At 62.4% G+C, this 89016-nt stretch carries 83 protein-coding genes, 3 tRNA genes, 1 other RNA gene, 1 pseudogene and 1 riboswitch (1 of these 89 running past the window's edge); of the genes and pseudogenes, 33 read left to right on the forward strand and 55 right to left on the reverse strand.

Annotated features, from left to right (window positions below; genetic code table 11):
- Both FURADRAFT_RS21295 and FURADRAFT_RS06935 read left to right on the forward strand, forming a co-directional pair.
- Nucleotides 1-2350, forward strand: the 3' portion of a protein-coding gene (locus FURADRAFT_RS21295) for a THUMP domain-containing protein (RefSeq protein WP_008953422.1). It extends 185 nt beyond the left edge of the window; only the last 2350 of its 2535 coding nucleotides appear in the window; its start codon lies beyond the left edge, outside the window; the stop codon is at nucleotides 2348-2350.
- A gap of 361 nt (nucleotides 2351-2711) precedes the next feature.
- Nucleotides 2712-4055: a dicarboxylate/amino acid:cation symporter gene (locus tag FURADRAFT_RS06935; protein WP_008953423.1), complete on the forward strand. Its 1344-nt coding sequence runs from the start codon at nucleotides 2712-2714 to the stop codon at nucleotides 4053-4055.
- 91 nt (nucleotides 4056-4146) lie between these two features.
- Here FURADRAFT_RS06935 and FURADRAFT_RS06940 read toward each other — a convergent pair whose 3' ends face one another.
- Complete coding sequence (locus FURADRAFT_RS06940; RefSeq protein ID WP_008953424.1) at nucleotides 4147-5046, reverse strand: DMT family transporter; 900 nt, start codon at nucleotides 5044-5046, stop codon at nucleotides 4147-4149.
- 132 nt (nucleotides 5047-5178) lie between these two features.
- On the opposite strand from FURADRAFT_RS06940, the gene FURADRAFT_RS06945 reads away from it, so the two are divergent.
- Nucleotides 5179-5958, forward strand: coding sequence for an AraC family transcriptional regulator (locus FURADRAFT_RS06945; protein WP_008953425.1), 780 nt, complete (start codon nucleotides 5179-5181; stop codon nucleotides 5956-5958).
- A gap of 56 nt (nucleotides 5959-6014) precedes the next feature.
- Here the strand turns inward: FURADRAFT_RS06945 and FURADRAFT_RS06950 are convergent.
- The 8 genes from FURADRAFT_RS06950 to FURADRAFT_RS06980 form a co-directional block, all read right to left on the reverse strand.
- Nucleotides 6015-6090: transfer RNA gene (locus FURADRAFT_RS06950), tRNA-Phe, on the reverse strand.
- Between the two features lie 46 nt (nucleotides 6091-6136).
- Nucleotides 6137-6212: transfer RNA gene (locus FURADRAFT_RS06955), tRNA-Phe, on the reverse strand.
- A gap of 153 nt (nucleotides 6213-6365) precedes the next feature.
- Nucleotides 6366-7016: a maleylacetoacetate isomerase gene (gene maiA / locus FURADRAFT_RS06960; protein ID WP_008953426.1), complete on the reverse strand. Its 651-nt coding sequence runs from the start codon at nucleotides 7014-7016 to the stop codon at nucleotides 6366-6368.
- A complete protein-coding gene (locus FURADRAFT_RS06965; protein WP_008953427.1) occupies nucleotides 7009-7992 on the reverse strand; it encodes a fumarylacetoacetate hydrolase family protein in 984 nt (327 codons plus the stop codon). The genes maiA and FURADRAFT_RS06965 overlap by 8 nt, the downstream gene beginning before the upstream one ends.
- 46 nt (nucleotides 7993-8038) lie before the next feature.
- Nucleotides 8039-8114, reverse strand: a non-coding RNA gene (locus tag FURADRAFT_RS20105) — sX9 sRNA.
- A gap of 62 nt (nucleotides 8115-8176) precedes the next feature.
- Nucleotides 8177-9307: a homogentisate 1,2-dioxygenase gene (locus FURADRAFT_RS06970; RefSeq protein ID WP_008953428.1), complete on the reverse strand. Its 1131-nt coding sequence runs from the start codon at nucleotides 9305-9307 to the stop codon at nucleotides 8177-8179.
- A gap of 237 nt (nucleotides 9308-9544) precedes the next feature.
- A complete protein-coding gene (gene hppD / locus FURADRAFT_RS06975) occupies nucleotides 9545-10627 on the reverse strand; it encodes a 4-hydroxyphenylpyruvate dioxygenase (RefSeq protein ID WP_008953429.1) in 1083 nt (360 codons plus the stop codon).
- Between the two features lie 77 nt (nucleotides 10628-10704).
- Complete coding sequence (locus FURADRAFT_RS06980; protein ID WP_008953430.1) at nucleotides 10705-11490, reverse strand: phenylalanine 4-monooxygenase; 786 nt, start codon at nucleotides 11488-11490, stop codon at nucleotides 10705-10707.
- A gap of 171 nt (nucleotides 11491-11661) precedes the next feature.
- Here FURADRAFT_RS06980 and FURADRAFT_RS06985 point away from each other — a divergent pair, with 171 nt between their 5' ends.
- Nucleotides 11662-12141 carry an Lrp/AsnC family transcriptional regulator gene (locus tag FURADRAFT_RS06985; protein ID WP_008953431.1) on the forward strand — a complete coding sequence of 160 codons (480 nt, stop codon included), beginning with the start codon at nucleotides 11662-11664 and terminating at the stop codon, nucleotides 12139-12141.
- A gap of 154 nt (nucleotides 12142-12295) precedes the next feature.
- Here the strand turns inward: FURADRAFT_RS06985 and FURADRAFT_RS06990 are convergent, their stop codons facing one another.
- The 4 genes from FURADRAFT_RS06990 to metK all read right to left on the reverse strand — a co-directional run bounded on the left by FURADRAFT_RS06990 (nucleotide 12296) and on the right by metK (nucleotide 16835).
- Entirely contained in the window at nucleotides 12296-12853 is a 558-nt protein-coding gene (locus FURADRAFT_RS06990) for a TIGR00645 family protein (protein WP_008953432.1), read from the reverse strand.
- A 10-nt stretch (nucleotides 12854-12863) separates the two neighbouring features.
- Nucleotides 12864-13700, reverse strand: coding sequence for a methylenetetrahydrofolate reductase [NAD(P)H] (gene metF / locus FURADRAFT_RS06995; protein ID WP_008953433.1), 837 nt, complete (start codon nucleotides 13698-13700; stop codon nucleotides 12864-12866).
- A gap of 240 nt (nucleotides 13701-13940) precedes the next feature.
- Nucleotides 13941-15353 carry an adenosylhomocysteinase gene (ahcY, locus tag FURADRAFT_RS07000; protein ID WP_008953434.1) on the reverse strand — a complete coding sequence of 471 codons (1413 nt, stop codon included), beginning with the start codon at nucleotides 15351-15353 and terminating at the stop codon, nucleotides 13941-13943.
- A gap of 64 nt (nucleotides 15354-15417) precedes the next feature.
- Nucleotides 15418-15488: riboswitch (S-adenosyl-L-homocysteine riboswitch) on the reverse strand.
- A 177-nt stretch (nucleotides 15489-15665) separates the two neighbouring features.
- Nucleotides 15666-16835 carry a methionine adenosyltransferase gene (metK, locus tag FURADRAFT_RS07005; protein WP_008953435.1) on the reverse strand — a complete coding sequence of 390 codons (1170 nt, stop codon included), beginning with the start codon at nucleotides 16833-16835 and terminating at the stop codon, nucleotides 15666-15668.
- Nucleotides 16836-16914: 79 nt separating this feature from the next.
- Here metK and FURADRAFT_RS07010 point away from each other — a divergent pair, with 79 nt between their 5' ends.
- The gene (locus tag FURADRAFT_RS07010) at nucleotides 16915-17802 is read left to right on the forward strand and encodes a lysophospholipid acyltransferase family protein (protein ID WP_008953436.1); all 888 of its coding nucleotides are present in this window, start codon (nucleotides 16915-16917) and stop codon (nucleotides 17800-17802) included.
- A gap of 9 nt (nucleotides 17803-17811) precedes the next feature.
- A complete protein-coding gene (locus FURADRAFT_RS07015) occupies nucleotides 17812-18678 on the forward strand; it encodes a lipid A biosynthesis lauroyl acyltransferase (RefSeq protein WP_008953437.1) in 867 nt (288 codons plus the stop codon).
- Between the two features lie 378 nt (nucleotides 18679-19056).
- Here the strand turns inward: FURADRAFT_RS07015 and FURADRAFT_RS07020 are convergent, their stop codons facing one another.
- From FURADRAFT_RS07020 to tpiA, 18 genes are all read right to left on the reverse strand, one after another.
- A complete protein-coding gene (locus tag FURADRAFT_RS07020) occupies nucleotides 19057-19353 on the reverse strand; it encodes a DUF2818 family protein (RefSeq protein ID WP_008953438.1) in 297 nt (98 codons plus the stop codon).
- A gap of 9 nt (nucleotides 19354-19362) precedes the next feature.
- Entirely contained in the window at nucleotides 19363-20817 is a 1455-nt protein-coding gene (gene nuoN, locus FURADRAFT_RS07025) for an NADH-quinone oxidoreductase subunit NuoN (protein ID WP_008953439.1), read from the reverse strand.
- Between the two features lie 18 nt (nucleotides 20818-20835).
- The gene (locus FURADRAFT_RS07030; protein ID WP_008953440.1) at nucleotides 20836-22329 is read right to left on the reverse strand and encodes an NADH-quinone oxidoreductase subunit M; all 1494 of its coding nucleotides are present in this window, start codon (nucleotides 22327-22329) and stop codon (nucleotides 20836-20838) included.
- Between the two features lie 42 nt (nucleotides 22330-22371).
- Entirely contained in the window at nucleotides 22372-24423 is a 2052-nt protein-coding gene (gene nuoL, locus FURADRAFT_RS07035) for an NADH-quinone oxidoreductase subunit L (RefSeq protein ID WP_008953441.1), read from the reverse strand.
- Between the two features lie 34 nt (nucleotides 24424-24457).
- On the reverse strand, nucleotides 24458-24763 hold the full coding sequence (nuoK, locus tag FURADRAFT_RS07040) for an NADH-quinone oxidoreductase subunit NuoK (RefSeq protein WP_008953442.1): 306 nt from the start codon (nucleotides 24761-24763) through the stop codon (nucleotides 24458-24460).
- Between the two features lie 26 nt (nucleotides 24764-24789).
- Nucleotides 24790-25434, reverse strand: coding sequence for an NADH-quinone oxidoreductase subunit J (locus FURADRAFT_RS07045; RefSeq protein ID WP_008953443.1), 645 nt, complete (start codon nucleotides 25432-25434; stop codon nucleotides 24790-24792).
- 9 nt (nucleotides 25435-25443) lie between these two features.
- Nucleotides 25444-25923 (reverse strand): NADH-quinone oxidoreductase subunit NuoI, encoded by a 480-nt coding sequence (nuoI, locus tag FURADRAFT_RS07050; protein ID WP_198019650.1) that lies wholly within the window; start codon nucleotides 25921-25923, stop codon nucleotides 25444-25446.
- 28 nt (nucleotides 25924-25951) lie between these two features.
- Nucleotides 25952-27001 (reverse strand): NADH-quinone oxidoreductase subunit NuoH, encoded by a 1050-nt coding sequence (nuoH, locus tag FURADRAFT_RS07055; protein ID WP_008953445.1) that lies wholly within the window; start codon nucleotides 26999-27001, stop codon nucleotides 25952-25954.
- A complete protein-coding gene (gene nuoG, locus FURADRAFT_RS07060) occupies nucleotides 27002-29359 on the reverse strand; it encodes an NADH-quinone oxidoreductase subunit NuoG (RefSeq protein WP_008953446.1) in 2358 nt (785 codons plus the stop codon).
- Nucleotides 29360-29362: 3 nt separating this feature from the next.
- On the reverse strand, nucleotides 29363-30658 hold the full coding sequence (nuoF, locus tag FURADRAFT_RS07065) for an NADH-quinone oxidoreductase subunit NuoF (protein WP_008953447.1): 1296 nt from the start codon (nucleotides 30656-30658) through the stop codon (nucleotides 29363-29365).
- The gene (gene nuoE, locus FURADRAFT_RS07070) at nucleotides 30658-31158 is read right to left on the reverse strand and encodes an NADH-quinone oxidoreductase subunit NuoE (RefSeq protein WP_008953448.1); all 501 of its coding nucleotides are present in this window, start codon (nucleotides 31156-31158) and stop codon (nucleotides 30658-30660) included. The genes nuoF and nuoE overlap by 1 nt, the downstream gene beginning before the upstream one ends.
- Complete coding sequence (locus FURADRAFT_RS07075) at nucleotides 31158-32411, reverse strand: NADH-quinone oxidoreductase subunit D (RefSeq protein ID WP_008953449.1); 1254 nt, start codon at nucleotides 32409-32411, stop codon at nucleotides 31158-31160. The genes nuoE and FURADRAFT_RS07075 overlap by 1 nt, the downstream gene beginning before the upstream one ends.
- Nucleotides 32404-32997, reverse strand: coding sequence for an NADH-quinone oxidoreductase subunit C (locus FURADRAFT_RS07080; protein ID WP_008953450.1), 594 nt, complete (start codon nucleotides 32995-32997; stop codon nucleotides 32404-32406). The genes FURADRAFT_RS07075 and FURADRAFT_RS07080 overlap by 8 nt, the downstream gene beginning before the upstream one ends.
- Nucleotides 32998-33008: 11 nt before the next feature.
- Nucleotides 33009-33485: a NuoB/complex I 20 kDa subunit family protein gene (locus tag FURADRAFT_RS07085; RefSeq protein WP_008953451.1), complete on the reverse strand. Its 477-nt coding sequence runs from the start codon at nucleotides 33483-33485 to the stop codon at nucleotides 33009-33011.
- On the reverse strand, nucleotides 33476-33832 hold the full coding sequence (locus FURADRAFT_RS07090; RefSeq protein WP_008953452.1) for an NADH-quinone oxidoreductase subunit A: 357 nt from the start codon (nucleotides 33830-33832) through the stop codon (nucleotides 33476-33478). Before FURADRAFT_RS07090 ends, FURADRAFT_RS07085 begins: the two co-directional genes overlap by 10 nt.
- Before the next feature lie 90 nt (nucleotides 33833-33922).
- Nucleotides 33923-34007: transfer RNA gene (locus FURADRAFT_RS07095), tRNA-Leu, on the reverse strand.
- A 14-nt stretch (nucleotides 34008-34021) separates the two neighbouring features.
- The gene (gene secG, locus FURADRAFT_RS20110; protein ID WP_081455941.1) at nucleotides 34022-34366 is read right to left on the reverse strand and encodes a preprotein translocase subunit SecG; all 345 of its coding nucleotides are present in this window, start codon (nucleotides 34364-34366) and stop codon (nucleotides 34022-34024) included.
- 1 nt (nucleotide 34367) lies between these two features.
- Nucleotides 34368-35114, reverse strand: coding sequence for a triose-phosphate isomerase (gene tpiA, locus FURADRAFT_RS07100; protein ID WP_081455942.1), 747 nt, complete (start codon nucleotides 35112-35114; stop codon nucleotides 34368-34370).
- A 156-nt stretch (nucleotides 35115-35270) separates the two neighbouring features.
- Between tpiA and pstS the strand changes: the two genes are divergently transcribed.
- The 5 genes from pstS (at nucleotide 35271) to FURADRAFT_RS07125 (ending at nucleotide 40774) form a co-directional block, all read left to right on the forward strand.
- Nucleotides 35271-36311: a phosphate ABC transporter substrate-binding protein PstS gene (gene pstS / locus FURADRAFT_RS07105; RefSeq protein WP_008953454.1), complete on the forward strand. Its 1041-nt coding sequence runs from the start codon at nucleotides 35271-35273 to the stop codon at nucleotides 36309-36311.
- Nucleotides 36312-36431: 120 nt separating this feature from the next.
- Nucleotides 36432-37394: a phosphate ABC transporter permease subunit PstC gene (gene pstC, locus FURADRAFT_RS07110; protein ID WP_008953455.1), complete on the forward strand. Its 963-nt coding sequence runs from the start codon at nucleotides 36432-36434 to the stop codon at nucleotides 37392-37394.
- A gap of 77 nt (nucleotides 37395-37471) precedes the next feature.
- Nucleotides 37472-38320, forward strand: coding sequence for a phosphate ABC transporter permease PstA (pstA, locus tag FURADRAFT_RS07115; protein ID WP_050773221.1), 849 nt, complete (start codon nucleotides 37472-37474; stop codon nucleotides 38318-38320).
- A gap of 12 nt (nucleotides 38321-38332) precedes the next feature.
- The gene (pstB, locus tag FURADRAFT_RS07120; RefSeq protein ID WP_008953457.1) at nucleotides 38333-39097 is read left to right on the forward strand and encodes a phosphate ABC transporter ATP-binding protein PstB; all 765 of its coding nucleotides are present in this window, start codon (nucleotides 38333-38335) and stop codon (nucleotides 39095-39097) included.
- Nucleotides 39098-39313: 216 nt separating this feature from the next.
- On the forward strand, nucleotides 39314-40774 hold the full coding sequence (locus FURADRAFT_RS07125; protein WP_008953458.1) for an inorganic phosphate transporter: 1461 nt from the start codon (nucleotides 39314-39316) through the stop codon (nucleotides 40772-40774).
- Nucleotides 40775-40820: 46 nt separating this feature from the next.
- Here the strand turns inward: FURADRAFT_RS07125 and recG are convergent, their stop codons facing one another.
- The 3 genes from recG to FURADRAFT_RS07140 form a co-directional block, all read right to left on the reverse strand.
- Nucleotides 40821-42869 (reverse strand): ATP-dependent DNA helicase RecG, encoded by a 2049-nt coding sequence (recG, locus tag FURADRAFT_RS07130; RefSeq protein WP_008953459.1) that lies wholly within the window; start codon nucleotides 42867-42869, stop codon nucleotides 40821-40823.
- Between the two features lie 271 nt (nucleotides 42870-43140).
- On the reverse strand, nucleotides 43141-43575 hold the full coding sequence (locus FURADRAFT_RS07135; protein WP_008953460.1) for a DUF2147 domain-containing protein: 435 nt from the start codon (nucleotides 43573-43575) through the stop codon (nucleotides 43141-43143).
- A gap of 82 nt (nucleotides 43576-43657) precedes the next feature.
- Nucleotides 43658-44503 (reverse strand): PhzF family phenazine biosynthesis protein, encoded by an 846-nt coding sequence (locus tag FURADRAFT_RS07140; protein WP_008953461.1) that lies wholly within the window; start codon nucleotides 44501-44503, stop codon nucleotides 43658-43660.
- A gap of 337 nt (nucleotides 44504-44840) precedes the next feature.
- Here FURADRAFT_RS07140 and sstT point away from each other — a divergent pair, with 337 nt between their 5' ends.
- On the forward strand, nucleotides 44841-46091 hold the full coding sequence (sstT, locus tag FURADRAFT_RS07145) for a serine/threonine transporter SstT (RefSeq protein ID WP_008953462.1): 1251 nt from the start codon (nucleotides 44841-44843) through the stop codon (nucleotides 46089-46091).
- 119 nt (nucleotides 46092-46210) lie between these two features.
- Here sstT and FURADRAFT_RS07150 read toward each other — a convergent pair whose 3' ends face one another.
- From FURADRAFT_RS07150 to dusA, 4 genes are all read right to left on the reverse strand, one after another.
- Nucleotides 46211-46594 carry a RidA family protein gene (locus FURADRAFT_RS07150; protein WP_008953463.1) on the reverse strand — a complete coding sequence of 128 codons (384 nt, stop codon included), beginning with the start codon at nucleotides 46592-46594 and terminating at the stop codon, nucleotides 46211-46213.
- 2 nt (nucleotides 46595-46596) lie between these two features.
- Nucleotides 46597-47781, reverse strand: coding sequence for a radical SAM family heme chaperone HemW (gene hemW, locus FURADRAFT_RS07155; RefSeq protein ID WP_328269398.1), 1185 nt, complete (start codon nucleotides 47779-47781; stop codon nucleotides 46597-46599).
- A gap of 112 nt (nucleotides 47782-47893) precedes the next feature.
- Complete coding sequence (gene rdgB, locus FURADRAFT_RS07160; protein ID WP_008953465.1) at nucleotides 47894-48487, reverse strand: RdgB/HAM1 family non-canonical purine NTP pyrophosphatase; 594 nt, start codon at nucleotides 48485-48487, stop codon at nucleotides 47894-47896.
- A 242-nt stretch (nucleotides 48488-48729) separates the two neighbouring features.
- Nucleotides 48730-49671, reverse strand: coding sequence for a tRNA dihydrouridine(20/20a) synthase DusA (gene dusA, locus FURADRAFT_RS07165; RefSeq protein WP_008953466.1), 942 nt, complete (start codon nucleotides 49669-49671; stop codon nucleotides 48730-48732).
- Nucleotides 49672-50094: 423 nt separating this feature from the next.
- Here dusA and FURADRAFT_RS07170 point away from each other — a divergent pair, with 423 nt between their 5' ends.
- From FURADRAFT_RS07170 to FURADRAFT_RS19875, 9 genes and pseudogenes are all read left to right on the forward strand, one after another.
- A complete protein-coding gene (locus FURADRAFT_RS07170) occupies nucleotides 50095-52782 on the forward strand; it encodes a type VI secretion system Vgr family protein (RefSeq protein WP_008953467.1) in 2688 nt (895 codons plus the stop codon).
- Nucleotides 52782-54509 carry an esterase/lipase family protein gene (locus tag FURADRAFT_RS07175; RefSeq protein WP_040652488.1) on the forward strand — a complete coding sequence of 576 codons (1728 nt, stop codon included), beginning with the start codon at nucleotides 52782-52784 and terminating at the stop codon, nucleotides 54507-54509. The genes FURADRAFT_RS07170 and FURADRAFT_RS07175 overlap by 1 nt, the downstream gene beginning before the upstream one ends.
- 12 nt (nucleotides 54510-54521) lie before the next feature.
- A complete protein-coding gene (locus tag FURADRAFT_RS20490; protein WP_160165310.1) occupies nucleotides 54522-55502 on the forward strand; it encodes a T6SS immunity protein Tli4 family protein in 981 nt (326 codons plus the stop codon).
- 106 nt (nucleotides 55503-55608) lie between these two features.
- Nucleotides 55609-56214 (forward strand): annotated as a pseudogene (locus FURADRAFT_RS07180) (DUF2345 domain-containing protein); the annotation flags it as partial.
- Between the two features lie 9 nt (nucleotides 56215-56223).
- Nucleotides 56224-56457 carry a hypothetical protein gene (locus tag FURADRAFT_RS07185; RefSeq protein WP_008953471.1) on the forward strand — a complete coding sequence of 78 codons (234 nt, stop codon included), beginning with the start codon at nucleotides 56224-56226 and terminating at the stop codon, nucleotides 56455-56457.
- An 18-nt stretch (nucleotides 56458-56475) separates the two neighbouring features.
- Entirely contained in the window at nucleotides 56476-57099 is a 624-nt protein-coding gene (locus FURADRAFT_RS19870; protein ID WP_268869732.1) for a DUF4123 domain-containing protein, read from the forward strand.
- Between the two features lie 9 nt (nucleotides 57100-57108).
- Nucleotides 57109-57459 carry a hypothetical protein gene (locus FURADRAFT_RS20495; protein WP_150105026.1) on the forward strand — a complete coding sequence of 117 codons (351 nt, stop codon included), beginning with the start codon at nucleotides 57109-57111 and terminating at the stop codon, nucleotides 57457-57459.
- Between the two features lie 156 nt (nucleotides 57460-57615).
- The gene (locus tag FURADRAFT_RS07195; RefSeq protein WP_236261549.1) at nucleotides 57616-58089 is read left to right on the forward strand and encodes a DUF3304 domain-containing protein; all 474 of its coding nucleotides are present in this window, start codon (nucleotides 57616-57618) and stop codon (nucleotides 58087-58089) included.
- A gap of 330 nt (nucleotides 58090-58419) precedes the next feature.
- The gene (locus FURADRAFT_RS19875) at nucleotides 58420-59727 is read left to right on the forward strand and encodes a T6SS phospholipase effector Tle1-like catalytic domain-containing protein (RefSeq protein ID WP_150105027.1); all 1308 of its coding nucleotides are present in this window, start codon (nucleotides 58420-58422) and stop codon (nucleotides 59725-59727) included.
- A gap of 149 nt (nucleotides 59728-59876) precedes the next feature.
- On the opposite strand, the gene FURADRAFT_RS21235 is transcribed toward FURADRAFT_RS19875, so the two are convergent.
- The 14 genes from FURADRAFT_RS21235 to FURADRAFT_RS07265 all read right to left on the reverse strand — a co-directional run bounded on the left by FURADRAFT_RS21235 (nucleotide 59877) and on the right by FURADRAFT_RS07265 (nucleotide 73389).
- Nucleotides 59877-59999: a hypothetical protein gene (locus FURADRAFT_RS21235; RefSeq protein ID WP_268869729.1), complete on the reverse strand. Its 123-nt coding sequence runs from the start codon at nucleotides 59997-59999 to the stop codon at nucleotides 59877-59879.
- Between the two features lie 328 nt (nucleotides 60000-60327).
- Nucleotides 60328-60900, reverse strand: a complete 573-nt coding sequence (locus FURADRAFT_RS07205; RefSeq protein WP_008953475.1) for a peroxiredoxin — start codon at nucleotides 60898-60900, stop codon at nucleotides 60328-60330.
- On the reverse strand, nucleotides 60897-61868 hold the full coding sequence (locus FURADRAFT_RS07210; protein ID WP_008953476.1) for a hypothetical protein: 972 nt from the start codon (nucleotides 61866-61868) through the stop codon (nucleotides 60897-60899). The genes FURADRAFT_RS07205 and FURADRAFT_RS07210 overlap by 4 nt, the downstream gene beginning before the upstream one ends.
- A gap of 11 nt (nucleotides 61869-61879) precedes the next feature.
- Nucleotides 61880-63343: a hypothetical protein gene (locus FURADRAFT_RS07215; protein WP_008953477.1), complete on the reverse strand. Its 1464-nt coding sequence runs from the start codon at nucleotides 63341-63343 to the stop codon at nucleotides 61880-61882.
- 65 nt (nucleotides 63344-63408) lie between these two features.
- Nucleotides 63409-63606, reverse strand: coding sequence for a hypothetical protein (locus FURADRAFT_RS07220; protein ID WP_008953478.1), 198 nt, complete (start codon nucleotides 63604-63606; stop codon nucleotides 63409-63411).
- Nucleotides 63607-64001: 395 nt separating this feature from the next.
- Entirely contained in the window at nucleotides 64002-65300 is a 1299-nt protein-coding gene (locus FURADRAFT_RS07225; RefSeq protein ID WP_008953479.1) for an NAD(P)/FAD-dependent oxidoreductase, read from the reverse strand.
- Nucleotides 65301-65370: 70 nt separating this feature from the next.
- Nucleotides 65371-66201, reverse strand: a complete 831-nt coding sequence (locus tag FURADRAFT_RS07230; RefSeq protein WP_008953480.1) for an ABC transporter permease subunit — start codon at nucleotides 66199-66201, stop codon at nucleotides 65371-65373.
- Nucleotides 66202-66211: 10 nt separating this feature from the next.
- Nucleotides 66212-67183, reverse strand: a complete 972-nt coding sequence (locus FURADRAFT_RS07235; RefSeq protein ID WP_008953481.1) for an ABC transporter permease subunit — start codon at nucleotides 67181-67183, stop codon at nucleotides 66212-66214.
- Nucleotides 67180-68310: an ABC transporter ATP-binding protein gene (locus FURADRAFT_RS07240; RefSeq protein WP_008953482.1), complete on the reverse strand. Its 1131-nt coding sequence runs from the start codon at nucleotides 68308-68310 to the stop codon at nucleotides 67180-67182. The genes FURADRAFT_RS07235 and FURADRAFT_RS07240 overlap by 4 nt, the downstream gene beginning before the upstream one ends.
- A gap of 59 nt (nucleotides 68311-68369) precedes the next feature.
- Entirely contained in the window at nucleotides 68370-69470 is a 1101-nt protein-coding gene (locus FURADRAFT_RS07245; RefSeq protein WP_008953483.1) for a polyamine ABC transporter substrate-binding protein, read from the reverse strand.
- Nucleotides 69471-69551: 81 nt separating this feature from the next.
- A complete protein-coding gene (locus FURADRAFT_RS07250; protein WP_008953484.1) occupies nucleotides 69552-70970 on the reverse strand; it encodes an aspartate aminotransferase family protein in 1419 nt (472 codons plus the stop codon).
- Between the two features lie 19 nt (nucleotides 70971-70989).
- On the reverse strand, nucleotides 70990-72318 hold the full coding sequence (locus FURADRAFT_RS07255) for a glutamine synthetase family protein (RefSeq protein ID WP_008953485.1): 1329 nt from the start codon (nucleotides 72316-72318) through the stop codon (nucleotides 70990-70992).
- A 47-nt stretch (nucleotides 72319-72365) separates the two neighbouring features.
- The gene (locus tag FURADRAFT_RS07260; protein WP_008953486.1) at nucleotides 72366-73112 is read right to left on the reverse strand and encodes a gamma-glutamyl-gamma-aminobutyrate hydrolase family protein; all 747 of its coding nucleotides are present in this window, start codon (nucleotides 73110-73112) and stop codon (nucleotides 72366-72368) included.
- 19 nt (nucleotides 73113-73131) lie between these two features.
- Nucleotides 73132-73389, reverse strand: coding sequence for a hypothetical protein (locus FURADRAFT_RS07265; RefSeq protein WP_008953487.1), 258 nt, complete (start codon nucleotides 73387-73389; stop codon nucleotides 73132-73134).
- A gap of 303 nt (nucleotides 73390-73692) precedes the next feature.
- Here FURADRAFT_RS07265 and FURADRAFT_RS07270 point away from each other — a divergent pair, with 303 nt between their 5' ends.
- The 6 genes from FURADRAFT_RS07270 to FURADRAFT_RS07295 all read left to right on the forward strand — a co-directional run bounded on the left by FURADRAFT_RS07270 (nucleotide 73693) and on the right by FURADRAFT_RS07295 (nucleotide 79348).
- Complete coding sequence (locus tag FURADRAFT_RS07270) at nucleotides 73693-74241, forward strand: cupin domain-containing protein (RefSeq protein WP_008953488.1); 549 nt, start codon at nucleotides 73693-73695, stop codon at nucleotides 74239-74241.
- Between the two features lie 40 nt (nucleotides 74242-74281).
- A complete protein-coding gene (locus FURADRAFT_RS07275; protein ID WP_008953489.1) occupies nucleotides 74282-75772 on the forward strand; it encodes an aldehyde dehydrogenase in 1491 nt (496 codons plus the stop codon).
- Nucleotides 75773-76007: 235 nt separating this feature from the next.
- A complete protein-coding gene (rstA, locus tag FURADRAFT_RS07280) occupies nucleotides 76008-76715 on the forward strand; it encodes a two-component system response regulator RstA (RefSeq protein WP_008953490.1) in 708 nt (235 codons plus the stop codon).
- A 3-nt stretch (nucleotides 76716-76718) separates the two neighbouring features.
- Nucleotides 76719-78056, forward strand: coding sequence for a two-component system sensor histidine kinase RstB (gene rstB / locus FURADRAFT_RS07285; RefSeq protein ID WP_008953491.1), 1338 nt, complete (start codon nucleotides 76719-76721; stop codon nucleotides 78054-78056).
- 81 nt (nucleotides 78057-78137) lie between these two features.
- Nucleotides 78138-78470 carry a hypothetical protein gene (locus FURADRAFT_RS21240; RefSeq protein ID WP_008953492.1) on the forward strand — a complete coding sequence of 111 codons (333 nt, stop codon included), beginning with the start codon at nucleotides 78138-78140 and terminating at the stop codon, nucleotides 78468-78470.
- A 74-nt stretch (nucleotides 78471-78544) separates the two neighbouring features.
- Complete coding sequence (locus FURADRAFT_RS07295; RefSeq protein ID WP_008953493.1) at nucleotides 78545-79348, forward strand: trypsin-like serine peptidase; 804 nt, start codon at nucleotides 78545-78547, stop codon at nucleotides 79346-79348.
- 23 nt (nucleotides 79349-79371) lie between these two features.
- On the opposite strand, the gene rph is transcribed toward FURADRAFT_RS07295, so the two are convergent.
- The 3 genes from rph to FURADRAFT_RS07310 all read right to left on the reverse strand — a co-directional run bounded on the left by rph (nucleotide 79372) and on the right by FURADRAFT_RS07310 (nucleotide 82136).
- Nucleotides 79372-80088 carry a ribonuclease PH gene (rph, locus tag FURADRAFT_RS07300; RefSeq protein WP_008953494.1) on the reverse strand — a complete coding sequence of 239 codons (717 nt, stop codon included), beginning with the start codon at nucleotides 80086-80088 and terminating at the stop codon, nucleotides 79372-79374.
- Between the two features lie 191 nt (nucleotides 80089-80279).
- Nucleotides 80280-81095, reverse strand: coding sequence for a PP2C family protein-serine/threonine phosphatase (locus tag FURADRAFT_RS07305; RefSeq protein ID WP_236261550.1), 816 nt, complete (start codon nucleotides 81093-81095; stop codon nucleotides 80280-80282).
- A gap of 72 nt (nucleotides 81096-81167) precedes the next feature.
- Nucleotides 81168-82136 carry a serine/threonine protein kinase gene (locus FURADRAFT_RS07310; protein ID WP_008953496.1) on the reverse strand — a complete coding sequence of 323 codons (969 nt, stop codon included), beginning with the start codon at nucleotides 82134-82136 and terminating at the stop codon, nucleotides 81168-81170.
- Between the two features lie 99 nt (nucleotides 82137-82235).
- Here FURADRAFT_RS07310 and FURADRAFT_RS07315 point away from each other — a divergent pair, with 99 nt between their 5' ends.
- The 6 genes from FURADRAFT_RS07315 to FURADRAFT_RS20125 all read left to right on the forward strand — a co-directional run bounded on the left by FURADRAFT_RS07315 (nucleotide 82236) and on the right by FURADRAFT_RS20125 (nucleotide 88549).
- A complete protein-coding gene (locus FURADRAFT_RS07315; protein WP_008953497.1) occupies nucleotides 82236-83102 on the forward strand; it encodes a YicC/YloC family endoribonuclease in 867 nt (288 codons plus the stop codon).
- A gap of 241 nt (nucleotides 83103-83343) precedes the next feature.
- Nucleotides 83344-84615 carry a tyrosine-type recombinase/integrase gene (locus tag FURADRAFT_RS07320; protein WP_008953498.1) on the forward strand — a complete coding sequence of 424 codons (1272 nt, stop codon included), beginning with the start codon at nucleotides 83344-83346 and terminating at the stop codon, nucleotides 84613-84615.
- 81 nt (nucleotides 84616-84696) lie between these two features.
- Nucleotides 84697-85536 (forward strand): hypothetical protein, encoded by an 840-nt coding sequence (locus FURADRAFT_RS20510; protein ID WP_008953499.1) that lies wholly within the window; start codon nucleotides 84697-84699, stop codon nucleotides 85534-85536.
- A gap of 160 nt (nucleotides 85537-85696) precedes the next feature.
- Nucleotides 85697-85918, forward strand: a complete 222-nt coding sequence (locus FURADRAFT_RS20115) for a helix-turn-helix transcriptional regulator (protein ID WP_081455943.1) — start codon at nucleotides 85697-85699, stop codon at nucleotides 85916-85918.
- Between the two features lie 145 nt (nucleotides 85919-86063).
- Nucleotides 86064-87095, forward strand: coding sequence for a DUF7146 domain-containing protein (locus FURADRAFT_RS20120; protein WP_008953500.1), 1032 nt, complete (start codon nucleotides 86064-86066; stop codon nucleotides 87093-87095).
- Nucleotides 87092-88549, forward strand: coding sequence for a DUF3987 domain-containing protein (locus FURADRAFT_RS20125; protein ID WP_008953501.1), 1458 nt, complete (start codon nucleotides 87092-87094; stop codon nucleotides 88547-88549). The genes FURADRAFT_RS20120 and FURADRAFT_RS20125 overlap by 4 nt, the downstream gene beginning before the upstream one ends.
- The last annotated feature ends 467 nt before the right edge of the window (nucleotides 88550-89016 follow it).

Here is an 89016-nt window from a genome sequence, read left to right on the forward strand (position 1 = left end):
GCGTCGCGAAGGCGAAGGCTTCGGTCAGCAGGAGCGCCGCCAGTTCGGCGACAAGCCGCGCTTCGGCCAACCGCGTCAACAGGGCGAGGGGCAGGAACGTCGTCCGGGGCCGCGCCGCGAGGGCGAAGGCTTCGGCCAGCAGGAGCGCCGCCAGTTCGGCGACAAGCCGCGCTTCGGCCAACCGCGTCAGCAAGGCGAGGGGCAGGAACGTCGTCCGGGACCGCGCCGCGAAGGCGAAGGCTTCGGCCAGCAGGAGCGCCGCCAGTTCGGCGACAAGCCGCGCTTCGGCCAAGCGCGCCAGCAGGGCGAGGGGCAGGAACGCCGTCCGGGACCGCGCCGTGAGGGCGAAGGCTTCGGTCAGCAGGAGCGCCGCCCGATCGGCGACAAGCCGCGCTTCGGCCAAGCGCGCCAGCAGGGCGAGGGGCAGGAACGCCGTCCGGGACCGCGCCGTGAGGGCGAAGGCTTCGGTCAGCAGGAGCGCCGCCCGATCGGCGACAAGCCGCGCTTCGGCCAACCGCGCCAGCAGGGCGAGGGGCAGGAACAGGGCTTCGACCGCAACAAGCGCCATTACGGCCAGTCGCGCAAGGACAGCGCCGCGTTCGGCAAGAACGAACCGCGCGATACCGCCGAACAGCCGCGTTCCGGCCCATCCCGCGCCCAAGGGGAATGGCAGGAGCGTCGCCCCGCGCCGCGCCGTGAAGATGAAAGCTTTGCCAAGCACGGCAAACGCCAAGGCGACGAGCCGCCGCGTTTCGGTCGCGACCGCTCCGATCAGCCACGCCGCCACGAAGCGGACAGCCGCCAGGAAGACGAGGCGCTGCCGTTCACGCCGAGCCCGACCGGAGCCAGAAAGCCGACCTTCATCAGCCGGCCGAAGGAGCAGGACGATCAGACCGCCAGCCCGGCCCCGCACCGCGAAGATGATCGGCCGGCGCCGCCGGCGCGCCACGAGTCGCGCCCCCGTTACGATGCCGGTCGCCGCGAAACCGAAGCCAGTGACGACACCCCGCTGTTCACCCCGAGCCCGACCGGCGCCAAAAAGCCCAGCTTCATCAAGCGCGCCGGCGACGCCGAAGCGCGCCCGGCGGCACGCGAAAGCCGCGCGACGCCGTTTGCCGGCGGAGTGCGCCCGGAAGGCCCGCGCCAGCCGGCTCCCAGCGCCCCGCTGACGGTCGGCCGCAAGGTCCAGCTGTCGCTGTTCGCCCCCTGCCCGCGCGGCCTCGAAGAGGTGCTCGCTGGCGAACTGACGGCTCTGGGAGCGCAGCATATCCAGCCGACCGATGGTGGGGTCGGCTTCAGCGGCGACGCCAGCATGATGATGCGCGCCAACCTGCACAGCCGCACCGCCAGCCGTGTGCTGATGCTGGTGGCCGAAGGCAGCTACGCCTCCGAGCACGACGTCAACCAGCTGGCGATGCAGGTGGACTGGCCGCGCTTCTTCGACGTCAGCCGCACCATCAAGCTCAAGACCGACGGCGTCGGCTCGCAGGTGCGTAGCCTCGATTTCGTCTCGCTGACGGTGAAGGACGCCATCTGCGACCGCTTCCGCCAGTCCGGCCTCGGCCGCCCCTCGGTCGACACCCGCACCCCCGACGTGCGCGTGCAGGTGTTCCTGACCCCGGACACCGCCAAGATCTACCTCGACACCAGCGGCGAGCCGCTGTTCAAGCGCGGCTGGCGCGAGGAGACCGGCGAGGCGCCGCTGCGCGAGAACCTCGCCGCCGGCATCCTGTTACTGGCCGGCTACGACGGCAGCCAGCCCCTCATCGACCCGATGTGCGGCAGCGGCACCTTCCTCGTGGAAGCCGCCGACATCGCGCTCCAGCGCGCGCCGGGCCGCAACCGCCGCTTCGCCTTCCAGCGTCTGCGCGACTTCGATTCGGTCGCGTGGGAAGCACTGCAGCTCGACGCCAGGTTGGCCGAACAACCGCTCGCCCCACTTGCAATCCACGGCTCCGACCGCGACGCCGCGATGACCGCGATTGCCCGTCACAACCTGCAGGCCGCCGGCCTGGCGGAGGCCGTCACGCTCAAGACCAGCGACGTGCTCGACATCCGCCCGGAAGGCGAGAACGGTCTGATCGTCAGCAACCCGCCCTACGGCGTACGCCTCGACGAGCAGGACGCGCTGGCCGCGCTCTACCCGCAGCTGGGCGACTGGCTCAAGCAGCACTTCGCCGGCTGGACCGCGTACTTCTTCACCGGCGACCTGCGCCTGGCCAAGCTGATCCGCCTCGAGGTGAAACGCCGCGTGCCGCTCTATAACGGTGCCCTGGAATGCCGCCTGTTCGCCATCCCGCTGGTGGCCGGCAGCGCGCGCCGCGACAAGGGCGACGAACACGCCGGCTGAGCCAGCCCCGCCCGCCCTCGCAACCGCCATCGTCGTGCCGACATGGCGGTTTTGTTTTGGGCGGCACCCGCGCGTTGCCGGCGGCGGCGGGATGGTCTTTACTTCTAGCAGGGTGCCTCTCGTCCCGGCCGCACCGTGCTTTCACGCCAGTACCTCCCTGCCGGCGTTTCGTTCACGCCGGATGACGCACGGCAACGTATCGATGCCGATTGGGAATGGCAGCCATTCTGTTTCGTTAGGGATTTCGCCAATTAGCCGACGCTAATGTGCCTGCTACGATCGTCGTATGGTCGTGCCACACCTCACCGAGCCCCGGCCACGACCTTCACATACGATATCGTTGATTGCGACAGGGAATGACATGAAGAAACCGTTCTACACCCGTCTGTACTTCCAAGTGCTGCTGGCGATTGCCATCGGCGTCACGCTGGGTGCCGTGGCACCGGATTTCGCCGCCAAGATGAAGCCGCTGGGCGACGCCTTCGTCAAGCTGATCAAGATGATGATCGCCCCGATCATCTTCACCACCGTGGTGGTCGGCATCGCCAAGATGGGCGACATGAAGGAAGTCGGCCGCGTCGGCGGCAAGGCCTTGCTGTACTTCGAAGTGGTGACCACGCTGGCGCTGGTGATCGGCCTGGTGGTGGTCAACGTGCTCAAGCCGGGTGCCGGTCTCAACATCGACCCGTCCACGCTGGACTCGGCCGCCGTGGCCAAGTACGCCGCCGGCGCCAAGTCGATGAACACCATCGACTTCTTCATGAACATCATCCCGCATAGCGTGGTATCGGCCTTTGCCGAAGGCGATATCCTGCAGGTGCTGCTGTTCTCGGTGCTGATGGGCGCCGCGCTGTCGGCCATGGGTGAAAAGGGCAAACCGCTGGTGAGCATTCTCGATGAATTCTCCCACTCCATGTTCCACATCATCGGCATGATCATGAAGCTGGCCCCGATCGGAGCCTTCGGCGCCATGGCGTTCACCATCGGCAAGTACGGCGTGGGTTCGCTCAAGCAGCTGAGCTACCTGATGCTGTGCGTGTACCTGACCTGCGCCGCCTTCGTCTTCATCGTGCTGGGCACCATCGCCAAGCTGACCGGCTTCAGCCTGTGGAAATTCCTCGCCTACATCAAGGAAGAGCTGATCCTGGTGCTGGGCACCTCGTCGTCCGAATCGGCGCTGCCGCGCATGATGACCAAGATGGAAAACCTCGGCTGCGCCAAGCCGGTGGTGGGTATGGTGATCCCGACCGGTTACTCGTTCAACCTGGACGGCACCTCGATCTACCTGACCATGGCGGCCATCTTCATCGCCCAGGCGGTGAACGTGGACCTGACGCTGGGCGAGGAGCTGGGCCTGCTGGGCGTGCTGCTGCTGACCTCCAAGGGGGCCGCGGCCGTGACCGGCGGCGGCTTCATCACGCTGGCCGCGACCCTGGCCACCCTGCACGGCAAGCTGCCGGTGGAAGGCCTGGCGCTGCTCCTGGGGGTAGACCGCTTCATGTCCGAAGCCCGCGCCATCACCAACCTGATCGGTAACGGCGTGGCCACCGTGGTGGTCGCCAAGTGGGAAAACGCGCTCGACGTGGAACGCATGAACCGCGTGCTGAACGGCGAGACCGTGGAAGAAGCCGACGAGCCGGAAGCCGTTGCGGAGCAAGGGCTGGACACCGTGGTACTGACCACCAAGCCGGGCGTCAACGCCTGAAGCAGATTCCTTGTCCGCTCAAAACCCCGTCACACGTGACGGGGTTTTTTTATTGCCGGCGGGCAGGCCCGTCGAGCGAGATCACGCCGGCTCAGGCGCGACGCAGGTTGACCAGCACGATGCCGGCAAACACCAGCAACGCGCCGACGAGAAAACGCGGGTCGAGCGGTTCACCCAGCAGCAGCACGCCGAATGCCACGCCGAACAGCGGCGTCAGGAAGGAGAAGGCCGACAGGCGCGACGCCAGGTAACGGCGCAACAGCCAGAACCAGGCAAGGAAGCTGGCAAACGCCACGATCACGCCCTGAAACAGCAGGCTGGCCCAGGCGATCGGGCTCATCTGCAACGTCGCCCACTGCCCCGTGCCACCACCCAGCGCCAGCAGCAGCACCGAGGCCACGGTGAGCTGGTACAGCAAGGTCTGGGACGGAGACGCCTCGGACAGGCTGGAAGCGCGCACCACGATGGTGGTAGCTGCCCAGAGCAATCCCCCCAGCAGACCCAGCGCATCGCCCAGCAGCATGCGCCCCCACTCCCCCTGCCCGCTCAGTCCGTTGGAAAAGGCCAGCGCAATGCCGGCGAACGCCAGCCCCACCCCGCCCCACTGCGCCCGCCCCAGATGTTCGCCCTTGACGCGCCAGTGCAGGCCCAGCGCGGTAAAGATCGGCGCCGAATAAAGAAACACCACCATGTGCGAGGCACTGGTATAGATCAGCCCGACCGAGACGCACAGGAATTCGCCGGCAAACAACGCGCCAGCCACCAGCCCGGCACGAAGCCGGCCGTCGCGCAGGGAGAAGCGCTCCCGGCGCCAGCACATCAGGGCCCCCACCAACAGGGCGGCGAGCAGGGAGCGCAAGCCGATCTGCATGATGGGACTGACGGCACTGGCCGCCAGTTTGACGGCCACCTGCTGCATTCCCCAGCACAGACAGAGCAGCAGCATCGATCCGGCGGCGAGGCCATCCAGCGGTTTGCGAGCGGTCGACATGGGAGTTCCGATTCTCAAAGTCATGGTCGGGGCGCGAAAGCACCGGCCCCGATGAAGATGACCCGATTGTAGCGATGGCGGTTTACAATCAAATAACGAATTTCCGACAACCCATAGGGAGTTTTGGACAATATGGCGCGTCGCCGACAACTGCCGCCCCTGCTCGAACAGCTGACTCAGCCGGTATCCTTCCGCGTGGTGCACCTGGAGGGCGCCAGCGAGTACCCCCCGCACCGCCATGCGGCGGGGCAGTTCGTCTATTCGTTCAGCGGGGTGCTGGAGGTGGGGATGGCTGGGCGTCACTACCTAGCGCCCCCGCAGTACGGCATCTGGATTCCGCCACAGCTGGAACACGTGGCGAGCAACCGCTACGAGGCGAGCTACTGCTCGCTCTATCTGGAGCCGGCGCAGTGTGCCGACTTGCCACGGGAAGCGTGTACCCTGGCGATCAACCCCTTGATACAGGCCATTCTCGACACTCTGCGGCGAGGGCAGCTGGAATACCCCCGCACCGAGCGTGAGGGGCGTCTGTTCCAGGTACTGCTCGACCAGCTGGCGGAGAGCCCATGCCACGACAGCTACCTGCCGATGTCGGACGACCCGCAGCTGGGCAAGGTATTGCATGCCCTGCAGCAGCAGCCGGGGGACACGCGCTCGCTGGCAGCGTGGGCCGGCGAGGTGCACAGCACCGAGCGTACGCTGTCGCGGCGCTGCCATCGCGATCTGGGGATGTCCTTCAGCGCCTGGCGGCAACGGCTCAAGGTATTGCAGGCGATTGCCCTGCTGGAAGACGGGCGCCCGGTGCAGGACACCGCGCTGGAACTGGGTTATAGCAGCGCGTCGGCCTTCATCGCCATGTTCCAGCGCCTGATGGGACTGACACCCGAGGAATACCGCCGACAGTGGCGTTGAATGCAGGTCGGAAACGAAAAAGCCCGAACGATGACGTTCGGGCTTTTTCTTGAATCTGGTGGCCAATCTCGGAATCGAACCAAGGACACGCGGATTTTCAATCCGCTGCTCTACCAACTGAGCTAATTGGCCATGAAAACACAGTTTGCCGATCGTTGTTACCACAGGAAGAATCGAGTGGTGGCCAATCTCGGAATCGAACCAAGGACACGCGGATTTTCAATCCGCTGCTCTACCAACTGAGCTAATTGGCCCCGATCCGGCTAACTGCGCCGTCAGAGATCAGCATTAAAGCAGATGCATGACATGGCCGTCAAGCCCTAATGCGAGAAAGTCATGCAAATGGCGATCGCATGAAAAACGGCCAGACATGGCCGTACCGGCCATTCCAATGCGCTTTGCCGCGCTCAGGCCGGCGGCGTGTCGGGCTGACGCGACGGGTGAGCGGCGGCGAAGGCCGGCAGCCGCTCCAGCGCCTCGCCCACGGCGACCAGCCGTGGATACGGCGCCAGATCGACGGCGAAGCGCCGTGCGTTGAACAGCTGCGGTACCAGGCACACGTCGGCCAGCGTGACATTGTCGCCGACGCAATAGCTGCCGGCCGTGTCCGCCAGCAGACGCTCCAGCGCGGCAAAGCCTTGCGTGATCCAGTGCCGGTACCATTCATTGCGCGACTCGTCTCCGACGCCGAGTTCGCCCTTGAGGTAATTCAGCACCCGCAGGTTGTTGAGCGGATGGATATCGCAGGCGATGGACTGGGCGATGGCGCGGGCGCGGGCGCGCGCCACCGGCTCCAGCGGCAGTAGCCGCGGCGTGTCGGGGTAGGCTTCGTCGAGGTATTCGCAGATCGCCAAGGACTGCGTCAGCAGCACGCCGTTGTCGGACAGCGCCGGGACCAGTCCCTGCGGGTTGAGCGCCAGGTAGGCGGCGCCCTGCTGCTCGCCCTTGACCAGGCTGACCGGCGCCTGGATGTAGTCCAGCTCCTTCAGGTTGAGCGCGATGCGTACCCGGTAGGCGGCGCTGGAACGGAAATAGTCGTACAGGATGCGCTCAGTCATGCGCCACCACCGTCTGTTCGATGGCGCCGAACACGCTGGCGCCGCTGGCGTCGTGCATCTCGATGCGCACCGTGTCGCCCACCTTCATGAACGGGGTGCGCGCCTCGCCGCTGTCGATGATCTCGATCATGCGCTGCTCGGCGAGGCAGCAGCTGCCGACGCGGCGGTCGTGGTTGGACACGGTGCCGGAGCCGACGATGGACCCGGCGCAGAGGGCACGGGTCTTGGCGACATGGGCCACCAGCTCGGGAAAGCCGAACTGCATCTCGACGCCGGCATCGGGCTCGCCGTAACGCCGCCCGTTGTAGTCGACCAGCAGCGGCAGGTGCACCTTGCCTTCGTGCCAAGCCTCGCCCAGCTCGTCCGGGGTCACCGCCACCGGCGAGAAGGCGGTGGCCGGCTTGCTCTGGAAGAAGCCGAAGCCCTTGGCCAGCTCGCTCGGGATCAGGTTGCGCAGCGTGACGTCGTTGACCAGCATCAGCAGGCGGATGGCGCGGCCGCAGGCCTCGACGCCGGCGCCGAGGGCCACGTCGCCGGTGATCACCGCCACCTCGCCTTCGAAGTCCAGCCCCCACGCCTCGTCGCGCAACGGGATCGGCGCGCACGGCGGCAGGAAGTTGTCCGAGCCGCCCTGGTACATCAGCGGGTCGAGGTAGAAGCTGTCCGGCACGGTGGCGCCGCGCGCCTTGCGCACCAGCTCGACATGGTTGAGGTAGGCGCTGCCGTCGGCCCACTGGTAGGCGCGTGGCAGCGGGCTATGGCAGCGCGTGGGGTCGAAGGCCTCGATGCCGGCGGCCTCGCCGCGGTTGAGCGCCTGGTAGACCTGTTGCAGTTGCGGTTCGACGACATTCCAGTCGTCGAGCGCCGCTTGCAAGGTGTCGGCAATGTGTGGCACGGCGACGGCGCGGGACAGGTCGTGGCTGACGACCATCAACTGGCCGTCGCGGGTGTGGTTCTGATAGGTGGCGAGTTTCATCGGTGGGTTCTCGTCTTGCTCGTTGTCCGGACATAGACTCGGAAGCGGCTCTCAAAGTGTAACGAGCGGTCGTCAGCGAGGGGCGGCTGGAGCTCAGGAACCGGAATGGACACGTAGTCCATGAGGATTCCGAGCACCTACCAACCCGAGATCACGGCCGCGCAGTAACTTTGGGGGCGGCTTCTCAGGCCTTGGGTTTCCAGCTGTCGACATAGCCGCTCCATTCCACGCCGGCCATCCCCTCGCCCTGCTCCAGCGCGTCGCGCGCGTCGATCATCACCGCCACTTCGTCGGTGAATGTCTTCGGATCGCTCATCGCCTTGGCGAACGCCTTGGGGTGCGGGCCGTGGGTGAAGCCGGCGGGGTGGAAGGTCAGCATGCCGGGCTTGATGTTGTCGCGGCTGAAGAAGTCGCCGGCGTGGTAGAAGATCACTTCGTCGTAGTCGTCGTTGTTGTGATAGAACGGCACCTTCAGCGCGCCGGGATCGGATTCGATCGGGCGCGGCACGAAGGTGCAGATCACGAAACGCTCGGCGACGAAGGTGCTGTGTGCCGACGGCGGCAGGTGGTAGCGGTGCGACATCAGCGGGCGGATGTCGCGCCAGTTGATGCGGCATACCGCCAGGTTGCCGTGCCAGCCGATGGCGTCGAGCGGGTTGAACGGGTAGGTCACGGTGGAGAGCGCGCCGCGGCGCTTGATCACCACCTGCCATTCGTCCTCGCTCTGCTGGGCGCGGAAGGCATCGTCGATCTGCGCCATGTCGAGCATGGCTTCGTCGAAGATGGCGTGCGGCCCGACCAGGCCCTTGTCCGGCAACTGGTAGGCGCCGTTGGTGGCCTCGATCAGCAGCATGGTGGTGCGCGCGGCCGGTTCGATGCGCCAGCTGGTCGAGCGCGGGATCAGGAGGTAGTCGCCGTCGCGGTAGCTGAGGTGGCCGTAGTCGCAGAACAGCTCGCCCGAGCCTTCGTGGATGAACAGCACGTCGTCGCCGTCGCCGTTGCGGAACAGCGCCGGCATGGCCTGGTCGACGCTCCAGAGGCGGAAGTCGCAGTGGGCGTTCTGCAACACCGACGCCGCCTCGAACGGCATGCCGCCCTGCTGCGGCAGCTCGTTCAGGTCGAAGGCGCGCGGACGCAACGGCCCTTCCCAGGCGCTCCAGGCGGTGGGCGGGTGCTGATGGTGCAGGTGGGAGGCCGGACCGAAGAAGCCGCTGCGGCCGACTTCGCGTTCGTAGATGCCCTCGGCCGGCAGGTCGGCGTGGGCCTGGCGCGAGACGGTGCCCTCGCGGTGCGGAAAGCTGATCCATTTGCGCATGATGCAATTCCTGTGTGGTATGACACGGGCTTCGGCCAACCTTCAAGGTTGGCCGAAAGGCAACGCTTGGCGGCGCGGAACGGGGGCAAGCAATCGCCCCACAGGGATTCCCTGCGCTCATTGCCGCGCCTCGCAGCCGATTCGCCCCAAAAGGGTAGCAAGGCTGAGCCGTAGCAATGGTACGGCGAGCCTCATCGGGCCGGCCTCGCAGGGCACAGCCGATTCAGTCCCCCGTTCTCAGTCGGCCTTCAGCACGCCGCGCTTGATCTGGTCTTCCTCGATCGACTCGAACAAGGCCTTGAAGTTGCCCTCGCCGAAGCCTTCGTTGCCCTTCCTCTGGATGATCTCGAAGAAGATCGGGCCGATCACCGTCTCGGTGAAGATCTGCAGCAGGATGCCGGCGCCGTCCACCGGCGCACCGTCGATCAGGATGCGGTTCTTGCGCAGCCGCTCCAGGTCTTCGCCGTGGCCCGGCACGCGCGCGTCGGTCCGGTCGTAGTAGCTGTCCGGGGTATCGAGGAAACGCGTGCCGGCGGCCTTCAGCGTTTCCACCGTGTGGTAGATGTCGTCGGTGGACAGCGCGATGTGCTGGATGCCCTCGCCGTGGTAGGCGCGCAGGAATTCCTCGATCTGGCTCTTGTCGTCGGACGACTCGTTGATCGGGATGCGGATCTTGCCGCACGGGCTGGTCATCGCGCGCGACACCAGCCCGGTCAGCTTGCCCTCGATGTCGAAGTAGCGGATTTCCTTGAAGTTGCCGATGCCTTCGTAAAAGCCGGCCCACTTGTCCATGTTGCCGCGCATCACGTTGTGGGTGAGGTGGTCGATCTCCTTCAGCCCCACGCCGACCGGGTGCTGGTCGACGCCCGGCAGCGGCACGAAATCGACGTCGTAGATGTTGTGCTCGGCGCCGTAGCGGTCGACGAAGTACAGGGCCGAACCGCCGATGCCCTCGATCGCCGGGATGTTCAGTTCCATGCAGCCGATCGGGCGCTCGTACGGGTCGCCGCCATGCGCCAGCGCGTAGTCGTAGGCGCGGGCGGCATCCTTCACGCGCCAGGCCATGGCGCAGGCCGACGGCCCGTGCACCTTGCCGAACTCGCTGGCGGGCTGGGTGCGCTCGCCGTTCAGAATGAAGTTGATGTCGCCCTGGCGGAACAGCCGCACGTTCTTGCTGCGGTGGCGGGCGATCTCGGTGAAGCCCAGCGACAGGAACAGCTGGCGCAGATGCTCCAGCTCCTCTTCCTGCGGCGCGGTGAACTCGACGAACTCGAAGCCGTCGGTGGCGAGCGGGTTGCCGGTCAGGCTTTCCATCTTCATTGCGGGTTTCTCCTCTGTTTTACTTCAGGGGCCCTCTACTGGGGCCATCCGGGTGGGTGTGGGGCAATCAGTCGCGCTCAGGCCAGACCGTTCTGTTCGGTCCAGCGCGCGAATTCGTGTTCCAGCTGATCGAAACTGTCGATCACGAACAGCTGGTCCTGCATGTGCCAAATGTCGTACGGCGTGTCGGCGACCAGGCCGATGTCGAAATCGACCTTGCGCGTCTGCTCCGACAGGCTGTAGAGCACCTCGTTGGGCGAGGACAGGATGCCGGCACCGTAGATGCGCAGGCCTTCCGGATTGCGGATCAGGCCGAACTCCACCGTGTACCAGTAGATGCGCGGCAGCCAGACGCGGCCCGGGTGCTCACTCTCGAAGGCCTTGACGCCGGCGCGGCCGAAGCGCTCGAAGAACGAGGCGAAGCGTGGATTGGAGAGCAGCGGCGCGTGGCCCAGCAGGTCGTGGAACATGTCCGGCGCCGGGGTATAGCCGATCTCCTCGGGCTTGCGGATGAAGTCGGTGGAGGGGAAGATGCGCTGCGCCAGGAGCTCGAAGAACTCCTTGTCGGGGACGATGCCGTCGACCCGGGTCAGGCGCCAGCCGGTGGCGTCCTCTATACGGTCGCTGATATCGGCCAGGCGCGGGATATGCTCCTTGGGGAAGTCGATCAGCGCGAGCCCGGCCAGGAACTCGTTGCAGGCCCGCCCCGGCAGCACCGCCCACTGGTTGGCCAGCAGCGTGGCCCACGTATGGTTCTCGATGTCGGTGTAATCCGGCACCACGGCCCGGTGAATGTCCAGTTCGGACGGCAAGGCAGACAACTGCATGTCCGCGCGTTCAAGCGCCGCATCGGCGGTGTACATGGCATGCTCTCCTCGGTAAACAATCTGCAGTGGTCTGACGCCACTGTTAAAATGCAACATGCTTCCAAGCTCATTTTAGGCAATTTGCTTCGCAATTTCCTTGCAAAGAAACCCAAAAAATACTAATAACTAAAATAAAATTTTACTCTTAAGCGAAAATACGAGAACAAAATGCCAGACATGACACTAGACAAGACAGATTTGCGCATCCTGGCCGAACTCCAGCTCAACGGTCGTCTGAGCAACGTCGAGTTGGCCGAACGCATCGCGCTCTCCCCCTCGCCCTGCCTGCGCCGCCTCAAACAGCTGGAGGAGTCCGGGGTAATCCGCCAGTACGTGGCGCTGCTCGACCCGGCGCGCATCGGCCTCGGTCTGCAGGCCTTCGTGCGCGTGATGCTGGAGAAGCGCGGCAACCTGGATCTGTTCATCGATGCCGTGCAGCGCTGGCCGGAAGTTATCAACTGCTACGCCATGACCGGCGAGATGGACTACCTGCTGCAGGTCTACTTCGAGGACATGGAGCACTTCTCCCGCTTCGTGATGGACCAACTGCTGCAACAGCCGGGCATCCAGGACGTCAAGTCGAGCTTCGTGCTGAAGGAATTCAAGCGCACCGCCGCCCTGCCGCTCGACCACCTGAAAGGCGGCTGAGCAGGGCGCGTCGCGGGCTCGCCGCCCGGCTGCCCAGCCAGGCCGGCGGTGGCGTCTGACGTCGGCAGACGGGCGCAAGCGCGTGGAGAGCGATTCCCTGCCCCTGCTCCGGGATGAAAAAACGGCCCCGCGGGGCCGTTTGCTTATGAGGCGTTCAGTGCTTGTTGCTGTGCACGGTGGAGTACAGCAGCTTGTCGGTGTAGGCGATCGCCGCCGCCGACACCAGGAAGGCCAGATGCAACAGCAACTGCCACTTGATGGTGTGTTCCGGCAGCTGGCTGGCGTTGATGAAGGTCTGCAGCAGATGGATCGACGAAATACTGATGATGGCCATCGACAGCTTCACCTTCAGCACCGAGGCGTTGACGTGATCCAGCCACTCCGGCTGATCCGGATGGTTGTCGATGCGCAGCCGCGACACGAACGTCTCGTAGCCGCCCACCGTCACCATCAGCAGCAGGTTCGCGATCATCACCACGTCGATCAGCGCCAGCACCGACAGCATGATCTCGGTTTCGGTCAGCACCGGCAGATTGTGCAGCAGCTCCCACAGCGAGGACAGGAACTTCCAGGCGTACACCCCCTGCACCACGATCAGGCCGAGGTAGATCGGCAGCTGCAGCCAGCGGCTCCAGAAGATCACCTGCCCGAGGCGCGATTTGCGCGCCTCGCTCGCGTGCCGGGCGTCCACCAGGGTCGAGGTCTCGTTCAACGTCGCCCCCTCACAGCCCCAGGCGTTGCCAGATGGTCGAGACGATGCCGGCCTGGTTCAGGGTGTAGAAGTGCAGGCCAGGGGCGCCGCCCGTCAGCAGGCGGTCGCACAGCTCGGTCACCACGTCGAGGCCGAGGGCTCGGATCGAGGCGGTGTCGTCGTAGTAGGCCTGCATGCGCAGGCGCAACCAGCGCGGCACTTCGGCGCCGCACATGTCGGAGAAGCGGCACAGCTGGCCGAAGTTGGCGATCGGCATGATGCCCGGCACGATCGGGATGTCCACGCCGCGCGCCTGCACCTCGTCGACGAAGCGGAAGTAGGCGTCGGCGTTGAAGAAATACTGCGTCATCGCCGAATTGGCGCCGGCCTGCACCTTGCGCACGAAGTTGTTGAGGTCGTCCTCGGCGGAGCGCGCCTGCGGGTGAAACTCCGGGTAGGCGGCGACTTCGATGTGGAAATGATCGCCATGCTCGGCGCGGATGAACGCCACCAGCTCGTTGGCATAGCGGAACTCGCCGGCCTCGCCCATGCCGGACGGCAGGTCGCCGCGCAGCGCCACGATGTGGCGGATGCCGTGGCTGCGGTACTCGTTGAGAATGGCGCGGATGTTGTCGCGGGTGGAGCCGATGCACGACAGATGCGGTGCGGCGGCGTAGCCCTCGTTGCGGATCTCCAGCACCGTCCCCAGCGTGCCCTCGCGCGTGGTGCCGCCGGCGCCGAAGGTGACGGAGAAGAACTCGGGCTTGAACTGCGCCAGCTGCTGACGCGTGGTACGCAGCTTGGCGATGCTTTCCGCCGTCTTGGGCGGGAAAAACTCGAAACTGAAGGTACGCGGCTTGGTGCTCATGATCTGATCTCTGTCGCCGCCCCGTGCCAAGGTTGGCCGAAGCGGTCGTTATTCCCGGATAGTTTCGTTTGCTGCCATGGCAAGTCTATTTCACCCGGCGGCCCAGCCCAAGTAAGGCTCGTTCGGTGCAGGCCACGGCGGGTGGCGGACCTCACCAGCCCGGGCTCGGGCAGCAGCAATAGACCCACGGCACTAGACGAGAAAGGCGGGCTGCCCTGCCCGCCCTTCATCGTCCCGACATCAATAGCGATAGTGCGCCGGCTTGTACGGGCCTTCCTTCGGCACGCTGATGTAGTCGGCCTGCTGCTGGGTCAGCTCGGTCAGCTTGACGCCGATGCGCTCCAGATGCAGGCGCGCCACCTTCTCGTCCAGGTGCTTAGGCAGCACGTACACTTCTTTGCCGTACTTCTCGCCGTGCTGGAAGATTTCCATCTGCGCCAACACCTGGTTGGTGAAGCTGTTCGACATCACGAAGCTCGGGTGGCCGGTGGCGCAGCCCAGGTTCACCAGGCGGCCTTCGGCCAGCAGGATGATGCGGCGGCCATCCGGGAAGATGATGTGGTCGACCTGCGGCTTGATGTTCTCCCACTGGTACTGGCGCAAGCTGGCGACTTCGATCTCGCTGTCGAAGTGGCCGATGTTGCAGACGATGGCGTTGTTGCGCATCTTCACCAGATGATCGTGGGTGATCACACCGACGTTACCGGTGGTGGTGACGAAGATGTCACCCTGGTTGCACACGTCGTCCATGGTCACCACGCGGTAGCCTTCCATCGCCGCCTGCAGGGCGCAGATCGGATCGATCTCGGTCACCCACACGGTGGCGCCGAGGCCGCGCAACGATTGCGCGCAGCCCTTGCCCACGTCGCCGTAGCCCAGCACCACGGCGATCTTGCCGGCGATCATCACGTCGGTGGCGCGCTTGATGCCGTCCACCAACGATTCGCGGCAGCCGTACAGGTTGTCGAACTTGGACTTGGTCACCGAGTCGTTGACATTGAACGCCGGGAACGGCAGGCGGCCTTCCTTCTGCAGCTGGTACAGGCGATGCACGCCGGTGGTGGTCTCCTCGGTCACGCCCTTGATGTGCTTGAGGCGCTTGGAGTACCAGTTGGCATCCTGTTCCAGATAACGGGCGATGGCGGCGTACAGCGCCACTTCTTCCTCGTTGGTCGGCTTGGCGATCAGCGAGCGGTCGCTCTCGGCGCGCGCGCCCAGCATCAACAGCAGCGTGGCGTCGCCGCCGTCGTCGAGGATCATGTTGGCCGGTTCGTTTTCCGGCCATTCGAAGATCTTGTGCGAGAATTCCCAGTACTCGTCGAGCGACTCGCCCTTGAAGGCGAACACCGGGATGCCGGCGGCGGCGATGGCGGCGGCGGCGTGGTCCTGGGTCGAGAAGATATTGCACGACGCCCAGCGCACGTCGGCGCCCAGGGCCACCAGGGTCTCGATCAGCACGCCGGTCTGGATCGTCATGTGCAGCGAACCGGCGATGCGCGCGCCCTTGAGCGGCTTGCTGTCGCCGTATTCGGCGCGCAGCGCCATCAGGCCCGGCATTTCGGTCTCGGCAATCGCCAGTTCCTTGCGGCCCCAGGCGGCCTGGGCCATATCGGCAACGTAGAAATCGGTAAAGGTATCAGCCACAGCGTTCATCAAGAACTCCACGATGTGGCCGGTGGGATGCGGCTCACCCGCAAACCCGTCCGGCACGGGGTTATGAGGGTGAGCGCCGTTGATGCGGAAACCGAGCCTGGGAGGGAACAGCCTCTCGCAGCGCTCCTCGGTTTAGCCCGCCATTGTACCCGTAAAACACTCCGGCCGAACAGGGAGGCGCCGGCACTGCAGCGGCGACACCACACCCGCCAACGGGGCTAGCCGAGCAGGCCGGCCGCCAGTTCCCCCTCCTCCACGCATAAAAAAAGCGGGCACACGGCCCGCTCTTGGCATCGGAACATCCGCTCCGGATTACAGCCCGGCGTCGGCGCGCAGCGCCTCGGCCTTGTCGGTGCGCTCCCAGGTGAATTCCGGCTCCTCGCGGCCAAAGTGGCCGTAGGCGGCGGTCTTGCCGTAGATCGGACGCAGCAGGTCGAGCTGCTGAATGATGCCCTTCGGGCGCAGGTCGAAGTGACGCTTGACCAGTTCCACGATCAGCTCGTTCGGGACCTTGTTGGTGCCGAAGGTGTCGACCGAGATCGAAGTCGGTTGCGCCACGCCGATGGCGTAGCTCACCTGGATCTGGCACTGGCGCGCCAGCCCGGCGGCGACGATGTTCTTCGCCACGTAGCGGCCGGCGTAGGCGGCCGAGCGGTCCACCTTGGACGGATCCTTGCCGGAGAACGCGCCACCGCCGTGCGGCGCGGCACCGCCGTAGGTGTCGACGATGATCTTGCGGCCGGTCAGTCCGCAGTCGCCCTGCGGGCCGCCGATGACAAAGCGGCCGGTCGGGTTGATCAGGAAACGGGTCTCGGCGGTCAGCATCTCCGGCGGCAGCACCGGCTTGACGATATCCTCGATCACCGCCTCGGTCAGTGCCTTGTGGTCGATGTCCGGCGCGTGCTGGGTCGACAGCACCACGGTATCGATGCGCTTGGGCAGGCCGGTCTCGGCATCGTAAACGCAGGTGATCTGGCTCTTGGCGTCCGGGCGCAGCCACGGCAGGCGGCCGTCCTTGCGCAGTTCGGCCTGGCGCTGCACCAAGCGGTGCGCGTAGTAGATCGGGAACGGCATCAGCGTCGGGGTTTCGTCGCAGGCGTAGCCGAACATCAGGCCCTGGTCGCCGGCACCCTGGTCGAGGTCGAGGCCCTGGCCTTCGTTGACGCCCTGTGCGATATCGGGCGACTGCTTGTCGTAGCCGACCAGCACGGCGCAGCCGCGGTAGTCGAAGCCCATATCGGCGTTGTCGTAGCCGATGCGCTTGACGGTCTCGCGTGCGATCTTGATGTAGTCGACGTTGGCGGCCGTGGTGATCTCGCCCGCCAGCACCACCAGGCCGGTGTTCACCAGCGTTTCGGCCGCAACGCGTGCGTGCTTGTCTTCGCGCAGGATGGCGTCGAGGATGGCGTCGGAGATCTGGTCGGCTACTTTGTCCGGATGTCCTTCGGACACCGATTCAGAAGTAAACAGGTATTCGCTCATTGATTTTTCATTCCCGGAGAAAGCCTAAAACTGAAGGATGATAAAATAGGCCGATTCCACTTTTCATTCTGAACCCGTCATGGCAACGTTGGTCCATTTTCTGCTATCCCTCCTCGCGCGGCTGCCACTGTCGTGGCTGCAAGGGCTGGGGGCCTGCCTGGGACGGCTTACCTATCATCTGTCCCCCCGCTTCGCGGCGAGACTGGAGGAAAATCTTAGGTCAAGTCAAATCGGCAAAAGTTATCAGGTTTTCCAAGACTTAGTCAAACAATCCGCAGCCGAAACCGGCAAGGGCACGCTGGAACTGGCCATCGCCTGGTGCCGCGAGCCGGACGACATCGCCGCCATGGTACGCCACTGCAACGGTTGGGAACACGTCGAGGCCGCGCTCGCCGCCGGCCACGGCATCGTGTTCGTCACTCCGCACCTGGGCAGCTACGACATCGCCGGGCGCTACATCAGCTCGCGCCTGCCGTTCCCGCTCACCGCCATGTACCGCCCGCCCAAGCTCGCCTGGCTGGAGCCGGTGATGCAGGCCGGGCGCTCGCGCGGCAAGGGCAAGACGGCACCCGCCACCGGCGCCGGCGTGCGCGTGCTGATGAAGGCACTGAAAGCCGGTGAAGCCACCATCATCCTGCCCGACCAGGTGCCGGGCAACGGTGAGGGAGTCTGGGCGCCGTTCTTCGGCCAACCTGCCTACACCATGACGCTGGTTCCACGCCTGGCGCAGGTCTCCGGTGTCGAGGTGCTGCTGTTCACCGGCGAGCGCCTGCCCAAGGGAGCCGGTTTTGCGGTGCACATCGAGCCGCTGCCGGAAGCCTTCAGCGGCGACAAGGAGCAGGATGCCGCCACGCTCAACCGCGCCGTCGAGAACCTGATCCGCCGCTACCCTGCCCAGTATCTGTGGAGTTACAACCGTTACAAATGCCCCGCCGGCGTCACCCCGCCGGCCCCGCAACAAGGATAACAAGCAACAATGAAGATCGTTTTTGCCCTGCTGTGGCTGCTCCGTCTGCTGCCGATGTGGCTCATCGGCGCGCTCGCCTGGCTGCTCGGCAGTCTCGCCTACGCTTTGGCGCGCGAACGGCGCCGCGTCGGCCTGATCAACCTGCGCCTGTGCTTTCCCGACATGTCGCTGGCCGAGCGCAAGCGCCTGATCCGCCGCAACTTCCAGCACATGATACGACTGGCACTGGAGTACGGCGTGTGCTGGTGGAGTTCGGCCGAACGCATCCGCAAGCTGGTCACCGTGAAGAACCTGCAATACGTCACCGACCTGCGCGCCAAAGGCGAGGACGTCATCCTGTTCTACCCGCACTTCGTCGCCTTCGAGATGGGTGCCTACCGCATGAACCAGGACATCCCGCTGGTCAGCGTCTACTCGCACCAGAAAAACCGCGAACTCGACGCCCAGATCTACAAGGGCCGCCAGCGCTACGACAACTGCTACATCGTGTCGCGCCAGGAAAGCCTGCGTTCGATCATCAAGGCGATGCGCCAGGACCACGCGCCCTTCCTCTACCTGCCCGACCAGGATTTCGGCCCGCGCGACTCGCTCTTCGTGAAATTCTTCGACACCGACGCCGCCACCATCCCCGGCCTGTCGCGCATCGCCAAGCTCGCCAAGGCACACGTGGTCCCGGTCATCGCGCGCCGCGTCGGCAACCGCTTCGAGCTCGAATACTACCCGCCCTGGGAAAACTACCCGACCGACGACGTCGAAGCCGACACCCGGCGCATGAACGCCTTCCTCGAGGAGCGCATCCGCGAGATACCCGACCAGTATTTCTGGCTGCACAAGCGCTTCAAGACCCGCCCGGCGGGGCAGTCGCGTTTCTACTGAGCCATACTCCCGCCCCTCACCAAGCCGACCCCATGGTTCGGCTTTTTTTACGGCCCCAGCACTCCGTAGCACGCGATGGTGCCCGAGCCGTCTTCCATCTCGACCGCGAAGGTCGATTGCAGGGCCACGGCCACGCTCGCTGCCCCCCCCCCCCGGCAAACCCGCGCAGACCACGCGCCGCAATCCCCCCGGCCCCGCACGACGCCGCCAACGCCGAAACAGCCGTTGTTACATCGCCACCCGACCCTTCCTGCCCGGCAGGACGCCAGCCGAGTCGTGGCCAGAGAGCTGAAGCCAATCGCCCCCTCACCCCAGCTCGGCCCGGAAAAGAAAAAACCCGACTGCGTACAGTCGGGTTTTTCTCGGAGGCGGAACGGCTCAGCTGCGGCGCCTCTTCCAGAAGTAACGGTAGACAAAGCCCGGGAAGCCAAACACCAGGAACAAGGCCGCCGTGGTGGCGTAGAACTGCCAGTTCTGGCTGTGCACCGGCATCTGGCGGCCTTCCAAAAAACGGGCCAGCAGGCCGACCAGGAAGAACAGCACCACCAGCTCAAGTAGCCGCCAGCCGGCATGCTTTGACTCGACCTTGATCACGCCGGCAATGCGCGGCATGAAAAAGGGCAGATTGGCTGCCAGCACGGCAACCAGCAATACGGTGGCGACGCTGCTCTCCACGATGACTCCTTACAGGACGGTCAGCGACTGCTTCATCGCCTCGACGCAGATTTCGATCAGGCGCTCCGGGAGCACGCCCAGCACCAGCAGGGCCAGAGCGTTGAGCGACAGCACCAGCTGCATGTCGCCACGCACCACGATCGGGCTCGTGTCCTGTACCTCGTCGAAGTACATGTGCTTGACCACGCGCAGGTAATAGAAGGCGCCGATCAGCGACATCGCCACGGCGAACACCGCGAGCTTGACCAGACCGATATCGACGATGGCCTTGATCACCGCGAACTTGGCGTAAAAGCCCACCAGCGGCGGAATACCGGCCAGCGAGAACATCGTCAGCAGCATCAGGGCGGCGTACCAGCTGTTGCGGCTGTTCAGCCCCTTCAGGTCTTCCAGTTTGTCGCACTCGAAACCGGCGCGCGACAGCGCCATGATGACGCCGAAGGAAGCCAGCGTGGTCAGCACGTAGGTGACAGCGTAGAACAGCGCCGAAGAATAGCCCTGTTCGTTGCCGGCCAGGAGACCCAGCAGCAGGAAACCCATGTGCGAGATGGTCGAATAGGCCAGCATGCGCTTGAGGTTGGTCTGCGCGATGGCGGTGATGTTGCCGATCGCCATCGACAGCACGGCCATGATCGCCAGCATGCTCTGCCAGTCGCCGGTCAACCCGTCCAGACCCTGCACCAGGATGCGGAAGATGAACACGAAGGCCGCCAGCTTCGGCGCCGCGCCGATCATCAGCGTGATCGCGGTCGGCGAGCCCTGATAGACGTCCGGAATCCACATATGGAACGGCACCGCACCCAGCTTGAACGCCAGACCAGCCACCAAGAACACCAAGCCGAACACCAGCAGCAGCTGGTTGGCCGAACCACCGTGGATGGACTTGGCGATGGCGGCGATTTCCAGCGTGCCGGTCGCGCCGTACACCATCGACATGCCATACAGCAGCAGACCGGAAGCCAGCGCGCCCAGCACGAAGTACTTCATGGCCGCTTCGGTCGCCGGCACCGAGTCACGCTGCAGCGCGATCAGCGCGTACAGCGACAGCGACAGCAGTTCCAAGCCCATGTACAGCGACAGGAAGTGGCTGGCAGACACCATCACGTTCATGCCGAACAGCGCGAACAGCGCCAGGGTGAAGAACTCACCCTTGAACATGTCGCGGTCAGCGGCGTACTGGCGCGAATACACCAGGATCATCGCGGTCGCGCCGTACATCGCCAGTTTCACCAGCGAGGCCAGCGGATCGGCCACGAACATGTTGGACAAGGTGTACTGCGCGTACGGCTCGAACGTATACACCTGCAGCGCGGCCGTACCGGCCAGGGTCAGCAGACTGAGGCCGTAGGTAATGCCGCGCTTGGCATCCGAAATAAACAGATCGAGCAACAGGATGACCGACAGTGCCGAGATCAGGAAGATCTCGGGCATCACCGGTACCAGATTCAAATCAGCCCAATTCATTGTGGTTTCCTTGTGGCCTTACAGCTTGCTTTGCGCTACATGCGCGATCAGGTCGTTCACCGACAGGTGCATCTTGGAGACGAAAGCCTGCGGGTAGAGACCCATGCCCAGTACCGTGATAGCCAGGATGGCCAGCACCAGGAACTCGCGCTTGTTCACATCCTTCATCTCGGCGACGTGGCTGTTGCCGATATCACCGAAGATCACCCGCTTGTACATCCACAGCGTGTAGGCCGCGCCGAAGATCAGCGTGGTGGCGGCCAGCGCCGCGTACCAGAAGTTCACCTGCACCGCGCCCAGGATCACCATGAACTCGCCGACGAAGCCGGAGGTGGCCGGCAGACCGGAGTTAGCCATGCCGAACAGCATCATGAAGGCAGCGAAGATCGGCATCTTGTTGGCCACGCCGCCGTAGTCGGCGATGTTGCGGCTGTGCAGACGGTCGTACATCACGCCGATGCAGAAGAACATCGCGGCCGACACGAAGCCGTGCGACACCATCTGCACCAGCGCGCCTTCGACGGCCCACTGGTTCATGTTGGTGCCGAGGAACATGAACATGCCCAGGGTCACGAAGCCCATGTGCGAAATCGACGAGTAGGCCACCAGCTTCTTCATGTCGGACTGCACCAGCGCCACCAGGCCGATGTACACCACCGCCACCAGCGACAGCGCCACCATCACCCAGGCCAGTTCGCGCGAAGCGTCCGGCAAGATCGGCAGGGCAAACCGCAGGAAGCCGTAGGCACCGAGCTTCAGCGTGATCGCCGCCAGCACCATCGAACCGCCGGTCGGCGCTTCAACGTGGGCGTCCGGCAACCAGGTGTGCACCGGCCACATCGGCACCTTCACCGCGAACGACAGGAAGAAGGCGACGAACAGCAGCATCTGCACGCTCAGGGCGATCTTCATGTCGTGGAAGGCTAGGATCTCGAAGGTCTTGCCGGCGTGAAAGTACATGTAGATGAACGCCACCAGCATCAGCAGCGACCCCAACAGGGTGTACAAGAAGAACTTCACCGACGCGTACACGCGGCGCGGACCACCCCAGACACCGATGATCAGGTACATCGGGATCAGCATCGCCTCGAAGAACACGTAGAACAGCATGGCATCGAGGGAGGCGAACGAGCCGTTGATCAGGCCGGACATGATCAGGAACGCGGCCATGTACTGCGCCACGCGCTTCTCGATCACTTCCCAGCCCGCCAGCACCACCATCAGCGTGGTGAAGCTGTTGAGCACGATGAACAGCATCGAGATGCCATCCACGCCCAGGTGGTAGTTGATGTTGAGCGCCTGGATCCACGGCCGCATTTCTTCAAACTGCATGCCGCCGTTGAGGTCGTTGAAGCCGGTATACAGCGGCAGCGACACCAGGAAGCCGGCCAGCGACCCGGCCAGGGCCAGCCAACGGGCCAGCGGTGCACGCTGGTCCCCTCCCGTTGTCAGCACCAGCAACCCGGCCACGATCGGTGTCCAGATCACCAGACTTAACAGATTAGTGAACATAGTCAAAACCTAAGTTGTTATTCAATTCCAGTGTATCGACCATCAGCGCAGGATGATCCCGGCGAACCACAGGGTCATCAGCCCCAGCACGCCGATGATCATCGTGGTGGCGTAGCTGTAGATGAAGCCGGTCTGCAGCTTGCGGGTCAGGCGGGAGAAGACGCCGACCAGCTTGGCCGTCCCGTTCACCATCAGGCCGTCGATCAGCAGCATGTCACCCACTTTCCAGAACAGGGTGCCCAGCGCGCGCGCACCTTTGGCAAACAGGTTGAAGTACAGATCGTCCAGGTAGTACTTGTTTTCCAGCACCTTGTGCACGGCGCTGAACTGCTGCTTGATGGCCGCCGGAATCTGCGGCGCCTTCAGGTAGAAGAACCAGGCCACCACCACGCCGGACAGCGCCAGCCAGAACGGCAGCGTGCTCAGCGCGTGGACCGCCATCGCCACCGGACCGTGGAATTCTTCGGCCAACTCGTGCATGCCCGGGTGCTTCAGCGCATCGATGGTGATCGCGCCCTTGAAGAAGTCGCCGAACAGCAGTGGTTCGATGGCGAAGAAGCCGATCAGCACCGACGGGATCGCCAGCGCCAGCAGCGGCAGCGTCACCACCCACGGGCTCTCATGCGGCTTGTCGTTCGGGCCCAGGCCGTGGTGGTGATCGGTCGACGGCTCCTCGTCGTCATGATCGTCGTCATGGCCGTGGTGCGCGCCATGGTTCTCCATCCAGCGCTCCTTGCCGTGGAACACCAGGAAGTACATGCGGAAGGAGTAGAACGCGGTCACGAACACACCGATGATCAGCGCCCAGTAGGCCACGCCGGCGAACGGCAGATGCGAGGCGGCCACGGCTTCGATGATCGAGTCCTTCGAGTAGAAGCCCGAGAAGAACGGCGTGCCGATCAGCGCCAGCGAGCCTATCAGCGAGGTGATCCAGGTGATCGGCATGTACTTGCGCAGGCCGCCCATGTTGCGCATGTCCTGGTCATGGTGCATGCCCATGATCACCGAACCCGCGCCGAGGAACAGCAGGGCCTTGAAGAAGGCGTGGGTCATGACGTGGAACATCGCGGCCGAGTAGGCGGAGGCACCCAGCGCCACGGTCATGTAGCCCAGCTGCGACAGCGTGGAGTACGCCACCACTTTCTTGATGTCGTTCTGCACGATGCCCAGGAAGCCCATGAACAGCGCGGTAATGGTGCCGGAGATCATCACGAAGTTCAGCGCGGTATCCGACATCTCGAACAGCGGGCTCATGCGCGACACCATGAACAGACCGGCGGTCACCATGGTCGCGGCGTGAATCAGCGCCGAAATCGGGGTCGGGCCTTCCATCGAATCGGGCAGCCACACGTGCAGCGGGAACTGTGCCGATTTACCCATCGCGCCGACGAACAGCAGGATGCAGGTCACGGTCATCAGCGACCATTCGACGCCCGGGAAGATCTGGATGGTCTTGTTGGCCAGCGCCGGCGCGGCGGCGAACACGTCGTTGTAATTCAGCGAGCCGCCAAAGTGAGCCAGCACCAGGCCGATACCCAGCAGGAAGCCGAAGTCACCCACGCGGTTGACCAGGAAGGCCTTCAGGTTGGCGAAGGTCGCCGTCGGTCGCTTGAACCAGAAGCCGATCAGCAGGTAGGACACCAGGCCCACCGCCTCCCAGCCAAAGAACAACTGGATGAAGTTGTTGCTCATCACCAGCATCAGCATCGAGAAGGTGAACAGCGAGATGTAGCTGAAGAAGCGCTGGTAGCCCGGGTCTTCCTGCATGTAGCCGATGGTGTAGATATGCACCATCAGCGATACACAGCTCACCACCACCATCATCATGGCGGTCAGCTTATCCACCAGGAAACCGACCGCATACTCGTGGCCACCGACGGTCAGCCAGGTGTACACCGAGCCGTTGAAGACTTCCGTCTGACCGGAGATGAAGCCGGACAGCACCTTGAGCGACAGGACCGCCGAAACGGCCACCCCCAGAATGGTCACGACGTGTGAGGCACGACGTCCGATGGCCCATCCAAACAAGCCCGCTATGAGAGACCCGGCCAGCGGCGCGAGTGCAATCAGCAGGTATAAGCTTTTCATATCCATGCTTTGTGCTTTGTAGTTTGGTATCCGGTTTGTCTTAGCCCTTGAGGCTGCCCAAGTCTTCGACGTTGATGGTCTGCAGATTGCGGAACAGCACCACCAGGATCGCCAGACCGATGGCAGACTCAGCGGCCGCCACGGTCAGGATGAAGAAGACGAAAATCTGCCCTGCCGTATCCGACAGGTAATGCGAGAACGCGATGAAGTTGAAGTTCACCGCGAGCAGCATCAGCTCGATAGCCATCAGGAGAACGATCACGTTCTTCCTGTTCAGAAAGATGCCCAGCACACTGATAGCAAACAGGATTGCGGCCAGCACCAGGAAGTGAGTCAGCGTCAGCACGTTTCCTCCCTTATGTTGTTCGGCCGTCAGGCCTGTTGATCAGCGGACTCGGCTTCAGCAACCGGTTCCGAACGTTTTACGGCAGCCATCTTCACCAGGCGTACACGGTCGTCGCGACGAACCACGACCTGATCGCCGGGATTCACGAACTTGGTGTCCTTGCGCTTGCGCATGGTCAGCGCGATCGCAGCCACCATGCCGACCAGCAGCACTACGGCGGCCAGTTCGAACGGCCACAGGTAGGTGGTATAGATCAGGCGGCCCAGTTCGCGGATGTTGCTGGCGTCAGCCGCCAGCGGCGCAGCACCCTTGTAGCTGCCGAGGCTGGCTTCCGGGCTCATCAGGATCAGCACCATCTCGCCGACCATGATCAGACCGACCGTACCGGCCAGAGGCGCATTCTTCCAGAAGCCTTCACGCAGCTTCTCGAAGTTGATGTCGAGCATCATCACCACGAACAGGAACAGCACCATCACCGCGCCGACATAGACCAGCACCAGCGAAATAGCGAGGAACTCCGACTCCAGCAGCAGCCAGTGGCCGGCGCTGGTGAAGAACGCCAGCACCAGATACAGCGCGGCGTGCACCGGGTTCTTGGCCGTAATGACGCGGAGCCCGGCGAAGATCAGGATCGCCGACAGCACATAGAAAACGACGGTAGGAAAACTCATCACACCCCCTTAGCGATACTTGGCATCAGCCGCCTTGCGGGCGGCAATCTCGGACTCGTACTTGTCACCGATGGCCAGCAGCATGGGCTTGGTGTAGTAGAGGTCGCCACGCTTTTCGCCGTGATACTCGAAAATGTGGGTTTCCACGATGGCATCCACCGGACAGGCCTCTTCGCAGAAGCCGCAGAAGATGCACTTGGTCAGATCGATGTCGTAGCGCGAGGTACGGCGGGTGCCGTCGTCACGCTGCTCCGACTCGATGGTGATCGCCATCGCCGGGCAAACCGCCTCGCACAGTTTGCAGGCGATGCAGCGCTCTTCACCGTTGGCGTAGCGGCGCTGGGCGTGCAGGCCACGGAAGCGAGGCGACAGCGGCGTCTTCTCTTCCGGGAACTGCACGGTAATCTTGCGTGCGAAGAAGTGACGACCCGTCAACATCAGGCCCTGCACCAACTCCACCAGCAAGAACGTTTTGAAAAAATTGCGAATCGTATCCATGCTCTTCACCTAACCCGTATCAGTTCCAGAGCGTCAACGGGCTCATCATCCACACGCCGACGACAAATACCCAAACCAGCGTGACCGGAATGAACACCTTCCAGCCCAGACGCATGATCTGGTCGTAGCGGTAACGCGGGAAGGTCGCGCGGAACCACAGGAAGCAGAACAGAACCAGCGAGATCTTCAGCGCCATCCAGATGAAGCCGGAGGCTCCGAGCACACCCCACGATGCCGGGAACGGCGACAGCCAGCCCCCCAGGAACATCAGCGAGGTCATTGCCGCGACCAGAATCATGTTGGCGTATTCGGCGAGGAAGAACACGGCAAAGGCCATGCCAGAATATTCCACGTGGAAACCAGCCACGATCTCGGACTCACCCTCGGCCACGTCGAACGGGGCGCGGTTGGTCTCGGCGACACCGGAGATCAGGTAGACGATGAACAGCGGGAACAGCGGCAGCCAGTTCCACGACAGCGCCGAGCCACCGGCCACGCCATGCCCCTGTTGGTTGACGATGTCGACCAGGTTCAGGCTGCCGCTCACCATCAGCACGCCCACCAGGGCGAAGCCCATGGCGATTTCGTACGACACGATCTGTGCCGCCGAACGCAGCGCGCCCAAGAACGAATACTTCGAGTTGGCGGCCCAGCCGGCGATGATCACGCCGTACACGCCCATCGAGGTGATGGCCATGATATACAGCAGCGAGGCGTTGGTATTCGCCAGCACCAGCTTGTCGGTGAACGGCACCACCGCCCAGGCGGCCAGCGCCGGACCGATCGACAGCACCGGCGCCAGCAGGAACAGGCCCTTGCTGGACTGGGTCGGGAGAATGATCTCCTTCAGCAGCAGCTTGATGCCGTCGGCCAGCGGTTGCAGCAGGCCGAAGTAGCCGACCCGGTTCGGGCCGATACGCACCTGCATGTAACCGATCACCTTGCGTTCGGCCAACGTGAGGTAGGCCACCGCACCCATCATCGGCGCCACGATGGCGACGATCTTGAGCAGGGTCCACACGGTGAGCCCCGCCTCATTGCCAAGAATGCCTTGCAAGAACTCCATCATTTACCCCTGCTTGATCTCGATCGGGTCAAACATGCCGCCCAGTACGATGGTGGTCGGATGCGCGGTGGCCAGGCGTACGACGCCGGCCGGCAGCGCAGCGTCGGCCTCCAGCGCCACACGCACCTGGCCCTCGCCCTGCTTCAGCACCACGACGGCGCCGGACTGCACGCCGGCGGCGTCCAGCACGCTCTGCGCCGCATGCGCCACCGGCACGGCGGCGGCACGCGTCGCCTGCAGCGACGAGGCGCGGCGGCAGATAGCATCGGCCTGGTACAGCGGCACTTCGCCGACGCGCACCAGCGCGGAGGCGGCGGGCTGCACGTTGGCCGAAACGGAGGCCAGCACATTGTTCAGGCTCGGTGCGATCTCGCCCTTGCCCTGCCATTCGGCACGGACTTCTTCGACACTGGTGTACTCGAAGCCGGACAGGCCGAGCATGTTGCCCAGCACGCGCAGCACCTTCCATGCCGGGCGCGCTTCACCCTGCGGGCGCACCACGCCGTTGAAGGTCTGCAGGCGGCCTTCCATGTTGACGAAGGAACCGGCGGTCTCAGAGAACGGCGCGATCGGCAGCAGCACGTCGGCGTAATCGAGCAGGCCCTCGGCCTTGAACGCGGTCAGCGCGATCACGGTCTCGGCCGACTTCATCGCGGCGACGGCGGCTTGCGGGTTGTAACTGTCGAATTCGACTTCGGTGTTCAGCAGCACGTAGGCCTTGCGCGGCTCGGCAATCATCTGCTGGGCGTTGAGACCCGCCGATACGGCGGCACCGAAGACACCGCGCGTCGGCACGGCACCGACCAGTTCGGCGCCAACGCTGTTGGCGGCCTCGGCCAGCACGCCGAAGCGGGCGCCGCTCAGACGGGCGATTTCCTGCGCCAGCGACAACAGTTCGGAGAACGCCGGATGATGTTGAGCGACGTTGCCCAGCACCACCGAAGCGGTCTCGGCGCCACACAGGCTATCGGCGATACGCTGCGCGTCGGCCGACACGGTCACCGCGGCCAGATCGATCGCACTCTCGCCCGACTTGATCGCCACCACGGCTTTCAGCACCTGGGCCAGCGCGTTCACCAGCGCCTGCGGCGAGACGATCAGCTTGGCGTTGAGCTTGGTCAGCAATGCGTCGTCGGCAACGTGGATGACATTGAGCTCGCTGCCCTTCTTCACCGCTTGGCGCAGACGCGAGGCCAAGAGCGGCTGCTCCTGGCGCTGCGTGCTGCCCACTACCAGCACGGACTTGGCCGAAGCCAGCTCGACGATGCTGGAGCCCAACCACAGCGCGCCCTGCTGGGCGGCGTCGGCGCGGAAATCGGAACGGCGCAGACGGTAGTCGACGTTGTTCACGCCGAAGCTGCGCGCCAGTTTCTGCACCATGAACAGTTCTTCGGTGGTGCTGTGCGGGCTGGCCAGCACGCCGATGGCGTCCTTGCCATGATCGCGAGACACGCCGTTCAGGCCCTTGACCACGTATTCCAGCGCGGTCTGCCAGTCGGCTTCGTGCCACTTGCCGTCGTGCTTGATCATCGGCTTCTGCAGACGCTCGGCACTGTTCAGGCCTTCGTAGGAGAAGCGGTCACGGTCGGCGATCCAGCATTCGTTGATGTCTTCGTTCTCGAGCGGCAGCACACGCATCACCTGGTTGCCCTTGACCTGAACGATCAGGTTGGCGCCGAGGCCGTCGTGCGGGCTTACCGACTTGCGGCGCGACAGCTCCCAGGCGCGGGTGCTGTAACGGAACGGTTTCGAGGTCAGCGCGCCGACCGGGCACAGGTCGATCACGTTGCCGGAAATTTCCGAATCCACGGTCTTGCCGAGGAAAGGCAGGATTTCCGAGAACTCGCTGCGGTTGGCCATGCCGATTTCCTGGAAACCGCCGATTTCCTCGGTAAAGCGCACACAACGGGTGCAATGGATGCAGCGGCTCATTTCCTCAGCGGAAACCAGCGGCCCCATGTCCTTGCCCACCACCACGCGCTTCTCTTCCTGGTAGCGCGAAGCGGAATTGCCATAGCCCACGGCGAGATCCTGCAGCTGGCATTCGCCGCCCTGGTCGCAGATCGGGCAATCCAGCGGGTGGTTGATCAGCAGGAACTCCATCACCCCGGCCTGGGCCTTCTTGGCCATGTCGGAGTGGGTGTGCACCTTCATGCCATCCGTCACCGGAGTGGCACAGGCCGGCAGCGGCTTGGGAGCCTTCTCTACCTCGACCAGGCACATGCGGCAGTTGGCCGCGATGGAGAGTTTCTTGTGGTAACAAAAGTGAGGGATGTACGTGCCCACCGAGTGGGCCGCATCCATGACGGTGCTTCCCTGCGGGACCGTCAGTTTCTTACCGTCGATTTCAATTTCAAGCATCGCTCAACACCATTTGTGGTCCACCAAGGTCTTTCCGTGTTCGATCGCGTATTCGAACTCGTGACGGAAATGCTTGGTGAAACTGCGAACCGGGAACACCGCGGCATCGGCCAGGGCGCAGATGGTGCGGCCCGCCATGTTGTTGCCAACGGAATCCAGAAGCTCCAGATCGCCCGGACGGCCTTCGCCGTTGGCGATGCGATGGATCACGCGATAGAGCCAGCCGGTGCCTTCACGGCACGGCGTGCACTGACCGCAAGACTCTTCGTGGTAGAAGTAGGCCAGACGCTCCAGCGCCTTGATCATGCACACGTCTTCGTTCATCACGATCACGGCACCGGAGCCCAGCATGGAGCCGGCCTTGCTGATGCTGTCGTAATCCATGGTGCAGCTCATCATGATCTCGGCCGGCAGAATCGGCGCGGACGAACCGCCCGGGATCACCGCCTTGAGCTTCTTGCCGTCCCTCATGCCGCCTGCCATTTCCAGCAGCGTCGAGAACGGGGTGCCGAGCGGAATCTCGTAGTTGCCCGGACGATTGACGTGACCGGAGACCGAGAACAGCTTGGTGCCGCCGTTGTTCGGCTTGCCCGCTTCGAGGAACTTCTGCGCGCCGTCGCGGATGATGAACGGCACCGAGGCGAACGACTCGGTGTTGTTGATGGTGGTCGGCTTTCCGTAGAGGCCGAAGCTAGCCGGGAACGGCGGCTTGAAGCGCGGCTGGCCTTTCTTGCCTTCCAGCGACTCCAGCAACGCGGTTTCCTCGCCGCAGATGTAGGCACCGTAGCCGTGGTGGGCGTACAGCTCGAAGCTGAAGTCGGTGCCGAGGATGTGCTGGCCAAGGAAGCCGGCCTTGCGGGCCTCTTCCAGCGCTTCTTCGAAACGCTGGTACTCGGCGAAGACCTCGCCGTGGATGTAGTTGTAGCCGGCCTTGGTGCCCATCGCGTAACCGGCGATGATCATGCCTTCGATCAGCGCGTGCGGGTTGAAGCGCAGGATGTCGCGGTCCTTGAAGGTGCCCGGCTCGCCCTCGTCGGTATTGCACACGACGTACTTGTCGCCCGGGAACGAACGCGGCATGAAGCTCCACTTCAGGCCGGTCGGGAAGCCGGCACCGCCACGACCGCGCAGGCCGGAGTTCTTCACCTCGGCGATCACGTCTTCCTGCGGCAGCTTGCTGTCGAGAATCTTGCGCAGCGCCTGGTAGCCGCCACGTGCCACGTAGGCATCGAGGCGCCAGGCATCGGCGGCGGCCGTGTCCACCCCGTCGAAAATCACACCATTGACGAAGACTGCCATTATTTCAACTCCGCCAGTTTTTTATCGATAGCTTCGGGCGTCATGAAGCTGCACATGCTGTGGTTGTTCACCAGCAGCACCGGCGCATCGCCACAGGCACCCATGCACTCCCCTTCCAGCAGGGTGTACATGCCGTCGGTACTGGTTTCGCCGATGGCGATGCCCAGCTTGCCCGAGATGTACTCGGCCGCGTTGACGCCGCCGGACAGGGCACAGGGCAGGTTGGTACAGACGGTGATTTTGTATTTGCCCACCGGCTTCATGTCATACATGTTGTAGAAGGTGGCGACTTCGTAGGCAGCTACCGGGGGAATTTCCAGGTAGTTGGCGACGAACTCGATCACCTCTTGATTCAGGCAGCGGGCTTCCGGGGTTTCACCGGTGGAACGCCGCTCTTCCAGCGCGATGCGCAGAGCGCCCATGACGGCGGAGCGCTTCTGGTCGGCCGGATATTTGGCGACCTCGCGGTCGATCAAGGCAAGCGATTGTGCGGACAGCATCAGCGGTCAATCTCCCCAAACACGATATCCTGTGTACCGATGATCGCCACCACGTCGGCGATCATGTGGCCGCGCGACATTTCGTCCAGGGCCGCCAGATGGGCGTAACCCGGCGCGCGGATTTTGAGACGGTACGGTTTGTTGGCGCCATCCGACACCAGGTAGATGCCGAATTCACCCTTGGGGTGTTCCACCGCGGCGTAGGCTTCGCCTTCCGGCACGTGCATGCCTTCGGTGAACAGCTTGAAGTGGTGGATCAGCTCTTCCATGTTGCTCTTCATGCCTTCCCGCGAAGGCGGAGCAACCTTGAAGTTGTCGGTGATGACCGGCCCCGGATTTTTCTTGAGCCAATCGACGCATTGCTTGACGATGCGGTTGGACTGGCGCATTTCCTCGATGCGCACCAGATAGCGATCGTAGCAGTCGCCATTGACGCCAACCGGGATGTCGAAATCCATGCGGTCGTAGACGTCGTAGGGCTGCTTCTTGCGCAGGTCCCACTCGATACCCGAACCGCGCAGCATCGGCCCGGAGAAGCCCAGGTTCCGTGCGCGCTCCGGCGATACGACGCCGATGCCGACGGTACGCTGCTTCCAGATGCGGTTGTCGGTCAGCAGGGTCTCGTACTCGTCCACGTAGGTCGGGAAACGCTGGGTGAAGGCGTCGATGAAGTCGAGCATGCTGCCCTGGCGGCCTTCGTTGAGTTTGGCCAGTTCACGTGCGTTCTTGATCTTGGAAACGGTGTACTGCGGCATCGAATCCGGCAGGTCGCGGTAGACACCACCCGGACGGAAGTACGCCGCGTGCATGCGCGCACCGGAAACGGCCTCGTAGCAGTCCATCAGGTCCTCGCGCTCACGGAACGCGTAGAGGAACACGGTCATCGCACCGATGTCGATGGCGTGGGCCCCGATCCACAGCAGGTGGTTCAGGATACGGGTGATCTCGGCGAACATGACGCGGATGTACTGCGCCCGCTCGGGAACTTCTACCCCCAGCAGCTTCTCGATCGCCAGGCAGTAGGCATGCTCGTTGCTCATCATGGAGACGTAGTCGAGACGGTCCATGTACGGCAGCGACTGGATGAAGGTCTTGCTTTCGGCCAACTTCTCGGTGCCGCGATGCAGCAGACCGACGTGCGGGTCGGCGCGCTGGATCACTTCACCATCCAGCTCCAGCACTAGGCGCAGTACACCGTGTGCCGCCGGGTGTTGCGGACCGAAGTTGAGCGTGTAGTTGCGAATCTCAGCCACCGTAGGTCTCCTCGCGAATGATGCGCGGGGTGATTTCCCGCGGTTCGATGGTGACCGGCTGGTAGATCACCCGTTGTTGCGTCGGGTCATAGCGCATTTCGACGTAGCCGGACAGAGGGAAGTCCTTGCGGAACGGGTGGCCGACAAAGCCGTAGTCGGTCAGCAGGCGGCGCAGGTCCGGATGGCCGTCGAATACGATGCCAAAGAGGTCGAACGCTTCGCGCTCGAACCAGTTGGCGGAATTCCACACGCCGACGACGGAATTCACCACGGGGAAATCGTCTTCCGGTGCGAAAGTCTTAAGACGGATGCGCCAGTTGTGCTTGAGGGACAGGAGATGAGAAACGACGGCAAAGCGCGGACCATCCCAGGGCTGGTCCTTGTAGCTGCTGTAATCAACGCCACACAGATCGATCAGTTGCTCGAACGACAACTCGGCGTGATCACGCAGCAGGGAGGCTACTTCGACGATGTTTTCTGCCTTGCAGACGATGGTCAGCTCATCGAGCGCCAGCGTGCTCTGGACAAGCCTGTCGCCCAGCACCTGCTCGACAACCGACTTGAGCGCTTCCATTTTGGAGGCCATGGGTTTCTACCTTAGCGGGCAATGGTGTTAGTACGTTTGATCTTGTTCTGCAGCTGGATGATGCCGTACAGCAGCGCTTCGGCAGTCGGCGGACAGCCCGGCACGTAGACATCAACAGGAACGATTCGGTCGCAGCCCCGCACCACGGAGTACGAGTAGTGGTAGTAGCCACCACCGTTGGCACAGGATCCCATCGAAATAACCCAGCGCGGCTCGGCCATCTGGTCGTACACCTTGCGCAGGGCGGGGGCCATCTTGTTGCACAGCGTACCGGCCACGATCATCAGGTCAGACTGGCGCGGACTCGGGCGGAACACCACGCCGAAGCGGTCAAGGTCATAACGGGCCGCACCCGCATGCATCATTTCCACCGCACAGCAGGCAAGGCCAAAGGTCATCGGCCACAGCGAACCGGTACGCGTATAGTTGATGAGCTTATCGGCGGTAGTGGTGATGAAACCTTTTTCGAGAATGCCTTCTACTCCCATTCCAGGGCTCCCTTTTTCCACATGTAGACGAAGCCGAGCGTCAGAACCGCAATGAACTCCACCATGACACCAAAACCGAACGCACCGAGTTCCTTCAGCACGACGGCCCAAGGGAACAGGAAGGTGATTTCGAGATCGAACAAAATGAAGAGGATGGCTACGAGGTAATAACGCACGTCGAACTTCATGCGCGCGTCTTCAAAGGCCTCGAAGCCGCACTCGTAAGGAGAGAGTTTTTCAGGATCAGGACGATTAGGAGCAACCAGCCACCCCAGCAGGATGGGGCCGACACCAACCAAGAGCCCTACTATGACGAACAACAGAATGGGAAAGTAATTTTGCAGCATTTCCCGTATACCCCCAAAAAAAGGAGGTATGACCCTCCTTGGCTCGAAATAAAACAGGCCACCGGAATCCCGGTGGCCTGTTTTTTACGGTGGTGCCGACAGTGAGACTCGAACTCACACAGCTTTCGCCACTACCCCCTCAAGATAGCGTGTCTACCAATTTCACCATGTCGGCACATAACTAAACTTTTATTCCGGTATCTTCGAACCGGCAGGCTTCTGATTCGCGGCACCGCCCGGGAGTTGCGGCACTACTTTTTCAATTTGCCCACCCATCACACCCAGCTCGCTAGAGGGACCAGCAGAGAGCTTAACCAAGGCAAGACAGGTCGAGAAAAACACAATAGCTGCAACAGCAGTGGTTCGACTCAGAAAGTTTGCCGAACCAGAGGCCCCAAACAAACTACCGGACGAACCTGCGCCGAACGCCGCCCCCATATCCGCACCCTTGCCGTGCTGCATCAGGACAAGAACAATAATTGTTACTGCGGATATGATATTAATTACCCAAACGAGCGTTTTTAGAATTTCCATACTATATCAATTTTCTAGCGGTTTGGCAAATCATCGAAAACGACTCTGGAACCAGGGATGCACCCCCTACCAGCGCCCCGTCAACATTATCGAGAGACAGGATTGCCATCGCATTGTCTGCTTTGACGCTGCCGCCGTAGAGGACGCGAATATTAGCAGAGCCCTTGAGCCGGCGCAAGCATTCGGCTTTTATTTCACGGTGGATTTCGTCGATCTGCTCGAGACTGGCCACCTTGCCCGTACCGATCGCCCATACCGGCTCATAGGCCACCACCGCCTGCCCGCCGTCGATGCCGTCGAGCACCGACAACTGCTCGCGGATTACGGCGAGATGACGATCCGCTTCGCGTTCAGCCAGAGTCTCGCCAACGCAATATACCGGAGTGAGGCCGGCCGCGATGGCGTTGCGCAGCTTCAGACTCAGCGCCTCACTGCCTTCACCAAGATACTGACGGCGCTCGGAATGGCCTACCAGCACGTAGTGGCAGCCAACGTCAGCCAGCATGTTGGCCGAGCTTTCTCCGGTAAAGGCACCGTCTTCGGCGAAGCGACTGACGTCCTGGGCCGCCAGCACCAGGCCCTGCCCGCCAAGCAAGGATCCGACCGATACCAGGTAGGGAGTGGGAACCGCGATGGCGACGCCGGAACGGTTGACCGACTCCGACGCCAACAATTGCGCCACCAATTGCGCGTTGAACGCATGGCGCCCATGCATTTTCCAGTTTCCAATCACCAACTTATCAGCCATAACACCCCCATATTATTTCGACGCGCATTATATCCCCGATCTAAGGAGCGTCAAATCGCCTACCGGCAGCGCCCAAAAGACAACTTGTAATATTTCTGCAAAATACGAGGACTAGGATGCGTCCATCGTCAACTGTGTCGCTCACACGGAGTAAGCATGAAACAGTCCATTCGCCTGGCCGCCTCGTTGGTTCTGACGGGGGCCGTTGTGTCCGGAACGGCTTTCGCCGCAGACATTACCGGTGCCGGCGCTACCTTCCCTTACCCGCTGTATGCAAAATGGGCCGAAGCCTACAAGGCGGCCAGCAACAACAGCATGAACTACCAGTCGATCGGTTCGGGCGGCGGCATCAAGCAGATCCAGTCGAAGACCGTTGATTTCGGTGCTTCCGACATGCCGTTGAAGCCGGAAGAACTGGCCAAGTCGGACCTGACCCAGTTCCCGACCGTGATCGGTGGCGTGGTGCCGGTGTACAACCTGCCGGGCGTGGCTGCAGGCCAGGTCAAATTCACCGGCGCGCTGCTGGCTGAGATATTCATGGGCAAGGTCAGCAAGTGGAACGACCCGGCCATCGCCAGCCTGAACCCGGGCGTCAAGCTGCCGGATCAGAAGATCACCGTGGTGCGCCGTTCGGACGGCTCCGGCACCACCTTCATCTTCACCAATTACCTGTCCAAGGTGTCCAGCGACTGGGCCGGCAAGGTGGGCTCCAACACCGCCGTGAACTGGCCGACCGGTGTGGGCGGCAAGGGTAACGAGGGCGTGGCCAACTACGTGACCCGCATCAAGGGTGCCATCGGCTACGTCGAGTACGCCTACGCCAAGCAGAACAAGCTGTCCTACGGCCAGCTGCAGAACCAGGCTGGCGCCTATGTTGCCCCGAGCGAGGAGAGCTTCAAGGCCTCTGCCGGCAACGCCGACTGGAAGAACGCCCCGGGCTTCTACCTGATCCTGACCAACCAGCCGGGCAAGACCAGCTGGCCGATCTCCGGTGCCACCTTCATCCTGATGCACAAGAAACAGGACAAGCCGGTACAGGGTAGTGAAGCGCTGAAGTTCTTCGACTGGGCGTACAAGAACGGCGACAAGACCGCGCTGGATCTGGATTACATTCCGATGCCGGCCAACGTCAAGGCCACCATCCGCGACAGCTGGAAGCAGATCACCGACAACAGCGGCAAGGCCATCTGGAAGTAAATCGCCATATCAGACGGCGGCTGGCACAATGGGGGTTACGCCCTGCCAACGCCGGGCGATCAGGCCGGGGAGACGACTCTCCCCGGCTTTTTGTCTGGATCGAAATACATAGAGCCATACATGGAAAAGTACAATAACGAGCAGCGGATGAACCGTCAGATGATGCTCGACAAGCTGTTCCGGAACGTCACGCGAATGTTCGCGTTCCTGGTTCTGGCGCTGTTGGTCGGCATCCTGATTTCTCTCGTCATTGGCGCCCTGCCCAGCATCAAGGCCTTCGGCTGGCAGTTCTTCATGACCAGCGACTGGGACCCGGTATCCCAGAAGTTCGGCGCGCTGGTGCCGATTTACGGCACCTTGGCCACCTCGCTGATCGCCCTGTTGATCGGCGTGCCCGTCAGCTTCGGCATTGCCCTGTTCCTCACCGAACTGTGCCCGACTTGGCTCAAGCGCCCGCTGGGGATCGCCGTGGAGCTGTTGGCAGGCATTCCCTCCATCATCTACGGCATGTGGGGCTTGTTCGTGTTCGCCCCGCTGTTCGCCGACCACGTGCAGCCGATGCTGATCGACAACCTGGGCGAGCTGCCGCTGATCGGCTTCCTGTTCCAGGGCGCGCCGATGGGCATCGGCATCTTCACCGCCGGGCTGATCCTGGCGATCATGATCATTCCGTTCATCGCCTCGGTGATGCGCGACGTCTTCGAAGTCGTGCCGACCCTGCTCAAGGAATCGGCGTACGGCCTGGGCTCCACCACCTGGGAGGTGGTGCGTTACGTGGTGCTGCCCTACACCAAGACCGGCGTGGTCGGCGGCATCATGCTGGGACTCGGCCGTGCCCTGGGGGAAACCATGGCGGTGACCTTCGTGATCGGCAACTCGTCGAATTTCGCCACCGGCCTGTTCGAGCCGGGCAACTCGATTGCCTCGTCGCTGGCCAACGAATTTGCCGAGGCGAGCGGCGAACTGTACATGTCCTCGCTGATTCAACTCGGCCTGATTCTGTTCTTCATCACCTTCGTCGTGCTGGCCTGCTCCAAGATGCTGCTGCTGCGCCTGAAAAAGCAGGAAGGGAAGGCATCATAATGAATGATCGTACACATATCCCTGCGGCCATCCCGTCCCCTGCGACCGAGAGCCCGGGACAGACTGGGCGCTTTGCCATGGATCCATCGATTTACCGCCGCCGCCGCCTCATCAACGCCATCAACATGGGGGCGTCGATGATGGCGATGATGTTTGGCCTGTTCTGGCTGTTCTGGATCCTGTGGACCCTGATCGACCAGGGCCTGGGCGGACTGTCGCTCGACGTGTTCAGCCGCAGCACGCCCCCCCCGGGCAGCGTCGGCGGCCTGGCCAACGCCATCTACGGCAGCCTGCTGATGACGCTGTTCGGCACCCTGATCGGCACCCCGATCGGCATCCTGGCCGGCATCTACCTGGCGGAGTTCGGCCAACGTGGCTGGCTGGCGCCGGCGACCCGTTTCATCAACGACATCCTGCTGTCGGCACCGTCGATCGTGATCGGCCTGTTCATCTACGAGATGTACGTGGTCAGCGTCGGCCATTTCTCCGGCTGGGCCGGGGCGCTGGCCTTGTCGATCCTGGTGATCCCGGTGGTGGTGCGCACCACCGAGAACATGCTGCGGCTGGTGCCGGGGAGCCTGCGCGAAGCCGCGGCGGCCCTGGGGGCACCGCAGTGGAAGGTAACGCTGTACGTGACGCTGCGCTCGGCCAAGGCCGGAGTGCTGACCGGCATCCTGCTGGCGGTGGCGCGCATTTCCGGCGAGACCGCGCCGCTGTTGTTCACCGCGCTGAACAACCAGTTCTGGAACAGCAATATGAACCAGCCGATGGCCAACCTGCCGATCGTGATCTTCCAGTTTGCCATGAGCCCCTACGCGGACTGGCACACCCTGGCCTGGGCCGGGTCGCTGTTGATCACCTTCAGCGTGCTGGCGCTGAACATCGTTGCCCGCTGGATGGGCAGTCAGAAAACCCAATCGCATTAAGGCTTGACGGACATGGCTGAAAACAACATCAAGCTTCAGGTCAAGAATCTGAACTTTTACTACGGCAAGTTTCACGCCCTGAAGGGCATCAACCTCGACATCGCCTCGCGCAAGGTGACCGCCTTCATCGGCCCCTCGGGCTGCGGCAAATCGACCCTGCTGCGAACCTTCAACCGCATGTTCCAGCTCTACCCCGGGCTGAACGCGGAAGGCGAGATCCTGCTCGACGGCCACAACATCCTCGGCCGCGACGTCGACATCAACCTGCTGCGCGCCAAGGTCGGCATGGTGTTCCAGAAGCCGACGCCGTTCCCGATGTCGATCTACGACAACATCACCTTCGGCGTGAAGCTGTACGAGAAGCTGTCGAAGGCGGAGATGGACGATCGCGTGGAATGGGCGCTGCGCAAGGCGGCGCTGTGGAACGAGGTGAAGGACAAGCTGAAGCAGTCGGGCAACTCGCTGTCCGGCGGCCAGCAGCAGCGCCTGTGCATCGCCCGTGCCGTGGCTTCGCGTCCGGAAGTGCTGCTGCTCGACGAACCGACCTCGGCACTGGACCCGATCTCGACCGCCCACATCGAAGAGCTGATCCATGAGCTGAAAGAGGACTACACCATCGCCATCGTGACCCACAACATGCAGCAGGCGGCGCGGGTATCCGACTACACCGCCTACATGTACCTGGGCGAAATGGTCGAGTTCGGCGATACCGATGCGATCTTCACCACACCGAAGAAGAAGGCGACCGAGGATTACATCACCGGCAAGTTCGGCTGATTGCCGCTACCTCACGCCATTTGCCACGCCCCTGCCTGCAGGGGCGTTTTGCGTTGGGGATGCCCCGTGGCGAGACTATGACAGAATGCTGGATTTGCCGCCGTCAAGTTGGCGTGGCGCACCCAGCCTCCATTGCCACACCCGGCGTGAAAAACTTGACGTTCCCACGGCCAAAGCCAACAATTCCGCCCTTCTTTCATCTTATTGAAACTTATCATGCTGGACATCTTTTCAGGGCTGGAAACCCATGTGGCCCTGACCCTGATCCTGTCACTGGGCTTCGTGCTGGCCTTCGAATTCATCAATGGCTTCCATGACACCGCCAACGCCGTGGCGACGGTGATCTATACCCAGTCGATGAAACCGCAGGCGGCAGTCATGCTGTCGGGCATCTTCAACTTCCTCGGGGTGCTGACCGGCGGTCTGGCCGTGGCCTACGCCATCGTCAACCTGTTGCCGGTGGACCTGCTGGTGGCGGTCAACTCGAACCGCGGCATGGTAATGGTGTTCTCGCTGCTGGCCTCGGCCATCATCTGGAACCTCGGCACCTGGTATTTCGGCATCCCCTCCTCCAGTTCGCACACCCTGATCGGCTCGATCCTCGGCATCGGCATCGGCAACTCGCTGATCAACGGCACCGATGTCAGCACCGGCATCAACTGGGGCAAGGCGATCGACGTCGGCATGTCGCTGCTGTTTTCGCCGCTGTTCGGCGCCGGCCTGGCCGGCCTGCTGCTCTACCTGCTGATGAACTGGTGGCCGCGCAGCAACATCCACAAGAGCCCGTTCCAGCGCCAGCAGATCGAAGGCCGCAAGCATCCGCCGTTCTGGGCGCGCTTCATGCTGATCGTGTCGTCGATGGGGCTGAGCTTCTCGCACGGCTCGAACGATGGTCAGAAGGGGGTCGGCCTGGTGATGCTGGTGCTGATCGGCATCGTGCCGGCGCAGTTCGTGGTGAACCTGGACAGCGACCCGATCCAGATCGAACACACCAAGATCGCCGCGCTGCAGCTCAAGGAGCTGTACCAGCGCAACGAAGCGGCGATCGTGGCGCAGTACCCGGCCTCCGCCAAGCCGAAGCAGGCGTTCAGCTGCAGCCCGGCGGCCACGCAACAGTACGCCGGCACGCTGCTGTCGGCGATCGGCGAGGCCCGAAGCTTCCCGCAGTTGCCGGAAAGCCAGCGCTGGGCTATCCGCACCCAGCTGATCTGCCTGGCCGACAGCGCCAAGAAGATCGCCAAGATCGCCAGCATCGGCGACGTCGAGAAGAAACAGCTCAAGGGCATCCAGCGCGACCTGACTGTCACCACCGAGTACGCCCCGATGTGGGTGATCGCGGCGGTGGCGCTGGCCATGGGCATCGGTACCATGGTGGGCTGGAAGCGCGTGGCACTGACCGTGGGCGAGAAGATCGGCAAGAAGGACATGACCTATTCGCAGGGGATGTCGGCACAGATCGTCACCGGCGTGGCGATCGGTCTGGCCAGCCTGGTGGGGGCCCCGGCCTCGACCACCCACGTGCTGTCGAGCGCGGTGGCGGGCACCATGGTGGTAGGCCGTTCCGGCCTGCAGCTGTCGACGCTGAAAAGCATCCTGATGGCGTGGATTCTGACGCTGCCGGTGTGCATCGGTCTGTCGATCGGCTTCTACTACCTCGGCGTACATCTGTTCGTCTGAGCATCGCCACCGGACAAGACCAGGGCCGCTTCGCGCGGCCCTTTTTTCATGCCTTGAGGAAGTGTTCGCGCCCGGCCAGCCAGCGTGTGAGATGGGCCGCGGCTTCGTTCGGCCAACGTTTGAGCAGCTCGGGGGCCAGTTCCTTGGCCGCTTCCAGCAGTTCGATATCCTGCTCCAGGTCGGCGAAGCGCAGCATCGGCAGGCCGCTCTGGCGGGCGCCGAGGAATTCGCCGGGCCCGCGGATGTTGAGGTCCTGGCGCGCGATCTCGAAGCCATCGGTGTTTTCGTAGATCACCTTGAGCCGTGCCTTGGCCAGTTCCGACAGCGGGGTATCGAACATCAGCACGCAGGCGCTCTTGGCGGCGCCGCGTCCGACGCGGCCGCGCAACTGGTGCAGTTGCGCCAAGCCCATGCGTTCGGCGTGCTCGATCACCATCAGGCTGGCGTTGGGCACGTCGACGCCGACCTCGATCACCGTGGTGGCCACCAGCACCTGCAGCTCGTTGGCGGCAAACGCCGCCATCACCGCCGCCTTTTCTGCCGGTTTCATGCGGCCGTGCACCAGGCCGACGCCCCATTGCGGCAGGTCTTCGGCCAACTGGGCGTGGGTGTCGACCGCAGTCTGCAGCTGCAGCGTTTCCGATTCCTCGATCAGCGGGCACACCCAGTAGGCCTGCTGGCCGCCGCTGCAGGTGCGGTCGACGTAGGCCACCACCTCGTCGCGGCGCGCGCTGTTGATCAGCTTGGTGACGATCGGGGTGCGCCCCGGCGGCAATTCGTCGATCACCGAGACGTCGAGGTCGGCGTAGAAGCTCATCGCCAGTGTGCGCGGGATCGGCGTGGCCGACATCATCAGCTGGTGCGGCTCGCCGCCCTTGCCCTGCAGCGCCAGGCGCTGGCCGACGCCGAAGCGGTGCTGCTCGTCGACGATGGACAGGCCCAGGTTGTCGAACACCACCTCGTCCTGGAACAGCGCGTGGGTGCCGATCACCAGCCGCGCCTGGCCGCTGGCGACCTGCTCCAGCGCGGCAGTCTTCTGTTTCTTGCGCAGCGAGCCACTGAGCCAGGCCACCTCGATGCCGAGCGGCGCCAGCCAGGCGGCCAGCTTGAGGTAGTGCTGTTCGGCGAGGATCTCGGTCGGCGCCATCAGCGCCACCTGGAAGCCGGCCTCGATCGCCGCCAGCGCGCTCAGCGCCGCGACCACGGTCTTGCCGCTGCCGACGTCGCCCTGCAGCAGGCGGTGCATGGGGTGGGGCTGCGCCAGGTCGGCGGTGATTTCCCCCAGCACCTTCTGCTGCGCTGCCGTCAGGGCGAACGGCAGGCTGTCGGATAGCGCGGCGCGCAGCCGTCCGTCGCCGGCGATCACCGGCGCCTTGCCGCGCCGTCGCGCCCGGTACGCCAGCCGCATCGACAGCTGCTGCGCCAGCAGTTCGTCGAACTTCAACCGCTGCCAGGCCGGCAGCGCCGGGTCGGCAAGCTGGGTGGCGGAGTATTCCGGCGTTGGCGCGTGCAGCAGGCGGATAGAGTCGGCAAACGGCACCAGCCCGTGGTGCTCGCGTACCGCCTCCGGCAGGGTGTCGCTCAGGCTCTGCGCCTTCAGTTCGGCGTGGATCAGCCGGCGCAGCACCGGCTGGGTCAGTCCGTTGACGGTGGGGTAGACCGGCGTGAGGCTGTCGGCCAGCGGATCGCCCTCCAGCACCTCGCGAATCTTCGGATGCACCATCTCGTCGCCGCGAAAACCGCGCCGCACCTCGCCCAGCGCGCGCACACGCTGGCCTTGCGCCAGCTGCTTGAGATGATTGGGATAGAAATGGATGAAGCGCAGCATCAGCGTGCCGCTCTTGTCCTCGAGCTGCACCAGGAGCTGCTTGCGCGGGCGGTACTGTACTTCGTGCGCCACCACCTCGCCCTCCACCAGCACCGCCTGGCCATACGGCGCCTGGGCGATCGGGTAGAGGTGGGTCTCGTCCTCGTAGCGCAGCGGCAGATGCAGAACGAGGTCGAAACGGCGGCGAATGCCCAGCTTCTCCAGCCGCTTGGCGGTGGCGGGCGCCACGGCGGGCGGCTGGCTGGCGATATCGGGAAAGGTGCTCATCACCGGCCGATTGTACCGAAAAACAAAAAGGCGGAAGACACTGCGGTGTCATCCGCCCCGGGAGGGTCTGGCTGCTGCTGGATTTAACCCCGGCAGGCGAGCGAGCCGAGGCAGGTGGAGTGCGGCCGAAGCACAGGAACCGGGATGTAAACGGAGTACATGAGGATTCCGTATCGCGGAGCGAATTGCTGTGTGCAAATCTCCGCTATAAAGTCGCACGCACTCCGCCGGCACTCAAGAGGCGAAGGCCCAGCCGCCGGATGTCATGCGCTTACTGGCGCTCCCACACCTGGGTCCGCCCCAGCAGCGACACGCCGAGGAAACCGCGCACCTCCAGCTTGTTGCCGCCGTCCACCAGTTTCATCTTGGCGCTGTAGACCTTGCCCGACTTGGGATCGAGTATCTCGCCGCCGTTCCAGACTTCACCGTCCTTCTTCAGGCCCCAGACGATGGTCAGGCCGTTGATCGGCTTGCCCTTGTTGGCGCCGTCGCACTTCTCACACACAGCGTCCGGCTTGTTGAACAGCTTGACGATCCGGCCGGAGAGCTGGCCGTCGGCGCCCTCGCTGATCTGCACCAGCGCCTTGGCCTGCTTGGTTTCGTCGTCGATGGTCTTCCAGGTGCCGGCGGCGCTTTGCGCCCAGGCCGCCGGTGTCAGCAGCACGCAGGCCAGGACCAGCAGGGTTGCTCTTGTAGCGTTTTTCATGGTGTTTTCTCCTCGTGTCAGCCCACTATTTAAACGTTGGTTTGGAGCCGTGACTCGAGGATGCCCGCGCACCGGGCCAGCGTCAAGAATCGGGCAGCTCGAACACCCCGGACGCGACAAAAATGACACGCCCGCCCACCCTCACGCGGCCCGCCGCATCGACCGACAGTTGCAGCACGTTGAGGCGGTCGATGGCGTGCCCCTGCTCGATGCGCCAAGCCAGAGGATGGCGCCCGTTCAGCGCGCACCAGCCGCCCAGGTTGGCACAGGCCGAACCGGTGCCCGGATCCTCGATCACCGCGCCGTGCTGCTCGAAGAACAGCCGCACCGTGGCGACGTTGTCGCCCTCGTGCCACAGATAGGCAACGCTGCGCCCTGGCTGGAGCGTGGCGCGCTGCATGAACAACTGGGGGTCGGGGCGCGCCGCCAATACCGCCTCACGGCTGGCTATACGCACCAGCAGCTGCTCGGTGCCGGTGTCGAGCCATTCCGGTGCGGCGACGATGTCGGCTTCGGCCAACCCCAGCATCGCGGCGGTATCCGCCAAGCCGAGTCCGGACGGGCGTGCCGTGGCGGCGTTGGCCTGCAGCGTGAACACGCCATCGCGCTGCGTCAGCGGAATTGGTCCGGCCTCGGTTTGCAGCACGAAGTCGTCGCCGGCCCGCCCCAGCCGATGCAGCACCGCGGCGCTGCCGAGCGTGGGGTGGCCGGCAAATGGCATTTCGTAACTTGGGGTGAAGATGCGCAGGCGTGCCGCCGCCTTACTGGAGGGGAACAAAAACACCGTTTCCGACAGGTTGAACTGGCGCGCGATGGCCTGCATGGCCGCATCGTCTAGCCCTTCGGCATCGGTGAAGACCGCCAGCGGGTTGCCGCCGAAGTGGCTTTCGGCGAACACGTTGACAAGCTGGAAGGGGAACAGGTGCATCGCGACTCCTCGGCAGGCAATGAAAATGCTTGATTAGGCCATAGCCCCTCGCCTCACGACAGATGACGCCGCCAAACAGTCTGTTCTGCGCCGGCGTCATGACGCGCTACCGCGCGGCCCCGCACACAGCGGATGCTGCGTTTTTTCTCATCAGTGAAATTTGTTATGATCCTCGGCTGATGCGCTTGTTTTCAATTGCTTTATCGTCGTAAAACACACACCTTTCACTACGTAAAAGCCGAAAGCCATCGATCAGCGGACTGTCATGCATCAGCGCCAAAAGCGCTGCCGGCATCCTGCCCGCCCTTGCCAACCCACGATCTGCGACAGGGACCTTATGCAGCAGAAATCTTCCATCTTCAGCCGGATCATGAACGGCAGCATCGTGCTGCAGATTCTGCTCGGCATGCTGGCCGGCATGGCGCTCGCCATGACTGCGCCGGAAGCGGCCAAATCCGTTACCTTCCTCGGCAGCCTGTTCGTCAAGGCGCTGAAGGCCATCGCCCCGCTGCTGGTCTTCGTGCTGGTGGCCAGCGCCATCGCCAGCAAGAAGCAGGGGGTGCAGACCAATATGCGCCCGGTGCTGACGCTGTATCTGGTCGGCACCTTCCTGGCCGCGCTGACCGGCGTGATGGCGAGCTTCCTGTTTCCGACCCAGCTGACCCTGGCGGCGGCGGCCACCGGCACCACGCCGCCGGGCGGGATCGCCCAGGTGATCAATAACCTGGTGTTCCAGATCGTCGACAACCCGATCAACGCCATCGCCAGCGCCAACTACATCGGCATCCTGGCCTGGGCGGTAGCGCTGGGCATGACGCTGAACCATGCCAGCGACAGTACCAAGCAGATGCTGAACGAAGTCGCCGACGCGGTATCACGCATCGTGCAGATCATCATCCGCTTCGCCCCGGTCGGCGTATTCGGCCTGGTGTCCGACACCATCGCCACCACCGGTTTTGGCGCGCTGTTGGGCTACAGCCAGCTGCTGCTGGTGCTGGTGGGTTCGATGCTGTTCATCGCGCTGGTGGTGAACCCGGTGATCGTGGCGCTGACCCTGCGCCGCAACCCGTTCCCGCTCGTGTTCACCTGCCTGCGCGAAAGCGGCGTGACCGCGTTCTTCACGCGCAGCTCGGCGGCCAACATCCCGGTCAACATGAACCTGTGCAAGAAGCTGGGCCTGAACGAAGACACCTACTCGGTATCGATTCCGCTGGGTGCCACCATCAACATGGCCGGCGCGGCGATCACCATCTCGGTACTGAGCCTGGCGGCGGTGCACACGCTGGGCATCCATGTCGACCTTCCCACCGCGCTGCTGCTGTCGGTGGTGTCGACCGTCGCCGCCTGCGGCGCTTCCGGCGTGGCCGGCGGCTCGCTGCTGCTGATTCCGATGGCGTGCAGCCTGTTCGGCATCAGCAACGACGTGGCGATGCAAGTGGTGGCCGTCGGCTTCATCATCGGCGTGGTGCAGGACTCCGCCGAGACCGCACTCAACAGCTCCACCGACGTGCTGTTCACCGCGGCGGCCTGCCTGGCGGCCGGCGACGTCGCCGACACCGCGCCGCAACTGGCCAGCAACGAGGCCTGAACGTCGCGATCTCCCCTCCGAAGGCACCCGCGCGGTGCCTTTTTTGCGTGCCAAGGTTGGCCGAAGGCAAAGAAAAAGCGGCCACTAGGGCCGCTTTGACTGCCGATTCGGGCGGGCGCTTATTCCAGCACCAGCACCGCGTCGGCTTCCACCTGCACGCCCTTGGGCAGGCTGGCCACGCCGATGGCGGCGCGCGCCGGGAACGGCTGGCTCATGTACTGGCCCATCACTTCGTTGAACACGGCGAAGTTGGACAGGTCGGTCAGGTAGGCGTTGAGCTTGACGATCTGGTCGAGCGAGCCGCCGGCAGCTTCACACACGGCCTTGAGGTTCTTGAACACCTGGTGGGCCTCGGCGGCGAAACCGCCTTCCACCACGGTCATGGTGGCCGGGTCGAGCGGGATCTGGCCCGACAGGTACACGGTGTTGCCGGCCTTGACGGCCTGCGAGTAGGCGCCGATGGCGGCCGGGGCGTTGTCGGTGTGGATGATTTCTTTTGCCATGCTTATTCTCCTTCTTTCAGAAACAGGGTTAACAGGTCGTTGAGGAAACGCTGGCCTTTCAGCGTCGGCTTGAGCGTGGTCAGGTCGCGTTCGATCAGCCCCTGTGCCTCGGCCTCGGCCAGTTCGCGCTGGATGTGCGTCAGCGGCAGGCCGGTGCGCTCGGCGAACAGGCGCAGCTCGAAGCCGTCGGTCAGGCGCAGCAAATTCATCATGAATTCGAACGGCCGGTCGGCGCGGGCGATGCGCTCGCGGCTCTGCGTCGGCCGGCCCTCGGCCACCGCCTTGAGGTAGGCCGCCGGCTGCTTGTAGCGCATCTCGCGCACGATGCCGTCGTGGGCGCTGATCTTGGCGTGCGCCCCGGCGCCGATGCCGAGGTAGTCGCCGAACTGCCAGTAATTCAGGTTGTGGCGGCACTCGCGGCCGGGCCGTGCGAAGGCGGAGGTTTCGTAATGGCCAAAGCCGGCCTCGGTCAGGCGCGCTTCCAGCGCCTCCTGCATGTCGGCCGACAGTTCGTCGTCCGGCAGCTTGGGCGGCAGGTAGCGCGCGAACAGCGTGTTGGGTTCGATGGTGAGGTGATACGCGGAAACATGCGTGACGCCAAACGACAAGGCAGTGCCCATATCCGTCAGAGCCTGCTCCAGGGTCTGGCCGGGCAGCGCGTACATCAGGTCGAGGTTGACGTTGTCAAAGTGCGTCAGCGCGATATCCACCGCGCGTCGCGCGTCGTCACCGTGGTGGATGCGTCCGAGCGCCTTGAGGTGCGCCGGGTCGAAGCTCTGGATGCCGATCGACAGGCGGTTGATGCCAGCCTCGCGGAAGCCCTTGAACTTGTCCGATTCAAAGGTGCCGGGGTTGGCCTCCATGGTGATCTCGGCATCCGGATAGAGCCGCACACGGGCGCGGATGCCGGCCAGCAGCGTGTCCATCGCCCGCGCCGAGAACAGGCTCGGGGTGCCGCCGCCCATGAAGATGGTGTGCACCGGCCGCCCCCACACCGCCGGCAAGGCGCTTTCGAGGTCGGCGAGCAGCGCTGCGACGTAGGCGTCCTCGTCGAAACCATTCTTGACCTCGTGCGAGTTGAAGTCGCAGTACGGGCACTTCCGCACGCACCAGGGGAAGTGGATGTACAGCGACAGCGGCGGCAGTTCCCGTAATCCGCTCAGCCCTGAAAGCGATATCTTTGTCACCGTCACTGCGCGGCTCCTCGCCGTACTTCTCGTACTGTCTCGTCGCGGCTCGCTCGGTTTCGCGATCTCGCTTCCAGTGCGTTGCGGCTTACCATTTTGTCATTCGCCTGGCTCATGCCAGCGCCTTGAGCTTGGCCATCAGCGCCTGCACCGCCTGGCCGCGGTGGCTGACGCGGTTCTTCTCGGCGGCGTCGAGTTCGGCAGCGGTGCGACCGTAGCCGGGCAGCAGGAAGTACGGATCGTAGCCGAAACCGCCCTCGCCACGCGCGCTGTCGATCACCTCGCCGTACCAGACGCCGTCGGCGACGATGGGCTGCGGGTCGTCGGCGTGGCGCACCAGCACCAGCACGCAGTAATACCAGGCGCGGCGGTTGGGCTCGCCGGCCAGCTTTTCCAGCAGCAGCGCGTTGTTGCGCGCGTCCGATTTCGGTTCGCCGGCGAAGCGTGCCGACTGCACGCCGGGGGCGCCGGCCAGCGCCTCGACGCAGATGCCGGAATCGTCGGCCAGCGCCGGCAGGCCGGTGATGCGGCTGGCGTGGCGGGCCTTCTCCAGCGCGTTTTCCAGGAAGGTGTGGTGCGGTTCCGGGCACTCCGGCACGTCGAACTCGCCTTGCGGATGCACGGCTACGCCGAGTTCGGCGAACAAGGCGGAAAATTCTTTCAATTTGCCGGCGTTGTTGCTCGCCAGCACGATACGGTCGAACATGCGTTCTCCTGGAGTGAAACCTGCTACCGGCTGCGATTTAGCCATAGATACGCGCGCATCGGAAGCGAAAAATCAGGAACAGTCAATTCAGCAGAATAACTCCTGATAATCAGAAATTATTACTGCATATTTGTTAATAAATGGTTATTTACACCAAGAAAAACAAGATAGGAGCGACATAGCCCTGATGAAAAAATAACGGCCGGAGGGACGCGGGAGTCCCGCCGACCGCTTGCCATGCCTCAGCCGCGTCGCGTCGCGTCGCGCGCCGCCAGCAGCAGGCCGGCGTCGGCCCCCTTGAGCAAGGCGGCGTCGGACAGCATGCGGCGCCAGGCGCGGGCACCCGGCAGTCCCTGGTAGAGACCAAGGATATGGCGCGCGACGTGGCGCAGCTGGGTGGCGGGCTCGGCCAGACGCTGCTCGATATACGGCAGCATCGCCTCGACCACGGCGTCGCGGGTGGCCTCGGTGTGGGCGTCATCGTAGAAACGCGCGTCCCAGTCCGCCATCAGCCACGGGTTGTGGTAGGCCTCGCGCCCCACCATCACGCCATCCACATGCTGCAGGTGGCGGGCGATCTCGTCGTTGCTCTTCACCCCGCCGTTGAGCAGGATTTCGACGTCGGGAAAATCACGCTTGAGACGGTAGACGTAGTCGTATTTCAGCGGCGGGATTTCGCGGTTTTCCTTGGGCGACAGGCCCTTGAGGATGGCATTGCGGGCATGCACGATGAAGGTGGCGCAACCGGCCTCGACGATGTGGCCGACGAAGTCGCGCACGTAGCCGTAGTCTTCCACCGCGTCGATGCCGATACGGTGCTTGACGGTGACGTCGATGCCCACCGCATCGCGCATCGCCTTGACGCAGTCGGCCACCAGTTGCGGTTCGGCCATCAGGCAGGCGCCGAACGCCCCCTTCTGCACCCGTTCCGAGGGACAGCCGACGTTAAGGTTGACTTCGTCGTAGCCCCATTCTTCGGCCAACCTGGCGCAGCGTGCCAGCTCGTCCGGCTCCGAGCCCCCCAGTTGCAGCGCTACCGGGTGCTCGCACTCGTGATAGCGCAGGTGGCGGGCGACATCGCCGTACAGCAGCGCCCCGGTGGTGACCATCTCGGTGTAGAGCCAGGTGTGCCGGGTGATCTGGCGGGCGAAGAAGCGATAGTGGCGGTCGGTCCAGTCCAGCATAGGTGCAACCGACAGCCGTCTGGCAGAGCGTGTGGCTTGATTCATGTTATTGGCGGAGCGATCCGTTCCGTTAGCACGTGTTTCGTTTCTGTTCATTCAGGCCGATTCTTGACCATTTATGCCTTGCCGGTGCTACACAACGAATCACCTTCATCGCACAACACGGTTATCTGACTAAGCGATTGAAAATCCTGCAATTATCTCGTCCCGTATCTGCCTGGGTCAAGGGAATAGTCTGCCTAGTGACCGGACTGCAAACCAGCCAGACCATACCGCCCTTCCCGCTCGGCGCACCATTGCCAAGGCTTTTCCTCCGGCCTCACGCTACCGCTGCACCCGACTTCCCGGCAACTGCAATGCAATCGACATAACAAGGCCAAAAACATACAATAACTGCTTGTCATTTAAAGCCTCGTCCTCGACATGAACCTCCCCGACCTGCTCGCCAGCTTCGCGTCCGCCTTCAACCAGGACCAGCGCCTGCTTAGCCTGCAGCTGGGCGACGGCAAGCGCTGGGGCGAGGCGTTGTTGCCGCTGAGCCTGTCCGGTGACGAAGCGCTGGCCGGCGATTACCGCTTCCGCGTCGAGTGCCTGTCCGCCAGCGACAGCATCGAGCTGAAGGCGCTGCTCGGCCTGCCGGTACGGCTCGGCATCGCCGGTGCCGATGGCAGCGAGAGCCTGCGCTGCGGCGTGGTCAGCGCCGCCGAGGCGCTAGGCAGCGATGGCGGTTTTGCCCGTTACGCGTTGACCATCGAGCCGCCGTTTGCGCTGCTGCGCCTGCGCCGGACTTCGCGCGTGTTCCAGGATCTGTCGGTGGACGCCATCGTGCGGCAGATCTTTGCCGAGCACGCTGCGGCCAACCCGGTATTCGCCGCAGTGCAGGGGCTGGAATTTGCGCTGGCCGGCGCGCTGCCGAATCGCAGCTACTGCCTGCAGTACCGCGAATCCGACCACGATTTCATCTGCCGCCTGCTGCGCGAAGAGGGGCTGAGCTGGCGCTACGAACACCTGGATGGCGACACGCCGCAGGTGCGGCTGCTGGCCTTCGACGACCCGTACGCGCTGCCTGCGGCCAACCTCGAGCGCGTGCGTTTCCACCGCAGCGATGCCACCGAGGAAGAGGATGGCTTGACGCGCTGGGACGGCGCGCGCCAGGTCGTGCCGGGCAGCGTGGCGCTGGCCAGCTTCGACTACCAGCCAGTGGCCACCGGCCACAGCGGTGACGAGTCGGCGCTGGATCAGGGGCTGGACGGCAGCCGGCTACAGAGCAGCCTGCAGCACTACGACGCGCCCGGCGCCTACTACGCCAGCGACGCCGAGCAGCTGAGCCACTACGCGCGGCTGCGGCAGCAGGCACACGATGCGCAGGCCAAGCGCTTTACCGGCGGCGGCGCGGTGCGCGGCCTCACCGCCGGGCAGTGGTTCCGCCTCGACGACCACCCGGCGCACGACGGCGACAGCGCCGAGCAGCGCGAATTCGTGGTCACCCGCCAGACGCTGAATGTACGCAACAACCTACCGGCCGAGCTGGCCCGCAGCCTGCCGACAGCCTTGCGGCCAACGTTGGCCGCAGGCAGCGATGGCGATGACGCACCGTTCCGCACCGCCTTCGACGCCCAGCGCCGCGGCCTGCCGCTTACCCCGGCCTACGCGGCCACCAGCCACGCCAAGCCCACCGCGCGCGGCGCGCAGACCGCCACCGTGGTCGGCCCCGCCAACGAAGAAGTCCACACCGACGCCCACGGCCGCATCAAGGTGCAATTCCACTGGCAGCGGCCGGACGAGCATCCGGACAGCGGGGCCAACCTCGACGAGCGCTCCAGCTGCTGGCTGCGTGTCGCCATGCCCAGCGCCGGCGCCGGCTGGGGCCACCAGTTCATCCCGCGCATCGGCCAGGAAGTGCTGGTCGATTTCATCGAAGGCGACATCGACCGCCCGGTGATCACCGGCGTGCTGTACAACGGCAGCCACCCGCCGCCGGCGTTCAGCGGCGCCGGCAAGCTGCCGGGTAACCGCACGCTGTCCGGCATCAAGAGCAAGGAACACCACGGCGGGCAGTACAACGAACTGCTGTTCGACGACACCCCGGGCGAGGTGCGCGCGAAACTCAGCAGCGAATACGGCCACACCCAGCTGAACCAGGGCTACCTCGCCCACCCGCGGCAGGACGGCAAGGCCACGCCGCGTGGCGACGGCTTCGAGCTGCGCACCGACCTTTCCGGCGCACTGCGCGCGGCTCAAGGCTTGTTGCTCAGCGCCCATGCCCGCCAGGGCGCAAGGGGCAATCAGCTGGACAGAGAGGAGCTACTTGGCCAGTTACAAATGGCCCTGTCCATTGCCCAAGAACTGGCCAAGCAAGCCGAAACCCACGAAGCAGAGAGCACGGATACCCAGCCACAGCAACAGCTCCTGGAGCATATCCAGCAGTGGGAAAACGGCGGCAACACCGCAACCCAAGCCAAGTCAGGTCATAAAGCCATCATGGCGCTGGGAGCGCCGGAAGGCATCGCGCTGGCCAGTGAGGCCAATATTGCGGTGGCCGCCGGCAGCAACCATGACCTGGTGGCCGCCAAGGACAGCAATGTCAGTGTCGGGCAGATGCTACGCATGCGCGTCGGGCAGTCGCTCTCCATCTTCGTGCAACAGCTGGGCATGAAGCTGATCGCCGCCGCAGGCCCTATCCGGATCCAGGCTCAAAGCGACGGCGTGGAAATCGGTGCCGCCAAACTGCTGCACTTGTACTCGCTGGAAAAGATCGTGATGGAAGCGCCAGAAGTGGAAATCCGCGGCAAGAACGGCAGCGCCATCTACAGCAACGGCATCGTCACTAAAACCACAGCCAGCCACACCCAGCACGCAGGTAACCACGTCATGGACGGTCCGGCCAGTGTCAGTGCACAGTTACCCGGCATGCCGCAAAGCTCACTGACCACCAATGAACAATTTGGGGTGGCCGGTCGCTCCGGCAAAGCGCAGCCCACGCTCCCGCACGAGGTACTCAACGGCCAGGGCAAGCTGGAAGGCTCCGGCAGCACCGATAGCAGCGGCGCTACCGCGACCTTGAGCGGCAAACTCATGGATCAGTTGAAGATGACACTTAAACGGAACTGATGATGGCAGACGTCTTGAACAGTGCAACCCGCCGCATACCCCTGCAATTCGACAAGCAGGGCAACCCGTATTTCGAATCGGTTAAAAGTCCGGACAGCTTCAAGCAACGCGCGCTGTGCGTGAAACCGCCGCACAACGTGATCCCGGTGATCTTTGTGCCAGGAATTATGGGGACGAATTTGAAGCTACAAGGCAAGGATGGAAGAGATGCCTGGTCCCCTCCCAATGGCACTCTGGAAGGGATAGGCGCCGCCGGGAGAGGAGTAAAGCAAACACCCTCAGAACGCCAAGAGCTCTTCGACCCCAACAACACCGAAGTCAACCTCGATGGCCCTTGCAAGATCCCCGGCGACCAGTACTGGGTGACGGCGGAAGAAGCCAAGCGCCGCGGCTGGGGCGCACTGCACGCAGATAGCTACCACTCTATCCTTCAACAGCTGGAAGTCAGTCTCAACGACCAGTACAGCAAACCCGGGCGGTCACAGGAACATGGCAATTTCCTGCTGCCAGAAATTGGCCTGCTCGGTCACCTCAATGGTGTAGGCCCGGCGGCATCTCGTACGTCCGGCGAGCCAGACTATGCCGCGGTGGCGGCAGCAGCCGTGAAAGCCTGGAACACGACGCCGCCGTCCTTATCCGAAGAGGAAATACTGCGTCTGGACGATTATTACTACCCGGTATGGGCGCATGGTTACAACTGGCTGCAAAGTAACGAAGACTCGGCAAAATCCTTGGTAGAAAAAATCGACCAGGTCATCGAACACTACCAAAAGACAGATTACTTCGACTGCGAAGGCAAGGTGATCCTGGTCACCCACTCGATGGGGGGCCTGGTAGGTCGCCGCGCCGCCCAACTTGCACCGGACAAAGTGTTGGGCGTAGTGCACGGCGTACAGCCTGTGGCCGGAGCACCAGTGGTCTACCGCCGCTTCCGCGCCGGTACCGAAGTCGGTGGCTTCTTCGACATTGAGGGGGCGGCGGTTGCTGCCATCATCGGCTGGAATGCTGCCGACATCACCCCGACCTTGGCTTGCTCGCCAGGGCCCATGGAACTGCTGCCAACCCCACACTACCCGCCCGGTTGGCTGAAAGTCACCAAGAAAGGCAGTGAAGAAGTGCTAATCAACTTGCCACAGGCCGACCCTTACGAGGAAATCTACAGCAAGACCACCGACGACTGCTGGTGGGGCATGCTGGATCCGGCGCTGATTGATCCGGCCAACAAGTTAACCTCGGAAGACAGCACGCCTCTGCAGGTGCACCGGAATGCCTTAGACCTCGCTAAAGATTTCCACAATACCCTTGGTCTGTATGCCCACCCACAAACCTATGGCTACTACGGCATTGATGAGAAGAAATACCGCACCTTCGGTCATATCCATTGGCAAACCTCTGGCGACATCCCCAATGATGACGTGCTGCCATTGATTTACCAGCAAGACAGTCAGCGGTCTTTGACTGGTAAAAGCACCGTACCTTTGTATGGCGAGGCCAGCTCTCCTGAAGTCAAATTCAAGCTTGGCAATGATCGTGACCAAGGTGGGGACGGTACGGTGCCACTGGATTCAGCCAAAGTGCTGGCGCAACTGCAACCGCCACCCAAGGTGGTCTTTCGCATCGCTGGCTTCGATCACCAGATGAGTTACAAAAACCCTTACGCCATTCAGGCCACGGTCTATGGCATTGCCAAACTGGTGCAGTTGGCCGCACCGGCTACCCCATTATGAAAAGCGCCAATCATGCCTAACCCCCGATACTTTCTAGCGCTGATGCTGCTGGCCAGCATCCCTGTTTACGCGGCGGAGTCCCAGATGTTTGACAAGATGAAGACTTATTGTTTTGGCCGTTACCTGGTGGATGTGCCCTATGAGGCCGAACTGAAGGGACAAGGAAATACTTACCTGAGCACCACGATAAAAACTGAGCGTGGAGGTGAAGCTTTGCTCCGACAAAAAATTGAAAATAAATTAAATGAGTTGAAAGAAGGTAAGGCTGCATCAAAGCGGTTTCAGTTCAATCGAGAGATTGCGCCAAGCAAGACAAGCCATTTGTTACTTGGCTACAAGGAAGCATTTGGTAGCCCAATGTACAGCATTGATTCATTCAAGTGGGATCGAGGGTGGATTTTTACGACTTCAAGAGGCCCTTACGATGACAAGAAAATCGATTCAATAATTGCTAGATTTAATGACTACTTAAAGAACGTTCGTTATCGTCCTGATCGAGAGATCCCAACCGAGGCAGGATTTTGTATCGAAAATGGTTTTATTGCCAACAATGGTGACGTCTCCCAGTTTGAGCAATCAAGTCTAGCCTTTAGAGTTAAGAGCAATCAGGATGTACGAATCAGGATTCGTAGCAATGTGGAATTCAAAGAATTTCCCTCTATATTAGCGCGACAAAAAGAACTGGAAAATCGGTATCCAGGTCAAATAAAGCACGTTCGAGCTGGCCTACTCTCTGTGAATGGCATGAACGGGGAGGAGTCCCTCATGTACTTCCCTTCGGATGATAAAACAGGAGAAGCACATGACTTTTCTTGGGAAACGATGGGGGAAATCGGTAACCCGCAGAAACCTTATATCCGGCTTGACATAACCTCGGGTGAAGGGGGCGCAGGTGTAACAGGAGTATCTTCCATGTCCACGAAGCAGATCCAAGCCCTCTACGAGTCTATCGTCAAGACCATTCGCCTGCGGCCAACGACAGAGGCTCGATAAGGTATTTGAGCTACGACCAACCAGGCATTGCCCACCCGGCTAGCTGAACACCATCAACTACGTCGACAAATTACCAACCAAGAGACAAGCTGCGATACTTGCGCCACTCAAGGCGTGGGAAGCCGGCAGCAATACCGACAAAGAGGGCAAAACCGCGAAGGAGCAAGCCGGCCAGCAGCCGCTCATGATCCTGTCCGCCCCGGCCGGATTAGCCGCATCGACCGACAACTCCCTGACGTTGGCCGCAGGCAGCAACATCGACCAGGTGGCGCAACGCGACCTCAACCAGACCTCGGGCAGGAGGTGGCTGCACAACGTCGGCCAGCACATCAGCCTGTTCGTGGCCGGGGTGAAGGACCGGGTCTCGCTGAAACTGATCGCCGCCCGCGGCAAGGTGCAGCTGCAGGCGCAGAGCGACGCGATGGAGCTGACGGCGGACAGGGATGTGACGGTCACCTCCTGCAAGGACAGCATCACCATCGCTGCGAAAGAGGAAATCCTGCTTAACGTCGGCGGCGGTGCCTACATCCGCATGGCCGGCGGCAATATCGAAGTGCACTGCCCTGGTACGGTGAGCGTGAAGGGGGCGCAGCATGACTTGAGTGGGCCGGCGAGCATGACCGTGCCCATGCCGGTATTCCCAGGCAAACAGTTCTGTCTGCAGTGCATGCTCAACGCGATCAAGTCCGGCGCGCCGCTGGCCGGGCAGTAAGGAGCGCTCATGTATTTTGCGATGGATAAAGGCGACGTAGTACAACAGTCGCAGGTGCTGGAAGCGCTACTGGGCTCCCTGCCCGCCGGGCTTCACTGCTACGCCCTGCTGGACGATGGCTTCGATTACAAGCGGCGCAAGATCTGGCAGGCCAGAACAAGCTGGCCTTTGTACCACCAGCCAGATTGGGGTGAGTTGCAAGAAGTCTCGCCGAGGCTGGTGGAGCTGCAGGCTGGCGGGTAGCCAGACCTGCAGCGGCTACTGCGGCACTGTCAGGGGCGTCCGATGCTGGGCTTTGTGACCAGCCGGCTGTCCGCCCACGCCTTGCGGGACTCTTGGCAACGCAGCCTCAGCGCCACCACCGAGGACGGGCAATGGCACGTGGTCCGCTTTGCCGATACCCGCATCGCGGCCAGCTTGCCGCAGGTGCTGTCCGCAGCCGCCTGGCAACGGCTGTGCCAGCCGCTGGAACAGTGGCTGATTATTGACCGCAACGGCCAGCTGCTGTCGCTGGCCCTGCCGCCAAAGATCCTTTCCCCCGACGCACGGGATGCATGGCAGCTGAGCGCACAGGAGTTCGCTGCCTTGATGCAGACCGCACAGGCAGATGTGCTGGCAGATCAGCTACATGAAGAGTTTGCCGACCTGCTACCCACCTCCGGGGCGCTACTGCATGGCTGGCTGCTGCGTACCGCCGACTTGCTGTCGACATATCGCATCGAGGGAGCCCCTGAGCAGCTGACGGTTGCCGTGTCGGTGTGCCACAGCCAGGGTAGCTTGCTGGATGATCCTCGGCTGATCCAGATGCTGGAGAGCTATGTCGAGCAAAGATGCTCCCTGAGCGAAGGACTTGCTCCGTTACTCGACAGTGCTCACACCTCTTGAAAATTAACCATGAAGCATGCAAAAAAAACCTCGGCAGTAAAGAAAACTATTCAAGCGCTATTGTTGACTAGTGCATTGACAATTACTTCCATTTTCTGGATATTTTTTATCGGCATCACTTATTTTGAATACACAAGAACTCCAGGCCCAACGACAGAGGGAGACTGGTCAGCATTAAACCACATTTACTTTCTCATTCTCACCTCTCCATTTTTAATAATGGCACTACTACCACTATCCGTTTGGGCAATAAACGGAGTACAAAAAACAATTATAAAACTAGCATCAATAACCATGATGTTAATAATTTATGGCGGCATCTACCTTGCCTTTCTTTGGAAAACATACCCACCAACATAGTAAACTCCGTCAGATAGTACACTACAAAGAAAAATTGGTTTTCCAAAGCTTTTTCAATGGGGTGAACACCACTTATCCTGCGGCAATACTCCATCGACTTTCCTCATCGCCCCCCAACACATGCTAATAATATTTTTTCGAAAACTAATCCTTGCGTTGCTGCTGCTGAACCTGCCATTCCTGGCCGGCTGCAAAGAGGACACCACCGCCTTGAGTTATCTAGCAGTGAATCACACCGACAAGTCGGTACTGTCCATCACCATTAATGGCCAAGGCGGCATTCTTAATGCCTCGGCCATGGGAGGAGGAGGCAAAGAAGTCTGTTGTGTCGTCGTGCCAAGCAAATGGCGGCCGGGTTTGACGGCCACCATCGGCTGGGAAAACGATGGCGACTGGCTTCGAGATAAAAATGGGCAACCTGTTATTCGGGATGGCAAAAAAGTCTACGTACCAGCCCCGTGGAAAACCCGGACCGTGCCAATACCCCAATATACAGAAAACGATATGGGGCACTTCGACATTCACTTCCTCCCGAATGATCAGGTCATGGTCAAGGTCAGCTACCTCTATCCACATCACCCGGATTACCGGCCAGCCTATCCTCAAGAAAACAAGGAATCCGTACAGTGAGCACGCAAAATCCTGCACCGTACCCAAGCGGACAGCGGACACTCAGCGCAAAAGAACAACTGCTACGGGCCCAGGCGCTCGCGTGCCTGAGTGGCAAGGAACAAGCCAAATGTCAAGGGCAGGTGTATGTCTCACTGTTCTTTGATGGCACCGGCAACAACATCAACCTGGACTATTTCCAGGCCAAGTTGGAGCAACAGAAGCCCAGCAACATCGCCCGCCTGTTTCTGGCGGCCCGCGACAAACCGAGCGATGGTTATTTCGCCAGCTACATACCAGGGGTCGGCACCCCGTTTCCAGAGGTCGGAGACAAGGGGGGGGTGGTTAGGTTTGGGCCAGAAAGCAGGTGGCGCGGCGGGCTGGTATGGCGAAGAGCGAATTCTGTGGGGCATGGTACAGCTACTGAATGCGCCACATGTTTATGTAACGGGTAGCCCCCTCATACCCCCAGCACAAACCCGGACCATTATCAGTAATGCCGCTGGCGTCAATGGCATGCTGATGCGCAAGACCATCTTGCGCACCTGGCAAGAAAAACTGCAGGCCGCGCTGAAAGGCCGTAAGCCACAACTAACCCAGATCAACCTGTCGGTATTCGGCTTTTCGCGCGGCGCCACCGAGGCGCGCGCCTTCGTCAACTGGCTGTACCAGGTATGCGAGCAGGAAAACGGTGGCTGGCATTTTGCCGGCATCCCGCTGCGCACCCAGTTCCTGGGGATATTCGACACGGTCGCGTCGGTCGGCATCGCCCAGCTGTTTCCCGACAGCCTGCCTGCTACCGGCCACATGGCCTGGGCTGATGGCAACCTGGCGATTCATCCGGCAGTTGAGCAATGCGTGCATTACGTGGCCGGGCACGAGGTACGCGCCTGCTTTCCACTGGATACGGTGCGCCGTGGCAACAGCTACCCGGGCAATGCGGTGGAAGTGATGTACCCCGGTTCACACTCCGACGTAGGTGGCGGCTACGCCAGTGGAGCCTTGGGCATACTGCCGTCGCAAGACAGCCAGATGTGCGTGATACCCTGCCGCCGCATGTACGATGCGGCACGCCTGGCCGGCGTACCGCTGCTGGCGATGGGGCAATTGGATAAAAAGATCCAGGATCTGCTGACCCCCACCCAGCAGGTCATCAGCGATTTCAATGCCTATCTGCGGGACGCCAAGGTAGCCCCCGCCTCGGCCGAAAAGATGCACCAGCAGCATATGGCGCTGTACCTGAGCCAGCGTTTCAAATACCGGCGCGAGTTTACCCAGCGCGCGCCCTACCGCACCGCCAGCAGCAAACACCAGGAGTATTTACGGCAAACCCAGCAGGGAATCATCAACGGTTTGAACAAGCTGCATGCCGGCGACCCGATGGCACCAGACTTTGATCCGGTACGTGAAGCGGTGAAAATAAAGCACAAGCCACCGCAGTACAATCGGGTGCTCACTCCAGCCGTATCACCAGAAACCGACCCGGTTAATGTCGCCGCCAGCATGGACTTGCGGCGACTGACCCCGGCGATCGAGCACTTTCTCGACAGCTACATACATGATTCGGTAGCCGGTTTCATCGAGGATGCATTCTACGAGGGGACGGCTAACGGCTGCGGCCTGTTCAAGTTTCGCGCCTTGTATAAGGGTGATGAATAAGCTGTACCGCACACGTTGCTGGCATTACCTCATTAATCCCTGCACACGATAACGCCGGCAAGCTCGATTGTCGGCGTTTTATATTCGGTGCATCGCATAGTGCTACAGCACAAAAACAACTTCATCAAGCTTTTGATAAGTAATGGATTTTACGAACAGTAGCGCCCATCCAGCATCGGTGCCACGCTCAGGCGCCGGGGCGGCAATTTGACCGGATTTCCTTGCTGGGCGCGGTTTTCGATACCGCTGCCGAGGTGTTCTTTACTGTTCATGTAGGCCGATTGTTGCCCGGTTTCGACGCGTTGGCACGACGGCGACGGCCGCTTCGGGGTGTCAGCGCACCGCCCTAAAGTGCCCCATGCCCTGCTCGCGGCAAATACTGCTAAGCAATTGAAAAAACAGAAGATTATTCCATCCCACCTAAGGCATGGTCAAGCATGGCGGAAAGGTCATCTTGGCAAGTCCAGCCGCTTCGCAGCGGAAAAGCGGGTGCGCGCTTCGGACACGCAATGGGAATTCGACCAGTAACGATCAGGATACCCACGAAAAGCGCAATAGGGCTCCGGAATCGGCACTGCATCGCCATTGCGCTCGGGATGATCAGCTCGTTTCTTTTAGCCGCGCCAGCACCATGGCTGCGCATTGGTCAGGAGGGAACACCGGGTAAAACACCCGGTGGATTTTACCGGCTCGCAGCACCAGTACCAGGCGTTTATAGAACTCTTTGCCGTGAGCCTGAAAAGTGGGTAAACCGAGCCGATCACGCAACTGAAACTGTGGATCGCTCAGTAATACCAGCGGCAAAAGGGTACGATGTTTGAATTCGGCCTGCTCCTCCGAGCGTTGGCCGCTGATGCCAAAGACCGGGTAACCCAGTTCCTGAAATTCAGGGTAGTGGTCTCGAAAGCCGAGCGACTGCAAGGTACAGCCTGGTGCACCCGGAATAGCGTCCCAATCAGGGATGGGATCTTTGCCCGGCACCCCGGTTGCCGGATAGACATAGACGACAGCCCGCGCTTGAGCAATGTGCGCCAGATTCCACTGCTCGCCCTCCGTTGCCGTCAGCATGATATCCGGCACTACCCTATCTGGCAGATGCGCACATGCGCCATCGTCTTGTGGAACCGGTAAATCAGGGGGGAGGGAATAAGGGTTCGGGTCGGATTTACTCATGATTGCTCCTTGCTGGCCGCTTGCTGATTCATCACTGAGGCGAAACGCTGAGTCAAGGTATGGTGATCCAGGCGCAGCCGCACATAACGGGCGGCGGCGATGGCGCGATCCAATGGTGACCTCACCGCCATTTCCGGGGTGTTCAATTGCTGCTCAGCATGGAGTGCGCAGGCCTGCATGACCTCGATCAGGTTTTGGCTATCGAGGCTGCCGAGGGTAAAGCAATATCGCCCCCGCAACTCCCACACAGCGATAAAGTCCAGTTGATACAGCAAGTAGAACAACAGATAAGGCACGAGTCCGTATGGCGCTTGTCGCGCACTCAACAGGCCTTCGCGGTGCACGCCAAAGCGCAGCATCAGATTGTAGAGAAAGATTTGAGCCGCCTGCTCCTGCGGCAGCAGTTGGACGGCAAAGCCGAAGGCATTGAGATCGGCGCGCAGTTCTTCCAGATAAACCAGTGGCCAGGCCGTTTTACCGGCGATGGAAAAATAACCGTCACGTTGTTTGGTGAACACGTCGTAGGAGAGAAAATGTCCAGCCTCATGCAGCATGTATTCATTGGCGATGATCAGCTCAAGATGGCACAGATACCGGAAGATGCGAGGAAAATCGTCGGGAAACAACGCTTTGATATAGCGGGCCCTGCTCAGCCAGTTTTGCTGGGATTTGAGCACGTCGACGATATCCGCCGGCATGCCGTCGGCGCCGGGCTCGGGAATGAACAGATCGCGCTTGTAGAGGATGTCCGGCTCGCTGGCAAACTTTCCACTGCGCCGGCTGACCAGCACGGGCAGCAGGGAAACCCGGGTATGGCCGGCCCATCGCGGATGGCGGCGTAAGGCACCATTGATTTGTTCGTTACTGACAAGGCCATGGTCGCAATACCATTCGCCCTCCAGCGCCGAAGGGGCGTAGTCGCGCCGGCTCTGCACGCGGTAGTCGCCTCGTAGTGAAAAGTGGTTCATGGTGTACAGGCTCAGACATTGAGCAAACTGGCCGGTACCCGATCGTGGTTCGCGGCGCAGCGAGCTATCAGTTCATCCAGTTGCAGCAGGGCGGCCGGCGCTCGGCGAACCGCAAGTGTACGGCCAAGCTCACGCTCCAGCGCGGCACCCCACTCTCCCTCCAGCTTGAAATCCTGAACGCGTTCGGCCAGCAGGCTCGCCAGCATCAGCCAGGTAGACGGACAATGCGCCGCCTCCTGCATATGATTGACAAGGGCTACACACCATGGCCCGGGTGCAGGCGTTTTATCCATTGCGGGCAAACGGCGCGAGAGTTTCTGCGCATATCGCCCGCAGGCGATGAGCTGGTCGTGGCCACGCGCAAAGCCAAGCGCGCGAAAGGCACTTGCATGAAGCCCATGGTGGAGATGGGCCATGTCCGTGGCGGATAGCCGAGGAGAGATGTCCATCGCCTGAACCTGCCTCCCCAGGCATCCGAGCATGGTATCTTGGCCGGCATCCGGCACAGGTGGCTGTCTCAGTTGTAACCGCCCAGAGTCATCCTGCTGCAGGATGTCATCAAGGCCGCTGCGCAAGAAGTAGAAGGCCAACCAGGCATGGCTCAATGCCCGCTCCAGTTGCGCGGCGTCCACTTCGGCATCGGACGCCAATAATTGGCCAAGTCCATCGGCATGCTCTTGCTCCACATCGATTTGGATGTGCTGCTTCCACGGGGTGAATAAGCCTTGTACCTGGTACTGCTGTTCCACCGTTTGATAAAAATCGTCGCTGTCGCTCTCGAAGGCGATGCTGGACTCCTGAAAATAGGCAATCAGCACATGGCCCAAGGGGTCGGATTCGGCGACTTGCAGCGTGTGCTCTTCAAACGCCAATGATGACGGCAGCGGCAGATACGCTTTGATCTCCTCCGGCCCCACATCATGCAACAAGGGGGTATCGAGCGAGTAATAGGCATCGCAATGCCAATACTCCTCCAACGCGTCCTGCCGGAAGAATGTGGACCAGTCAGGATGCTTGCCGAGCGCGGCCATGCGTGCCGCGACAATGCCGGCCGCACGCGAGATGTGGTAGTTGTGGATCAGCCAGGCGAGCAAGCCGTTGCGGCTGGCTTGGCCATGGCGCAGACGTTGCCAGGCCGGATGCGCGTAATAGGCGGCGTACCATTCGGAACGAAGCGGATCAAACAGGGCTTTCACTTCCCTTAGCGAATAGCGAGGCTTGGGCGGTGAAGTAAAACAGCCCTGGGCATTGAGCAAGGACACGAGAGGTTCGGCCACCGGGTGGGCAAGCGCCTCGGCGCGGGCGATTTTCCGGTGGAGCAGATCGTCGATCACCGGGTGTGACTTCACCCAAGCCATGGGCAGCGCCACTTCCCACAAAGCGTAGGAGATTGTCGCCTTGTCCTCAGAAAAGACCACCGAAACATCTTTTTTCAGTTGTCCGCCGATGAGACTGCCGGATACACCGTTGTACATGGAAGAAGCATTCCTACCTGGGAGAGTGGCCCCTGCACAAGCGCCCTTGTGCAAGGGCCACTGCATCAGCGCACAATGACCGAAGCCGCCCTGGTGATGACTCTTACCTCGGTACCTTTCGGTAGTTCGAGGAGATCCAGCAGTTGGTGGATTTTTCCCGGGTTGTCATGAAGCGAAGTCAGATCGCCTGTCATGGTAATTGGCTTGCCACCCTGTTTCGACAGGATGTGGATTTCAGTTTCCGCGTTTGATTTTTCTTGCATGATGCAACTCCTCATGATTGATGATCACATCTGGCGAGCGCCTCTTAATGGGCCGGTAGAGCCATACGCACATTGGCATCAAATATGATTTTGTCGTCGCCAATGGAATAGTAGCTCTCGACACTCGCAATACAAGCTCATAATCAGTAAGGGAATTTTTAAACCAAGCGCTTGAATTTGCGGGATTTGTAGCCGCCGCGTCCTTGCTGCAAAACCGTTAGCGACGCTAACCAAACCCGACGATGCCATACCACTCGGCGTCACCAGAATCAGTGACGATATGGCTCACGGGAAGTCCGGATAAGCGTCCTGACACGTGGCATTAGCCTCGCTAACCGATCTCCTGTCGTCGAAGGCCGACGCAGAACGCTCGACCAGTGTGGCTTGGAAACTGCTTACAGACAGTCGCGCAGGCGGTAGTAGCTGGTAGCCATCAGCAGCGCCGGGGTGCGCAGCAGTGCGCCGCCCGGGAAGCGGCGATGCGACAGGCGTGCGAACAGGTCGAAGCGCTCGGGATCGCCGTGAATCGCCTCGGCCATCAGCCGTCCCGCCAGCCCGGTGAGCGCCACGCCGTGGCCGGAGAAGCCCTGGGCGAAAAAGATGTTCGGGCGCAGCCGGCCAAAGTGCGGCGCACGGTTCATGGTGATGTCGACGAAGCCGCCCCAGTCGTACTCGACTTTGACGTCGGCGAGACTCGGAAACACCTTCAGCATACTGCGGCGCATCGCGTCCCGGAGTCCCAGCGGCGTCATGCCGGTGTAACTGACCCGGCCGCCGAACAGCAGGCGGGTGTCGCGCGTGCAGCGGAAGTAGTCGAGCACGAAGTTGGCGTCGCACACCGCGAGGTTGCGCGGGATCAGCTCACGGGCGCGTGCTTCACCCAAGTGCTCGGTGGCGATGATGTAGGTCCCGACCGGCATGATCTTGCTGTCGAGCTCGGGCACCATCTTGCCGAGGTAGGTGTTGCCGGCCAGCACCAGCGATTCGGCACGCACCTCGTGCCGGCAGGCCTTCACCCGCACCGTCGCACCCGGCACGATCTCGCCGACCGCACTGTGCTCGAAGATGCGCACCCCGGCGGCCTCGGCGGCGCGCGCCAGGCCCTGCGCGTACTTGAGCGGGTGCAGGTGGCCGGCATCGGGCTCGAAGAGGCCGCCGACGTAGCGCGTCGAATTCACCATCTCCGGCAGGCGCTCCTTGCCGATCAGCTGGAAGCGGTCATAGCCGTAGTGGCGCGCCGCGTCTTCCTGCCAGGCCGCCTGCTCGCGCAGCTGGCGCGCCTTGAGCGCGGCGTGGAAATAGCCCCACACCAGATCGGCGTCGATGGCGTACTTCGCACAGCGCTCGCCCACCAGGGTGACCGCCTCGCGCGTCATGTTCCATATCTCGCGCGCTGCCTCCTGGCCGAGGGCGTCGCGCACCGGATTCATGCCGCAGGCGAGGTCGGACAGCACCTGGCCGCCGTTGCGCCCGGAGGCGCCCCACCCCACCCGCGCGCCCTCCAGCACCACCACGCGGTAGCCGCGTTCGGCCAGCTCCAGCGCGGCCGACAACCCGGTGTAGCCGGCGCCGAGCACGCACACGTCGGCCGAAAGCGACTCGCTCAGGCGCGGCCTGGGCGCGAGCGGGCCGGCGCTGGCGGCGTACCAGGAATCGACGTGTTCCTGACCGGCAAACTGCAAAGACCCGAACATGACTCCTCCTTATCAAAGACGATAAAAAAGCCCGCGGCGACGAGAGCGTGCCGCGGGCAGTCAGACGACGTCAGGCCGCGGCGGCGAGACGGGCGCGGCGCCGTTCCGCCTTCACCATCATCCGGTTGGCGCCGACCACCAGCAGCGTGACCACCAGCACCGTCATGGTGGCCAGCGCGTTGATCTCCGGATTTAGCCCCAGGCGCACGCGCGAGAAGATCAGCTGCGGCAGCGTGGTCGAGCCAGGCCCTGACAGGAAGGCGGTGATCACCAGATCGTCGATCGACAACGTGAACGCCAACAGGAAGCTCGACGCGATCGCCGGAGCGATGATCGGCAGCGTGATCTGGAAGAAGATCTTGAACGGGCGCGCGCCCAGGTCCATCGCCGCCTCTTCCACCGAGCGATCCATCTCCACCAGGCGCGAGCGGATCACCACCGTGACGTAGGCCATGCACAGCGTGACGTGGCCGACCCAGATCGTCAGCATGCCGCGCTCGGCCGGGAAGCCGAACCACTGCTGCATCTCGACGAACAACAGCAGCATCGACAGGCCGGTGATCACCTCGGGCATTACCATCGGCGCGGTGAGCATGCCGGCGAACAGGCTCTTGCCCTTGAACGGGCCGAAACGCGCCAGCACCAGGCCGGCGATGGTGCCCAGCACCACGCTCATCGCGCTGGAGAACAGCGCGATCTTGAGGCTGAGGCCGAACGCCGAGATCACCGCGTCGTCGTTGAACAGCACCCCGTACCAGTGCGTCGAGAAGCTGGCCCACACCGTCACCAGCTTGGAGGCGTTGAACGAGTAGACGATGAGGATCAGGATCGGCACGTACAGGAAAGCCAGCCCGGCGCCGAGCGTGAGCTTGCCGAAACCGCTGATGTCTTTGCTTTGCATGTCATCTCTCCTAGCGCGCGGCCGCCCGTGCCAGCGCTTTCTCTTCGCGCTTGTGCAGGTAAATGATCGGCGCGATCAACAGCGCCACCATGACGATGGTCACCGACGCCGCCATCGGCCAGTTGTTGTTGTCGAAGAACTCCATCCACAGCACCTTGCCGATCATCAGCGATTCGGGCGTGCCGACCAGTTCCGGGATCACGAACTCCCCCACCGCCGGGATGAACACCAGCATCGAGCCGGCGATCACACCGTTCTTGGAGAGCGGCAGGGTGACGCGCAGGAAGGTCTGCCACGGCCGGCAGCCGAGGTCGGCCGAAGCCTCCAAGAGACGCCCGTCGAGCTTCACCAGGTTGGAGAACAAGGGCAGGATCATGAACGGCAGGTAGGCGTACACCATCACGATCTGCACCGAGAGCTGGGTGTGCATCAGCTGCAGCGGCTCGTCGATCAGCCCCAGCGCCAGCAACGCCTGGTTGAGCAGGCCCTCGTTGTCGAGAATCCCCATCCAGGCGTAGACGCGCACCAGGAACGAGGTCCAGAACGGCAGCATCACCAGCATCAACAGCGTGTTGCGCTTGGCCTCCGGCGCACGCGCGATGGTGTAGGCGATGGGGTAGCCCACCACCAGACAGATCAGCGTGGTCACCCCGGCCATGTACAGCGAGCTCAGGTAGGCGTCGAAGTACAGCGGGTCGCCGAAGATGTACCGATAGTTGCCGAAGTTGAGCGCGAGGCTCACCACGTCCTCGGCGCGCGACAGCAGCGCCCGGTACGGCGGCGACGCAATCTCGACGTCGGAGAAGCTGATCTGCAGCACGAACAGGAACGGCACCAGGAAGAACAGCAGCAGCCAGCCGTAGGGGATCGCCGTCACCAGCGATTGGCCACGCGGCAGGGCTCGCTGCCACCAGGCGGACCGGCGCGCAGGGCGCGCCGCCGCTGCGCGGGAATCCCGCAGCGAAAGGAGTCGGCTCATCATTGCGTCAGCACCACGGCGTCGTTGTCAGTCCAGCTGACGAATACCGGCTCGTTCCAGGTCGGAGCCGCCTCTTCCCGCCAGTGCGTGGCAGGCACGCTGGCCTTGACCACCTTGCCGGAGTCGAGGCGCACGTGGAAGATCGAGAAACCACCGAGATAGGCGATGTCGCCTACCGTGCCGGCCGCCCAGTTGCCGCTGACTACCGGCTGCTGGCGCGACACCCCGACGCGTTCGGGACGCAGCGACAGCCACACCGGCATGCCCATGGTGCCGGTGATGCCGTGGCCGACGCGCACCGGGCGTGGCAGTTCGATCGAGTGGATGCAGACGTGGTCCGGCTCGTCCTCGACCACGTGGCCGCCGAACAGGTTGGTCTCGCCGATGAATTCCGCGGTGAAGCGGCAGTTGGGGTGCTCGTAGATTTCGCCCGGGGTGGCGACCTGCAGCAGCTGGCCTTCGGACATGATGCCGATGCGCCCGGCCATGGTCATGGCCTCTTCCTGGTCGTGCGTCACCATGATGCAGGTCACGCCGACCTGCTCAATCATGTTCACCAGTTCGAGCTGGGTCTGCTGGCGGAGCTTCTTGTCGAGCGCGCCCAGCGGTTCATCGAGCAGCAGCAGTTTCGGGCGCTTGGCGAGCGAACGCGCCAGCGCGACGCGCTGCTGCTGGCCACCGGAGAGCTGGTAGGGCTTGCGGTGGGCGTACTTCTTCATCTGCACCAGTTCCAGCATGCGTTCGACGCGCTCGGCGATGTCGCTGCGCGACAAGCGGTCCTGCTTCAGGCCGAAGGCGATGTTCTGCGCCACGGTCATGTGCGGGAACAGCGCGTAGCTCTGGAACATCATATTAATCGGGCGCTCGTACGGCGCCAGGGCGGTGATGTCTTCGCCGTCGAGGATGATCTTGCCCGAGGTCGGCGTTTCCATGCCGGCGAGCATGCGCAGCAGCGTCGACTTGCCGCAGCCAGAGCTGCCCAACAGCGCGAAGATGTCGTTCTTCGCGATCGACAGGTTGATGTGGTCGACGACGGTGTTGTCGCCGAATTTCTTCACGACGTCGACGATTTGCAGGTAGGACTTGGCACCGGCCGTCTTGGCGGCCTGGTGCAAGGACGATTCAGCCATGTTCACGATTCTTCCCCTCCGAGTTGGCCGCCCGGCGCGCGGGCGGCCGCATCTTCAGCTCACTTACGGGTTTTCACTTCGGTCCAGAGACGGGTCTGCAGGCGCTGGGTCTTGGCCTCGAGCGGCAGCTGGATGAAGCTCTTCTGCTGGATTTCGGTGGTCGGGTAGATCGAGGCGTCGTACAGGAACTTGTTCTCGATCTGGCCCTTGGCGGCCTTGTTCGGAGTGGCGTAGCTCACGGCCTTGGCGTTGGCGGCGGCCACCTCGGGGCGCATCACGTAGTTGATGAAGGCGAGCGCGTTGTCGACGTTCTCGGCGTCCTTCGGAATCGCCATGCTGTCCATCCACAGCATCACGCCGGACTTGGGCGCCAGCACGCGCAGCACCTGGCCGTTCTTGGCCTCCTCGGCGCGGCGCTTGGCGATGTTGAGGTCGCCGCCGTAGCCCAGCACCAGGCACAGCGAGCCGTTGGCCAGTTCGTTGATGTAGCCCGATGAGGAGAAGCGTGTGATGTAGGGGCGGATCTGCTTGAACAGGTTGGCCGAAGCCTGCCAGTCGGCGTCGGCGTTGCTGTTGGGGTTCTTGCCCAGGTAATGCGCGGCGATCGGCAGCGCCTCGGCCGGGCTGTCGAGCACCGACACGCCGCAAGACTTCAGCTTGGAGACGTACTCGGGCTTGAACAGCAGGTCCCACTCGTTGGCGGGCAGCGGGGTCGAGCCCAAGGCCGCCTTGACCTTGCCGGCATTGATCGCCAGGGTGTTGATGCCGTAGAAGTACGGTACGGCGTAGGCGTTGTTGGGGTCGAACTTGGTGGCCTGCGCCAGCACGTCCGGGTCGAGGTTCTTGTAGTTGGCGAGCTTGGCCTTGTTGAGCGGCTGGTAGACGCCGGCCTTGATCTGCTTGGCGAGGAAGGCGTTGGTCGGCACCACGATGTCGTAGCCGGAACGGCCGGTGAGGATCTTGGCCTGCAGCACCTCGTTCGAGTCGTAGACGTCGTAACGCACCTTGATGCCGGTTTCCTTCTCGAAGTTCTTCACCGTGTCCGGCGCGATGTAGTCCGACCAGTTGTAGATGTTGAGCACCTTGCCGTTGGCGAAGGCCGGTACGGCGGCCGCTGCCAGCACCCCGGCAGCGATGACGTTGATCATGCGTTGACGCATGGTTTTCTCCTATGTAGACACGCAGGCGAATCGGAGGGGCCGTCTGTTATCGATGGTGTGGGCGGCCCGCTCCGACCGCGGTTACAGACGACCGAGTTCGCGCGCGAGCTGGTCGAGACACTTCTTGGCGAGGCTGACGAATTCCCTGGCCTCGGCACGGGTCATGGTGAGCGGCGGCGCCGAGATCATGCTGTCGCCGGTCGCCCGCATCACCAGGTTGTTCTGGAAACAGATATCGCGGCAGCGCAGCGCCAGCTCGCCGCCGTTGGCGAAGCGCTGGCGGCGGGCCTTGTCCTCGACCAGGGTCACGGCGAAGAAGAAGCCCAGGGTGCGCACGTCGTCGACCAGCGGGTGGTCGTCGAAGGCGTTGTGCCACAGCTGGTGGGCGTACGGCATGACGTCCTCGCGCATCTTGTCGATGATGCGTTCGTTCTTGAGGATCCTCAGGTTCTCGGCGGCCACGGCGCAGGCCACCGGATGGCCCGAGTAGGTGAAGCCATGGTTGAAGTCGCCCGACTCGGCGATGACCTTGGCGACGGTGTCGTGCACCAGTACGCCGCCGATCGGCTGGTAGCCCGAGGACAGCCCCTTGGCGATGGTCATCAGGTGCGGGCGGATGCCGTAGTACTGGCTGCCGAACCAATGGCCGGTACGGCCGAAGCCGCAGATCACCTCGTCGGCGATCAGCAGGATGCCGTACTGGTCGCAGATGCGCTGGATCTCGGGCCAGTAGGTGGCCGGCGGGATGATGATGCCGCCCGCGCCCTGCACCGGCTCGCCAATGAAGGCGGCGACGTTCTCGACGCCCAGCTCCAGAATCTTCTTCTCCAGTTCGCACGCCGCCTTGAGGCCGTACTCCTCGGGCGTCAGGTCGCCGCCGTTGGCGTACCAGTAGGGCTGCTCGATGTGCGCGATACCCGGGATCGGCAGGTCACCCTGCTCGTGCATGTACGTCATGCCGCCCAGGCTGGCGCCGCCGATGGTGGAGCCGTGGTAGCCGTTGATGCGCGAGATGATGGTCTTCTTCTGCGGCTGGCCCAGGCTCGCCCAGTAGTGGCGCACCATGCGGATCACGGTGTCATTCCCCTCGGAGCCCGAGTTGGTATAGAACACGTGGTTGAAGCCGTCCGGGGCGATCTCGGCCAGCAGCGCCGACAGTTCCACCACCGGCGGGTGGGTGGTCTTGAAGAAGGTGTTGTAGAACGGCAGCTCGCGCATCTGTCGGTACGCGGCTTCGGCCAACTCTTCGCGGCCGTAGCCGATGTTGACGCACCACAGGCCGGACATGGCGTCGAAGATCTTGTTGCCGTCCGAATCCCACAGGTAGACGCCGTCGGCGTGGGTGATCACGCGACTGCCCTGCTGCTTGAGCGCGGCGGCGTCGGAGAACGGGTGGAAATGGTGCGCGGCATCCAGCGCCTGCCACTCGCGCGTGCTGCGCTGGCCAGCCTTGCGTTGTTCAACGGGACGGACTTCGACGACATTCGGGGTCAGATTCATGATTCGCTCCTTCTCGTTCTTACACGTGCAGCAGCAGGAACTTGCGTTCCCACGGGCTGATCACGCGGGCGTATTCGATGTATTCGGCTTCCTTCACGGCGCAGAACGCCTTGACGAAGTTCTCGCCCAGCACCTCGGTGATCGGCTTGCAGTACTGCAACTGGGTGATCGCCTCGTCGAGGCCGCGCGGGAAGGCGAACGGCAGGCCGTAGGCATCGCCGGTTAGCGGCTCGCTCGGCTGCTGCCGCTCGACGATGCCGAGCCAGGCGCAGGCCAGCGTCGCGGCGAGCGCGATGTACGGGTTGCAGTCGACGCCGGGCAGGCGGTTCTCGATGCGGCGCCCGGCCGGGCCGGAGTGCGGCACGCGGATGCCGCAGGTGCGGTTGTCGTAGCCCCACTGCACGTTGATCGGCGCGGCGGTGTGGCGCACCAGGCGGCGGTAGCTGTTGACGAACGGCGCGAACAGCGCGATCACCTGCGGGAAGTACTTCTGCATGCCGCCGATGCTGTGGAAGAACGCCTCGCTCGGGCTGCCGTCAGCGTTGGAGAACACGTTCTTGCCAGTGTGCTTGTCGACCACGCTCATGTGGATGTGCATCGCCGAGCCCGGCTCGCTCTCCATCGGCTTGGCCATGAAGGTGGCGTACATGTTGTGGCGGATCGCCGCCTCGCGCACGGTGCGCTTGAACAGGAACACCTGGTCGGCCAGATCGAGCGGGTTGCCGTGCAGGAAGTTGATTTCCATCTGGCAGGCGCCGACCTCGTGGATCAGGGTGTCGATCGCCAGGTTCTGCGCGTCGCAGAAGTCGTAGATCTCCTCGAACAGGTCGTCGTACTCGTTGACGGCGTCGATCGAGTACGCCTTGCGCCCGGTTTCCGGGCGACCGGTACGGCCGATCGGCGGCTGCAGCGGCAGGTCCGGGTCGCGGTTGACGTCGACGATGTAGAACTCCATCTCGGGCGCCACCACCGGCTCCCAGCCCCTGTCCTCGTACAGCTTGAGCACGCGGCGCAGGATGTGGCGCGGCGACTGCTCGACCGGCGAGCCGTCGAAGTGGAAGCAGTCGTGGATCACCTGCGCCACCGGGTCCTTGGCCCACGGCACCAGGCGGATGGTGTTGGGGTCCGGCACCAGCACCATGTCCGGATCGGTATCGGCGGAAATGCCCTCGGCGTACTCGCCGGTCACGGTCTGCACCAGCACTATCTCGGGCAGGCGCATGCCCTCATCTTCGCTGAATTTCTCTTTCGGCACGATCTTGCCGCGCGCGATGCCGGTGAAATCAGGGATCACGCATTCGACTTCGGTAATTCGGTGTTCTCGCAGCCATTCGCTCAGAACGCTCATGGTTGCCTCCTTTGTAGCGATTCAGTTTTTGGGTGTTGGGGCAAGTCTCAGCCGCGTCGATCCCGACGGGCGGCGCAAGCCTTGCCAAACGCTTCGAGAATGGCCAGCGACAGGGGGTTGTCCTGGTACTGCCACTCCGGATGCCACTGCACGGCGAGCGCGAAGCCGCGCGCGCCCTTGACGCTGAACGCCTCGACCAGCCCGTCCGGGGCATGCGCCTCGGCTTGAAGCGCCGGCGCCAGGCGGGCGATGCCCTGTCCGTGCAGCGAATTGACCTGGGCCTCACTCCGCCCAGTGAGGGCCTGCAGCACGCCGCCGTCGACGAAGCGCACCGGGTGCGCCAGCGCATACATCTCGTCGAGCGTGCCGCCCGGGTCGCGGTGGTCGCTCATGCCCGGCTCCTCGTGCACCTTGCGGTGCAGGGTGCCGCCGAGTGCGACGTTGATTTCCTGGAAGCCGCGGCAGATGCCTAACACCGGCACCCCGGCGTCGATCGCGGCGCGAATCAGCGGCAGCGTGGTGGCGTCGCGCTCGGGGTCGTTGAAGTCGCCGTCGACGCTGGCCGCGCCGTAGTGGTGCGGCTCGATGTTGGACGGGCTGCCGGTGAACAACAGGCCGTCGACCAGCTCGAGCATTTGTTCGAGCGGCGTCGCCTCGCCCAATGCCGGCAGCAGCAGCGGCAGACCGCCGGCACCGACCGCGGCGCGGACGTACTTCTCGCCGACCAGGTGGAAGAACTGGGACTCCTTGAGCCACCAGCGACAGCAGGGAATTCCGATGACAGGGTGTTTCATCGCGATCGCACGCTCGCCGTCACACGGCGGCGCGCCTCCTTTGCAGCGTTGCGGGAATAAAAAAAGCGGCGCCCAAAGAGGGCACCGCACAGAGGAGATCAGTGAACGCCGCCGCAAACACACGGCGAGCGTGAATCAGGTACTCCGCCAGAACGCCCGGCGCCAGCCGCGCGCCACTCGCACCATGCGCCAGACACCACGCAGCGGCGCGGCGCATGCCGGCGGCGGCGGCACGGGCGGCGAGCGGGGCGAAGCGGCGGATCGAACGGTTCTGCATCGGGTGCTCCTTGGGTGGGTGCGGCATGTTCCGACAGGCGGAACGCCGTATCGGGCTAAATTCAGTCTAAGCTCGTTAAATATAATTGACAAGCACCGTCAATTAAATTTTTACACACCTCCCTAACCACCATCGTTGCCACACCTTTCACGCCCCGTTTCAGTGCTGCATAGCGTCAAATTTGTGCACCACAACAAGCGATAAGCGGGTTGTGATATACTTTGCCGGCCCATTACGCCTCGGCGACATCGTCAAAAATAATTTGACACAAGCCGTCAATTATTATCAACATTCGGAAACAACATGGACATCGGACCACGACTCAAGCTGGTGCGCGAACGCTACAAGCTGTCGCAACGGGAGCTGGCAAAACGGGCTGGCGTCACCAACGCCACGATCTCCCTGATCGAACAGAACCGGGTCAGCCCGTCGGTCAGCTCGCTGGTAAAGCTGCTCGAGGGCATCCCGATGTCGCTGGCGGATTTCTTCACCTTCGACGAGCCGCCGCGTGAAAACCGCTACGTGTTCCGGCCGGGCGAACAGCCCGACCTCGGCAACAACGGTCTGCGCCTGTTGCTGGTCGGCGCCACCGTGCAGGACCGCCAGATGCGCATGCTGCGCGAGCTGTACGCGCCGGGCGCCGATACCGGCCCGGAGGCGATCACGCACAGCGAAGGCGAGGAATGTGGAATCGTGGTGCGCGGCACCGTCGAATTGACCATCGACGGCCAGGTCAACGTGCTGCACGCCGGCGACGGTTACTACTTCCCGAGCACGCTGCCGCACCGCTTCCGCAACATCGGCCAGGACGAGGCCGAAATCATCAGCGCCAACACGCCGGCCAACTTCTGATCCGGGGCGGCGGCTGGCGCGCTACTTAGGAGAACGTGTTATGCCCCGCCTCACCCACGAGCAATGGCAAGCGCTGGCCGCGCGCCAGGTCTTCGAGGGCCGCGCCTTCATCGACGGCGCGTACGTCGCCGCCGCCGACGGCAAGACCTTCGCCACCGTCAACCCGGCCAACAAACAGACCCTGGCCGACATCGCCGAGTGCGGCGCCGCGGACGTTGACCGGGCCGTGGCCGCGGCGCGTGCCGCCTTCGAGGACGGCCGCTGGTCGGGCCTCGCGCCGTTGCAACGCAAGACCGTGCTGCTGAAGTTCGCCGCACTGATCCGCGAGCACGCCGACGAGCTGGCGCTGCTGGAGACCCTGGACACCGGCAAGCCGATCGCCGATGCGCTGGGCGTCGACGTCGCCGGCACGGCCTACTGCGTGCAGTGGTTCGCCGAAGCGATCGACAAGGTCGGCGGCGAAGTGCCCCCGCTGGCGCCGAACCTGCACGGCACCGTCACGCGCGAGCCGATCGGCGTGGTGGCCGCGGTGGTGCCGTGGAACTTCCCGCTGTTGATGGCGAGCTGGAAGTTCGCTCCGGCGCTCGCCGCCGGCAACTCGCTACTGCTCAAACCGTCGGAAAAATCCCCGCTCACCGCGATCCGCATCGCCGCGCTGGCGCAACAGGCCGGCATCCCCGACGGCGTGTTCAACGTGCTGCCCGGCGCCGGCGAGACCGGCCGCCTGCTGGCGCTGCACAGGGATGTCGACTGCCTCGCCTTCACCGGCTCCACCTCGGTCGGCAAGCGCATCATGGCGTGCGCGGCGGAATCGAACCTGAAGCGGGTGTGGCTGGAGTTGGGCGGAAAATCGCCGAACATCGTGCTCGACGACTGCCCGGACGTCGCCCAGGCGGCGCGCGCCGCCGCCGGCGGCATCTTCTTCAACCAGGGCGAGATGTGCTCGGCCGGCTCGCGCGTGCTGGTGCAGCGCGGCGTCTACGACGCCTTCATGGCGGAACTGAAGCAGGCCGCCGAGGGCTACCGCCCGGGCGACCCGCTCAATCCCTCCACCGGCATGGGCGCGATCGTCGACGAGGCGCAGTACCGCCGCGTGCTGGACTACATCGCCATCGGCAAGCAGGAAGCCAAACTGGCCTTCGGCGGCCACGCCGTGCACACCGACACCGGCTACTACATCGTCCCCACCGCGTTCGAGACCACGCCCGACGCGCGCATCGCGCGCGAGGAGATCTTCGGCCCGGTGTGCGCCGTGATCCCGTTCGACACGGCAGACGAGGCGGTCGCCATCGCCAACGACAGCGACTACGGCCTCGCCGCCGCGGTGTGGACGCGCGACGTCAGCCGCGCCCACCGCCTCGCCCGCGCCTTGCGCGCCGGCACGGTGTGGATCAACTGCTACGACGAGGGCGGCGACCAGAACCTGCCGTTCGGCGGCTACAAGCAGTCCGGCAACGGCCGCGACAAGTCGCTTCACGCGCTGGAGAAGTACACCGAACTGAAGTCGACGCTGCTGAAGCTGTACTCCTGAAGCGGCGCGCTCCGAACCACCCGCCACGGTGTTGCGGGCCACTGTCCGGTGGCCCGCTTTTTTACCTCCGCCCCCTCCAAGGTTGGCCGAAGCCTGGAACGACGCCCTCCGCCCCAGCACCAATCCCGCCGGCCCCCGAGCCCGCCGCCGCGCCACGCCGCCACCGGCGCCAGCTTGAGAACAGCCGGAACAAGGACGATACTGCCAGCCATCCCCATCCCCTCGCTGAATGCCCATGAACTACCGCCTGGTTTTTGTCGAAGACGACGCCGAACTGGCCGAGCTGATCCGCGACTTCCTGTCGCGCCACGACATGGAAGTGCAGATCGAGCCGCGCGGCGACACCGCGCTCGCCGCCATCGCCGCCGCCCAACCCGACCTGGTCTTGCTCGACATCATGCTGCCCGGCAAGGACGGCCTGACGCTGTGCCGCGAACTGCGCCCCACCTTCGCCGGCCCGATCGTGATGCTGACCTCGCTCGACAGCGACATGCAGCAAATCCTCGGCCTGGAGCTGGGCGCCAACGACTACATCCTGAAAACCACGCCGCCGGCGGTGCTGGCGGCGCGCCTGCGCGCCCAGTTGCGCCAGCACCGCCCGGCCGCCGCCGCCGAAACGCCGGCCGCCATGACGCGCAAGCAGTTCGGCCAGCTCAGCATCGACCCGATCAGCCGCGAAGTGACGCTGGCCAGTGAGCACGTCCCCCTCTCCACCGCCGACTTCGACCTGCTGTGGCTGCTGGCCAGCCACGCCGGCGAAATCCTGGACCGCGAAGTGCTGTTCAAGGAGATGCGCGGCATGGAATACGACGGGCTGGACCGCAGCATCGACGTCGCCATCTCGCGGCTGCGCAAGAAGCTCGGCGACAACCCCGCCGAGCCCTTCCGCATCAAGACCGTTCGCAACAAGGGCTATCTGTTCGCCCCGGCCGGCTGGAACTGAACCATGCGCCGCCTGTTCGTGCAGTTCTACCTGATGCTGATGGCGTGCTTTCTCGGCGGCGTGCTGCTGGTGGGCGTGGTCTACAAGCAGGCGGTGGACAAGGTCGGCGAGCGCTACCTGTCCGACCTCCTGGGCGCCTCGCTGTCGATGATCCAGAGCGAACTCAAGGGCGTGCCGCCGGAGATGTGGAGCGAAACGCTGGAAGAGTTCGACCACGGCCTGACCTTCCCGCTGCGCATCGAGGGCGACGCCGCCTACACCCTGGACGACGACGCCCGCGCCGCGCTGGCACGCGGCGAGATCGTGATGCTGGAAGACAACTTCCTGTTCCTGCAGCGCATCCCCAACAGCAACTTCCTGCTGGTGGCGGGCCCGTTGCGCTACCTGTTCTTCCTGCACCAGCTCAAGTGGGTGGATTACGTGCTGCTGCTGCTGGTCGGCCTGTCGCTCGGCATCCCGGTGTTGCTGTGGCTGCGCCCGCACTGGAACCAGCTGATGCAGCTGGAGCAGACCGCCGTGCGCCTGGCCGAAGGCGACCTCAGCGCGCGGGTGCAGTTGCCGCCGGGCTCCGGGGTACGCCGCGTGGGCGAGGCGTTCAACCGCATGGCCGACAGCATCGGCGCGCTGCTGGCCGGGCGCAAGGCGCTGATCGACGCCGTCGCGCACGAGCTGCGCACGCCGCTGGCGCGGCTGCGCTACCGCCTGGCGCTGCTGGAGGGCGACCCGGACAGCCCGCCGCGCCAGGCCATCGAACGCGACCTTGCCGCCATCGACTCGCTGCTGCAGGAACTACTGCTGCACGCGCGTCTCGACCGTCCGCAAGTACCGCTGACGCTGAGTCGCTTCGACGCCCGGGAATGGGTGGCCGAAAGGTTGGCCGAACAGGCGCCCTTGGCCAGCGGCATCGACTGGCGCGACGACAGCCGCGGCGAGATCGAGCTGGAGGGCGACCGCTACCTGCTGTCACGCGCCCTCGACAACCTGCTCAGCAACGCGCGCCGCTACGCCCAGCGCACGGTGCGCGTGCAGCTGGAACAGGACGGCAACGGCTACTGCCTGCGCGTCGACGACGACGGCCCCGGCATCCCGGCGGAGGAGCGCGAGCGCGTGCTGGAGCCGTTCGTGCGCCTCGACCAGAGCCGCGGCCGCGACAGCGGCGGGCACGGCCTCGGGCTTTCCATCGTGCAGGGCATCGCGCGCGCGCATCAAGGCACGCTCGGCATCGAAGACAGCCCGCTGGGCGGCGCCCGCTTCGTGCTGCGCTGGCCCGGCGCGGCGGGCGTACATAGCGTTACACAGGGAAACATTCCACTCACAGACGCCGGAAACGGGCGCGCCTAGGATACAACTCATGGAAGGCCCCCACAGCCAACCGAGACCACGACAGACTCGAACCCTCACGGTTCCACAAGGAGTATCACCATGAAAAAGCTGACCCTGCTCGCCCTCTCCGCCGCCTTCGGCCTGACCTCGATCGGCAGCTTCGCCGCCACCCCGGTCACCCCGGCATCCCCGGCGGTGAAAGCCGAAGCCTCCGCTCCGGCCGCCAAGGCCGCGATGAAACCGGCAGCCAAACCGGCCGTGAAGAAGATTCACAAGTCGCGCGCCAAGAAGGCCACGAAAAAGCCGATGGTTGAGAAAAAAGCCGCTTCCGCTCCGGCACAAAAAGCCCAGGCGCTGAAAAAGCATCACAAGATCGTCAAGCACCACAAGCATCACAAAGTGATGGTGAAGAAGCCGGCTGCGGCTAACTAAGCCGGAACAGGCCTCTGCCTGCTCCAACCCAGCACAACGGGGCGCCACGGCGCCCCGTTTCGCATTGGATCGCCATGTCTACCCGACTGCTGACCGCCCTGCTGCTCGCCAGCCTGATTCCCGCCGCCGGCGCCGGCCCCCTGAGCGCGGAACGGCGCACCCTGTTCTTCGGCCACGACGACCGGGTACGCGTGCACCCGGACCACGGCCCCTGGCAAGCCATCGGCCAGCTCGAAACCGCCTCGGGCAACCTGTGCACCGCCACGCTGGTCGCCCCCGACGTGGCACTCACTGCCGGGCACTGCTTCGTCGGCCCCCACGGCCGGCTCGATCCGGCGCGACGCTTCACCCTGGCGCTGGACGGCAGGAACAGCGCCCGTCACGCCGCCGCCAGCCGCGTCTGGCTCGACCGGCGCCTGTTGCGCGGGCTGATCCGCCAGGGGGACGACCTGATCGTCCCGCCCGCCATGGCACGCTACGACTTCGCCTTCGTCCGGCTCGCCGCGCCCCTGCTCGCGGCAGAACACACCGTCGCGCCGTTCGACGGCAACCGCGCCGCCTTACGCCGGGCTCTAACCCAAGCCCACTGGCGCGTCAGCCAGGCCGGTTACCCGGAAGATTACCCCGACCGACTGATGCTGCACCGCCACTGCCGCGCCACCCGGCTCGAGGCCGACGGCCGCCTCGCCCACCGTTGCGATACGCTGCCGGGCGACAGCGGCTCGCCGCTGCTGCTTGAGGTTGCCGGCCAGCCACGGCTTATCGCCATCCAGAGCTCGGCGCCGGACGCGCGCTGGCGCTACCGCGCCGACAACATGGCACTGTCGACCCCCAGCTTCCAGCCGGCCCTGCGCCGCTTCCTCGCGGGCCCCAAATAGCTCTGTCCATCGCTGTCTCGGCTCTAGCCGGCCAGGGCCGCCTTCTGTATCGCGATCAGCTCGCCCACGCCCTGCTCGGCCAGGCGCAGCATGGCGTCCAGTTCGGCGCGGCTGAACGGCACCCCCTCGGCGGTGCCCTGCACCTCGACAAAATGGCCGCTGCCGGTCATCACCACATTCATGTCGGTCTCGCAGGCGGAGTCCTCGAGGTAGTCGAGGTCTAGCACCGGGCGCCCCTCGAACACGCCGACCGACACCGCCGCCACGAAATCGCGGATCGGGCTTTCCTGCAGCTTGCCCTGCGCGATCAGGCCGCTGATGGCGTCGTGCAGCGCGACGAAGGCGCCGGTGATGCTGGCGGTACGTGTGCCGCCGTCGGCCTGGATCACGTCGCAGTCGATCTGGATCTGGCGCTCGCCCAGCTTGCCCAGGTCGACCACCGCACGCAGGCTGCGGCCGATCAGGCGCTGAATCTCCTGGGTACGCCCGGACTGCTTGCCGCTGGCCGCCTCGCGCCGCATGCGGCTGCCGGTGGAGCGCGGCAGCATGCCATACTCCGCGGTCACCCAGCCCTGGCCCTTGCCCTTGAGGAAACCCGGCACGCTCTCGTCGACGCTGGCGGTGCAGATCACCTTGGTGTCGCCGAACTCGACCAGAACCGAGCCTTCGGCATGCTTGGTATAGCCGCGGGTTAAAGTCACCCGGCGCAGGGCATCGTTGGGGCGGGAAGAAGGTCGCATGGTCACAATCCGTTGACGTCAAAACGGAGATTATACCCCGCTCCCCCTCAGAACCTGTTCACGATCTGTCGCGAGCAGCCCTCAGCGGGGTGAAGAGCAGCACAGAAACCGGAATGGACTGGGGTCCATGAGGATTTCGAGCAGCACATGAGCCCCGATCAGGGATGCGCAGCAAGATCGGGAACTGGTTCTCACACGGGTTTATCCGGCCGGCTAGCCAGGATTTCACGATGCATCTCCTCTTCCTGTACCCGCGCCGGCGTCGACGAACGGCGCCGGCTCAGTGCCATGTGGGTATCCAGTACATCGCTGCGCTGGCTGACGTCGAGCGCCTCGTCCAGCAGCGTCACCGCCACCGCCGACAGATTGTCGCCGTGCCGTCCGCCACGCCGCTCCGCCACGTTCATCAGCGCCGGCAGCACCTGGCTCACCGCACGGCCGACAAACACCTTGGTCAGCTCGGCGTCCTGGATCTGCGACCACAGCCCATCGGAACAGAGCAGTACCGAGGCCCCTGGAAACAGCAGCTGGCGCTCGCCGATGTCGATGTCCGGGTCGGATGAGGCACCCAGACAGTTGTAGATCTTGTTGCGGTCAGGGTGGGTACGCGCCCCTTCCTCGGTCAACAGCCCCTGGTCGATCAGCCGCTGTACCTGCGAGTGATCCCGTGAGCGCAACCGCAGGCCGCTGTTGTCCAGCAGGTACAGCCGGGAATCGCCGACGTGGCACCAGTACAGCATGTCCTGCTGGATCACCGCCGCCACCACCGTGGTGCTGGGCACCTCCGGCAGGTGATGCTCGGTGGCGTAATCGAGAATCGCCTGATGGGCCGAACTGATGGCGTTGACCAGAAAGCGGTTGGGATGGCTCAGCGATGGCGTGGCCTGCTGGTAGAACAACTCGCTCATCAGATCGATGGCGATCTGGGCCGCCACCTCGCCCTGCAAGTGCCCGCCCATGCCGTCGGCCACCACCAGCAACACCGACTCCAGCGAGTGGGCGATCACCACACGGTCTTGATGTAGGAACGGCCGCCGACGCGGCTGTCCTGGAAGATCGACAATTTCATGCACACACTTTCAGGAAGAACGACTGCCCGTCAGGCTGCGAAGCCAGCCGGCCAGCTTGTGCGTCACCGCCTGCGACTCGGGGAGAGCGACAGGCTCACTGTAATGGGGGTCCATCAGCCGCTTTTGCACCTCCATCAGGGTCGCCGGCCGCCGCTCGGGCTCCATGTCCAGACAGCGATCGACCAGCTCGCACAACTCGCGCGAATAAAGACGCACAAAGCGCCGGGACGCCGGCTCCAGCAAGTCCTTCACCGCCCGCTCCTTCGCCCCTTGCGGCGTGCCGCCCCCCATGCAGGAGTAGAGGCAGGCACCCAGGGCATAGATATCGGTCCATGGTCCCTGCGCCATATCGCTCTTGTACTGTTCCGGCGCGGCGTAGCCCGGCGTGTACATCGAGGCGAACTCCCTGCTGCGCTGGTTCAGTGTCTGGCGCGCAGCGCCGAAGTCCAGCAATAGCGGACCGCCGCCGCGCCGCAGGTAGATGTTGGCCGGCTTGATGTCCAGATGCAGCAGGCGGTGCAGATGAACCTCGCGCAGGCCGGACAAGAGCGCGGCGAACCAGCGTCGGATACGGCGCTCGTCCAGCCGCCCGCCGGCAATCTCCAGCTCGCGGGTCAAGGGACGGCCATCGGCGTACTCCATCACCAGGTAGACCGTCTGGTTGGCGCGGAAGAAATTGGCGACCCGCACCACGTTCGGGTGGTTGATCCCGGCCAGGATGCGCCCTTCCTCGAAGAAGCACTTCAACCCCAGGTTGAACGCCTCCTGGTCAAGCTCGTGCTGCACCGTCACCTGGCCATTGTCACCGCGGCACGCCAGGTGGCCGGGCAGGTATTCCTTGATGGCGAATTTCTGGTCGTCGTCATCCAGAGCCAGATAGACCACGCTGAATCCGCCCACGGAAAGCAGGCGGACGATGGTGTAATCGGCCAGCCGGTAGCCGGCCGGCAATGCGGTTTCTTGCCTGGATTGAGTCATAGGATGGCTGTTGCTATAGTGTCCGGGGCCATGGATTGAGCTTAGCAAAGCAATTCGGGCCCGGTCTTGATATTTGTCCAGTTTAACCGGGAGTTCAGCATGATTTTAAGTATGACAGGCTTCGCCGCCATTAGCAGGGAATTTCCCGGTGGCATGCTCAATCTGGAACTGCGCGCCGTCAACCACCGCTATCTGGACGTCCAGATGCGCCTGCCGGAAGAGCTGCGCGTCATCGAAGCCCCCCTGCGCGAAATGATCGGCGCCAAGGTCACCCGTGGCAAACTCGAATGCCGCGTCGGCTTCAACCAGCTGGAAAACGCCACCCCCACGCTGGAAGTCAACCACGAGCTGCTGCAGCAATTGCTGGCGGTCTCCCGCACCATCAAAGAGAGCGCGCCGGAAGCCGACACCCTGTCGCTGGGTGAACTTATGCGCTGGCCCGGCGTGATGAAATCGAACGAACTCAAGCCCGAAGTGCTGCAACAGCTGTGCCTGGAAAGCCTGACCAAGGCACTGGCCGACTTCAACGCCTCGCGCGAACGCGAGGGCGAAAAACTCAAGGCGGTACTGCTGGAGCGGGTCGCCTCGATCGAGACCATCGTCGCCGGCCTCAAGCCCAAGCTGCCGCAAATCCTGGCCGCCTACATGGAGAAGCTGTCCAACCGCCTGCGCGACGCGCTGGAAAGCGTCGACGAAGACCGCCTCAAGCAGGAATTCGCCCTGTTCGCCCAGAAGATCGATGTCGACGAGGAGCTGTCGCGCCTGAGCACCCACCTGAGCGAGGTCCGCCGTATCCTCAAGGCCGGGGGCCAAGCCGGCAAGCGGCTCGACTTCCTGATGCAGGAACTCAACCGCGAAGCCAATACCCTCGGCTCCAAGTCGGTGTCGACCGAAACCACCCAGGCCTCGGTAGAACTCAAGGTGCTGATCGAGCAGATGCGCGAGCAGATCCAGAATATAGAGTAACACCCCAGAACATTTCACCGCACACCAGTAACCTCACAAAAGCCCCGTATCCCGGGGCTTTTGTCATTTCATGACGCTTCACAACCTCCCAAAAAAGCGCATAATCATCGTGTACCCAATGGTGTACCCGATAGAGTTTTCAAATTCTTGATTGGGTACACCACCCTATTCGATGTTCACAGAAATGGCCCCTCACGCCAGTCAACGGGCAGAGGCCGGTACTCGCTATTCGGGAGAACTGATGGGCAAGCTAACAGACATGCAAATCAAGGCCTGGATCAAGGCCAAACAACACTTTGAAGGACAAGGCGACGGAGATGGGCTGTGGTTGCGCTACAGGGAGAACGACAAGGTCCCGGTCTGGCGCTTTCGCTACAAATTTGCCGGCAAGAGCCGAGTCATGCAGATTGGTAGTTATGCGGAGGTCTCCCTCTCAGAAGCTCGGCGTACCGCAGAGAAGCTGCGGGCCAGGGTGGCACTCGGCTACGATGTCGCCGCAGAAAAGCAGGAGCGGAAAGCCGAGGCTCTCGCCAAGATCGAAGCCGAGAATGCGTCGATTCGTGTGATCGATCTCGCGAACGAATACTACGAGCGGATGATACTTGGGCGGGTAAAACACCCCGACATTGTGCGTCGCCGAATAGACAAGGACATCGGGCCACACTTGGGAAAGCTGAAGGTAGAAGATGTGAAGCCACGCCACGTGGACGACATGCTGCAAGCTATCGTCAAGCGCGGAGCTCCAACCATCGCCAATGATGTACTGCGCTATACACGCCGCATGTTTGACTATGCCATCAAACGCCACCAGATCGAGTTCAACCCAGCATCGGCGTTTGATGTGAATGACGCAGGCGGCAAAGAGGAATCACGTGACCGCGTCTTGAGCCGCGAGGAGCTGACACAACTGTTCGCCGCGATGAAACTGGCCAAGGGTTTCAGCATTGAAAATGACCTCACTATCCGACTACTGTTACTCCTGTGCGTGCGCAAGATGGAGCTATGCGCAGCTCCCTGGAAAGAGTTTGACCTTGAGGAAGCTGTCTGGCACTTGCCGAAGGAACGCACAAAGACAGGCCTTGATATTGACATCCCCTTACCTCCGCTGGCCATTTCCTGGTTAAAGCAATTGAAAGAGCTTGCTCCACACAGCTCATGGATTCTGCCTGCCCGCAAAATGCAACACCGCATGGTCCCGCACATTCATGAAGGGACAGTGGGCACAGCTCTTGGCAAAGTCAAACCGCATATGCCAATGGTGTCACCATTTACAGTTCACGACCTACGCCGCACGGCTCGAACACACCTTGCGGAGCTTGGCGTTGATCCCGTCGTTGCTGAGCGCTGTTTAAATCACAGGATAAAAGGCGTCGAAGGTATCTACAACCGGTACGACTACTTCAATGAGCGTAAAGATGCCTTAAATAAATGGGCTTTTCTACTGGATGCGTTGGACAAGGGGGAAGCTTACAACGTAACGCCCATCACTAAAGGCCAAAAAAAGCGTGCCTAAACACTGTTTTTCAAAATAAGCCCCAGCGTGAGCAATGCTTTTCTTCGCAGGGTACTTTAAGTGAAAACAAAGGGAAAAATAATGCTGACTCATATAAATGAAAACGTGAGACGCTTACGCCAAATAACTGCCACTCAGGCCGCCATCCTACTAGCGGGTCTTAATCCAATAAAAACCAAAACACTATATGATGTAGAGCCAGACAAGAAAAATGAGGTCAATGAGATATTGACAGTAATTCTTCAGGCGATATCGCTTCAAGAGTTCAAAGTCAAAGATGCATGGGGTGAATTTATTTATGACTTATCTTTAGTTACAGAAAAAATTTCACTAACAGACAAATCTCACAATAACGCAAACCTCGTCACCGAGGCAAATTTCTCTCCAAAGGACTTCTGGCCTTGGGCCATTACCAATGGCTATATTGACCCTAAAGCCTTTCCGGAAGAGCATTTAACTATTGACACCCCCTCCATTAAACCCCACAACTCAACGGACCTGTCCGACTTACTTACTACACAAACAGGTTCCGTTGATCTAATCAAACAATTAGCCAGTGAAAAAGCAAAGAACGAGCAACTATCTCAAGAGATCGAAGGTACTCGCCAACAGCGGAACCATTTTCAAAACGAACTTAAAAAATATGCCGAAGAGCTAGCCACTACCATTCAAGAACTGGAGAAGGTTAAAAACGCAATGGTCAAACTCCGGGAGGAAAGTATCCACGGCAAGGAAAAGCAGTCCATATTATCAATAATTGGAGTCATGGCAATAGAAAGATACAAAATCCCAATTCATGATGCCAGGATGAAAAACGTCAATGATTTACTCGAAGACTTACAGCTATTCGGCGTTCCACTCGACCCAGACACTGTTCGAAAATTTCTGAGGATGGCCGCATCAGTTGTCGAGCCAGTTTAAATTAAACAGCAACAAAATATTAATATGTAGAAATTAGATACACGGAATTCGGGAATATCATTGCCGAATTCCTTTTCCATCTTTCCGACTTCGGCCACCCCACCCTGTCACTGCGGTTTCATAGGGCTGTCATCCACGACGACCCAGAGGAAACCGCAACATGCAACCACAAGTCATCACCCTCCCAACGACCGGCTTCGTCCGCAAGTCACTCCTGCTTGGCAATAAAAAAACCGGCACTCCCGGCATCTTGCCATTTTCTGCGTCCACCCTTTGGCGCCATGTCAAGCAAGGCAAATTTCCTGCTCCTTATCACTTATCCGAACGCGTCACCGCTTGGAAAGCCGAAGAGATCCGAGCTTGGCTCGACCGACAAAGCTAAGCGCCCACAGCTGCCCATAAATAACCAACCGGATAACAAGCAGGTGAATAGCCCTACTTTGTAAAAGTATTGCTGGGCTTCACAAAAAAAGTGTACCCACCACGCACTTATACAATATTTCGCTCACCTGCTCAGGGAGAATCACATGAAAATGATCGATATCAGAAGCATACGTGGTGCGGCTCAGGGGCGTTGGCCATTTATCCTGAGCAGTCTCGGAATACCCGCAGAGGTGCTTAATAAACGTCGAAATCAACCATGTCCAGCGTGCGGCGGACGAGACCGCTTCCAATTCATCGACAAGGGTATTGGCCGTTTTGTATGCCGAGCAATCGAGCGTCAAGGCGGCAATGGCTTTGACCTCGTGATGCACTATCTTAATTGTGATTTTCACAAAGCGCTGAAGGCCGTTGCTGGGACGCTCGATATTGCGGGAATGGAAGCGCCCAATGTACAGCCTTGCGGCACCCTGAAAACCGAACAGCATTATGGACAGCGAAACAATCATCTCAAGATTGGGCGCCTCTGGGATGAAGCGTGGCCTATTCGACACAATGATATTGTCGATAGATACCTCCGGCTTCGCGGATTGGAAATGAAAACATTCCCATCAGCCCTTCGTTTCCACCCCGCGTTACCATTTTGGTGCAACGTGGAAGAGCAGCCGCTCCATATCACGGACTATCCCGCTATGCTGGCCGAGCTTTCTGCGCCAAATGGTTCGCGCATTGGACTGCATCGTGTTTTCCTGACGCAAGACGGCCACAAAGCCCAGCCTACTCATCCCTTAAGCGGTGAAGCTCTTCCCTGCAAAAAGCTTTTGGTTGCATTCGAAGGGGCGAGCCATGGAGCTGCGATCCGTCTTGATCCACCTGAGCATGGGACTCTCGCACTGGCAGAGGGCATTGAGACTGCCCTAGCATCACGCCTGGGGTCTGGTTTACCGACTTGGGCATGCGTATCAGCAGGCGGATTGCAACGTATCGTTTTGCCTAAAACCGTCCACGACGTTCACATCATGGCAGACCACGACAAAAGCGGTACAGGGCAAAGGGCAGCCCAAATCCTCGCAAAACGTCTTATGAATGAAGGCCGCCGAGTACGCATCCATATACCGAGCCAGCCCGGCACCGATTGGCTCGATGTTTATCAGCAAAAGATGGGGGTGGTCGCATGAATCTGAATGACCTTGATCGTCTGCGCCATGCTGGTGACGTAGAGCCCTTGCCAATCGAACCACCTGTTCCGTTCGCGCACGACTTCGATCCCACCCCTTGGCCAAACGACTGCCTGCCAGCTTCTATGCTGGATGCCGCCAATGCCATTGCAGAATATGTAAAGGCACCACTGGCGTTGGCAAGCATGGCCATTCTTGCAAGCGTCGGACATTTGGCACAGCGCATGGCTAACGCCAGGCATCCCGCAGTCACGGAGCCAATTCCATGCAGCCTGTTCATATTATCCATTGCCAACAGTGCCGATCGGAAAAGTGCTGTTTATAACTTGGCGGCGCGTCCACTTCTCACAAGCGAAAGCGAAGCTCGCCAGCGCCACCAGGCCTTGAAAGACAAAATCGAAAAAGAATTAGTCAATGCAAAGTCCGGTGCACGCGGTTCTCTACGTGAAGAACTACCGCGTGACCCCCGGACAATTTATACCGAAGCGACTCTTGAAAAAATTATACGCGACTTCATTCAAGGATCGAGGCCAGCCATGTCCTGGTCTACCGATGAGGGCGCTCAGTTCTTTGCCGGCTACAGCATGAAAGCCGACACACGTGCAAGTGCTCTTGGCGCACTTACCCGGTTATTTGATGGACGAGGTGTTGAACGCGATCGAGTAAGCCAAGAATCTGGCAGCGGGGTTCGCTTCAACATCAGATTCAGCCTATTCCTTAGCGCACAGCCGGCCGCTGTCATGTCATCACTACATGATCCTCTGCTCCAAGGACAAGGCTTCTTACCCCGATTTCTGCTATCGGCGCCCTCAAGCCTTGCGGGAACACGGTTGCTTTCAGCAGAAGATCTCACACGCCGTGCCGATTCCGACCCCAGATTGTGCAGATATTGGAGTACGTTGACTCGGATGAACCAAGCACACGAGCAATTGGACAACTATGGCGGGCTAATTTTACCAATGGCCGAATGGGAGCCAGATGCGCTCGAGATGTGGCGAGAGCATTACAACATCACAGAGCGTCGGCTCGATTCGCTAGACGGCGACCTACGGGATAATTTACAAGCATTCGGCGGACGAGCAGGAGAACTTGTCGCTCGAGTCGCCACTGTTTTCTCAGTCTGGCGTTATTTCGAATACGGAACAGATAACCTCAGGGTAAGCGAGGCAGACATAACAAAAGCCTGCTTATTGATCGACTACAGTCTTTCTGAATGGCAGCGCATCAGTGCAAACGTGTCACTGTCTGAAACTGAGAGTGACGCACGTGGCCTGCTGAATTTTCTACAACGCGACACAGCCCGATGGCAGACCTTTACTAAAACTGAGTTGGCAACTAAGGGATGGCGCCCTCTTCGCAATGAAAAAGACCGCCGATCCAATGCCTTGGACGAGTTGGTGAAACGCCACTGGCTGACATTCGATGGGGCACAATTCCGCCTCGCGCCACCATGATCATGGTAGGAGGCTAAGGCTAAAACGGCTAATCTGGCTAATTCTTGCATTGCGCATTAGCCAGATTAGCCGTTTTAGCCCTACCCATGCGCAAGACAAACCGTAACGGTATTCGTAATTCCCCTGTAGCGAAGTGTGCATGAACGGGTGTGGTTGACCTCGATAGCCTATAGACAGTCGGGCCCTCGCTGATCTCCAGGGGAGCTTTTGAATTTTCACCCCTCCCGAGAAGGAACTGCATGCGACGGACCGCTAATACCAACACAAGCCACTGGATCATCTCTTGATCACGTTCGGAAACTAAATCCCTGATCTATGCTTAACTCCCGTCACACTTTATGCCCTTCATATACCTGTGACGACAACATCAGTTCGTAACGTCCCTAAATCGTTAAGTCCTTGTGGGATACCCAGCACAAATGGAGAGAAATTGGCTTACTTGAAACGTAGATCCTAATCTGGGAGGT

It is taken from the genome of Pseudogulbenkiania ferrooxidans 2002 (genome assembly GCF_000174355.1).
GTDB lineage: Bacteria > Pseudomonadota > Gammaproteobacteria > Burkholderiales > Chromobacteriaceae > Pseudogulbenkiania > Pseudogulbenkiania ferrooxidans.

Coding starts and splice junctions, on each gene's coding strand:
- recG (WP_008953459.1), bottom strand. CDS start 42,869: ATGAGCACCTTTCCCGATATCGCCAGCCAGCCGCCCGCCGTGGCGCCC.
- FURADRAFT_RS07135 (WP_008953460.1), bottom strand. CDS start 43,575: ATGAAAAACGCTACAAGAGCAACCCTGCTGGTCCTGGCCTGCGTGCTG.
- FURADRAFT_RS06970 (WP_008953428.1), bottom strand. CDS start 9,307: ATGCGCAAATGGATCAGCTTTCCGCACCGCGAGGGCACCGTCTCGCGC.
- rph (WP_008953494.1), bottom strand. CDS start 80,088: ATGCGACCTTCTTCCCGCCCCAACGATGCCCTGCGCCGGGTGACTTTA.
- FURADRAFT_RS20510 (WP_008953499.1), top strand. CDS start 84,697: ATGCTGACTCATATAAATGAAAACGTGAGACGCTTACGCCAAATAACT.
- FURADRAFT_RS07310 (WP_008953496.1), bottom strand. CDS start 82,136: ATGACTCAATCCAGGCAAGAAACCGCATTGCCGGCCGGCTACCGGCTG.
- FURADRAFT_RS20495 (WP_150105026.1), top strand. CDS start 57,109: ATGAAGCATGCAAAAAAAACCTCGGCAGTAAAGAAAACTATTCAAGCG.
- FURADRAFT_RS06935 (WP_008953423.1), top strand. CDS start 2,712: ATGAAGAAACCGTTCTACACCCGTCTGTACTTCCAAGTGCTGCTGGCG.
- pstS (WP_008953454.1), top strand. CDS start 35,271: ATGAAACAGTCCATTCGCCTGGCCGCCTCGTTGGTTCTGACGGGGGCC.
- hppD (WP_008953429.1), bottom strand. CDS start 10,627: ATGAAGATGGAAAGCCTGACCGGCAACCCGCTCGCCACCGACGGCTTC.
- FURADRAFT_RS07260 (WP_008953486.1), bottom strand. CDS start 73,112: ATGAAACACCCTGTCATCGGAATTCCCTGCTGTCGCTGGTGGCTCAAG.
- nuoN (WP_008953439.1), bottom strand. CDS start 20,817: ATGAATTGGGCTGATTTGAATCTGGTACCGGTGATGCCCGAGATCTTC.
- metF (WP_008953433.1), bottom strand. CDS start 13,700: ATGAGCACCAAGCCGCGTACCTTCAGTTTCGAGTTTTTCCCGCCCAAG.
- FURADRAFT_RS07170 (WP_008953467.1), top strand. CDS start 50,095: ATGAACCTCCCCGACCTGCTCGCCAGCTTCGCGTCCGCCTTCAACCAG.
- FURADRAFT_RS07245 (WP_008953483.1), bottom strand. CDS start 69,470: ATGCGTCAACGCATGATCAACGTCATCGCTGCCGGGGTGCTGGCAGCG.
- FURADRAFT_RS07315 (WP_008953497.1), top strand. CDS start 82,236: ATGATTTTAAGTATGACAGGCTTCGCCGCCATTAGCAGGGAATTTCCC.
- FURADRAFT_RS07085 (WP_008953451.1), bottom strand. CDS start 33,485: ATGGGAGTAGAAGGCATTCTCGAAAAAGGTTTCATCACCACTACCGCC.
- dusA (WP_008953466.1), bottom strand. CDS start 49,671: ATGCTGGACTGGACCGACCGCCACTATCGCTTCTTCGCCCGCCAGATC.
- pstC (WP_008953455.1), top strand. CDS start 36,432: ATGGAAAAGTACAATAACGAGCAGCGGATGAACCGTCAGATGATGCTC.
- FURADRAFT_RS07010 (WP_008953436.1), top strand. CDS start 16,915: ATGGCAACGTTGGTCCATTTTCTGCTATCCCTCCTCGCGCGGCTGCCA.
- FURADRAFT_RS20120 (WP_008953500.1), top strand. CDS start 86,064: ATGAAAATGATCGATATCAGAAGCATACGTGGTGCGGCTCAGGGGCGT.
- rdgB (WP_008953465.1), bottom strand. CDS start 48,487: ATGTTCGACCGTATCGTGCTGGCGAGCAACAACGCCGGCAAATTGAAA.
- nuoE (WP_008953448.1), bottom strand. CDS start 31,158: ATGCTGTCCGCACAATCGCTTGCCTTGATCGACCGCGAGGTCGCCAAA.
- FURADRAFT_RS07225 (WP_008953479.1), bottom strand. CDS start 65,300: ATGTTCGGGTCTTTGCAGTTTGCCGGTCAGGAACACGTCGATTCCTGG.
- nuoL (WP_008953441.1), bottom strand. CDS start 24,423: ATGGATATGAAAAGCTTATACCTGCTGATTGCACTCGCGCCGCTGGCC.
- FURADRAFT_RS07125 (WP_008953458.1), top strand. CDS start 39,314: ATGCTGGACATCTTTTCAGGGCTGGAAACCCATGTGGCCCTGACCCTG.
- FURADRAFT_RS20115 (WP_081455943.1), top strand. CDS start 85,697: ATGCAACCACAAGTCATCACCCTCCCAACGACCGGCTTCGTCCGCAAG.
- rstA (WP_008953490.1), top strand. CDS start 76,008: ATGAACTACCGCCTGGTTTTTGTCGAAGACGACGCCGAACTGGCCGAG.
- FURADRAFT_RS06945 (WP_008953425.1), top strand. CDS start 5,179: ATGGCGCGTCGCCGACAACTGCCGCCCCTGCTCGAACAGCTGACTCAG.
- rstB (WP_008953491.1), top strand. CDS start 76,719: ATGCGCCGCCTGTTCGTGCAGTTCTACCTGATGCTGATGGCGTGCTTT.
- ahcY (WP_008953434.1), bottom strand. CDS start 15,353: ATGAACGCTGTGGCTGATACCTTTACCGATTTCTACGTTGCCGATATG.
- FURADRAFT_RS07250 (WP_008953484.1), bottom strand. CDS start 70,970: ATGAATCTGACCCCGAATGTCGTCGAAGTCCGTCCCGTTGAACAACGC.
- FURADRAFT_RS06985 (WP_008953431.1), top strand. CDS start 11,662: ATGCCAGACATGACACTAGACAAGACAGATTTGCGCATCCTGGCCGAA.
- FURADRAFT_RS07205 (WP_008953475.1), bottom strand. CDS start 60,900: ATGAGTAAATCCGACCCGAACCCTTATTCCCTCCCCCCTGATTTACCG.
- FURADRAFT_RS07230 (WP_008953480.1), bottom strand. CDS start 66,201: ATGCAAAGCAAAGACATCAGCGGTTTCGGCAAGCTCACGCTCGGCGCC.
- FURADRAFT_RS07320 (WP_008953498.1), top strand. CDS start 83,344: ATGGGCAAGCTAACAGACATGCAAATCAAGGCCTGGATCAAGGCCAAA.
- pstB (WP_008953457.1), top strand. CDS start 38,333: ATGGCTGAAAACAACATCAAGCTTCAGGTCAAGAATCTGAACTTTTAC.
- FURADRAFT_RS06980 (WP_008953430.1), bottom strand. CDS start 11,490: ATGTACACCGCCGATGCGGCGCTTGAACGCGCGGACATGCAGTTGTCT.
- FURADRAFT_RS07030 (WP_008953440.1), bottom strand. CDS start 22,329: ATGTTCACTAATCTGTTAAGTCTGGTGATCTGGACACCGATCGTGGCC.
- nuoG (WP_008953446.1), bottom strand. CDS start 29,359: ATGCTTGAAATTGAAATCGACGGTAAGAAACTGACGGTCCCGCAGGGA.
- nuoF (WP_008953447.1), bottom strand. CDS start 30,658: ATGGCAGTCTTCGTCAATGGTGTGATTTTCGACGGGGTGGACACGGCC.
- FURADRAFT_RS07275 (WP_008953489.1), top strand. CDS start 74,282: ATGCCCCGCCTCACCCACGAGCAATGGCAAGCGCTGGCCGCGCGCCAG.
- metK (WP_008953435.1), bottom strand. CDS start 16,835: ATGAGCGAATACCTGTTTACTTCTGAATCGGTGTCCGAAGGACATCCG.
- FURADRAFT_RS21240 (WP_008953492.1), top strand. CDS start 78,138: ATGAAAAAGCTGACCCTGCTCGCCCTCTCCGCCGCCTTCGGCCTGACC.
- FURADRAFT_RS07235 (WP_008953481.1), bottom strand. CDS start 67,183: ATGATGAGCCGACTCCTTTCGCTGCGGGATTCCCGCGCAGCGGCGGCG.
- FURADRAFT_RS07150 (WP_008953463.1), bottom strand. CDS start 46,594: ATGGCAAAAGAAATCATCCACACCGACAACGCCCCGGCCGCCATCGGC.
- FURADRAFT_RS07220 (WP_008953478.1), bottom strand. CDS start 63,606: ATGCAAGAAAAATCAAACGCGGAAACTGAAATCCACATCCTGTCGAAA.
- FURADRAFT_RS07240 (WP_008953482.1), bottom strand. CDS start 68,310: ATGGCTGAATCGTCCTTGCACCAGGCCGCCAAGACGGCCGGTGCCAAG.
- FURADRAFT_RS07210 (WP_008953476.1), bottom strand. CDS start 61,868: ATGAACCACTTTTCACTACGAGGCGACTACCGCGTGCAGAGCCGGCGC.
- FURADRAFT_RS07015 (WP_008953437.1), top strand. CDS start 17,812: ATGAAGATCGTTTTTGCCCTGCTGTGGCTGCTCCGTCTGCTGCCGATG.
- FURADRAFT_RS07080 (WP_008953450.1), bottom strand. CDS start 32,997: ATGGCCTCCAAAATGGAAGCGCTCAAGTCGGTTGTCGAGCAGGTGCTG.
- FURADRAFT_RS07045 (WP_008953443.1), bottom strand. CDS start 25,434: ATGAGTTTTCCTACCGTCGTTTTCTATGTGCTGTCGGCGATCCTGATC.
- FURADRAFT_RS07140 (WP_008953461.1), bottom strand. CDS start 44,503: ATGCACCTGTTCCCCTTCCAGCTTGTCAACGTGTTCGCCGAAAGCCAC.
- FURADRAFT_RS07185 (WP_008953471.1), top strand. CDS start 56,224: ATGTATTTTGCGATGGATAAAGGCGACGTAGTACAACAGTCGCAGGTG.
- FURADRAFT_RS07175 (WP_040652488.1), top strand. CDS start 52,782: ATGATGGCAGACGTCTTGAACAGTGCAACCCGCCGCATACCCCTGCAA.
- FURADRAFT_RS06965 (WP_008953427.1), bottom strand. CDS start 7,992: ATGAAACTCGCCACCTATCAGAACCACACCCGCGACGGCCAGTTGATG.
- nuoH (WP_008953445.1), bottom strand. CDS start 27,001: ATGATGGAGTTCTTGCAAGGCATTCTTGGCAATGAGGCGGGGCTCACC.
- FURADRAFT_RS07090 (WP_008953452.1), bottom strand. CDS start 33,832: ATGCTGCAAAATTACTTTCCCATTCTGTTGTTCGTCATAGTAGGGCTC.
- FURADRAFT_RS21235 (WP_268869729.1), bottom strand. CDS start 59,999: ATGAACAGTAAAGAACACCTCGGCAGCGGTATCGAAAACCGCGCCCAG.
- tpiA (WP_081455942.1), bottom strand. CDS start 35,114: ATGGCTGATAAGTTGGTGATTGGAAACTGGAAAATGCATGGGCGCCAT.
- FURADRAFT_RS20125 (WP_008953501.1), top strand. CDS start 87,092: ATGAATCTGAATGACCTTGATCGTCTGCGCCATGCTGGTGACGTAGAG.
- FURADRAFT_RS07215 (WP_008953477.1), bottom strand. CDS start 63,343: ATGTACAACGGTGTATCCGGCAGTCTCATCGGCGGACAACTGAAAAAA.
- FURADRAFT_RS07295 (WP_008953493.1), top strand. CDS start 78,545: ATGTCTACCCGACTGCTGACCGCCCTGCTGCTCGCCAGCCTGATTCCC.
- FURADRAFT_RS07265 (WP_008953487.1), bottom strand. CDS start 73,389: ATGCAGAACCGTTCGATCCGCCGCTTCGCCCCGCTCGCCGCCCGTGCC.
- maiA (WP_008953426.1), bottom strand. CDS start 7,016: ATGACTGAGCGCATCCTGTACGACTATTTCCGTTCCAGCGCCGCCTAC.
- FURADRAFT_RS20490 (WP_160165310.1), top strand. CDS start 54,522: ATGCCTAACCCCCGATACTTTCTAGCGCTGATGCTGCTGGCCAGCATC.
- FURADRAFT_RS06940 (WP_008953424.1), bottom strand. CDS start 5,046: ATGTCGACCGCTCGCAAACCGCTGGATGGCCTCGCCGCCGGATCGATG.
- FURADRAFT_RS07255 (WP_008953485.1), bottom strand. CDS start 72,318: ATGAGCGTTCTGAGCGAATGGCTGCGAGAACACCGAATTACCGAAGTC.
- FURADRAFT_RS07270 (WP_008953488.1), top strand. CDS start 73,693: ATGGACATCGGACCACGACTCAAGCTGGTGCGCGAACGCTACAAGCTG.
- pstA (WP_050773221.1), top strand. CDS start 37,472: ATGGATCCATCGATTTACCGCCGCCGCCGCCTCATCAACGCCATCAAC.
- sstT (WP_008953462.1), top strand. CDS start 44,841: ATGCAGCAGAAATCTTCCATCTTCAGCCGGATCATGAACGGCAGCATC.
- secG (WP_081455941.1), bottom strand. CDS start 34,366: ATGGAAATTCTAAAAACGCTCGTTTGGGTAATTAATATCATATCCGCA.